Here is a 110,031-nt window from a genome sequence, read left to right as displayed (position 1 = left end):
CCTCAGACGGTTTCAGGAGGACCCGAGGCAAAATCCAGGAGAAGGGGTGATGCGCCGCTCGATGAAGGTACATGGCAGCGCGGGCTAAGCCCGCCGCGCAGGTGGCGGGATCGGACATATCGAGCCACCTGGATAGACATCCCCCTGCCTATCGGTGCCCGCCGCAGCCCGTTCGTCATATGTGTCTACTATTATGTGTCAGATGTGCGAACCACGCAGCCAGGTCGAAAGGCACAGTCCTTGCAGTCCAGCGGACCACGGACAGCGCAATATGCTGTCCCCTCAATATGCGCACGCCGCGCCCCCGGCAGGGGACGCGGCGCTTGGCCCAACGGAATTGGGAGCTCTTTCCAATTCGGGCGGGAGGCCTCTGCGAGGCGGCAGGCATAACCCGCCGACAGCATCCGCCGATTATTGCAGTTGAGCCCAGAACAGCTCGAGATGACGTGAAACGATTTCCTGAAAGCGGCCATCCGCCTTGAGCGCCTTCAGCCCCGCATTGATGCGGTACAGATGGGAGGTGCCACGCCAATGACGTTTCGAGATCACCACATGTAGCCCTTCTTCTGACAGTGGACGCTCCAGCGGGATCACCTGATCGCGCAGCCCTTCGGCAATCAGCGTATTGGCCCCGAGGAACAGGTTCAGCGAGACGGCATCCACCTCGCGCGCCATCAGTTTGCGGAAACAGGCACCAGGATCAGCCGCCTGCACAAGAGTGACCTGACCGCTGCTCAACCACTTGCGGTCGCTGCGTTCCAGATCATGAGTGTAGTAGCCTTCGGGGCGGCAGAGCCTCTTGCCAAGCATGTCGGCGTCGCTGTCGAAGGTAAAGGGTGCATCCGCCCGCACAAAGACCATGATCGGAATGGTCATCAGCGGTTCCGAAAAATGAAAGTTCACACACCGCTTGTCGTCAGGCGTCGCCGAACAATCCGGTTTCAGCCAGGGAAAACCCATGTCGAACTGCTTTTCATCCAGCATCGGGAACAGATGCTTTGACCAGTCCTGCTCCCAGGTGATGGAATAGGAGACCGGTGCCGGGGTCAACTCCAGCGCCGCGTTCACCAGTTCGGTGACCATGCCCTGTCCGGGCAGCGCCTGATCGGTGAAAGGCGCAAAACCGCCACCGGTCAGAAGCTTCATTTCGGCATCATCCTTACGCAGAGGTGTGGCATCGGGTTCTGAGGCCTGCTGCGCGCAAGGGATATGCAGGGTCTTGCCCGGGATGACGCTGGGCCCTGCGAGCACATGCTGGTTGCTGTAATAAATCAGCGTCCAGCGGCTGCGGTCATTATAGTGGGTTTCGGCAATCGAGAAGAGCGTATCGCCGGGCTGAACCCGGTAATCGACGTTGCAGATGGCATGGGCCGCGCCGGGCGCAAGCCCTGTGGCCATCACCAATGCGACCGCCAGTGTTGAAAGATGTCTCAGCATGGCGCCCTCCCTCAGAAGCCGGCCCAGATCCTGGCCATGTGGTCTTCGATGATGGCCTGATACTGACCATTGCCGCGAATATTGCGCAGGCCTGTGTTGATCATCGACAGCATATCGTCAGCTTGCGGGTGGGTTTTGTGAACCACCACATGGATCCCCAGCACGGACAGGGGCAGCGGCAGCACATCGAACTGGTCCAGCAGGTCATTTTCCTTCATCACGCTGCGCCCGGTGAATTCGTTGATCGCGACGGCGTCGGCCTCTCCCCGGGCGACCATCTCGAAGCAGTCGGCCACCTTATGCGGCTGCTTCAGAGTGATTTTCTTGTCTTCCATCCAGCGGCGACCATAGCCATCCAGATCGAAGGTCAGATAACCAGCCGGGCGGCACAGGGTCTTGCCCTCGATATCGGCGTCACTCTCAAAGGTGAAGGGGCGTGACTTATCCACGAACAGCAGCATCAGTGTTTCGAACATCGGGTCCGAGAACAGGAAGTTCACGCAGCGATAGCTCTCCGGCATGGTATCGCAATCCGGGCGGTACCAGGGAAAGCCGAGGTCCAGCAGCGCGTTCGACAGCAGTGGGTCGAAATGGGACGCCCAGTCATCCACCCAGTGGATCGCAAACCCCTGCGCAGGTGCCGCATCGGTCATCGCTGCATTCACCACCTCGGTGATCAACCCGCCGTTATGTGCCGTCTTGGAGGTAAAAGGCGCATAGTCGTCGCCGGTCAGCAGGTTGATCTTGCTGCGCACGGCGGCGGTACCGGGCTTCACCCTGACCGGCGCCGCGACAACGGGCTGTGCATCCGCCACCGCTTTGCCGCCGGGCAATCCGGTGGGCAGCCCGTTCAGGCAGGCCATGGTCAATTCCATCCCGACGCGGATCGCGTCTGGGCGCGGGCCGATGGCGTCGATATTGCGGCTATGGATTGCGCTCCACATGCCCACATCCTTGTAAAGCCGGTCGGCAATCAGCGACAGGCTATCGCCGGGGCGCACCTTATATGTGCCGCCGCAGGTTTCCGCCGCCACGGGTTTGGCCAGCAGGCCTGCGACGCAACACAGCGCCGCGATCAGGTGTTTTCTCATCTTGTCCCTCTTGGGTTTAGCTGGGCGTCCCGCGCCACTGATGGGCGCCGCCTCTTTGTCTCGTGATTTGTGGAAAGCAGGCATCTCTGCAAAGCATCCGTTGCGGCCAATGCAGAAAACCGGGAATCGCGGGCGCCTTGCGCCGGTATTACTGGCCGACGAACAGCGCCAGGATGGTTGCCGTGTCAACGCGCCCATCGGCCCCTATCAAAGCTGCGGGGACCGTGATCGACTGGCTGCGATAGGCATCATTCACCATCTGGTCGATATAGGCGGGCGATTGGCCCTGCCCAACGGCACGCAGTACCATACTATAAAGGGCCGTGTGCGCCTGTGATGCGGCGGGAGCCGGGGCCGCCGGCTGTGCGGCAGCGGCGGTCTGGCTGCCACGGCGCAGCGCCGCCAATGTCCCGGCAGTCATCTGCGCAACCAACGCATCCTCGGCGCTGAGGGGGGCCGCCGTTTCAACAGCTGCTGTCAGCAGCTCTTCGGCGGCGGCACGTTCGGCAGATGTCGCAGTGGGATCAAGCCCAGCCAATGCCTGCGGAGTCAGCAGCTGGGCGACACGCGGCTTGGCAGCCGCAGGCTCTGTCACGTCATCAGATCCGAACTGCAACACGGCGAGGCCAACGGCAAAAAGCGCCAGAACAGCCGCAGCGGCGCCAAGTTTCGCAATCGGGGACATCCCGGTGCCAAGCCCTCTTACCTTTGGCTTTGCCGCATGGCTTCCCTGCGTGCCCGGTTTGGCGGTCGAGCTGGCAGCACCGCCTGATCGGGCCTGACCCGTGGCGACCGAGGACACTGCGGCAATATTTGCCGTGTTGCGGGTTTTTCCCGTCTGGGGCGAGCGAAGCGCACTGTTGCTAGAGGTAATCACACCATCAATCCTGACCGTGCGGGCAGACCGATCACCGGCCTCTGCGGCCTCGGAACTTGTTACACTGTCTTTCTTTAAGCTCAACATCGGCTCAAACTACCCCCGGCTGCTCCGAAAATCGCGGTCCAGCCGCGATTTGTTAACCGATTCTTAACCTTCGAGCGATTCTGCGTCAACATTCTGCGATAGAATGGTAAACTTCCACAGAACTTGCGATGAACCCGCCCATATAGAGAGTAAAGCGCATCGCTTCCGCTACATGCTGCCCCGAGCGATAGGCAGACCTCTGACCGCAGGAAAGGCGTCGGCGCGGAGGTGTTGCGATGATCGCAGCCTCTCAGATATGCAATCATAAGATGAACGCCCCTGCGGCTTGCGCCTGTCGAAAGCAAACCTGAATGGCTAGGTGCGAACTGCCTGCACTCAATATCTGCAACAATGACTCCTCGGTCAGGGTGGACCTGAGGGCGCAAAGGGCACTCCTGTCAGCGTGAACCGCGCGGCCCGAGCATCCAGCCTGTCAACTGGAAGATGCCCCGCAGTGACCTGCGGGGCATCAAAGTCCGAAGAATGGATCGCGCGTCGAGGGTAAACCCGCCGCGCTATCGGATCTCTACATGCGATCAGAAATCCAGGTTTTCCACGCTGAGCGCGTTTTTCTGGATAAATTCGCGGCGAGGTTCCACGACGTCGCCCATCAGCTTGGTAAAGAGATCATCCGCTTCGACCATATCCTCAACCCGCACCTGCAACAGGGTGCGCGCGTCGGGGTCCAGCGTGGTTTCCCACAGCTGATCCGGGTTCATTTCTCCCAGGCCTTTGTAACGCTGTAGCGCCAGACCTTTTTCACCCTCATCGAGGATCGCCTTCAGCAGACCGAGCGGGCCGTGGATGGCCTGGCTGCGGTCACGCCGCACAAGCGTGGCAGTTGAGCCGTAGATCTCTTGCAGGCTGTTGGTAAAGCTCCCTGTTTTCCGTGCCTCACCAGAGCGCAGCATCGGACCGTCCAGTGTCCTGAGCTCTTCGACGCCGCGCAGGATACGCGACAAGCGAATACCGTTATCCTGAGTGATACGACCACGCCAGCCGCGTTCATATTCCAGCGCAATCAGGTCAAGACGCTGCGCAACCTTGTCGGCGACTCCCTGAAGATCAGCATCAACGGCGCCGGGTACAAAGGCACCGGCGACTGCCGCCTGCTCAAGGATATGGCGCGGATAATGCGTCGGGAAAGCATCCAGAACGCGCTTCAGCTGGCGCGCCTCATCAACCACACGGGCCAGATCCTGACCCACCAGCTCCTCGCCGCTGCCCAGTTTCAGAACCGCGCCGTCGACACCCTGATTGATCAGATATTCATCCAGCGCAGCCTGATCCTTGAGATAGACCTCGGATTTGCCGCGCGACACCTTATAGAGCGGCGGTTGGGCGATATAGAGATACCCGCCCTCGATCAACTCGGGCATCTGACGATAGAAGAAGGTGAGCAGCAGCGTGCGGATGTGGGCGCCGTCAACGTCAGCATCCGTCATGATGACGATCTTATGGTAACGCAGTTTCTCGATGTTGAATTCATCGCGCCCGATGCCGGTACCAAGCGCCATAACGAGGTTGCCGATTTCCTGACTGCCCAGCATCCGGTCAAACCGTGCGCGTTCGACGTTCAGAATCTTGCCGCGGAGGGGCAGAATGGCCTGTGTCATCCGGTCCCGGCCGGTCTGGGCGGAACCGCCGGCCGAGTCACCCTCGACCAGGAAGACTTCGCTTTTGGCAGGATCTTTCTCTGAGCAGTCCTTGAGCTTGCCTGCAAGATAATTGACATCCATCGCGGTCTTGCGGCGTGTCAGTTCACGGGCCTTTCGGGCAGCCTCCCGCGCGAGGGCGGCTTCGATGATCTTGCCGACGATCTGCTTGGCCTGATTTGGGTTTTCTTCGAACCATTCGGCAAGCTTCTCATTGACGAGGCTTTCAACCACGGGCCGCACTTCTGAGGAGACCAGCTTGTCCTTGGTCTGGCTGGAGAATTTCGGATCCGGCACCTTGACCGATAAGACGCAGGTCAGCCCTTCGCGGGCATCATCGCCGGTAAAGGAGACCTTTTCCTTCTTGGCGATGCCGGACGACTGCGCATAGTTGTTGATGGTCCGGGTCAAGGCGCCACGGAAACCCGCAACATGGGTCCCACCATCGCGCTGTGGAATGTTGTTGGTAAACGGCAGCACGGTTTCGTGGTAGCTGTCGTTCCACCACATGGCGACCTCGACCCCGATATCATCCCGGTCACCGGTGATATAGATCGGCGCCTCCATGACAGGGGATTTTGACCGATCGAGATATTTGACGAATTCCTTGACGCCCCCCTCATAGAACAGCTCCACTTCCAGCCGTTCGGCCGGACGCTCGTCAATCAGGACGATCCGCACACCAGAGTTCAAGAAGGCCAGTTCGCGCAGGCGCTTTTCCAGCGTTTCAAAGGAGTATTCCAGGTTGGAGAAGGTATCTGTCGAGGCCAGAAAACGGACCTCGGTCCCGGTCTGATCCCCGCAGTCGCCGACCACCTTAAGATGTTCCGCGGTATCGCCCCGCTCAAACCGGGCGACATGCTCCTTGCCGTTGCGCCAGATACGCAGCTCCAGCCAATCGGAGAGCGCATTCACCACAGACACGCCCACACCGTGCAAGCCGCCAGACACCTTGTAGGAGTTGCTGTCAAACTTACCACCGGCATGTAGCTGCGTCATGATGACTTCAGCGGCTGAGACGCCTTCCTCGGCATGAATATCGACCGGGATACCGCGCCCGTTGTCGTGCACCGAAACACTGGAATCGGCGTGAATTTTCACAACCACCCGGTCCGCGTGACCGGCCAGGGCTTCATCGATGCCGTTGTCGACGACCTCATACACCATATGGTGCAACCCAGAGCCATCATCGGTGTCCCCGATATACATGCCGGGACGTTTGCGAACCGCCTCCAACCCTTTGAGAACCTTGATGGAATCCGCGCCATATTCTGCGGGGGCCTGCTCGTTTCCGGACATTCACATCTTCCTGTCTTTGCTTCAGGATTTTATACGAAGTCTGGCCGGGAATGTCACGCGCAAGCCCCTTTTTTTCTTGGTTGAATCAAGCCGCTCTGGCGCCCAGGGACGCAACCTTGCGCAGCCAGGAATTTACGGTCCCTTCAGAGGCGTCCGTGGCCGGGGCAAAGGAAGAGAACCGGGTCGGCTTGATGCCCACAAACCCCAGGATCTGACTGCTGATAATCCGCTTGATGGCATTGCCGTAGATCAGCCTCAGCCATAGACCGGGCGTATCCGAAGTGAGCAGCACCCGCGCGGTTTTGCCGGTCAACATCGGAGCAGGTACGCCCATGAAGTTGACGTTTCGCGTGTCAAAGGCCCGCCCTGGCAATAGCGCCCGGTCAAAAACGCCCTTCAGCTTTGCCGGAACGGCCCCCCACCACATCGGGGTCGCCATCACAACGTGATCGGCCCATTCGAGATCGGTCAGAAATGCTGCCAGATCCGGCTCCAGAGGTTTCACATTCTGATACCCCGCCTGGCCATAGTCCATGTCGAAGCGCATCGCGGACAGATCGTGGTATCGGACCACGTGGCCCTCTCCCTCAGCTGCGGCCTGATAGGCCTGGCAGAGCGATTGCGACAGCGAGCTGGGCGCCGGGTGGCCATTGAGGATGATGATTTTTCGCGTGGACATGAGAACCTCTGAATCTTAAAACTGACTAAGGTCAATTTATTCAAAAACTGACCGTGGTCAATATACAAAATGACCACGGTCAAATTCTATGAAAGGTCGCCATGTCCCGCCCTCCGCAGCAACGTCGATTGGAAACCCGCGCCCGCCTGTTGGAGGTCGCCGACGCGCAGATCCTCACCGCTGGCTACAGCGGGCTGAGGGTCGAGGATGTCGTGGCTGAGGCCGGCGTTGCAAAGGGCACGCTGTTTTCGCATTTCGGCGACAAGAACGGTCTGCTCGCCGCATTGATCGGCCCGCGCATAATGGCCGTGCTCGACGAAACCGAAGCCCTCCCTACCCCCGACACTCTGGACGCGCTGATTGATCGTCTGTTGCCGGTGGTTCAGTTCGTGGCGCAGGATCGGGTGATTTTCGATCTGCTGCTGCGCTACTCAGGCACCACCGGCACCGAAACCGATGCGGTGATCACCCAGAGTTTCTTCCGCCAGATCTCTTTGTGGTCTGGATGGGTGGCAGAGCTGCAAGCCAGCGGCGCCCTGCGCCAGGATCAGCCCGCAAATGTCCTGGCCGAGGGGATGCAGGCGTTCCTCAACCATGTGCTCGCCCTGTCATTCTGTGCAGCGCATGATACGCCCAGCAGCTTCCGCGAGGATCTGCTGCTATATCTCACACCCTGGCTGGCCCCACAGCAGTGAGCAACGCAGGACGGAACTGATCAGACAAAGGGAATAAGACAGCCGACACCGATCAGCAGGCAGCCCGACACGATATTGATCCGGCGCAGCGTCGGCGGGGATGTGATGTGCCAGCGCACCCGGTGCACCAGAGCGGCCACACATAGATTCCCCACCAATGGCACCAGGAACGACAGCACCACAATGGCAAGGATATCGAGCCACGTCACAGCGCGCAGGTCAAAGAACCCCGGCAGGACACCCATGTAGAACAGGATCGCCTTTGGGTTGCCCAGAATGACGGCGATGCCGGCGATAAATCCAGCCCAGAGCCCCGGACGGGTCAGGGCGCTGTCGCTTTCGATTCGGGCATCTGCATGTCGCAACAACATACCCCCCATAACCAGAAACATCGCGCTTGCGACCCAGCGCAGCAGCTCCATCAGCCCGGCAATCTCAGACACAATCCACGACACGCCCGCCACCGCAACCAGCGGCCACAGAATATCGCCGCAGGCCACGCCCAGGGCCAGCGGCCAGACCGCCTGGAACCCGCCCGACATGGCTCGTGCAATCACTGCCAGCCAAACCGGACCCGGCGTCAGGAACAGAACGAATAGCCCACCCGCATAAAGCATCAAATCCCAGACAGAGATGCTCATCCCGCCACCACCTCGGAGCCCATGGCGCCCTCCTCTACGGTAAGCATCTGCGCCTTCCCCTCAAATTCTTCAAACAATTCAGGGCCGGTGCCAGTCATCCAGGCCTGCGCCCCGAGCAGGACAATTTCCTGATAGAGCGCCGCGCGGCGTCCCACATCCAGATGCGCCGAAACCTCATCCAGCAGCAGGATAGGAGGCGCGCCGCCTTCCGCAATGAGCGCGCGTGCGTTGGCGAGGATCAGCGATACCAGCAACGCCTTCTGCTCGCCCGTCGAACATTCGCGCGCGGGCAGCGCCTTCGCCTCATAGGTGCCCAGCAGATCGGTGCGATGAGGTCCGAGCAAGGTCCGCCCCGCTGCCAGATCACGGAACCGCCCTTCCTCAAACGCCTCGCGCAGATCCGACGCATTGTCCGGCAAACCGCCGTCGGACTGTATCAACTCCAGTTCCGCCGCAGGAAAAGCCGTCTCTGCAGCCTGTTGCGCCATACGTAGCCGATCGACCGCCGCGGTGCGCGCTGCATGTATGCGATGCCCGCTCTCAGCCATCTGTGTTTCCAGAACCCGGTACCAGGCGGGGTCGCGGATCTGTTCCTTCAGCAGGCGGTTGCGTTCACGCATCGCCTTTTCATAGAGCAGCGTCGCCTCGGCGTGGCCGGGATCAAAGCTGAGCACGATCCGGTCCAGAAACCGGCGGCGCCCTTCGGCGGCCTCGATCCACAACCGGTCCATCGCAGGAATCAGCCAGACCACCCGGCAGATCTGGCCGAGGTCAATCTGGCTGGCGGATTTGTTGTCGATCTTGACCTGTCGCGCCCTCCCACCCTCGGACCAGGTCTCGACCTCGTAGCTCCGGCGCGCAACGGTCAGCTGCCCTTTCAGCTTCCATCCCAGCTCCTCCGGCCGCCGCGCCATATCGGCGGCACTGGCCCGCCGCAGGCCCCGTCCCGGCGAAAACAGCGAGACAGCCTCAAGAATATTGGTCTTACCGGCACCATTGGCACCATGGATGGCAACCGGGCGCCCGTCCAAATGCAAATCCGCCCGCAGATGCGAGCGGAAGTGCGACAGTGTCAGCTCAGTCAGCGCCAGCATGGGGCGGGATCCGATGTCATCTTTCCAAAAATACTCAAATCGCCCGTTGCGGCGGGCGGCTCAGCCGCCAGGAGAGCAGGCCGTGCCATCGGCCACGTCAAACACGCATCGGCATCACGACATAAACGGCGCTTTCGTCGCTGCCCTCGCGCATCAGGGTCGGATCGCCGGAGGAGTTGAACATGAACACTGCATTTTCACGATCAACCTGATTGGCGATCTCCAGCAGGTATTTGGCGTTGAACCCGATTTCCAGCCGTTCATCGCGATAGGCCACGGCCAGTTCTTCCTCGGCAGCGCCGCTGTCCGGTGCATTGACGGACAGGATCAGCCGATCCTCATCCAGTTGCAGCTTCACCGCACGCGACCGCTCCGAGGAAACCGTAGCAACCCGGTCAACAGCGCGGGCAAACTCCGCCGCGTCCACTTCCAGACGGCGCGTATTGCCTGCCGGAATGACGCGTGTGTAATCGGGGAAGGTTCCGTCGATCACCTTTGATGTCAGGGTAATGCTGGGCGTGGCAAACCGGACCTTGGTCTCGGACACCGAAACCGCGATATCCATTTCGTCGTCATCCAGCAGCTTGCGCAGCTCGCCCACCGTCTTGCGCGGTACGATCACGCCGGGCATATCCTCTGCCCCCATCGGCAGATTGGCGTCGATACGCGCCAGGCGGTGGCCATCGGTAGCCACGCAGCGCAGCGCCTTGCCGCCTTCGACCCCATCCGCCACATGCATATAGACGCCGTTCAGATAATAGCGGGTTTCTTCGGTGGAGATGGCGAATTTCGACTTGTCGAACAGCCGACGCAACACTGCGGCGTTTGCCGTGAAATTGGAATGATACTCCGAAGAAGCCATGACCGGGAAATCTTCACGCGGCAGCGTCGCCAGCGAGAAATTTGATCGGCCTGCCTCAACCGTGAGACGGCCGCTTGCGGCATCGGCTGTGAGTGTGACCAGAGCGCCATCCGGCAGTTTGCGCACAATTTCATGCAGCGTGGTGGCGGCCACGGTGGTGGCGCCTGCCCGCTCGACCTGGGCCGGGGCCTTGTCGACCACCTCGATGTCCAGATCGGTGGCACGGAACTGAACGATGTCCCCTTCCGCTTCAATCAGCACATTTGCCAGGATCGGAATGGTATTGCGACGCTCAACCACAGACTGGGCCTGAGCCACAGCTTTCAACAGGGTGCCGCGTTCGATGCTGATCTTCATGTCCCTAAGTCCTCTAACGTCTGGCCGGGAGAAGCAACGTAACGCTTTACCCCTTCGGCACAAGGCTTTTTATGGATTTGTCCAAGGGATTGCCCGCAGCGTCAAGGGCGGATGACCCCGGGCTCGATTTATCCCCGATAAACGTGGCGCTCTGGCATGGTTTGCCGGTTTCACCCGCCGCCACGCGCGCCCAGCTGTCCTGACCCGGAGGGCAAAAGACCCCGGACGGGCCGGGGTCATTGCGGGACTATTGGGTTTACCGCCTAGGGCGATGATCAACGCGCGATCTGCCAGAACAACAGGAGTGTCTTACGCCTCCAGAGAGCGGCGCAGCATTTCGACATCTTCGGCGATCTGGCCGTCGATTGTCTTCAGCTCTTCGATGCGGCGCACACCGTGCATGACCGTGGTGTGATCGCGACCACCAAAGCGCCGACCGATTTCCGGCAGGCTGCGACTGGTCAGCTGCTTGCACAGATACATCGCTACCTGACGCGGGCGCGCATAGGAACGCAGACGCTTGGGGCCGATGATATCGGACATGCGGATGTTGTAATACTCGGAGACCTTGCGCTGAATCTCTTCGACCGTGATTTTGCGCTCGGAGGCGCGCAGAACATCGGCCAGACAATCCTGGGTGAGCTCCATGTCGATCTCGCGACCGACGAGGGAGGCAAAGGCGAAGAGACGTGTCAGCGCACCTTCGAGAACACGCACGTTGGTCGAGATACGATGCGCCAGGAACTCCAGCACGCCGTCGGCGATGCGCAGATCCGGATAGGTCTGCATCTGCTGCGCCACTTTTGACTGCAGAATGCCCAGACGCAGCTCGTAGTCGGTCGGATGCAGGTCAACGACCAGACCACATTGCAGACGCGACCGGACACGATCCTCAAGATCCTTGATCTCACCCGGGGCGCGGTCGGCGGAAATGATGATTTGCTTGTTCTGGTCAACCAGCGCGTTGAACGTGTGGAAGAATTCTTCCTGCGTGCTGTCCTTGCCGGCGATGAACTGGACGTCATCGACCATCAGCACGTCCACCGAGCGGAATAGATGTTTAAAGTCCATCATCTTGCGTTCGCGCAGGGCCTGCACGAAACGATACATGAACTGTTCTGCCGACAAATAGAGCACATTCAACTCTGGATTTCGCGCTGTCAGCTCCCATGCAATCGCGTGCATCAGGTGCGTCTTACCCAGACCAACGCCACCATAAAGCACCAGCGGGTTGAACGTAACAGGACCGCCATCGGCGACGCGGCGAGCGGCGGCATGGGCCAGCTCGTTCGGCTTGCCGACGACAAAGCTGTCGAAGGTAAAGCGCGGATCCAAAGGCGCAGCCTGCAGTGTGTCGCCCTGATCCTTGGCAGCGTAACCTGTGGCAGCACGGGCGCGCGGCAGTTCGGTCAGCGCCTCGTCATCCAGGTCCAGCGGCAGATCATCGGCAGCGCCCTTGGTCGCAGTGGCAGCCGGTCGCGCCGTCGTATTGGCGGCGACCTTGAAAGCCAGGCGCTGGACCGGTTCGCCCGACATGTTCAGCTCATGCAGAATCAGGTCAGCAAAGTTCTGGCTGACGTAGTTGCCCATGAAGTTCGTCGGCACGTTGAAGATGGCAACGCCATTATCAACACGGGTAAACTCCAGAGGTTCGATCCAAGTTGTAAAGTTGTTTTGCCCCACGGTTTTCAACAAACGCTGTCTCAACCGTCCCCAGTTATCTTCCGTCATTCTGCGCCTCACGCGTCCCAATAGCATCGGCCCTTATTTGGCCTCTTGTTTCATCCCCAGCCTGGCCCAATCCCAGACGACGTTCACGCACAACGGATGTGTGTACTGACCCATAGTTTGGGCAGCACTGCCTTGCAGAAGGCAAAGTTCAGGATCGCGTCTAAATCAACCGGCAAGTCGCTTTGCAGCGGTCGAATGGTCGAACCAAATACATACACAATTGGAACAGGCCCGCCGTCTGGATAGATCCAGAAACACAGCAGGAGCGTGGTGCACGGTGTATCAAAATACCTGTGTACCAGCACAATCAGCCTCCTTGAGTCCCATCAAGGATACCGCGAGCAGCCTGTCCCCCCAGCGAGTGAATCGCTGTAACAGTGGTAGCAATTCGGGAGGGGTGGCAGCAACGAAACTATGATGTTGACTCAGGGATTGGGGACAAAGAATCCCCTGCGCCCGCAACCACCGCACCAGCTGTGACCAAAATGCAAAAGGCGCCGCTGAACGCGACGCCTTTGTGTTTTTTCCGGCTTGTCGAGGGGCCGCTGAACGCGGGTGCGATGGAATCAGCAGGCGCCTACGAAAGACCCGATTAGCCCAGCGCTTTGACGCGCGCTGTCAGGCGGGAGATTTTCCGCGCTGCTGTGTTCTTGTGGTAGACGCCTTTGGTCACGCCACGCATCAGCTCGGGCTGAGCTGCGCGCACGGCTGCAGCGGCTGCCTCTTTGTCGCCGGATGCGATAGCTTCTTCAGCTTTGCGAAGGAAGGTACGGATGCGCGAACGACGGGCTTTGTTGACAGCAAAGCGTTTCTCGTTCTGACGGGCGCGCTTTTTTGCCTGAGGCGAATTTGCCATGATGTAGGACCTAACTTTGGTTTCGTGTTTTCAATAGGCGCAATGCCAGCCGAACCCGGATCCGATCCACCGGTGTGATTCTAGCCAAGCGGGCTGCACGCGCATGTATGGCGGCGGGTAGTAGCGTCAAAACCGACGGAATGCAAGCCACCTCGTCCGCGCTGGTGAGTGGCCGTCGGAATATCCGCATCTGCACGGACACGCGCAGTCATTCTGCATAAGGTTAAGCAAGAAAACGGCAGGCCCAGGGCCTGCCGTTTTCATTCATTCGATGCTGTCGGTCACTTGTCGCGGAACTGGGCTTCGCGTTTTTCAAGAAAGGCAGCCATGCCCTCTTTCTGATCTTCGGTGGCAAACATCGAGTGGAACACACGACGTTCGAACAGCAGGCCTTCGTTCAGCGGCAGCTCGTAGCTGCGGTTCACCGCTTCTTTCACGGCCATCGCCGTCAGCAGGGATTTCTCCGCAATCTTGTGGGCAGCGGCCGTCGCCTCATCCAGCAGTTTCTTGGCGGGCACCACGCGAGAGACAAGCCCGGCGCGCTCTGCCTCCTCGGCGGTCATGAAACGACCGGTCAGGTTCATATCCATGGATTTGGATTTGCCCACAAAACGAGTCAGGCGCTGGGTGCCACCAATGCCGGCGATCACGCCCAGATTGATCTCGGGCTGACCGAATTTGGCAGTATCTGCCGCAATGATGAAATCGCAGAGCATGGCCAGCTCACAGCCGCCGCCCAGTGCGTAGCCGGCCACAGCTGCGATGATCGGCTTGCGGATCGCGCTGATACGGTCGTTCACATCGGCAAACAGATTGTTCGAGAAAACCTCGGTAAAGCTCTGTTCCGACATCTCCTTGATATCGGCGCCGGCGGCAAAGGCCTTTTCCGACCCGGTCAGGATAATGCAGCGCACCTTGTCGCTGGCATCGGCCTCTTCCAGGGCGGTGCAAAGTTCACTCAAAAGCTCGGAGTTGAGCGCGTTCAACGCTTCGGGCCGGTTCAGTTTAATTTGGCAAACGTGGTCCTGCACTTCGACGTTGATCGTCTCATAGGCCATGGTATTCGCTTTCGATTGTTCCGTTCAGGGAAGAGTCATTATCACGCGACACCTCGCGATCAAGCTATCTTTGGCATTTGCCGCAGTAGAAGGATGATCGCCCGGACTGGACTAGCCGCGCAATGCTCCCGTCACATCCGGCGCGTCGGCAGGGCTCTCCCTCGCGGCCGTATACATCAAAGCTGTGCTGAAAATATCCAAGTTCTCCATCAGCTTGTCGGAAATCCTTGAGCGATGATCCGCCCGCTTTGATGGCGTCTGCCAGGACCTCCTTGATGATCGGGACCAGGGTGGCAACCCGCTGCGCGGCGATCTGCCCGGCCTTGCGCCGCGGTGATATTCCCGCGCGGAAAAGCGCCTCGCAGACATAGATATTGCCGAGACCCGCGATGATTCCCTGATCCAGCAGCGCCGATTTCACCGGCGTATTGCGCCCCCTGAAGGCAGAAATCAGATGATCCTCGTGAAAGGCATTGCCCAGCGGTTCCGGTCCCAGAACTGCCAGCAGCTTGTGCTCATCCGCCGTGGCCGTATCCAGCAGGTCCATGGCGCCAAACCGGCGCGGATCGTTAAAGGTGATGCGCGCCCCATTATCCATATCGAAGACCACATGATCATGTTTCTGCGCCTGCGGATGATCATGAACAAACTGTCCCAAGGGATCCCCAGATACCGTCATGCGGCCCGACATGCCCAGATGCACCAGCAATGTCTCGCCACTGTCGAGGTCGGCCAGGATGTATTTTGATCGCCGCCGAAGCGCATTGACGCGGCGGCCTGTCAGCCGTTCCGCCATACGCTCCGGGAAGGGCCAGCGCAGATCCGGGCGATTTACAGTGGCCTTTTCGATCACCGCGCCCTCCATCGCGGGGGACAATCCGCGGCGCACCGTCTCGACCTCGGGCAATTCTGGCATTACATCCCTCCTGACACATTGCACCAACATGGGGCCGAAGGGCCGCATTGTACCGCCCTTCCAGCGCCCTATAACTGGGGCGACACACAACAAACGGCAAGCCGCATGACTCAGAGATCTGAAGATACCACCCATTTCGGGTTCGAAACCGTGCCCGAGTCGGAGAAGGCAGGGCGCGTGCAGGGCGTGTTCAACTCGGTCGCCTCAAAATATGACGTTATGAACGATGTCATGAGCATGGGAATTCATCGTATCTGGAAAGATGCGATGATGGACTGGCTGTCGCCGCGCCCCGGCCAGCGACTGCTGGATGTTGCCGGCGGGACCGGTGACATTTCCTTCCGGTTTCTGAAGCGCGCAGGCTATGGCCACTCTACGGTGCTCGATCTGACAGCCCCGATGCTGGAAGAGGGACGCAAACGCGCTGAAGCCGCGCAGATGGCCGATAGCCTGGATTGGGTCACCGGCGATGCCATGGCGCTGCCGTTCAAGGACAATAGCTTTGATGTCTACACCATCTCCTTTGGCATTCGGAACGTCACCCGCCCTCAGGAAGCCCTGAATGAAGCCTACCGTGTCTTGAAGCCGGGAGGGCGCCTGATGGTGCTTGAGTTCAGCCAGCTGCCGAACCCGGCCATGCAAAAGGCCTATGACCTCTATTCCTTCAACGTGATTCCCCGCATGGGGCAGATGATCGCGAACGATTATGACAGCTACCAGTATCTGGTCGAATCGATCCGCAACTTCCCCGATCAGGAGACCTTTCTGTCGATGGTGCGCGCGGCTGGTTTTGCCAATGCCAAATACCGCAACCTGTCGTTGGGAATCGCTGCGCTGCACTCCGGCTGGAAGATCTGATCCATGCGTGGACCCCACAATATTATCCGCCTGATCCGCACAGGCGCCACTTTTGAGCGCACTGGCGCCATGAACGTGGTGCTTGATGCTTTCGAGGCGCCGAAACCGCTGCGTATTCTGGCCCGCACCCTTGGCTGGCCGTTCAAATGGCTCGGCTACAAGGGCGATCCCTCGATGCCGCCCGCCACCCGAGCGCTGACCGCGCTGGGGCCTGCCTACATTAAGTTCGGTCAGGTGCTATCGACCCGACCCGATGTGGTCGGTGACGATCTGGCGCTACAGCTGCGCGTTCTACAGGACAAGCTGCCGCCGTTTTCCCGCGCCGAAGCCATGGCACAGGTCGAACACGAGTTGGGCCAGCCGGTCGAGCATATCTATTCCGAATTCAGCGAACCGATTGCGGCTGCCTCCATCGCGCAGGTCCATCGCGCAAGGCTCGTCGAGAGCGGTCGCGAAGTGGCGGTGAAGGTTCTGCGCCCCGGCATCGAACGCGCCTTCCGCAAGGATGTGGACGCATTCTATTTTGCCGCACGGATCGCCGATTTGTTTGCGCCCGGCGCGCGGCGGCTCAAGCCGATGGATGTGATCAAGCATTTCGACGGCGTGGTGCAGGGTGAGCTGGACCTGCGACTGGAAAGCGCGGCAGCCTCGGAGTTTGCCGCCAATACCAAGGATGACGACGGATTTCAGCTGCCGGAAATCCTGTGGAATCACTCGGCCCGCCGCGTCATGACACTGGGCTGGGCCGATGGGCTCCCACTTGGCGACAATGCCGCGCTGGATGCCGCTGGCCACGATCGCCGGGTGTTGGCGGAGCGCGTGCTATCGCTGTTTCTGCGCCATGCGTTGCGCGACGGCTATTTCCATGCCGACATGCACCAGGGCAACCTGAAGGTCGCCGCCAATGGCGATATCATCGCCTATGATTTTGGCATCATGGGTCACATCGACGAATACACCCGCCGCGTCTACGCCGAGATCCTCTTTGGCTTCATCAAGCGTGATTACAAGCGGGTGGCCGAGGTGCATTTCGAGGCCGGTTATGTACCGGCCGACCGCGATGTCGATGAGTTTGCCCGTGCGTTGCGCGCCGTGGGCGAGCCGATTTTTGGCATGGATGCCACCCATATCTCAATGGGTCGCTTGCTCAACTACCTGTTTGAGGTGACCGAACGTTTTGGCATGGAGACCCGCACCGAGCTGATTCTGCTGCAACGCACCATGGTGGTGGTGGAAGGCGTGGCGCGGTCGCTGGATCCGCATATCAATATCTGGAATTCAGCGCGCCCCGTGGTTGAGGATTACATCAAAAAATCCATCGGCCCGCGCGCGGTGGTCGGCGATCTGATGAGCACCGCCAAGGTGATGGCGCGCTTCGGCCCCCGCCTGCCCGCGCTGGTCGAACAGGCGCTGATCGCGCAGACCCATGAAAACGACGACCGAAGCCGACGCCGCCAAGGGGCGTCCGGCTGGGTTGTGCCCGGTCTTTGCGGATTGGGGCTGGGACTGGCCATTGCCTTTGCTACGGCTGCGCTCGGCTAGGGCCGTCAGCGCAGCCGATTCAATACCGTGAGCGAGGGGTGACCATCGGGTGTCAGACCCATCGCCAGTTGATAGGCGCGCAGGGCGGCGCGGGTTTTTGGCCCGATCCGCCCGTCCGCGCCGCCGGTGCCATATCCCGCCCCTGTCAGCCGCTGCTGGAGTTCGCGCCGCTCCTTGTAGGTCAGGGGGCGGCTGTCCTGCGGCCAGCTGGCCAGAATCGGACCACCGCCCCGCAGCCGGTCGCTCAGATGACCCACGCCGATAACATAGGCATCGGCTGCATTGTAACGTTCGATGGCCGCGAAATTTCGATAGACCATGAAGGCTGCGCCCTGCGCGCCTGCGGGCAGCAGCAGCGCTCCCTCGCCATGGTCGGGCAAGGGGCTGCCATCTGCAAGGGTAACGCCCAGCCTGCGCCAGCTCTCTGCGGATTTGGCGATCTTCCGATCCGCCTGCGCATAGTCGAAACCGACTGGCAGTCGGACCTCCAGCCCCCATGGCTGACCTTTTACCCAGCCAAACCGCTTGAGATAGGCTGCGGTTGAGGCCAGCGCGTCTGTGGGATCATCCGACCAGATATCGCGTTTGCCATCCCCGGTGAAATCCACGGCATAGGCCAGATAAGATGTCGGCATGAACTGCGTATGCCCCATGGCCCCTGCCCAGCTGCCCGTCATGGCACGCGGGGAGACATCGCCAGCCTGAAGAATCTTCAAGGCGGCGATCAGCTGGCTCTCAAAGAAGGCCCCGCGCCGCCCGTCAAAAGCCAATGTGGCGAGCGAACGGATGATTTCACGCTCCCCACGAAACCGGCCATAGTTGCTTTCCATGCCCCAAACAGCCGTAACGACTTCCTTGTCGACGCCATAGCGGGCCTCGATTCGTGCCAGCGTCTGCGCATGGTCGCGCAGCGCCGCCTTGCCGTTGTCGATCCGCGCCTCGGAAACCGCGCGCTCAAGATAGGTCCAGATAGGAGTGACAAACTCTGACTGATTGCCATCCCGCTGCACAATATCCGGGTCAAAACTCACATCAGCAAACGCACGGTCCAAAGTGGCCTGTGACAGCCCCTCGGCCCGTGCCCGGGGATGAAAGGCCGTTATCCAGCCCTGAAAAGCGCGCTGCTTGGCGGCCGAAACGCTGGGCTGTTCCGCTGCCGTTGTCTGCTGTAGCGGGCGCGTCCGAGGTCGCAATCGCGGCTCCGTCACAGCCGAAACAGCCACCGGGCGGGCAATCGGTCGTAGGGAGACCTGCGGCGGCTGCGACGTCGCCCCCTCCACCACCTGTCGTCCGGTTGCAGCCGGCGGGCTGGATTGGGCGCCAACAGCGGTCATCATCAATGCCGCAACCATCGCCGTTTTCAGGAGTATCTGCCTTCGGGCGCCAAGATCGTATCGCATCTTACACCTCATTTTTTTCTGCTCGCTGCCAGTCTACCCGCATCGCAGGTTCCCACAAAGCGCCGCTGAAGGGATGTGCGGAGGTTTGCCGATCTGCCGGGATCAAGCCTCGGGCGGATCCGGGGCTGCGGTTTGGACTGGCCCGCAGGGGACACGATCGGCCCGCATCTGGGCCAGCGCATCCCGCAGCATCGGGACGCGTTGCGGGCGAAAGCTGATGTTTGTCGCCTCGAACCCGGCAATCCGATCCACCCGAAACACCCGCACATCATCGCGCAGCCCGCACCAGGCGATCAGCACCGTGGAGCGATCGAAATAGACCAGACCGAGCGGTTTCACCTGCCGCTTGGTGACCGCGCCTTTGGCATCGCAGTAGTCCAGCAGGACCTCGACCTCGTCCCATGTGGCACGGCGCAGATCCGCCAGCGCAATACCCGGCGGCTCCGGCCTCTGAAAGCGATAGGCTGACAGGACAGCATGGCGCAGCCTGTGGGCCTGCCGGTCCGGCAATCTGGCCTGCAACTTTCGCAAGGCCTCGGCGGCGGCATCCGCCAGTTCTGGATCGCCGATCTGCTGAACTTCGCGCAGTCCCAGAACCAGCGCTTCCAATTCAGTGTCGCGAAACCCCATGGGCGGCAATGCGTTGTCTTCGATCAGGGTGAAGCCATAGCCTGCCTCTCCGTCGATAATCGCCCCCATCTCGCGCAGGGTTGCGATGTCCCGGTGCACGCTGCGGGCCGAAATTCCCAGATCCTGCGCCAGTCCGGCGGCGGTATGAGGACCGGCACCCTGGCGCAGCAACTGCATAAGCTGAAAGAGACGATGAGATCGAGACATGTCTCATACTCTCTAACTCTAATGACGGTTTCTGTCATCACGCGCCGCTAAAACAGAGAGACCATTCATCAAGGAGCCAAACGGATATGATACGCCCCTTTGCCAGCGCCGAAGTCGCTGCCGTCTTTGATCAAGCCCCCCCGGACGCGCGCGAAGGCCTGTTGCGTCTGCGGGAGCTGATCTTTGAGGTTGCAGAGAATGCCCCGGAGGTCGGGGCGGTGGCCGAGACATTGAAATGGGGTCAACCGTCATATGCGGCGGCGCGCTCCGGGCTTGGAACACCGCTGCGGCTGGGACCATCGAAGCACGCGCGATTCGCCCTGCTGGTTCACTGCCAGAGCAGAGTGATCGACAATTTTGCCAGTCGCTATCCAGCCTGGGACAAATTCGACGGGACCCGCGGCGTATTGTTCGACCGGGTCGAAGATGTGGAGCCATTGCGCCACGGCTGGTTGATCCGTCACGCGCTGACCTATCATGCCTCCACGACCGTAGCCGGTGAGACCCGGGTTGACCCGGACCGTTTCAACTAGCGCCTAACAAGGGGCGCGCCGCTGTTAGCTGCGGCGCTTTCTCTCCACCTTGCGCTTGATCTTGCTGCGCTTGGCCTTTGCTTTGGCGGATTTGCGTTTCACCGAGCGCCCGGCCGGGCTGCGGCGTCCGCTGCCACCCCCCGCAGGCATCGGCTTGTCGTCGATAGACAGAAGTTCAAGCTCCAACCCACCGGTCACCGGGGTCGCCTGTGCCAATCGCACCTTCACCCGCTGGCCGATGGCGATGATCAACCCGGTATCGGAGCCCATCAAGGTTCCCGCCTCGGCATCAAAGTGAAAGAACTCCCGGCCGATGGACCGGACGGGCACCAGGCCATCAGCCCCGGTTTCGTCCAGTTTCACAAAAGCGCCAAAGCGCGCGATGCCGCTGATCCGGCCTTCGAATTCATTGCCGACCCGTTCGGCCAGATAGGCCGCCAGATAACGATCGGTGGTGTCCCGTTCCGCCATCATCGACCGCCGCTCAGTCTCGGAGATATGGGTGGCGATCTGCTCCAGCCGCTCAATTTCGGAGGTCGCCAAACCGTCGTCGCCCCAGCCATGGGCTGAAATCAGCGCCCGGTGCACGATAAGGTCGGCGTAGCGGCGGATCGGTGAGGTAAAATGCGCATAGTTGCGCAGGGCGAGACCGAAATGCCCAAAGTTCTCAGGCGCATAATAGGCCTGCTGCATGGAGCGAAGAGTCGAGATGTTGATCAACTCAGCGTCATCGGTGCCCGCAGCCCCATGCAGCAGTGCATTCAGATGACGGGTCTGCAACACCTGCCCTTTGGCCAGCGAAAGCCCGGCCGCGCGGGCGGTTTCGCGGAGCGCTTCCAGCTTCTCTGGTGCCGGTTCCTCATGCACGCGGAACAACAGCGGAGTACGCTTCTTGATCAGGGTCTCGGCGGCCGCCACATTGGCAAGCACCATGAACTCCTCAATCAGCTTGTGCGCATCCAGCCGGTCGCGGAAATTAACCGAGACGACCGTGCCCTTCTCGTCCAGAACAATCTTGCGTTCGGGTAGGTCGAGATCAAGCGGCTGACGGTCTGCGCGCGCTTTGACCAAGGCTGCGTAGGCAGCATAAAGCGGCTTGATAACAGGCTCTAAGAAGGGGCCCGTGCGATCATTCGGCGTCCCATCCATGGCCTCCTGCACTTCCCCGTAGTGCAGCGATGCCGCAGACCGCATCAACCCGCGCACAAAGCGATGGCCGATCTTGTTTCCATGCGCATCAATCTGCATCCGAACGGCGATACAGGCGCGCGGCACCCCTTCGTGGAGGCTGCAGAGATCGCCGGACAGACGGTCAGGCAACATCGGCACGACCCGATCCGGGAAATAGCTGGAATTGCCGCGTTTACGGGCCTCGCGATCCAGCATCGACTCGGGGCGCACATAGGCCGCGACATCGGCAATCGCGACCCAGATGACATGGCCACCGGGATTCTTCGGGTCGTCATCCGCATGGGCATAGCAGGCGTCGTCATGGTCCCGTGCATCCGCCGGGTCGATGGTGATCAACGGCAGATCGCGCAGATCTTCGCGCCCCTTCAGCCCCATGGGTTTGGCCGCATCGGCCTCCGTAATTACCTCATCGGGGAAATGGTCGGGGATGCCGTGCTGATGGATGGCGATCAACGAGACCGCCTTGGGCGCTGACGGATCACCAAGACGGTCGACAACGCGGGCCCGCGGCAGGCCAAGACGCGATTTCGGTCCGGCCTGCTCGGCTTCAACCAGTTCACCGTCGCGCGCACCATGGGTGGCGTTTTCCGCGACCGCCCATTCCGTCGATGCCGATTTGTCGATAGGCACGATACGACCGCCTTCATCACCCTTGCGGAAGATCCCGATGACCCGGCGCGGGTTCGTGCCAATACGGCGGATGAGCCGTGCCTCATAGTGATATTCGGCGTCCTGAACCAGGGTTAGACGTGCCAGGATCCGATCCCCCTCGCCCAGCGCAGGATCGGACGCACGCGGCATCACCAGCACGATGGGTTCTACGCCTTCGCCGTGCCATTCCAGCGGACGCGCAAAAAGATCGCCATCGCTGTCCGGAGCCTTAACCTGAAGGACACTGACCGGCGGCAGGCGCTCCGGGTCGCGGTAGGTTTTCTTGCGCTTCTCCAGATGGCCTTCTGCCTCGAGCTCCTTGAGGATCCTTTTCAGGTCGATCCTGTCGGAGCCTTTGATGCCGAAAGCCTTGGCGATGTCGCGTTTAGAGTTATGGGTCGGATGGGCTGAGATCCACTCGAGGATTTCTGCCTTGGAAGGAATACGGGTCATAGGTCTGAGCTACCACGCCCGCTCTCCAAGGTCATCGTGAAAAGCGCGCGCCGGATGTCATTGTCCGACGCGCGCGCTCTTCATGTGCCAGATCACCTGCCGGTCACTTCCCGGCGAAGTAATCCCGCAGGATACGGCCATAAATCGATTTCAACTGATGGATCTGGGCGATCTCCACACGTTCATCAACCTGGTGCATCGTCTTGCCAACCAGCCCGATCTCGACAACCGGGCAATGGTGTTTCACAAAACGTGCATCAGAGGTGCCGCCCGTCGTGGACAGCTCTGGTCTGCGCCCGGTCTCGGCCTCAACCGCTGTGCTCACCAGATCCGACAGCGAGCCGGGCGGAGTGATGAAGCTCTCGCCCGAAATCTTGATCTCCAAACCGATCTCAACACCGAACTCCTCCGCGATGCGATCCGCTTCTGCCCGCAGCCAGTCGCTGAGACCGGCACCGGAATGGGCGTCGTTGAACCGGATGTTCACCGTCGAACGGGCCGTTGCCGGAATCACATTGGTCGCAGGATTACCGGTATCGATCGTGACCACGGCGAGGGTGGAGGCGTCGAAATGTTCGGTTCCCTGATCCAGCTCATGACTGGCGAGACGATCCATAAGGCGCGCCATTGCACTCAACGGGTTTTTGGCACGATGCGGATAGGCCGAATGCCCCTGCACACCGGTCACCGTGAACCAAGCTGACAGCGAGCCGCGACGACCGATCTTGATCATTTCGCCCATTTCATTTGGGCAGGTCGGCTCCCCGACGAGGCAAACCGACATCTGCTCACCCGCCCGGTCCATGTAATCCAGCAACGCGGTGGTGCCATCGACTGCGTCACCCTCTTCATCGCCGGTGATGGTCAGGACAATCGCTCCCTCGGGTGGCGCGGTCTGAACCAGATCGACGGCAGCCGCTACAAATGCCGCCACACCAGACTTCATGTCGGTCGCCCCCCGCCCGTACATGAAACCATCTTTCTCCTCTGCGCCAAAGGGATCGACGGTCCAGGCGGCGGTATCGCCAACCGGCACCACATCGGTATGGCCGTTGAAGCCGATGGTGCGCGGGTGCCCCTTTTGACCCCAGCGGGCAAACAGATTGCTGACCTCGCCGCGATCAACCCGGCTGCAGGAAAACCCCGCTGCGGTCAGGATTTTCTCGAGCAGGACAAGCGCGCCGCCCTCCTCCGGTGTCACCGAGGCACAGCGGATCAGGTCAGCGGTGAGCTGTTGCGGGTCAAGCGGCGAATGCGCGGGCGGCTGCGTCATTTGGGTCCTCCGGTTCTCGGGCCGGACATGGCTGGCCCCCTTCCATGACCTCTGGCTACCTCGGTTCTGTCGGCGGTGCAAATCTCCTGCTGCCGGAGAGGGAGAAGACTGCGGATCCACGTCCCCTGCCACACAGCGGCTAAATCCAAACGCCGGTTTGTGGCGCAAATGCCGCGCAGATCAGCATTATTTCCAACGCCTGTCTGCGCCAACCGGACAAGCGGGAGGTGAGAGTGTTAATAAATCCTTAAAATACGACTCGAGGCAGAGCATCAATCGCCGTGGATCCACCGTAACAGCGGGGCCACAGAGCAGATCGGACATCGCGTCGCCCTAAGGCGGCGCAGGGGCACCCCTTGCGGAGGTGTCATGTTCCAGACCATGCGCTGCCTCATCGTGAAGAGGTGAGACAAGACAATGGTTGCAGCATCCGAGCTGACATATGACATAAACGCCACTGCGGTGCAGATGGCCGAGACCATCTTTGGCGATGGCGTGCAGGTGATCAGCGCAAGCTACACCGGTGACACCCGCGCGTCGGCTATCTATTCCAACGGTGATTCTATTGCGCCCGGTGCGACGCCGTCGGACACCGGCATCATCCTCTCCACCGGGCAGGCCAGCGCCTATACCAACTCAACCGGAGAGGCCAACCAGTCCACCAATCAGACCACCGCAAGCGACGGCCCCAACGGAGATCCCACGTTCAATGCCGCCGCTGGCACGCAGACCTTCGACGCCTCCTATCTGGATGTCACGTTTGTGCCCGATGGCTCGGTGATGACGATTCAATTTGTCTTCGCCTCAGAGGAATACCCGGAATACCAGGATTCTGTCTTTCAGGATTTTGTGGGCGTCTGGGTCAACGGCGAGATGGTCAACCTGGAGTTCGGTAACGGCGATACCGATCCCGGCAACGTGAACTCCAATACGAACTCCAATATCTATCTCGACAACGCCAACGACGACTACAACACCGAAATGGATGGTCTGACCGTCACGATGACGCTGACCATGCAGGTTGATCCGGGCGTGGAAAACACCATCCGGATCGGCATCGCCGATGTGTCGGATGGCAGCTACGACAGCAATCTTCTGATCGCTGCCGATTCGGCACAAACCGATGTGATCGCGCAGACCGATTTCGCCCGTGTTGATGCCAATGGATCCCGGGTGGTCAATGTGCTGGCCAATGACACCAACACCTCCACAAGCACGCTGACGATCACTCATATCAATGGGGTCGCGGTTGTCGCCGGGGACGTTGTTACCCTTGGCACCGGCCAGCAGGTTCAGCTGAATGCAAACGGCACGCTGACCCTGATCGGCGATGGTGACGTCGAGGACTTCGCCTTTACCTATACAGCCAGCAACGGCACCAACAGTGACGTTGGCTATGTCGAGGCCACCAGCATCCCCTGCTTTGTGACCGGCAGTCGCCTGCTGACCGACAAAGGGCTGCAACCTGTCGAGACCCTGCGGCCCGGCGATCTGGTCATGACGCGCGACAACGGCTTGCAGCCGCTACGTTGGATCGGCTCAAGGCAGGTTCAGGCCGAGGGGCGGTTTGCTCCGATCTGTATCAAGGCGGGTGCGCTTGGAGATCATGAAGAACTCTGGGTTTCGCCACAGCACCGCATCTTGCTCAGCGACGGGATGGCAGAGATGCTCTTTGGCGCCCATGAGGTACTGATCGCAGCAAAAGATCTGATCAACGATCAGTCGATTACCCGCCGCCCGGGAGGTCGGGTGACCTATGTGCATGTGATGTTCGATGAGCATCAGCTGGTTATCAGTGAAGGGCTGTTGACCGAGAGTTTCCTGCCGGGACCACAGACCAGCCGACATTTCGACGCTGACGTTCTGGCCGAGTTGCAAGCGCTGTTCCCGGAGCTGGATCCGCTCACCGGAAAAGGGTACGGCCCCGCGGCGCGTCCCAGCCTGCGCAGCTATGAAGCGCGGCTTCTGCGTGCCACGCTTGCAGCGCGCTGATCGGATGAGCTGGCTGGCAACCCGCAGCATCGAACGGGCGTCCATCGCGGTTGCGGTGACTGAACGCGAGACCTGCCTCAACGCTCCCGACGACATTTTGATGACACGGGGCAGCCTGTGTCTGGATCTGTCGCTGGACGAGGCCAGGCCGAGCGGCGACCTGCTGCTGCTGGACCGTTCGGTGGATGATTGCGAAGGTTGGCCGCTGCTGTTGCGGCTCAGACGCAACCTGGGCCGCGGCGTCACCCTGACGCTTAGCCAGCCCGGCTGCCATCTGGACCAACGCATCCTCGCCCCGAACCCTTCGGGCAGCGAAAGCAACGCGGCACGTCTGATCTATTCCTGGGATAGTCTGGCACGCTGGGGGCGACTTGCGCTGATGACCGCCTCGGGGGGCACTATCGCAACGGCCGACCTGCAGGCGCCGCCACCGCTGCGCATCGGCGATGCAAGAACGCTTCTCGCAGCGCTGCCCGCCTCAGCCGAGGCCTGCGGCCTGCTTTCCGTCTCTCTCAGCAGCGAAATCGTACAGATGGCACCACTGGGCGGGCTGGAGCCACACACCAAGGTTGCCACGCCGGACGGCAATATACCCTTGGGGCAGCTGCAACGCGGAGATCTGGTCCTGACACCCGAAGGAGAAGCTGTTCCGGTCCTGCATCGGCTAGATCGCCGCGTCCCCGCGATTGGCCATGATACGCCCCTGCGACTGCGCGCACCGTTCTTCGGGCTGACAGATGACCTGCTGCTGGCGCCGCAGCAGCCACTGGTGGTCTCGGGAACCGATGTCGACTACCTTTTTGGTCGTCCAGACGTCCGTCTGACTGCGGCGATGATGCTGGGGACCGCGCTGGTAACGCAAGCTGATACCGATCCTACCGATGACCCTCAGGCTCCCTTCCCGCTGGTCGATCTGGCGCAGCTCATCCTGCCACGCCATGAGCGTTTCATAGCAGCAGGCACCGCGGTCGAGAGCCTTTATCTGGGGCGTTTGCGCCGCAACCGCGCCGCCTATGACGCCAGCGCACTGACGCATCTGGATCGCAATACGATTCCCGAACATGCAGTGGACCCGGCCCCGTTGCTGCGCAGCTTTGATGCCGCAGTTCTGGCAGAACGACGCATCGCCTGACCACGACGCTTGCCTGAGCCTGTGGGACATTCTAAGGACAAAACGAATGATGTCTCATGGGGTTCTATCGTTCCGTTGCGCCGTTTTCTTGCTCCATTTGTCCTGATCTATCTGCTGTGGGGGCTGGCAGCGGCCGCCGAGACTCTGACTGTCAGCACGGTCACGCGCCCGCCGTTTTCGATGACAGAGGGTGATCGCGACACCGGGTTTTCCATTGATCTGGTGCGCAGCCTGAGCGACCGGCTGGGCTGGGATTATCAGCTGGTGCGGACAGATACATTCGGCGAAATGCTGGATCTGGTGCGCAGCGGCCAGGTGGATATGGCAGCGGCCAATATTTCGATCACCTCGGCACGCGAAACCGAAATGGACTTCAGCCACCCGATCTTCGAAAGCGGTCTGCGGATCATGGTAGCGGCCGCCGATGTCCGTGCGCCCTCATTGATCCGCGTGCTGTTTTCCGCCGACCTGATGCTTGCAATTGCAGTCGCTGTCGTCCTGCTGATGGGGGGCGGGATGCTGATGTGGGGCCTGGAGCGACGTGCCCAGCCCTATTTCGACCGCCCACTGAAAGAGGCCTGGTTCCCCTCCTTCTGGTGGGCGCTGAACCTCGTGGTCAACGGCGGCTTTGAGGAACGCGTCCCACGCACCCCGATTGGGCGCATATTTGGCGTTATCCTCGTCGTCTCATCCCTGTTCGTAGTGTCGCTTTTCGTGGCCAAGATCACAGCTGTCATGACGGTCGAGGCGATCAGCGGGTCGATCAATTCGGTGAATGACCTCTATGACAAGGACGTCGGCACACTCGACGGCTCTACGGCGGCGCGGTTTCTCGAACGCCGTGACATCAGCTATCGCGGATATTCGGATCTGGCGTCCTTGCTGAAGGATTTCGAAAGCGGCGAGACCAGGGTTGTCGTCTTCGACGCCCCGGTTCTGGACCACTACATGGAAGGCGAAGGTCGTCTGCATGGCCGCGCCGTCGGACAGGTATTCCTGCGCGAGGACTACGGCTTGCTGCTCCCCGATAGCTCCGAGCATCTGGAAGATATCAACCGGGCGCTGCTGGCCCTACGCGAAAACGGCGAATACGACGATATCTATCGAAAGTGGTTCGGCAAGGCGCCCTGACCTGACAGCCCGACACCCTGTCGCCGTTTAGGCGGCAGTCTGGTCGGCAGACGCGAGACCTGCGTGCTAGTGCAGGGTTGCAGGCCCGTCGTCAAAAAAGGGCGTCATCTGCGCAACGATCACCGAATTCTCATCCAGTGCACGCTGCATCAGCTCACGTTCCTCATCCGAGATGTCGTGATCCTCGGCCTCGCGATCGGCCAATGTGCCATAGCCGGTGACATCCAGCGGCGCGGTATCGGCCTGCTTCAGAATTGCAACGGTTTCACGCACGGCTTCAGCCTCATCCACGCCAGAGGCATAGATCATCAGGGCGGCACCAGTGGCCCCTTCGGGCAGACCATCACCTTCCTTGCGACCGATCTGAACCACAAGCGTGTAGACCTGCTGACGGGAGATTTTCTTTTTTTCCATGCGCTCGCCATATCCCTGCGGCATGGGTTTGGTCAATACGGATCGCCGCTTGGTCGGGCGATCTAATAGCGGCTGCGCATCTGGTAGCCGGGATGGAAACTCATCCGAACAAAGGTGACCGGCTGGGCCTGAAACCAGGTCGACCGCTCCATCTGGAACAGTGGCGCGCCAACCGGACAGGCAAGATACTCGGCCAATTCAGCATCCGCAGCAATGGCACCAAAGCTCAGCTCGGCGGTGGAAAACGGCACCTCGGCGAGCAGCCATTCATTTGGTCCGACCGCACTAAAATCGGCCTCTGTCACCTTTGGCACCGCGGCGATATTGATCCAGCGATCTTCATATTGGAACGGCTGGTTGTCGCCATAGTGCATGGCGCGCACGTGCAAAACGGGCGACGCTGGTGCCAGTTGCAATTGCGATGCCAGCCAGCCCGGCGCCGGACCCTCTCTCCGGTGGACCAATGCGTAACGGTAGGTGGCATTTCGGTCCTCGACCAGCTGCCGCGTCAGCGTGATCTCCAGCTTGGCTTGTTTCACGGGTAACATTGCCACCCGCGTTCCGCTTTTACGCTTGCGGTCGATGATACCTCGCTCCGCCAGCTCACGCAGCGCACGGTTCACAGTGGCGCGGGCACATCCGAACTCCTCAGCCAGTTCCTGCTCTGTCGGCAACAGGTCGCCCTGCGCCCAGACCCGGTCCTGAATGCGTTTCAGCACGTTGTCACGGACATCCTGAAAACCCATTTTTGTCCGTTCTACCATACCTGTCCCCCAGTCTGCTCGACCACTACTCCAGCAGCCAGCGCGCAGCAGTGTCTTCTGTTAAAGCGCGTCAAGGAGCGCAGCAACCGCTGAGGCATAAGCCGCGATGATCTGATCCCGCTTTGCATGGCGCCCGCCGCTGACGACATGACGCCCTGCAGACCAGACATCGCTGACCACGGAATCATCGGAAGCAAAGCAAAGACCATCAAGGAACTGGTCCGGGCGCAGCGCACATAGTGAGACATGCGTCGTATCAAAAGCCATCAGATCCGCCAGAGCACCGACTTCCAGACGACCGGCCTCGCGGCCAAGCGCCTGCGCACCACCCTCGGCCGCACCCAGATATAGGGTCGTTCCGACGGACCCCTCTTGCGGTACCATCACATTACGCGCCAGATCCCGCAGCCGCTGCGAATATTCAAGCATGCGCAGCTCTTCCGACAGGGAAATCCGCACGTTGGAATCTGATCCGACACCGAAATGCCCTCCGTGGCTCAGAAACGCCGCACCGTTGAAGGGACCGTCGCCCAGGTTGCCTTCGGTAATCGGGCAGAGGCCGGCCACGGCACCGCTCTGCGCCAGATCGCGGGTTTCCTGCGCTGTCATATGGGTCGCATGGATAAGGCACCAATCTGCGCCGACACCGCAATTCTCCAGCAACCACTCTACCGGTCTCGCTCCCAGCCAAGTGCTGATATCGGTCACTTCCTGCGGTTGCTCTGCAATATGTATATGCACCGGCGCGCCCGACCGCAGCGACAGGACCTCTTTCAGATCCTGTGGTGCGGTTGCTCGCAGCGAATGCGGCGCAATGCCGACACGCGCATCCGACGGCAGGCTCTTCGTCACCATCGAACGACAATCGGACAGAAGGTCCGCATAGCGCGCCACATCATTGCCAAACCGCTGCTGACCCCCGGAAAGAGGCACCTGCCCTGCCCCGCCATAGCTGTATAAAACCGGCAGATGGGTCAGTCCGATCCCGGTCAGGTCCGCCGCCGCAAAGACCCGATTGCTCAACTCGCCCAGCGCGGCATAGGGCCGTCCCCCGGGTTGGTGGTGCACATAGTGGAACTCCCCAACCGAGGCATAACCCGCCTCCAGCATTTCCATGAAGACCAGTCCAGCAATCGCCTCATAGTGTTCGGGTGTTAGGTGATCGACAAATTGATACATCAGCTTGCGCCATGACCAGAAACTCTCTTTCCCCGAGACGCGCGTTTCGGTCATGCCCGCCATGGCCCGCTGGAAACTGTGAGAATGCAGATTGGCGAGGGCCGGGACCAGCGCCATGACACAATGATCTTGAGGCTGTGCAAACGCGCCGGGTTCAAGCGTGACGATCCGGCCATCCGCAACCGTCAATCGCAGATCAATGACCCACCCCTGAGGCAGGCGCGCGTGGTGTGCAAATATTGACTGCATTTGCCCCTCTTATGTATAGACATAATAATGTTATATACATACATTCATATCATCAAGCTTTTTGCGAGGATGCCATGAACAGCCCCCGTTCCTATCTGATCTGCGACGCTACGCTAGCCACGATGGCCGATAGGGACGTCCCCTACGGTCTGATCAGAGACGGTATCGTCGCAGTGAAAGACGGCAGCATCCAGTGGGTCGGCCCAGAGGATCAGCTGCCTGAAGACTATGAAAACTGGGGTCGTGTCTCGATGGGTGGGCGCCTGATCACACCGGGTCTGGTCGACTGTCACACCCATATCGTCTTTGGCGGCAACCGGGCGCTGGAGTTCGAAATGCGCCTGAATGGGGCCTCTTATGAAGAGGTCGCACGCGCTGGGGGTGGCATCGTTTCGACCGTTTCAGCCACCCGCGAGGCGTCGCTGGAGCAGCTGGTACAGGGTGCGCTGCCGCGTCTGGATGCCCTGATCGCCGAAGGTGCCACGGTGGTGGAGGTGAAATCCGGCTACGGGCTGGGCCTGACCACGGAGCTGAACATGCTGCGCGCCGCCCGCCGTCTGGGCGAACTGCGCCCGGTGACGGTCAAGACCACCTTCCTTGGCGCCCATGCCACGCCGGGCGAGTACAAGGGCCGGGACGACGACTACATCGATCAGGTCTGCATCCCCGCCCTGCGCGCCGCTTTTGCGGAGGGGCTGGTGGATGCGGTCGACGGCTTCTGCGAAAACATCGCGTTTTCCCCCGCGCAGATCGAACGGGTGTTCAAGGCGGCGCAGGAGCTGGGCCTGCCGGTGAAACTGCACGCCGAACAGCTGAGCCACCAGGGCGGCACCGCGCTGGCCGCGCGCTATGGCGCGTTGTCAGTCGATCACGTGGAATACGCCAGTGAAGACGATGCCAGGGCGATGGCCGCCGCGGGCTCCGTCGCGGTGATCCTGCCCGGCGCCTTCTACACCATCCGCGAAACCCAGATGCCGCCGGTTGATCATTTCCGGACCCACGGCGTGCCGATGGCGCTGGCGACCGACTGCAACCCCGGCTCCTCGCCGCTGACCTCGCTCCTGCTGACGATGAACATGGGCTGCACCCTGTTCCGGATGACCCCGGAGGAGGCGCTGGCAGGCGTCACCCGCAACGCAGCCCGCGCGCTGGGGCTGGCGGACCGGGGACAGATCGCTGAGGGTATGCGCGCCGATCTGGCGGTCTGGGACGTGGAAACGCCCGGCGAGCTCGCCTACCGCATCGGCTTCAACCCGCTTTACACCCGTATCTATGAGGGCAAACAATGATCGAGATGATCCCCGGCACGGTGACGCTGTCCACGCTGGAAGATATCTACCGCAACCTGACCCCGGCCAGGCTGGATGCCTCGGCCCGTGCGCCGGTGGAGGCCGCAGCGCAGATGGTGGCCGATGCCGCTGCCGGAGAAGAGGCGGTCTATGGCATCAACACCGGCTTCGGCAAACTGGCCTCGACCAAGATCGCGCCGGAAGACACCGCCACCCTGCAGCGCAACCTGATCCTCAGCCATTGCTGCGGGGTAGGGGAGGCGCTGCCGGAGGACAAGACCCGGCTGATGATGACGCTGAAACTCCTGTCGATGGGCCGCGGCGCCTCCGGCGTGCGCTGGCTGGTGATCGAGCAGATCGAGCAGATGCTGGAACGCGGCGTGGTGCCGGTGATCCCGTCGCAGGGCTCGGTCGGCGCCTCTGGTGACCTGGCGCCGCTGGCGCATATGGCGGCGGCGATGATCGGGGCAGGGGAGGCCACGTTTGAGGGCACCCGCATGTCCAGCCTTGATGCCCTTAAAAAGGCCGGGTTAGAGCCTATTGTGCTGGGTCCCAAGGAAGGCCTGGGGCTGATCAACGGCACCCAGTTCTCCACCGCCTGCGCCTTGGCCGGTTTGTTTGACGCCTGGCGCATGGCGGAGGCCTCGATGGCGATTGCCTCGCTCACCACCGACGCTATCATGGGCTCCACCGCGCCGCTGGTGGCCGACATCCACTCCCTGCGCGGCCATGCCGGGCAGATCGACGTGGCCCGCGAAATGCGCGCGATCATGGATGGGTCCGAAATCCGCGAAAGCCACCGCGAGGATGACACCCGGGTGCAGGATCCTTACTGCATCCGCTGCCAGCCGCAGGTGGTGGGCGCGGCGCTGGACGTGCTGCGGATGGCTGCCCGGACGTTGGAGATCGAGGCCAACGCCGTAACCGATAATCCGCTGGTGCTGGTGAACGAAGGCCGGATCGTTTCGGGTGGCAACTTCCATGCGGAATACGTGGGCTTTGCCGCCGATCAGATCGCGCTGGCGGTGGCCGAAATCGGCGCTATTGCGCAGCGGCGGGTGGCCTTGATGGTGGACCCGACGCTGAGCCACGACCTGCCGCCGTTCCTGACGCCTGACCCGGGTCTCAACTCCGGCTTCATGATTGCCGAAGTGACCACCGCCGCGCTGATGAGCGAGAACAAGCACCTGGCCAACCCCTGCGTGACCGACTCGACGCCCACATCGGCCAACCAGGAGGACCACGTGTCGATGGCGGCCCATGGCGCGCTGCGTCTGGGACGGATGAACGCCAATCTGTCGGTGATCCTGGGCGTCGAAATGCTCTGTGCTGCGCAAGGGGTGGAGGCGCGTGCGCCGCTGCAGACCTCCGCGCGGCTGCAGGACGTGCTGGCAATGCTGCGGGCCGATATCCCCGCGCTGGCAGAGGACCGCTATCTGGCGCCGGATATTGAATCCGCCAGCGCCATGGTCCGCGCAGGCCGGGTTGCTGAGGCCGCTGGCGTGAAGGTGGCGGCATGATCGAAGTGACCCAAGGCAGCTCGCCGCTGGTACTAGGCTTGCCCCACACCGGCACCGATGTGCCAGCGGAAATCTGGGAGTGTCTGAACGAGACGGGCAAGGCGCTAGCGGATACAGACTGGCATATCCATGACCTCTATGCCGGGCTGGCAGAGGACATCACAACCGTCCGTACGCCAAGCCACCGCTATGTGATCGACGTGAACCGCGATCCGGGTGGTATCAGTCTCTATCCCGGGCAAAACACCACCACTCTGGTGCCGCTCACGGATTTTGACGGGCTGCCGATCTGGCAAGAGGGCAAGGAGCCGGGTGAGGCGGAAATCGCGCGCCGCCGCGACGCCTATCACGCGCCCTATCACGCGGCGCTGATGGCAGAGCTGGAGCGGGTAAAGGCGATCCACGGTTTTGCGATCCTTTATGACTGCCATTCGATCCGCGGCGATATTCCTTTCCTGTTCGAGGGCCGCCTGCCGGATTTCAACGTCGGCACCAACATGGGCGAAACCTGCGATCCGTCTATCGAAGCCCTCACCGTGGCCCGTTGCGAGGCGGCGGAGGGTTATACCTCCACTCTGAACGGGCGCTTCAAGGGCGGCTGGACCACCCGCCACTATGGCCGCCCCGCCGAAGGCCTGCACGCGATCCAGATGGAGCTGGCGCAGGCCACCTACTGCCAGGAAAGCCCGCCCTGGACCTACCTGCCGGAGCGCGCGGAACAGCTGCGCGCCCATCTCACCAAAATTCTCACCGATCTTCAGACCTGGAGGCCCGCATGAGCGATCCCCGCAAGAACACCCGCGACATCTTCCCGCCCACCGGCCCGGAAATCACCGCCAAGTCCTGGATGACTGAGGCGCCGATGCGGATGATGATGAACAACCTGCATCCAGACGTGGCCGAAAACCCGCATGAGCTGGTGGTCTACGGCGGCATCGGCCGCGCCGCGCGCACCTGGAAGGATTTCGACATGATCGTCGAGACCCTGAAGAACCTGGAGGAAGACCAGACCCTGATGGTGCAGTCCGGCAAGCCGGTGGGCGTGTTCCAGACCCACAAGGACGCGCCGCGGGTGCTGATCGCCAACTCCAACCTGGTGCCGCATTGGGCCAACTGGGACCATTTCAACGAGCTCGATAAGAAGGGTCTGATGATGTACGGCCAGATGACGGCCGGCTCCTGGATCTATATCGGCACGCAGGGCATCGTGCAGGGCACTTACGAGACCTTTGCCGAGGCCGGCCGCCAGCATTATGGCGGCGACCTCAAGGGCAAATGGATCCTGACCGGCGGCCTCGGCGGCATGGGCGGCGCCCAGCCGCTGGCCGCTGTCTTCGCCGGCGCCTGCTGCCTCGCGGTGGAGTGCAACCCGGACTCGATCGACTTCCGCCTGCGCACCAAATACCTGGACGAAAAGGCCGAAACCCTGGACGAGGCGCTGGAGATGATCGAGCGCTGGACCGCGGCGGGCGAAGCGAAATCCGTGGGCCTTCTGGGCAACGCGGCAGAGATCTTCCCGGAGCTGGTGGAGCGCGCCAAGGCAGGCGGCATCCGCCCCGATATCGTGACCGACCAGACCTCTGCCCATGACCCGGTCAACGGCTACCTGCCGCTGGGCTGGACCATGGGCGAGTGGAAGGAGCGCCGGGTATCGGAGCCGAAAGCGGTGGAAATGGCCGCCCGTGCCAGCATGCGCGTGCAGGTGAAGGCGATGTGCGATTTCCACGCGATGGGCGTGCCGACGGTGGATTACGGCAACAACATCCGCCAGATGGCGCTGGAGGAGGGGCTGGAAAACGCCTTTGACTTCCCCGGCTTCGTGCCCGCCTACATCCGCCCGCTGTTCTGCCGCGGCATCGGCCCGTTCCGCTGGGCCGCACTCTCGGGCGATCCGGAGGATATCCGCAAGACCGACGCCAAGATGAAGGAGCTGTTCCCGGAGAACGAGGGACTGCACCGCTGGCTGGACATGGCGCAGGAGCGCATCGCGTTCCAGGGCCTGCCCGCGCGGATCTGCTGGATCGGCCTCGGCGACCGCCACAAGGCGGGCCTTTCCTTCAACGAGATGGTCCGCAACGGCGAGCTGAAGGCGCCGGTGGTCATTGGCCGCGACCATCTGGATTCGGGTTCCGTGGCCTCCCCGAACCGCGAGACCGAGGCGATGATGGACGGCTCCGACGCGGTGTCCGACTGGCCGCTGCTGAACGCGCTGTTGAACACCGCCTCCGGTGCGACCTGGGTGTCGCTGCACCACGGCGGCGGCGTTGGCATGGGCTTCTCGCAGCATTCCGGCGTGGTCATCTGCTGCGACGGCACCGAGGACGCCGACCGCCGCATCGGCCGCGTGCTGTGGAACGACCCGGCCACCGGCGTCATGCGCCATGCGGATGCAGGCTATGACATTGCCAAGGACTGCGCGCGCGAACACGGGCTGAACCTGCCCGGTATCCTCTAACGCCAATGGGGCTCTGCCCCTCGGCCTAACGGCCTCACCCCGGAGTATTTCGAGAAAAGTGACAGCTCGGCCTACCTGTCATCTTTCCAAAAATACTCTGGGATCCGGGGCAAGGCCCCGGCGATTAGCACAAATAAAAACGCGCCCTGTGGGGCGCGTTCCATGAGCTCGAACTGCAGGGATGGGATCAGTCGCGCAGCAGCTCGTTGATCCCGGTCTTGGATCGGGTTCTTTCGTCTACCCGTTTCACGATCACCGCACAGTAGAGGTTGACGCCATTTTTTGAGGGCATGGAGCCGGCGACCACCACCGAATAAGGCGGCACTTCGCCATACATGACTTCACCGGTCTCGCGGTCCACGATCTTGGTAGATTGGCCGATGAACACACCCATTCCAAGGACAGATCCTTCACGCACGATGCAGCCTTCAACCACTTCGGAGCGCGCGCCAATAAAGCAATTGTCTTCAATGATGGTCGGGCCTGCCTGCATCGGCTCCAACACACCGCCAATACCGACACCACCGGAAAGATGCACATTCTTGCCGATCTGAGCGCAGGAGCCAACGGTTGCCCAGGTGTCGACCATCGTGCCTTCGTCGACATAGGCACCAAGGTTCACGAAGGATGGCATCAGGACCACGCCGGGGGCGATATAGGCCGATTTGCGAACAACGCAGTTGGGAACGGCCCGGAATCCCGCCTCTTTCCATTCGGATGCGCGCCACCCTTTGAACTTGCTATCGACCTTGTCCCACCACCCAGAACCCTGGGGGCCGCCGGATTGCTCTTCCATATCCTTGATGCGGAAGCCCAGAAGAACGGCTTTCTTGGCCCATTGATTGACATGCCAATCCCCGTTGTCCTGGCGCTCGGCCACGCGCAGTTTACCCGAATCCAGGGCGTTCAACGTGTCTTCGATAGCCTCGCGCTGCTCACCTGTGGTGGCGGATGTGATGGTGTCACGGGCCTCCCAAGCGGCCTCGATTGCGGTTTCCAGCTGGGCGTTGGACATCTGGGGTTTCTCCGGCGTGTGGTTGGTTTCGCCGCTACATAACCTCATTTTACTCCGGGGTCATGTGCGGATTGCGTCAATATCCCCACCCGCAGCGGCCAATCGTGGCGGCAGCGGCGTGGTTCTAGCGGACCCGCCGCAGATGGCGGCGTAGAATATCGCAGGCGGTGGTTACATCCCGACGTCGCATGGCCTGCACGATCAGCGCATGATCGGTGTCGACACGTTGGCTCCAGCGGTGTTTCCAATTGGCAAAAAGATGACGGGCCGAGGCAATATGCAGGTCGTCAATTGTCGCCAACAAACGCGGCATTGCACAGGGCGACAAGATGACCCGGTGAAAGGCGCGGTTCTTTTGCTCCCAATCGGCCATGTCTGTTGCGGCATCGCAGGCGAGTCTTGCGGTGTCTGCCGCTTCCAGCTCCGAGGGTCCCAGATGGGCAAAGGCGTTTTGCAAGGCCAACAGCTCCAGCGAGACGCGCATTTCGATGACTTCGCGTATTTCCGAAGGGTCCAATGCTGTCACCCGCATGCCACGCCGTGGAATCGACTGGGCAAGTCCGTGCGCCTCCAGTCGCAACAGGGCCTCGCGCACCGGAACGTGGCTGGCGTTGAACTCGCGTGCAATATGGTCCTGACGCAGCTTTTCGCCGGCAGGCAGAGCGCCGGTCACGATCCGTTCGCTCAGCGCGTGGTAAATTCGGTCGGAGATCGTAGCGCTCATGCAGCGTCGCTCCGACGTCGGGGCTCGATCACAGATCCCGGCCCAGCGCTATGCAGGATCATGAGGTGCCTCCAACTGGATCATTGGCGATATTGCCACCGCAGAGCAGCACCGCAACCCGCTCACCTGCTGCCGGCTGGTAGATGCCGCTGGTCAGAGCAGCCAATGCGGTTGCCCCTGCCGGCTCCACCAGCAGGCGGCGTTCCTGCCACAGCGCCGTCTGGGCCGCGGTGATTGCATCGTCGGGCACCGTCACCGAGGTCACCGCATGTGATTGAGCCTCAGCCAGCTCGTAGCAGATATTGCCGATCCGCCGCGCGCCGAGAGCATTTGCAGCCACGCCTGAAACCTCAACATCGACGGGCTTGCCGGCGGCAAGCGCGCTATTTAAGGCCGAACTGGTTTCCGGCTCAACCGCCACGATCTTCTTCGATCCGCCGTACCAGGCCATGGCGCCCGCTATCAGCCCGCCTCCGCCCACCGCAATCAATAGCGTGTCAGCCACGAGCCCCTGTGCGTCCCATTCCGCAAAGCAGGTGCCCTGCCCGATAACCGTTGCCGGTGCGTCATAGGCATGGACCTGCATTGCACCAGTCCGCTGCTCGTAGGCCTGCGCTTTCTCAAGGGCATTGGCATAGGCGCCCGGAACAACCTCGAGATCCGCGCCGCAGGCTCTGATCAATGCGATCTTTGCCGGGCCAGCCATTTCCGGAACATATACACGCGCGCGAAAGCCGAGCCTCTTGGCAGCGTAGGCGACCGCCGCGCCATGATTGCCGCCGGATGCAGCCACCAGCCCAGCCTCCGGCACCGATCCGCCCAAAAGCGTGTTGAAGGCACCACGCGCCTTGAAGCTGCCGGTGTGCTGCATATGCTCCAGCTTCATCATGATCGGATGGTCGAAGCCGAAGCCAACGGTTTCCAATATCGGTGTGCGTTGAATATAAGGGCGGATCCGCGTTTCAGCGGCGCCAATATCTTGTGTCCAATGCATGAGCAGTCCTCTTTTCCCGTCGGCGCGCTGACCGTAAGCCCTGTGCCAGCTTGTGCAAGCCCTCCTTGCATCTTCGATGGGCTTCACCCCGGATCACCTTCATATCAAGGCGATGGATCCGGGCTAGCGTCACGCCCGCCAAAGCGGTAGAAATAGAACTCCGTATTTTTTTGAAATAACATAGCAGGTTTGCAATGAATGACGATCGCCATAGCCGATTCCGGGATGCACATTCTGACAGGGATCGCGCCGAGCATATGCCATCGACACCGCAGACCGAATCTCCGGCATACCGGCTGGCCTTTGCAGATGAAGATTTTCTCTGTCGCGAGGAGCTGCGCCCGGTTCGGTTGCAGCTTGAGCTGCTGAAACCGCAGTTGATGCTGGATGAGCATGGTATCGAAAGCACCATCGTCATGTTTGGTGGTGCACGTATCCCGGCGCCAAAAGACAAGGCGCAAGCGCGCACGCAGACGCTTCGGGACCTGTCCCATTTCTATGATGAAGCCCGCAAGTTCGCCAAGCTCATGACCGAGAAATCAATGACCACAGGTGGCAGGAAAGATGTCATCGTGACCGGCGGCGGACCTGGGGTGATGGAAGCAGGCAATCGCGGCGCAGTTGACGCCGGCGGTGCCTCTGTCGGGCTGAATATCGTGCTGCCCCATGAGCAGGCACCAAATGAATTCGTCACGCCGGAACTCTGCTTTAACTTCCACTATTTTGCGATCCGGAAGATGCATTTCCTGATGCGCGCCCGGGCCATTACCGTGTTTCCCGGCGGCTTTGGCACGCTGGACGAGATGTTCGAAAGCCTGACGCTGATCCAGACCGGCCGTATGGAACGCGTACCGTTCCTGCTGTTTGGTCGTGAGTTCTGGGAAAAAATCATCAACTGGGACGCTCTGGCGGATGCCGGAACCATCTCGGAGGAAGATCTTGACCTGTTCCGGTTCGTGGAAACCGCCGAGGAGGCGATTCACATCATCGACAACTGGGAGCCGGCACCGCCCCGTGACAGCTTGCCCGGTCGTAACGGCTGATCACCCAGGAATCCCCGTCGCCCCGCCAAGCGCGCGTGGCGGGGCCTGCCGAAGGGAACCGTCCCTTGAAAGGGATGGCTCAGGCGAATTCAGGCGGCAGAACACCCAGAGGCTTGCCGTGGGGCAGACGTGTCAGAACTTGCGCGCCTTCTATATCCTTGATCGCATAACCATAGCCACGCAGGCGAAACTTCCATTCACGCGGGCTCAACGCCTTGCCACGTTCCTCGCGAACCAGATCCAATACGGTGGGCTCAATCGGCGCAGCGGCCGCTGTATGACTTGCCATGATCTCTTTCCCTTCCATCGACTGTCTACAATCTGGAAACTGTTCTGTTGGAATGGCGGAAATGTACCCGGATTGTGGAAATTTCTGGGCAGCACCGCTATTCTTGATGCGCGCAGCAGTAAATACGCGCCGACAACGCAAGATCAGACCAGCTGGCGACGATGCAATCGATGACCGCTCCTGTTCCCCGGTCGCGACAGTTCTCAATCATCAGAATCGGTCAAATTTAATGCTATTGTTCACAATGTGAGGCTTTGGCGCCGAAACGCCATTTTTCGCAGCCCCTAGGAGCGACATCCGAGAGGGAGCCAGGGCGATCAGGTTAAGCCTCTGAATAAACAGAAATATCAAGCGCATCACAGAACTGAAACTTGGGGTACCGACCGGCCCAGTTCGTTCCCTTTCTATCTGTAGCGGCGTCGAGCGCCCCAAAAATTCCCCAAGAATCGGCCCATCAGCGCCACATTCATTGACCAGATTGACGACAACCCAAGTGGAGTTGTCGCATGCCCCGAGTTTCGGATTATTCAGCCCTTCTATACTACCTCGACGGCGACCACTTCCGTTGGAATGCCCCGGCGGATCTGGGAACGCAGGCCATCATCACCTACAGCTTTACCGAAACAGGTAGCCTCGCGGATCCGGCTGAGAGCGACCCCTATGGCGCGACCGAATATTGGGCCTTTGATGACGATCAACGCGATCTGTTTCGCGAAAGCCTGTCTCAATACGAAGATATTTCGGGGGTGCGTTTCATCGAAGTCGAAGGCCGAGGCATGATCAATGCCTTTGGCTCAACCGGTAGCACGGCGGGCGGCTGGGCCAATATTGCGATGTCCGGGGATGGCTTCACCGGTCGCGGTGACCTGACCATCGACACAGCCATCATGACCAAGGGTACCTATGGTTATGTTACGCTTTTGCATGAGGTCGGCCATGCCCTTGGCCTGCAGCATTCGCATGATGGCGGGCTGACGCTGGACCACCACGCCGACACGCCTGAAAACACGGTAATGACATACAATCACAGCCCTACATATGTAACGGAGCTGGGTTCGTTCGACATTCAGGCGATGCAGCACGTTTATGGTAGCAGCGACAGCTTCGCAGGTTGGCAGATCCTCGGCGGTGGCAGTGATCCCATTATCATCCGAAGCACAAACGCGGCGGAAACGGTGATCGGCACCGACCAGAACACCACGATCAACGCCAGAGGTGGTAATGACCATGTTCAGGGGCGCGAGGCAGATGATACCCTGCGCGGTGCCGGTGGTAGCGATACTATAATCGGGGGCTTGGGCGAAGACCGGCTGTTCGGCGGCAGTGGTGCAGATCTCTTGATAGGCGGCACCACTGATGATGCCTATTCCGGCGGTAGCGATAGCGACATCCTCCACGGCAAGCGTGGGCACGACCTGCTCCATGGCGGATCCGGCGACGATCAACTGCTGGGCGGGGTCGGGCGTGACACGCTGGTCGGCGGCGATGGCAGCGATACGCTGACCGGCGGCTCCGGTGCGGATACTTTTGTCTTTGATCAGGCAGATGCCTATGACGTCAACCGGATCACCGACTTTGGCCGTGGCGCAGATGTGATTGACGTGTCTGGCCTCTGGATCGGCAGTCTCGACCAGCTCGACATCGTCGAAGATAACGGCAGCACCACCATCTCCTATTCCAATTGGTTCGAAGTGGAATTGACCAACTACACCGACACCCTCACGGGAGCGGATTTCATATTCAGTTGAGGCAGCCGGGGACCTGCCTGGAGGTCGAGGTCAGGGGTTTAGCCCCGCCTCGGCCTCAATCTGTTTACGGCTCTTGCGCGCACGCTCGGTAGCCGATTTCAACTGACCACAGGCCGCCAGAATGTCCTCACCCCGTGGTGTACGGATCGGAGAGGCATAGCCGGCCTGATAAATGATGTTGGCAAAGGCGTGAATCCGGTTGTTTGACGAACGCGTATAGGGCGAACCTGGCCATTCATTGAATGGGATCAGATTGACCTTCGCCGGGATCCCATCAATCAGCTCAACCAGACGATGGGCGTCTTCGTCGCTGTCATTCACGCCGTTCAACATCACATATTCAAAAGTGATCCGCTCCGAATTGGTCAGGCGCGGATAGGCGCGGAGCGCGTCCAGAAGTGTTTCGATATTCCAGCGTTTGTTGATCGGTACCAGTTTGTCGCGCACCTCATCGGTGGTCGCATGAAAGGACACAGCCAGCAGGCAGCCGATTTCCTCGGCCGTGCGCGCGATTTCCGGCACCACACCGGAAGTTGACAGGGTAATGCGACGCCGCGACAGGCTGATCCCCTCGGGGTCCATCGCGATCTTCATCGCGTCGCGCACGTTGTCAAAGTTGTAGAGCGGCTCTCCCATCCCCATCAGCACGATATTCGACAGCAAGCGCGTCTCATCCTTGGGCGCGCCGGGAACCGGCCATTCGTCCAGATCGTCACGCGCCATCATGATTTGGCCAACGATCTCGGCCGCCGTCAGGTTACGGACCAGTTTCTGCGTGCCGGTATGGCAGAACGAACAGGTCAGGGTGCAGCCCACCTGCGAGGAAATACACAGTGTACCGCGCCCTTCCTCAGGGATGTAGACCACCTCGACCTCATGGCCGCCAGCGATACGCACCAGATACTTGCGCGTGCCATCGGTAGAGACCTGTTTGCTCACCACCTCGGGAATCGCGATTTCAAAATGCTCGTCCAGCTGCGCGCGATAAGCCTTTGCGAGATTCGTCATCTCCGCAAAGTCGCGCTTGCCCCATTGATAGATCCACTGCCAGATCTGCCCGACCCGCATTTTGGCCTGCTTTTCCGGCGTACCATGTGCGATCAGTGTTTCCCGCAACTGGTCGCGGGTCAGACCTACTAGATTGATCTTGCCGCCCTCAGGCATCTTGCGAGGCAGGGTCAGGACGTCCTGGGTGATCGGCGCATTGGCGGTCATGGCAAAAAGACTCGGTCTGTTTGGGTGGATGCGGCTCTATATAGGATTCTTGCCAAAGATCAAAAGGAATCCTCCCGATTTTGCTTCGGCACTCTCTTACCGGGCGTAATCCATCAGCGCGTCGACCCGATCCCGTGTCAGGCCAATACGACAGGATAGAACCGCGATACCGGTTCCCGAACCGCCGGCAAAGGTCTCCCCGACAAACGCGCAATGATCGTCACGGAACGTCTCCCAGGATGCCTGCCCCGCCTCCAGTGCAGGGATTGCGGCAGGTCGTCCGGTGGTATCATCAAGTTCGGCCATCGTATTGCGGGCATAATCAAACGCCTGTGAAAGAGCCATATTGGCGCGGGTTTCATCCGCCTCAAGGCAGCTGCGCAGGTCAACCTGAGAAACAGCACCGCTGCATTCCATTGCAGGATCCGCCAGAACCGGCAACGGCAATGCCAAGGCGAGTGTGACGATGTGGCGCCGCATGATGTGGAACTCCTAGGGTGTCATGACAGATGTTATCGGGCCGGGCAAAACACCTCCGACCCGTTCGACAGCTCAAAACCCGGATGCAGGCCGGGTCTCCTCGCATGTGCGCGACGCTCTGGGGGCGACCGCCGAGCGCAATCAGTTACAGCGTTTTTCGGCGTCCTCGACCGCGGCGGTAAAGCCCAGGAGCGAGAACGTGTCCTTGGTCTGTGTCCCACGTGCGGACCGGGCTGTCAGAACAGCCTGCGCGCCACGTTTCATCGCGGTGATGATCTTGGCGTCATCCGCAGCCGTTGCAGGCCAGGCCCACTCACCCTCTGTGAACAGCTCAAATTCGGTATCGCCCACTGCGAGATTCACGGTTGAGCCCGGCGCAAAGGGATAGCCGCCGGTGAAAGTCACCTGCCCCTTGTCGCCGGTTTCTGGCCGATAGAAAACGAACAGTTGGATCTTGCCACGACGCACGGCTTTCACGCGGCCGTCACGGGTGTTTACGGTCTCTTTCGGAGCGGAGACACCCCAGCATTCCTTGGGACTTTCGCCTTGAAACACGCTCCAGTCGACATTGCTCGCGACGCGATTGTCAGATTCTGCCTGCTGTGCGGATGCGCTGGTGGCCATTGCGGCCAGACACAGGCCCGCGACGCAGCGGACGAGTTTTGATGCCATTTGTCCCAACTCCAAAGACTGTCGTTACCTCAAATAAGCCAGGGTACATGCGGCGTTACCTTCGCCGTCTGGTCCCGATCCCCTCGCTTGTGTACTCATACACACTATCGTAACTATCGCCACGTGTGAAAGCCCGTTTTGGCGGGAAATTGCCAACAGGAAAGGCGTTTTGTGATGACCAAACCCGTACCGATGACTGAAGTGTGGCGCGGTCCGCTCTTGGAAAGCCTGCATCTGGGCCATGCCGTTGTCTGTAACGCCAAGGAAGAGATCGTGCGCAGCTGGGGCGATCCCGACGCGATTATTTACCCGCGCAGTTCCGCCAAGATGATCCAGGCGCTGCCTCTGATCACATCGGGCGCAGCGGCAAAATACGGGCTGACCTCTGAGCAGCTCGCCCTCGCCTGTGCTTCGCACAATGGCGCCGAGATCCACACCAGCCGCGTCAACGCCTGGCTGGATCAGCTGTCGATGACCGATCATGATTTCCGCTGTGGCCCGCAGCTGCCAGACGATATTCCGGCGCGAAACGCGCTGATCAAAACCGATACAAGCCCGTGTCAGGTTCACAATAACTGCTCCGGCAAGCATGCAGGCTTTCTGACGCTGTCCCAGCACCTGGGGGCCGGACCCGAATATGTAGAGATTGACCATCCGGTACAGCAGGCCTGCCGCAGCGCCTTTGAGCAGGTGACCGACGAATCCAGCCCTGGCTATGGCATCGACGGGTGCTCAGCGCCGAATTTCGCAACCTCCGTGAAGGGTCTGGCACGGGCGATGGCCTGGTTTGCCTCCGCCTCTGACCGTTCGGACCGCGATGCCGATGCCGCGCAGCAGCTGGTGGCCGCGATGACAGCGCATCCCGAACTGGTCGCTGGCGAAACCCGCGCCTGCACCAACCTTATGCGTGCGATGGGCGGCAAGGTCGCGATCAAAACCGGCGCTGAAGCCGTCTTCATCGCCATCCTGCCCGAACAGAAACTGGGTGTGGCGCTGAAGATCACCGACGGTGCCACCCGCGCCAGCGAATGCGCAATTGCAAGCATTCTGGTGGGGCTCGGCGTTCTGGATGCCGACCATCCGGCAACACTGAAATATCGCAACGCCCCCCTGATCAATCGCCGAGGCATCGACTGTGGTTCGATCCGGCCCTCGGCTGAAATGCAGTTCTGACCAAAGATTGCCCCGGCACGCAGAACGCGGACCGGGGCAATCAAAGGCGTGTTCCAAGACAGCTATATGTGGTCACATTTCGATGATTTCGGCGACCTCAACAGAACCATCACCGCTGGTCACCATCGGGCAGCCATTGGCCATTTTACAGGCGGCATCTATGTCAACCGCTTCGACCACGGAATAGCCGGACAGCGGATTGGCACCACCGTTGTCCGCGACGCCCGACTTCTGAACCGTCTTTGACATGCCGACAGGATTCCCCGGCACGACAAGCGCGTCGCCCATCCCGCCCATCCAGGTTTTCCAGGCATCCATGACCTTGGCGCCCTCTTCCGGTGTCTCCGGTGTCTTGCCGCCGTGATATGCAAAAATGAACTGTGGCATTGGGTACTCCTCCCCTGTTTAGGTCTTCATTAAAACAGCTTCTCATTGTCGCAAGCCCGCAATCACGGGAGCTTGGACACCAGTTTTCGCAGAGACGATTCCCATCCGACCCGATGGTTTTCGGCCATCTCCGAGTTGTCCAGATCCCGATGATCAACAATCAGCCGAGTACCCGTCTCAATAGCTTCAACGGTGAGGGTGACATGGCTTTCGTGCCCGCGCGCGCCTGCTTCGTCGTGCCACGCCCAGGTAAATCCGATCGACTGCGGCGGACGCACATGGGTGACCACGCCTGAGACATGATAACGGTCTCCATCGGCATTCATCATGACCGTGAACCACGGCCCCTCCTGACGGAAATTCAGCGTATGCTCAGGCACGGTCAGCCCCTCTGGTCCCCACCATTGCAGGAGCTTCTCGGTATCGCTGATCCAGGCAAACAGCCGGTCCGGCGACACCTGGAATTCGCGTTCCAAGCGCAAATCCGTCATTCCATTTCCTCCCTTAGTGCTGCTTCCAGCCGATCGAGGCTGCTTTGCCAGAACGATTGCCGCGACAGGGTCCAGTCTGCGATCAGCTTCAGTCCCTCTGGCCGCGCTGAATACAATCGGCGTGTCCCATCGGCGCGCTGCGCCACCAATCCAGCCTCACGCAATACCTTGAGATGGCGCGAGATCGCCGGCGCAGTGATGCCCGATCCCCGCACCAGATCACCGGCTGGCAGCTCTCCGTGTTCCATCAGCTGTTCGATGATGGCCATACGCGTGCCGTCAGAGAGGGCGGAGAATGATTTGAGTAATGGAGTCATACCAAATATTAACACATGGGTTAATTAATGGATAGGTTAAATTTCATCGCAGCAGTGTCGTGATCCCGTCTTGCCGCGTTGACGCCGACGTTCAGAAGATCACAGCATGTCCCACAGCAGCCGCAGCGCCAGAACAACTGAGGTCAGAACCAGCAATAGCTTTATCATGCGAGCGCCCTGCTTCTGCGCCAACCCGGCACCGACCCGGGCACCGGCGATCTGCGCGATACCCATCGCCAATCCAACGCCCCACCATGGCGTCGCAACAAAAGCAAAGGCCAGCAGTGCTCCGGCATTGGACGCGAAATTCAGTAGTTTCGTATGTGCCGTCGCACGCAGGATGCCAAGCCCGGCCAGAGACACAAAACCAAGCATGTAGAAGCTGCCAGCACCCGGCCCCAGCAACCCGTCGTAGAAACCGCAGAGCGGCACGATGATGGCAGCAAATATCGCTGGCGACAGGCGCCGCGCCCGATCGCTGTCATCAAGCCCCTTCTTGGTGGCAAAGAACACGGCAATTCCGATCAGCAACAGCGGTAGGATCCACCGGATCCACGTCGTCGGCAGCACCGAAATCAACAGCGCGCCGCAGATTGACGCAATACCTGCAATCAGCGCAGATCCAGCCTGCCCGCGCAAATCGACGTGACCGCCGCGCGCATAGCTGAGGGCAGCGGTGGCCGCCCCGAACAATCCCTGAATCTTGTTGGTGGCAAGGGCGGTGATTGGGTTGGCCCCAGCCAAGAGCAAAACTGGCACCGTGATCAACCCGCCGCCACCGGCTATGGCATCAATGAACCCAGCCGCAAACCCTGCTGCCAGCAACAGCAGCAGGACTTCAAACCCAACCTCGAACATAATATCAGCCTTTGAAATCGCTCAGGGCATAGCCCTGAATATAAAGAAGCGCCGTCAGGTCACCGTGGTTGATACGAATGTCGCATTCTGCGGCAACCGATGGTTTGGCATGGAGTGCTACACCTGCACCGGCACGCCCCAACATGCCAAGATCATTCGCACCATCGCCAACCGCCATGACATCCGCCTCGGTCAATCCCAGACGCGCAGTGATCTGCTCTAGTGCGTCGACCTTGGCGGCCCGCCCTAGGATCGGCATACCGACCTCACCGCTGAGGACGCCATCCGCCACAAGCAGCGTGTTTGCCCGGTTCTCATCAAACCCCAACCGATCCGAAACGCATTCGGTAAAGGCGGTAAAACCACCAGACACCAGGGCGGCATAGGCTCCATCGGCTTTCATCGTTGCCAGCAGCGTGGGGCCGCCCGGCATCAGCGTGATACGGCGATCCAGAACCTGATCAATCACCGCGACGGGCAAACCTTTCAGCAGCGCGACACGCTCCCGCAGGGCACCGTCGAAATCCAGCTCACCGTTCATGGCCCGCGCCGTGATCTCCTTCACCTGCGCACCCACACCGGCCTCTTCGGCCAGTTCGTCAATGCACTCCTGCTGGATCATGGTGGAGTCCATATCCGCCAGCAGCATTTTCTTCCGGCGCCCCGCTGTCGGCTGGATCACCAGATCCACGCCGAGATCCTGCAGATCCGCCCAAACGTCCCAGTGATTATCCGGCCGCACCTGCAGAGAGAATTCAGCCGCAATATCCGGTGCCAGCCACTGCACATCACCTCCCCCCCAGGCATTGCGCAGCGATTCGGTTAGCGCGGGTGCAAGGCAGGGGGTTTGCGGATTGCAAAGCAGGGTGGCGACAAACATGGCAAGCTCCATCGGGCAAGGATGCGCCCGTCATACGCCCGCAAGCCATCCATCGCCAAGCCCCCGATTCCACCCTGCCCTCACAACTGTGCCGCAGGTGTCTCACATTGCCATCGCCCGCCGCCCAGCGTGCCATCTGTTTCCGAAAGGCGTCAGAATGCGTCGCTATTGATTCCGATATAGCCGCTATTTGTCATTTTCCCTGTTGCCCAGCCGGATTTCAGCCAGTAGCCCTATCAGCGGGACACCTCTCCCCAACGAGAGGCGCTTATCTGGAAGGATAGCATTATGGCTATTGAAGAACCGGCGTTGCACGCAACCGTGCACGAACCTACCGCGCGACCTGCCAATCCGCGTTTCTCCTCCGGCCCCTGTGCCAAACCCCCCGCATTTGATCTGACCAAGCTTGCTGGCGCTCCTCTGGGACGCAGCCACCGTGTCGCTGTCGGCAAGGACAAGCTGCTGGCCGCGATCGAAGGCACGCGCGAAATTCTCGGCGTACCAGCGGACTATAAGATCGGGATCGTTCCTGCTTCTGACACCGGTGCGGTCGAGATGGCAATGTGGAACCTGCTGGGCGCCCGCGGAACCGAAATGCTGGCCTGGGAGAGCTTTGGCGCAGGATGGGTGACCGATGTGGTGAAACAGCTGAAGCTGGACGCCACCGTCAAGACCGCTGACTATGGTGAGCTGGTTGATCTGGCCACAGTCGATTTCACCAAGGACGTCGTTTTCACCTGGAATGGCACCACCTCCGGTGTGCGCGTCCCAAACGGCGACTGGATCCCCGCTGATCGCGAGGGCCTCACAATCTGTGACGCCACCTCTGCCGCCTTCGCGCAGGATCTGCCTTGGGACAAACTGGATGTGACAACCTTCTCCTGGCAGAAGGTGCTGGGCGGCGAAGCGGCGCACGGCATGATCATCCTCAGCCCCCGCGCGGTTGAACGACTGGAAAGCTACACTCCCGCCTGGCCTCTGCCGAAGATTTTCCGCCTGACCAAGGGCGGCAAGCTGATTGACGGTATTTTCAAAGGCGCGACCATCAACACTCCCTCGATGCTCGCCGTTGAGGATTATCTTCTCGCGCTGGACTGGGCGCGGTCCGTCGGCGGCCTTGACGGGCTAAAGGCCCGCGCCAACGCCAATGCACAGGCAATCTTCAATTTCTGCGCCGCCAAGCCATGGCTTGCGAATCTGGCAGCCGACCCTGCCACCCGCTCCAATACATCGGTTTGCTTGAAGTTCACCGATGCGCGCATTGCAGATGGTGCTGCCTTCGCCAAGGCTGTTGCCAAACGTCTCGAAGCCGAAGATGTCGCCTTGGACATCGGCGCCTATCGGGATGCCCCTGCCGGTCTGCGCATCTGGTGCGGCGGCACCGTCGAAACCTCTGATATCGAGGCCATGCTGCCCTGGCTTGAATGGGCGTTTGAGGCTGAAATCGCGGCTCAATCCGCCGCAGCCTGACCCCCAAGCGCCTGCCCCGCACCAACTGGGCAGGCATCAGACGACTTGCCGCCGACACAGGCGTTTCACCCAGACATTCGGCCCGACCGGCCCCCGCATGAAGGACCCCACTCATGGCTCCCAAAGTTCTCATCTCCGACAAACTCTCTGAAGCTGCTGTTCAGATCTTTCGTGATCGCGGCATCGATGTTGATTTTCAGCCGGACCTTGGCAAAGACAAGGACAAGCTGGCCGCGATCATCGGCGATTACGACGGTCTCGCGATCCGCTCCGCGACGAAAGTCACCCAGAAAATCCTCGACAATGCCACCAATCTCAAGGTGATCGCACGCGCTGGCATCGGGACGGACAATATTGACAAGGATGCCGCCTCTCAGAAGGGCGTGATCGTGATGAACACGCCCTTTGGCAACATGATCACCACCGCGGAGCACGCCATCGCCATGATGTTCGCCGTCGCCCGACAGATCCCCGAGGCCTCGGCCTCCACCCATGCCGGCAAATGGGAAAAATCCAAATTCATGGGCGTTGAGCTGACCAACAAGACCCTCGGCGTGATCGGGGCCGGCAACATTGGCGGTATCGTCTGCGACCGCGCCCGCGGCCTGAAGATGAAAGTGGCCGCCTATGATCCGTTTCTCAGCCAAGAGAAAGCTGACAAGATGGGTGTTGAGAAGGTTGACCTGGACGAGCTGCTCGCCCGCGCCGATTTCATCACCCTGCACGTGCCGCTGACCGACCAGACCCGGAATATCCTGTCCAAGGAGAACCTGGCCAAAACCAAGAAAGGCGTGCGTATCATCAACTGCGCCCGTGGCGGTCTGGTGGATGAAGCGGCGCTGGCGGAGCTGCTGACCTCAGGCCATGTCGCCGGTGCTGCTTTTGATGTCTTCTCCGAAGAACCGGCCATGACCAACCCGTTGTTTGGCCTTCCAAATGTAGTCTGCACCCCCCATCTCGGTGCAGCCACCAGCGAAGCCCAGGAAAACGTTGCCCTTCAGGTTGCCGAGCAGATGTCGAATTACCTGCTCGACGGCGCGGTTGAGAACGCATTGAACATGCCTTCGATGACCGCCAAGGAGGCGCGCGTGATGGGCCCATGGGTCGCGCTTTCCGGGCATCTCGGTGGCTTCATCGGTCAGATGACGGATGAACCCATTCAGGCCATCAACATCCTCTATGATGGCGTGGCCGCCGAGATGAACCTTGCGGCACTGAACTGCTCGGTGGTCGCGGGCATCATGAAGAAGCTCAATCCCGATGTGAACATGGTCTCCGCGCCCGTGGTGGCCCGCGAACGTGGCATTCAGATTTCCACCACCAATCAGGACAAATCCGGCGCCTTCGACGGCTATATCAAGGTCACGGTTGTGACCAGCAAGCGTGAGCGTTCAGTGGCCGGGACGGTGTTCTCGGATGGCAAACCTCGTTTCATCCAGATCAAGGGCATCAATATCGACGCAGAGGTGGGCGCGCATATGCTCTATACCACCAACGAGGATGTGCCCGGGATCATCGGTACCCTCGGTCGCATTCTGGGCGATATGGGCGTGAATATCGCCAACTTCACGCTTGGCCGTTCGCAGGCCGGCGGTGAGGCGATCGCACTGCTCTACGTTGATGAACCGGTACCGGCTGCGGCTCGCGCGGCCTTGGCGGAAACCGAGTTTTTCAACCAGATCAAGCCGCTGCAGTTTGATGTCAGCTGATCCCTAGCCTATCAGAGATTTCAATGAATGCGCCGCCGAGCTATGAAGGCGGCGCATTTCTCGTTTGGCACCATGAATATCCCGCAGGAGAGTCCCATGACCGCCCCAATATATGCAATCGGCGATATCCACGGCCAGCTTGGGATGCTGGAAGAGGCTCTGGACCTGATCGAGGCAGATGGCGGGCGCGATGCGTCGGTGGTCTTCCTGGGCGACTTCATTGATCGCGGCCCCGACAGCCGGGGGGTGATCGATCACCTGATCACCGGGCAAAAGGACGGTCGCAACTGGATAACCCTATTGGGCAATCACGACCGCATGTTCGCCTGGTTCATGGAGGATACGCCGCGCCACGACCCGCATATGCTGGTGGGCTATCACTGGTTGCACGACCGTATCGGTGGTCTCGAAACGCTCGAAAGCTACGGAGTGACCTTCCCAGAGCGAACCCGTCTTGCCGACGTCCATGCCGAGGCGAGAGCCGCGGTCCCCGACAGCCATGTCGCCTTTCTGAAACGTTTGACAACCATGCATCAAACCAGCGATCTCGCTTTCGTCCACGCAGGAATCCGGCCTGGCGTTGCGCTGGAAAACCAGATCGAAAATGATTTGGTCTGGATACGCCAGTCCTTTCATCAGGAACGCGCCCCCCACCCCAAGCTTATCGTTCACGGTCACACTCCGGTGGAGCGCGCTACACATTATGGCAATCGCGTGAACCTCGACAGCGGCGCCGGTTTCGGCAATCCGCTCAGCACAGCCGTTTTCGAATCCGGCCTGGTCTGGTTGCTCACCAGCAAAGGCCGACAGGCCCTCACCCCATAAGCCCATCTTCTGGCTTCAAATATCCTGGGGGTGAGCGCCAGGGGCGCGAGGGGGCAAAGCCCCCTCTTCCCGACATCACGTCCAGTCCAGCACCACCTTGCCGCTGGAGCCGGATTTCATTGCCGCAAAGCCGTCGGCGAAATCATCGACGCCGAACCGGTGGGTGATGACCCGGCTCACATCCAGCCCGTTCTGTAGCATTGCGATCATCTTGTACCAGGTCTCGAACATCTCGCGCCCGTAGACGCCTTTGATGGTGATCGCCTTGAACACGATCCGTGACCAGTCGACCGGCGATTTGCCCGGCGGAATGCCCAAAAGGGCAATCTTGCCGCCCATTACCAGCGCCTCCACCATTTGGTCGAGTGCCGCCTGGCTGCCGGACATCTCCAGCCCAACGTCGAACCCCTGTTTCAGCCCCAGCTCCCGCACCACGTCCTGCAGGTCTTCCTGTGCCACGTTCACCGCGCGCACGGTCGGCACCACATGTTCAGCCAGCGCCAGCCGGTCCGGGTTGATATCGGTGATCACCACATGTCGCGCGCCGGCATGTTTCGCCACCGCCGCCGCCATGATGCCGATGGGGCCCGCGCCGGTGATCAGCACATCCTCACCCAGCAGGTCAAAGCTCAGCGCGGTATGCACCGCGTTGCCGAGCGGGTCGAGGATGGCGCCGATCTCATCCGGAATGTCATCTGGCAGCGGCACCACGTTGAATGCCGGCAGTTTCAGGTACTGCGCAAAGGCCCCCTGCTCGTTCACCCCGATGCCGCGGGTGCCCGGGTCCAGGTGGAACTTGCCGGCCCGGCTCTGGCGCGAATCCGTCTTGATCAGATGCCCCTCGCCGGAGCAGCGCTGCCCCACCGTCAGATCGGTGACATTGCGGCCGATCTCGACAATCTCGCCCGCGAACTCATGGCCGGTGATCATTGGCACCGGCACGGTGTGCGCGGCCCATTCGTCCCAGTTCCAAATGTGTATATCGGTGCCGCAGATACCGGTCTTCTTCACCTTGATCAGCACTTCGTCGGGGCCGATCTCCGGCACCGGCGCCTGCACCATCCACAGACCCTCCTGCGGATGGCTCTTTTCCAGCGCCTTCATCGTGTTCGGACGGCTCATGACAGGATCCCCAATTCCTTGCCCACCTTGCCAAAGGCGGCCAATGCACGGTCCAGCTCCTCCCGCGTCAGCGCCGCATTCATCTGGGTGCGGATCCGCGCCTGACCGCGCGGCACGACGGGGAAGAAGAAGCCGGAGACATAAACGCCCTCGTCAAACAGCCTTGCCGCCATATCCTGCGCCAGCTGCGCTTCGCCCAGCATCACCGGGATGATCGGATGCTCACCCGGCAGCAGGTCAAAGCCCAGTTTCTCCAGCCCCGCGCGCCAGTATTTCGCATTCTCGAACAGCTGCGCCCGCAGCCCGTCCCCTTCCTCCACCAGCCGGATCGCCTCCAGCCCGGCAGCAACAATTGATGGCGGCAGCGAATTGGAGAACAGATAGGGCCGCGCCCGCTGCCGCAGCAGGTCGATCACTGGCTGCGGCCCGGCGATGTAACCGCCGATGGCCCCCCCAAGTGCTTTGCCCAATGTCCCGGTGACGATATCCACGTCCACTCCGAAATGCTCCGGCGTACCGGCGCCTGTTGCGCCCATGAAGCCGGTCGCATGGCAGTCATCGACCATCACGATGGCATTGTATTTGTCCGCGAGCGCCCGGATCTCCGGTAGTTTGGCCAGATAACCGTCCATTGAGAACACGCCGTCGGTGGCGATCATGATATGCCGCGCGCCGTCCTCGCGAGCCTGTTTCAGCCAGGCCTCCAGATCGTTCATATCGCTGTTCAGGTAGCGGTAGCGCTTCGCCTTGCACAGCCGGATACCGTCGATGATCGAGGCATGGTTCAGGCTGTCGGAAATGATCGCATCCTCCGGCCCCAAGAGCGGCTCGAACAGCCCGCCATTGGCGTCGAAACAGGCAGCAAACAGGATTGCGTCATCTTTCCCGAGGAACTTCGCAAGCCGCTGCTCCAGCTCCCGGTGAATGTCCTGGGTGCCGCAGATGAAGCGGACAGAAGCCATGCCGAACCCTTTGTCATCCATTGCGCCGCGCGCAGCAGCGATGAGGTCGGGGTGATCTGCAAGGCCAAGATAATTGTTGGCACACAGGTTGATGACCGCCGCATCCCCAACCCTGATCTCGCCCCCCTGAGGGGAGGTGATCATTCGTTCCCGCTTGTAAAGACCATCAGCTTTGATCTCTTCCAGGGTCTTGGAGATGTCGGTCAGAAAATCAGTAGACATGCGGAAACTCCTTCTCGTTCGAGTCGGAGTTCTAGCATAGCGGAAAAATTTCCGGAATAGGGGATTTCAATATAGTGGACAAAAATCCGTCAAAATGGAAGGCCCGCCTATTCTTGCCAATCACGCATTCTTCACGATCAGGAACAGACGTGCCGGACCGTCCTGTGCAGCGATGGAATGCGTCACATCTGCAGCATAGCGGGCGGTATCCCCTGCGTGCAGCCGTTCGGTCGCACTGCCCGAACAGAGCGCAACAGTCCCGTCGAGAACCGTCAGGTGTTCGACCGTTCCGCGCCCATGAGGCTGGCTGTTCAATGCGCCCCCTTCTTTGAGCCGGATATCGTAGACCTCGTGGCCGCCGGCGTCTTCAGGTGGAGAAAGAATGCGGATCAGACAGCCCTCCCCCATGTTTTCAATGGAGGGGACATCGCCATCGCGCAGGACTTCGATCCGGTCCTGTGCCTCTTGACTGTCCAGCAGCCCCGCAAAATCCACCTGTAACGCACGCGTCAGGTTCCACAGGGTCGCAATCGTTGGTGAGCTCTCGCCGCGTTCAATCTGGCTCACCATGGAGCGGCTGACACCGGAGAGATTGGCCACAGCCTCCAGGCTGAGGCCCTGGGCGCGACGCGCCTCTTTCAGGCGGGCGGGCAGAAGCGTCAGGATATCGTCTACATTTTCCGTCATGGCGGAATCTCTGCGCCTTTGAAATCCATTTGTCAAACAGGAGCGGCATCATGGCTAAACTGTTATGACGGCACGTTTCGCAGGACAGGCCATGCTGCATCTGCATAATCAGCGCGAAACTCATGAGGAGAGAGACCATGACCGATATCGTGATCCTGGATGGCGCCCGTACCGCCATCGGCACCTTTGGTGGATCGCTGGCGGGCACCACCCCAATTGATCTGGCAACCGTCGCATCCAAAGCCGCTATGGAACGTTCCGGCGTTGAGCCGGGGCAGATCGGCAATGTGGTCTTTGGCCATGTGATCAATACCGAACCGCGCGACATGTACCTGAGCCGTGTCGCTGCGATGCAGGCCGGCATTCCGAACGGTACGCCTGCGATGAACGTGAACCGCCTCTGCGGCTCAGGTGCACAGGCGATTGTCTCCGGCATCCAGTCGCTGATGCTGGGCGACGCGGAATTTGCCCTCACCGGTGGCGCCGAAAACATGTCACGCAGCCCCTTCATCGTACCTAGCGCCCGCTGGGGGCAGAAAATGGGCGATGCCCGCGCGCTCGATATGATGCTGGGCGCCTTGAACTGCCCCTTTGGGACCGGTCACATGGGGGTGACCGCAGAAAACGTCGCGGATGAGCATGACATCACGCGCGCCCAGATGGATGAATTTGCGCTGACCAGCCAGACCCGCGCCGCTGCGGCAATCGAGGCCGGGCATTTTGCCAGCCAGATCACGCCGGTCGAGGTCAAGGTGAAGCGTGACATGGTGGCCTTTGAGGTGGATGAACACCCCAAGACCAGCACAATGGAAACACTTGGCGGCCTGAAACCGGTGTTCAAGAAGGACGGCCGTGTCACTGCTGGCAACGCAAGCGGCATCAACGATGGTGCCGCCGCAATCGTCATGGCCACAGCTGAGGCTGCCCAGAAAGCTGGCCTGAAGCCCAAGGCCCGTATTCTGGGCTACGCCCATGCAGGTGTCCGCCCTGAAGTGATGGGAATCGGTCCGGTGCCTGCTGTGCAGAACCTGCTGAAGAAAACCGGGCTCTCCGCCAGCGACTTTGACGTGATCGAATCGAACGAAGCCTTTGCCGCGCAGGCGCTGGCCGTGAACAAGGAATTGGGACTGGATCCGGCCAAGGTAAACCCGAATGGCGGCGCGATTGCGCTTGGCCATCCGGTGGGCGCAACTGGCGCGATCATCACGCTGAAGACACTTTACGAGCTGGAGCGGATCGGCGGCTCCAAGGGGCTCATCACCATGTGCATTGGTGGCGGCCAAGGTATCGCCCTCGCAATCGAACGCCTCTGATCCCCGCATCCGCTGAAAAGCAAAAGGCCCCGGTTCTCACCGGGGCCTTTTTGTTGGATGACGCGGATATCAGCTCGGGCTCATGCCGCGCAGACGCTCCGACCGGCGACGCAGCATCTCGACCACCGTCAGCAGGCAGATCGACACCACGACCAGAATGGTCGCAACCGCCAGAATGGTCGGCGAAATCTGTTCGCGCAGGCCGGTGAACATCTGCCAGGGCAGGGTTTTCTGCCCGGCAGACCCGACAAAGAGCACAACGACAACTTCATCAAAGGAGGTGATGAAGGCAAACAGACCACCAGAAATCACGCCGGGCAGGATCAGCGGCATCTGCACGCGGAAGAAGGTGGTGACCGGACCGGCCCCCATATTTGCAGCCGCACGCGTCAGAGACCGGTCGAAACCAACCAGAGTGGCGGTCACGGTAATGATCACAAACGGAATGCCAAGGGCTGCATGCGCCAGAACCACACCGAAGTATGTCCCCTGCAGACCAATCCGGCTGTAGAAGAAATACATCCCGGCAGCCGAGATGATCAGCGGCACGATCATCGGCGAAATCAGGATCGCCATAATGGCCCGACGGAAGGGCACATGCGGCTGGCTGAGGCCAATGGCGGCCAGCGTACCGAAACCCACCGACAGAATGGTCGCCATCGGTGCGATCTTGATGGAGTTCCACATCGCCTGCTGCCAGTCGGCATTGGTAAAGAAGTCACGATAGTGCTTCAGCGAATAGCCTTCGGGATCGAATTGTAGCATCTCCGGCGTGAAGGTGAAGAAATCCTGAGCGTTGAACGACAGTGGCATCACCACAAGGATCGGCGTGATCAGAAAAACGAAGACCGCCCCGCAGATCACCCGAAACGTATAGTGCCAAAGCACCTGGCCAGGTGTGAGATATGGCGCCAGATGCACACGGTAGCGTGACGTCGAGAGCCAGAAGATGAACCAGCCGACAAAGGCACCGAACAGTATACCGATGACGGCCGAGGGCAGCCCGCCCATCACAAAGCCTGCGATGGCAAAGGCTGCGATCAGGATCCATCGGATCAGCCGCTCCTGATCGCGAAGCCCCGCCAAGACAAAGCCCAGCCCGCCAACAAGAGCAGCGCCGATCAGTACCCCGAGAAGGCCAGAGCCCTGCGCAGTGCCGACAAACAGGCCGAAAAAGGCGCCGGCCGCCGCAGCGACCATCGCCACGAAACCAGGAGTTTGGTTTTCAACAGGTGTCAAAGCCATGTGTCTTATCCCAGTTTCACGTTGTCGATACCGACAATCTTGTCATAGGCCCAGTAGAGCGCGAGCACGACGACCAGCAGAATAGTGCCAAGCGCGGCCGCAAGGCCCCAGTTGAGCGACTGCGAGATGTGGAAGGCGATGCGGTTCGAGATGAAGACACCTTTGGTGCCGCCGACCAGCTCCGGCGTGATGTAGTAGCCAATCGCCAGAATGAAGACGAGGATCGAACCCGCACCGATACCTGGCACAGACTGCGGGAAGTAGACCCGCCAGAACGCCGTCCAGTTGGTGGCGCCAAGAGACTTGGCAGCGCGCAGATAGGACGGATTGATCGTCTGCATCACCGAATACATCGGCAGGATCATGAACGGCAGCAGAATGTGGGTCATCGCCACGATCGTACCGAACTGGTTATTGATCATCACAAGCCGCGCATCATCTGCGACCAGTCCCAGCCAGACCAGCGTGTCATTGATGACGCCCTGCTGCTGCAGCATGACCTTCCAGGCCGATGTTCGTACCAGAAGCGACGTCCAGAACGGCAGCAACACCAGGATCATCAGCAGGTTTGCGGATCTGGACGGCAAATTCGCCAGGATCCAGGCCACCGGATATCCAAGTATGATGCAGCTCACCGTAATCGCCAACGACATGATCAGTGTCCGCAGGAACAATGTTCCATAGATCCGCTCGTTCTCGGGTCGCAGCTCTGCCCCTTCTGCGCCTTTCTGGAAATCGGCCGCATTCAGAAAATAACCGTTGGTGTAGGCCCCAGAGTAGGTCTGGATAGTGCGCCAGACCTCCGGGTCGGTCCAGTCCTTGTCAATCTTGAAGAACTGCTCCTTGAACGGACCATCCTGAGCCAGATCCCAACGCTTGACCTTGCGCCCGGCCTTGCGGAACAGCGAGGAAATGCCGGGGTTTTCGTAGTTCAGGCGCGAGCCGACGCGCGTATGGGTCTTCTCCTCGGCGGCCACCTGAAGGTCGGCAGCCAATGCGGCAAACACGGCCTCATCCGGGGCCTGCCCGGAGTTTGCATCCCAATCCTGAAGCGCGACAACGGTCTTGGGCAGGGTGTCAGAGACGATCCTATTCTCAACCGAGCGGAACAGCATGTCGGCAATCGGGAGGATGAAGGTCAGAAGAACAAACAGCAGAAGCGGCGCGATCAGCATCAGGGCGCGAATTTTCTGCATCCGGAGAGCTCGGGCCAGGCTACGCTTCAGCGGCGTGCCATCGGCGGCCAAGACCGGTCCGGTGTGGGTGGTATCGCTCATGGGTAGGAGCCCCCGTCGGAATTTTTTGTTGGTGGAGAAGGGGCTGCGCGCCAGGCACACAGCCCCTTCCCGATAATGTCAGTATCTGTTCGCGGACAGATTACTTGGCGAGCCACGCCTGGAATTTAGCGTCCAGATCGTCGCGGTTGTCTGCCCACCATTCGTAGTCATAGACATGAACGTTGCCGGAGTTCGCCGGATCGGTCGGCATATGCGGTGCCATGTCGATACCCAGAATGGCGTGTTTGCCAACCAGCGGCGCAGAGGAGGCGCGCGCCGGACCGTAGGAGATGAACTTGGCCTGATCTGCCAGACGCTGGGTGTCGGTTGCGAACTTCAGGAAGTCCATCACGCGAGCCTTGCGGTCTTCGGGCAGGTCAGCCGGAACGATCCAGCCATCCAGGTCGAAAGATTGCATATCCCAGAGCATTTCGATCGGCTGGTTCTGCTCAGCAATTGCCGAGAACAGACGACCGTTAAAGGTCGAGCCCATCACCACTTCGCCATCTGCCAGCAGCTGCGGCGTTTCCGCACCAGCAGTCCACCAGACGACCTGATCCTTGATTGTGTCGAGCTTGGCCAGGGCACGCTCCACACCTTCGTCGGTGCTCAGCACGTCGTAGATCTCATCCTTGGCAACGCCGTCGCAGTAGAGGGCCCACTCGACGTTGTCGATCGGACGCTTCTGAAGGGCGCGCTTGCCCGGATATTTCGCAGTGTCGAAGACATCGCAGATGGAGCTCGGCGGCGTGTCACCAACCTTGTCCATGCGGTACCCGAAGGTGGTCGAATACACGATCTGCGGCACGAAGCAGTCGCTGACGATCAGATCGCCGAAGTCTTCGGTTGCGGGTGTGCCATCGGGCGCCGCAGCCAAATCTTCGTCGTGGTTCAGCTCGGCGGCGAGACCTTCGTCACACATACGCATCGCATCAGAAGCAACAACGTCGACCAGATCCCAGGTGACATTGCCCGCTTCGGTCATGGCGCGCATTTTTGCGGTCGCCTCGGCCGAGCTTTCATCCCAGATCACTTTCAGATCGGGGTGCATTTCCTGATAAGGAACCACATAGGCCTTCAGCTGGCTTTCCTGATAGGCGCCGCCCCAGGACACGATGGTCATCTCGTTGGCCATATCAGCAGCCATCGCCATCGGCGCACACAGTGCCGTGGTGGCTGCCAGGGCAGTCAGTTTGGTGAGTTTCATAGACACTCTACTCCTTGTTGAAATCGTTATTTATCTGGATTGTCCGCCGGTCGTTCGCTGCCGGAGGTTCGGGCGCGCGCGGACGTCAGGCGTCCAGCGCGCGGCAATCTTCAGGCAACCAGCCGATTTCGATCTGCTGGCCGGGCTTCAACCGTACCTGATCGGGTGCGTTGCGGGTCTTGATGATGAACTCATCATTTCCGGCGACGCGCAGACGGGTGCGGAAGATGTCGCCCATGTAGATAAACTCAAGCACTTCAGCCTTGAGCGTATGGGCGCCTTCCTGCATCCGGTCCTTGTTGTATTCAACACGTTCGGGCCGGATCGACACGCGGGTCCGCTCACCGGGTTTGGAAACGTTGATCGGCTTGCAGTCAATCAATTCGCCATCGTCCAGTTGTACCAGCGCGATGCCATTGTTGACCTCTTTGACCGTGCCTTCCAGCGTGTTGTTCTCACCAATGAACTGGGCAACGAAACTGTTGGACGGCTCTTCGTACAGCTCATCCGGCGGCGCCAGCTGCTGAATACGACCATCGTTGAACACTGCCACGCGATCCGACATGGTCAGCGCTTCGGTCTGGTCGTGGGTCACATAAACAGTGGTGATGCCCAGCTGATGTGCAAGATGGGTGATCTCGAACTGCATCTTCTCGCGCAGCTGCTTGTCCAGCGCGCCCAGAGGTTCGTCCATCAGCACCAGTTCGGGTTCAAACACCAGCGCACGCGCCAAGGCAACACGCTGCTGCTGACCACCGGACAACTGGGCCGGACGGCGACCGCCAAAGGCGCCCATCTCGACCATGTCAAGCGCGCGCTTCACCTTCTGCTCACGCTCGGACTTGCCCATGTTGCGGACTTCCAGCGGGAAGCTCAGATTTTCGGCAATGGTCATGTGAGGGAAAAGCGCGTAGTTCTGGAACACCATTCCGATGCCGCGTTTATGAGGCGGAATGTTGTTGATCGAGACGCCGCCAAGCCGAATATCACCATGGGTCGCTGTCTCAAAACCCGCCAACATCATCAGGCAAGTCGTTTTGCCCGAACCGGACGGGCCCAACATGGTCAGAAATTCGCCTTTCGGCATGGTGAGGTTCAGATCTTTGACAACGAGGTTCTCGCCGTCATAACTCTTCTGCACGCGTTCGAATTCAACGAACGCGCTCGTGTTTGACGCATCAGCCAAGTGAGGCTCCCTGGTTTGGTTCGGCAGATTAGCTCTGCACTTCTGTCGTGATGTAAGCACACACGAGTGTTGGTGTGCAACCGGATCGTCCGGATCATCTCTGTAGTTTACCTTAGGGCCGATAACGTCGACAACGGTACGTATTGCGACGAACAAGGATCGAAAAGCGACAGGATTTCGATTGCCAATCAGATAAAAACTCTATGTGTACACGCCTTGATTGATCGCAAACGTCCGTTACCGGAAACACTCAAATAACCGAATTTGACCGAGCAGCTTTGACCGAGCCACAAAGATTCGCGGAAATAGCAAAGGCGCCGGCTCCCGACCGGAACCGACGCCTTGGTCAAACAGCTTCAGCCCGCGTCACGCGCTGTGCAGCAAGTCTCGCTCTTTCAGCGCTGCATAACATTCATCGAGCGACTGGCGCGCCCGCGCGATGAGCGTATCAATCTCTTCGGGTGTGATGATCAGCGGCGGCGAGATGATCATCCGATCACCAACGTGGCGCATCACCAGATTATTGGCAAAGCACCGCTCCCGGCAGATGTAGCCGACAGTTCCGGTTTCAGCGGCAAAGGCCGCGCGCGTCGCCTTGTTCGGGGTCAGTGCAATCGATCCCATCATGCCGACAATCTTGGCTTCGCCCACCAGCGGATGATCGACGAGCGCCTCCCATTGCTCCTTGAGATAAGGCGCCACAACATCACGCACATTGTCGATGATGTTCTCCTCCTCGAGAATGCGCAGGTTCTCCAGGGCCACCGCGGCGGCAACCGGATGGCCCGAATAGGTGTAGCCGTGATTGAATTCACCGGATCCAATCACCGCTGCAATCTCGTCGCTGACAATAGATCCGCCAATCGGCGCATAGCCGGACGATAGCCCCTTGGCGATGGTCATGATATCGGGGCGAATGCCCATGGTCTGGCTTCCGAACCAATTGCCGGTACGCCCGAAGCCGCAGATCACCTCATCAGCGATCAGCAGGATTTCATATTTGTCGCAGATCCGCTGGATCTCGGGCCAGTAGGTTGCAGGCGGAACAATGACACCGCCGGCGCCCTGAACCGGTTCGGCAATAAAGGCCGCGACCCGGTCTTCGCCCAACTCAAGAATCGCCTGCTCCAGCTCCTGAGCGCGCGCGAGACCAAACTCCTCTACCGCCATATCGCCGCCTTCGGCCCACCAGTTGGGCTGATTGATATGATGGATATCCGGGATCGGCAGGCCGCCCTGTTCGTGCATCGCAGTCATACCGCCCAGGCTGCCGCTGCCAACGGACGAGCCATGATACCCGTTCTTGCGGCTGATGATCACCGATTTTGTCGGCTTGCCCTTCATCGCCCAATAATGGCGGACCATGCGAATATTGGTGTCATTGGCTTCTGAACCGGACCCGGCGAAGAACACATGGTTCAGCCCCTCGGGCGCCAGTTCGGCGATTTTCGCCGCCAGCGCGATCGCGGGCGTATGTGTGGTCTGAAAGAATGTGTTGTAGTACGGCAGCTCGCGCATCTGGCGGGCGGCGACATCTGCCAACTCGTCCCGCCCATAGCCAATGTTGACACACCACAGGCCGGCCATGGCATCCAGTATCTGGTTGCCCTCGCTGTCTGTCAGCGTGACGCCGGTGGCGCGCGTGATGATCCGCGCGCCTTTTTCCGCCAGCTCACCGTTTGCGGTGAAGGGGTGCATGTGATGGGCCGCATCCAGAGCCTGAAGCTCGGCCGTGGGCAGGTGATTTGTAATCGCAGTCATGGGGCAGACTCCTGAAGGAAGAGATTGCGCCCAGAATATGATCAAATTCTAGCGTGTCAATCGAATCAGCTCGACTGATTCAGCCCCTGACTTACCTGATCCATCCCCTGAGCGACGTCCCGCTCCATGGCCAGCGCCGCCAGATCTGCGTCCTTGCGATGCAGGGCCTCGAGGATGTCCTTGTGCCGGTCGGGAAAGCTCTGCGTACCAAGCCGTCCACAGACCACGCGCAAGGATGGACCGAAGCGCAGCCAAAGCCGATCCGCCAGATCTGTCAGGATAGGCGCATCGGCATACGCATAAAGCCGCGTGTGGAACCGGTAGTTCTGCACCAGATAGCCAGTGACGTCTCCTGCCGAAATAGCCTGATCCAGAGCTGTGTCGATGGCCTCCAGCGCGGTGATATCATCCGCAGATACACGCGTGGTTGCCAACCGAGCAAGTTGACACTCTATTGTTTTTCTTGCATAAATCAGCTCGTTCAGGTCACTTTCACGTAACATCGGCACAGACACACGGCGATTTCCCTGAAACACCAGCGCGCCATCAGAGATCAGTCGGCGGATGGCTTCGCGTACCGGGGTCATCCCGGCCCCCAACGACTCGACCAGACCCTGGATGGTGACCGCCTGCCCCGGCGCCAGATCGCCAAACAGAATTTGCCCGCGCAAGGTCTGGTAGACGGTTTCATGGGCGGGCAGTTTGGCAGTGGGCTGACTGCCGGATGATGCGGCTGGTTGGCTCAGGTTCACCTTCTGAATTCCTCCTAAATTTTGGGCAGCTTGCACCAAGTTTCCCCAAGTGAAAACATAAACAGTATTGCCGAATGAGGCAAAACTTGATCAAATCCTTATCAGCCGGGCACGGAAACCGGCACGCACAGGGAGATACTCATGACACTCAAGACGATGACATTGACAGCCATCGTGGCGCTGAGCAGTGCGGCCGCCGTCGCCGAAGAAGTTCGCGTTTACAACTGGTCCGACTATATTGACGAAGCCTTGCTGGAGAAATTCGAAGCCGAGACCGGCATCGAACTGATCTACGACGTCTTCGACAGCAACGAGTTGCTGGAAACCAAGATGCTGGCCGGCGGCTCCGGTTACGATGTAGTCGTTCCGACCGGCTCGTTCTTGGCGCGTCAGATTCAGGCTGGCGCGTTCCAGAAACTGGATACCGACAAGCTGTCGAACGCAGGCAACATGTGGGACGTGATCAAGGAGCGTACAGCACGCTATGATCCGGACAACCTCTATTCCATCAACTACATGTGGGGCACGACTGGGATCGGTGCAAACACCGCAAAGGTCGAAGAGGCTCTGGGCGCGGATGCACCGATCGACTCGCTCGATCTGGTGTTCAACCCTGCCAACATGGAAAAGCTGGCCGAATGTGGCGTGTACATTCTGGATGCCCCGGACGAGATGATCCCGGCCGCCCTGCAATATATCGGTGAAGATCCCAATAGCATGGACCCCGATGTGGTTGCCAAGGCCGAACCCGTGCTGATGGCGATCCGCCCCTATGTGAAGAAATTCCACAGCTCAGAGTACATCAACGCACTGGCAAATGGTGACATCTGCGTGGCCTTTGGCTGGTCCGGCGATATCCTGCAGGCGCGCGATCGTGCCGACGAGGCCGAAAACGGTGTCGAAATCGTCTTCAACGCGCCCAAGGAAGGCGCACTGATGTGGTTCGACCAGATGGCGATCCCGGTGGACGCCCCTAACCCCGACGGGGCTCACAAGTTCCTGAACTTCATTATGGAAGCCGAGAACATGGCTGCGGCATCCAACTACGTCTATTATGCCAATGGCAACAAGGCGAGCCAGGAGTTCCTCGAAGAGGATGTGATCAACGACCCCGCGATCTATCCGAACGATGACACCCTGAAAAACCTCTACATCAAAGAAGCCTATCCGCCCAAATTGCAGCGTACGGCGACGCGTATGTGGACCAAGATCAAATCTGGGACCTGACCCGAGATTGATTGACGCGCGGGGCATCGGATATGCCCCGCGCTTTTTCCTGCGGGAACGTCGGCAGCTGTTCCATGCCCGTTCCGCCACTTGCGTCATACATTGGGGGCCAGCGTGACTATTCCTGTTTTTGAACCCTGGAACGATCCAGAGGCTAAGCCCCTGATCCAATTCCAGAATGTTACCAAGCGCTTTGGTGAGTTCACCGCGATCGACGATCTGACGCTTGGGATCTACGAGAAAGAGTTCTTTGCCTTGCTTGGCCCCTCGGGCTGCGGCAAGACCACGATGATGCGGATGCTGGCAGGGTTTGAAACGCCAACTGAAGGCAAAATTTTCCTGTCGGGTCAGGATATTGCACCGGTCCCGCCGAACAAGCGTCTGGTCAACATGATGTTCCAGTCCTATGCGCTATTCCCACATCTGAGCGTCTGGGACAATATCGCCTTTGGACTGAAGCGCGAGAACAAGCCCAAACATGATATCGCCGAGCGGGTACAGGAAATGCTGCGCCTGACCCGGCTTGAGAAATTCGCGCGCCGTAAGCCGCACCAGATCTCCGGCGGTCAACGGCAGCGGGTGGCCTTGGCAAGATCGCTGGCCAAAGCACCCAAACTTCTCTTGCTGGATGAACCTCTCGGCGCGCTCGACAAGAAGCTGCGCCAGGACACCCAGTTCGAACTGATGGACATTCAGGAAAAGACTGGCACCACCTTTGTTATTGTCACCCACGATCAGGAAGAGGCGATGACGGTCGCCTCCCGCGTGGCGGTGATGGACAATGGCCAGATCGTCCAGGTTGCCACTCCTGATCGTATCTACGAAACGCCAAATTCGCTTTACGTGGCTGATTTCATTGGCGATGTGAACATCATCGACGGCACCGCTTCGCCCACGGGCCCCGATGAATATGCGGTCAGCTGGAAAGATGGCGCCGCCCCGCTGACGGTGAAAAGCCAGGCGACATTCTCTGATGGCCAAGCCTGCCATCTGGCGATCCGCCCGGAGAAGGTCACGATCAGTGCGGATCGTCCCGCCGAGGCCGACAATAGCGTGCAGGGCCGTATTCTCGATATAGCATATCTCGGCAATATCTCGACCTACCATGTCGAACTGCCATCTGGTGCGGTGATCAAAGCTCAGACCGCAAATACCCGCCGTATCGCCCGGCGCGCCTTTACCTGGGAAGACCCGGTCTGGCTGTCCTGGACAGCCACTGCCGGTGTCCTACTGGCAAACTGATGCGCCGCTTTTTCCTGATTGCCATCCCATACGCCTGGCTTCTAGCGCTGTTCCTTGTGCCCTTTGCCATCGTGTTCAAGATCGCCCTGTCGGACGCCGCCGTGGCGCGCCCGCCTTATATGCCGCAGTTCGACTGGGTCACTGGTATCGGCGCCTTTATTGCGGATCTGGATTTTGAGAATTTCGTCTGGCTGACAGAGGACGACCTCTATTGGAAAGCCTATCTCAGCTCGCTTCGGATCGCTGTGATCTCAACTCTGCTGACCCTGCTGGTCGGCTACCCCATGGCCTATGGCATGGCCCGCGCCCCGTCTGAATGGCGTCCGACGCTGATGATGTTGGTGATCCTGCCCTTCTGGACCAGCTTCCTGATCCGCGTTTATGCATGGATGGGCATCCTGTCGAATGAGGGGCTGTTGAACCAGTTTCTGATCTGGCTTGGGATCATCGACACGCCGCTCACCATTTTGAACACCAATACCGCGGTCTATATCGGCATCGTCTACACCTACCTGCCGTTCATGATTTTGCCGATATACTCGGCACTGGAGCGGCTGGACGGATCGCTCATCGAGGCTGCCGAGGATCTGGGCTGCTCACGTACGCAGGCCTTCTGGTTGGTCACCATCCCGCTGTCGCGCGCCGGCATCATTGCGGGCTGCTTCCTCGTCTTTATTCCGACGCTAGGCGAATTCGTGATCCCGTCACTGCTGGGGGGGTCGGACACGCTGATGATCGGCAAGGTTCTGTGGGAAGAGTTCTTCTCCAACCGTGACTGGCCAGTGGCCTCTGCGGTGGCAGTTGTGCTGCTATTGATCCTGATCGTGCCGATCGTGCTGTTCCAGCGCAACCAGCAGAAACAACAGGAGGCGGAACAATGACCCGAATGAGCTGGTTCAACACCGTTTCGCTGACGCTGGGATTTGCGTTTCTGTATATCCCGATGGTCATCCTGATCGCCTACAGCTTCAACGAAAGCAAGCTGGTTACCGTCTGGGCCGGGTTCTCTGTCAAATGGTATGGTGAACTGCTGCACAACGAGGCATTCCTCAGTGCGGCATTGGTCACGCTGAAGGTAGCCGTTATCTCCTCCAGCATCGCGACGGTCCTTGGCACCATGGCCGCCTACGTGCTGGTGCGCGGCGGGCGGTTCCTGGGGCGTACGCTGTTTTCCGGCATGATCTACGCGCCATTGGTGATGCCAGAGGTAATCACAGGCCTTTCGCTGCTGCTCCTGTTCATCGGGATCGGGCTGGATCGCGGGATTATGACCATCGTGCTCGCGCATACGACCTTTGCCATGTGCTATGTCTCGGTCGTGGTCTCTTCGCGGTTGGTAACCTTTGATCGATCGCTGGAGGAAGCCGCGCTGGATCTGGGCTGTTCGCAGGCAGAGGCGTTCCGCCTAGTGACGTTACCGATCATCGCGCCCGCAGTGATTTCAGGCTGGCTTCTGGCCTTTACCCTGTCGCTGGACGACCTGGTGATTGCCTCCTTCACCGCAGGCCCTGCGGCAACAACCCTGCCCATCAAGATCTTCTCTGCGGTGCGGCTCGGTGTCAGCCCGGAGATCAACGCGCTCTCGACGATCATGATCGGCATTGTCACCGTCGGCGTTGTCACAGCCTCGCTGGTCACCAAACATCAGTTGGTACGCCAGCGTCGTGACGAGCAGAACGCCGAACGCAGCTAAGCCGCGGCTCAGTCCGCGTCCCAATCAGGGGCGCGGGCCAGCCCCAATGCCTCCAACTGATCCGGTCCCTGATATCGGATCGCGTCGCTGTGCCAGAGATCCGGTGCCGCAGCCAATTGGTTGTAATAGCCGTCGAACAATTCCGGCGCGCTGAAATGCTGGCCACGCCGCTTTTCGATCTCTGCCTTCTTGGTGATTTCGGGCAAGAATTTGCTGTGCAGCAGAACCCCGGACGGACCTGCCCCACCTGGCCCATCGTATAGTGCATTCAACCGCCTGGGCAGCATTGCATGGGTAGAATTCGTATAGGCGAAGCTGCGGTGCCATTTGACCAGCGGCACCTTGTTCAGCGTAGGTCCCCGCTGCGGCTCATCAGGAAAAAACACCCGCTCCCTGAGGCCGCCCTGTACCCACAGGTTGCCGCGCGGCGCCTGTCGAACCCGGCGATATGGCCCGGTATCAAACCACGGCAATACTCGGCGGGGATCATCACCTGGGACGTAACTCACCTCTCCCACTGACCCCTTCGGAAAAAGATCCAGCATCAAGGCACCGAAGCCAGCCCTGCCATGACGGTCCAGCCAATCTGTCAATCCGCGCAGACCGTGCCGGGCATCACCGCCAAACACCAGCAATTCATCTGCATCAACACTAAGACACCAGCGCCGGTGACCATAACGGATCTGAAGCCATGTCGCCCAGTCGAGACCAAACCGAGCATCGCGATAGCTGGCGCCTGTATGCCAGAGCGAGACATCAGGCTGACCGGCAAGATAGGCGGCGCTGCCATCATCGCTGCCATTGTCGACGATCAGAAAATGGTCGACACCCAGATCGCGATAAAAGGCCAGGAAAAACGGAAGCCGGGTCGCTTCATTGCGCAGCACTGTGATGGCAAGAATTGCATCCCGTTGCAAAATGCGAGTGCGGTCCGTCAGCGTCGTCAGCTGATGCCGGGACCGGAAAGAGCGCCAAAGCAGCCGACGTCGCTGCCACCTCAGCCGATAGGCCGCCGCCAGGGAGATTTCCGGCAGCGGTACAGTACCTGGAGCCCGCTCTGGCCCCGTCACCCTAGCGCTCGTAAGCGCCGGCTTTGTGCCAGCCCCAGGCATCCGCGATCATAGTTTCAAGATCCGATCGCTTCGGTTCCCACCCAAGCAGGGTAGCCGCCCGCACCGAACCCGACACCAGCTTGGTGCAATCGCCGGCACGACGAGGACCAATTGAGTGAGGCACCGATTGACCGGTTGTCGCCTCCGCCTTGTCCATGACTTCCCGTACGGAGAAACCGGTGCCGGTCCCCAGGTTGAAGACCTGGCTCCCTTTGCCGTCTTTCAGCCATTTCAGGCCCAGCACATGGGCGTCGACCAGATCGCAGACGTGAACATAGTCACGCACGCAGGTGCCATCCGGGGTGTCATAGTCGGTTCCAAAAATGGTCAGCGCGTCACGTTTGCCCTCAATCGCATCCAGCACCAGCGGCACCAGATGAGTCTCGGGGCGGTGGAACTCGCCCACCTCGGCCTCGGGGTCGGCACCCGCCACGTTGAAGTAACGGAAGATCACCGACCGCAGCCCATGCGAGGCGCCAAAATCGCGCAGGATGTCTTCTACCGCCCGTTTGGACGCGCCATAGGCATTAAGGGGAAGCTGCGGCGTGCTTTCGTCCAGCACCACATTGTCATGCTCCCCATAGGTGGCGCAGGTTGATGAGAAAACGAAATCGAGGCAGCCGGCTGCCACCGCGGCTTCAATCAGCGTGAGAGACCCGCCGACATTGTTGGCCCAGTAGCGCCCGGGTTCGCTCATGGCTTCACCAACCTGGCTCAACGCGGCGAAGTGCATCACGGCGGCCGGTTGATATTTGGCAAAAACCTCGTCCAGTCGCAGACGATCAGCCAGATCCCCCTTTTCAAAGGGTCCGAACTTCACGGCGTCCTGCCAGCCAGTCACCAGATTATCGTAGGTTACGGGGGTAAAACCGGCAGCCTTTAGTGCCTTGCAGGCATGAGAGCCAATATAACCCGCTCCACCAGTCACCAGAATATATGTCAAAGCAGCGTCTTCCTGATCAAAAGGCCGGACAGTGCTGTCCGGCCACCCAATTTCCAGATGTTCACAATCTCCGCCACTCTCGGCGAAGTGATCGGCTTACTGCGCCGCCTTGTCGACCTGCGCAATCTCATTGATGTAGCACATCAGATCATCGCGCAGCTCTTCACGTGCCAGCGCAAAGGCGACGGTTGCCTGCAGGAAACCAGCCTTGGATCCGCAATCAAAGCGCTGACCACGGAAACGATAGCCGTAGACCGGTACATCGTCGGCGATATCTTCGGCAATGGCATCGGTCAGCTGGATCTCACCACCGGCGCCCTGTTTCTTCTTATTGAGATTGCGCAAGACCGATGGCGCCAGGATATAGCGACCAATAACCGCCAGATTAGACGGGGCATCTTCGGCTTTGGGCTTTTCAACCATGCCATTTACCGACACCACCGAGCCCATGTCGTCGCGCACATCCAGCACACCGTAGGACGATGTCTGTTCTGGCGGAACCTCCATGGCCGCGACCATATTGCCGCCGGTTTCCTCGTAGGCTTCCACCATCTGCTTCAGGCAGGGGGTTTCCGCCGCGATGACATCATCAGGCAGGATCACCGCGAAGGGTTCATTGGCGATCAGGCGACGCGCGCACCAGACCGCGTGACCAAGGCCCAGCGCCTGATGCTGGCGAATATAGGCAATCGCGCCCGATTCCATATTGGTCGCTTTCAGGATTTCCAGCAGATCATCCTTACCCTTCTTACGCAGCTCCTGCTCAAGCATGGGTGAATGGTCGAAATAATCCTCTAGCGCTCCTTTGCCGCGCGAGGTGACAAAGATGAACTCCTTGATGCCGGCCTCTCGGGCCTCATCAATGGCATATTGGACCAGCGGGCGGTCAACCAGCGTCATGATTTCTTTGGGAACCGATTTGGTTGCCGGCAGGAATCTGGTTCCAAGCCCGGCCACCGGAAAAATTGCCTTCGTTACTTTTCTACGCATCTCGCACTCTCGTTTCTATTTCTCAAACCGTTCTGATGCGGTTCGTCAGTGGGGCCGTTTAGGTGGCAAAACCTGCCTCGAAAGGCCGGTCAGAGTATTCCGTAGGCAATTCAGAAAATATACCCCCAGTCACATTTCGCTCACGGCATCCCGTATCATGTTTCATATTATCGACAATTCAGGCCTATTTGTGACCCATTTTTTTCATCATCGCCTCAATCCGGGGAACATCCTCGGGATTGTTCAGCTCCCAGAACTCGCGTCCACGTGCTTCAACCTCCACGCAGAGAATCTTGCGCCCGTTCTCAAGAAAGCGCAGCTGCTCCAGCCCTTCGAGGGTTTCCAATGGCCCGACAGGCCAGCCAGGATAGGCGCTCAGCGCATCCGGGCGATAGGCATAGACACCGACGTGGTGAAACACCGGCGTCTCCTGATCTGAACCATAGGTTTCGGACGTAAAGGGCACCACCTCCTTGGAGAAGTAGAGCGCATTATGGTCGCTACCGAACACCGCCGTGGTGCCGCCAACACGACCGGCCTTACGGTCTGCCAGCAGACTGTTCAGCGTCGCGCCGTCGCAGCGCAGCACCGGCGTTGCCAACCCTTTGTCAGGCGCGCCGCGCAGGCCGACAATCAGATCCTCGATAAACCAATGCGGCGTCAGCGGCGCGTCCCCTTGCAGGTTCACCACGATATCATAATCGCCGCCAAGTTTATCCAGCGCTTCGGCGCAACGCTCCGTCCCGTTGGCGCAGCTTTCGGAGGTCATAACAACCTCGGCACCAAACCCGGTGGCAGCATCGCGAATTCGGTCGTCGTCGGTTGCGACAACCACACGATCTACGCCATTGACGGCCATGGCCGCACGCCAGGAGCGTTCGATCAGCGTTTGGCTCTCGCCGCTGGCCCCGGTCAAAGCAACAAGCGGCTTACCTGGATAGCGGGTCGAAGCATAGCGGGCGGGAATGACGATAAGGACGGACATCAGGCTTTCTTAAGCTCCACACCCGGCGCATAGGCTATAAAGAAAGGATTCGCATAGCCTTCCTTGCCGTAGGTCAGTGGCGAATGATCATCAAAACGTACCACTTGACCACCGGCACCGCAGAGGACCGCATGACCAGCGGCGGTATCCCATTCCATGGTCCGCCCCACCCGCGGGTAGAGGTCGGCTTCGCCTGTTGCGACCAGACAGAACTTCAGCGAAGACCCCGCGCTCTTGCTGTCCTTCACGGCGTATTTGTTGATGTAATCATCGGTGGCCTGATCACGGTGCGATTTCGACGCAACCACCATCAGCGCATCATTATCACTGTCTGCAACACGAATGGGTTTGATCTCTCCCATGGCTGAGGGATCAAAAGCGCCGGTTTCCTCAACCGCTGATCCGTCCGCCAAGGTGAAGAACATCCGAGACCGCGCCGGCGCATAGACAACGCCGCGCGTCGGCACACCGTTTTCGACCAATGCGATATTGACGGTAAAATCACCGCGGCGGTGGATGAACTCCTTGGTTCCGTCCAGCGGATCCACAATCAGAAAGGTGTGCCCGCTCTTGCTGTGCGATTCCGCCTGTTCCTCGGTCACCAGCATCACGTCGGGAAAGGCTGCGCGCAACCCGGCAGAAATCAACGCATCGGCGGCCTCGTCAGCGGCGGTTACCGGGCTTTCATCCGATTTCACCTTCACCTCGAATTCATCCGAATTATAGATCTCCATGATCTTCTCTCCGGCTTCGATCGCCAATCGGCGGATTACCGGAATAAGCTCATCATATGTCACAAACACTCTCCCTGACCGGGTTTGGTTGATTACAGCAGTTGTCCCCCTTATGGTCGGGGTGAAACGGAACAGCAAGATTTCCGTGGTAACGATAAGCAGAGTTTCACCTAAAGCAGGTCCGGCTAAGCGACATCATGTTCGAGCAACGCCACAAACGGTCACGTCTCAGCAGCCTCATCGCCATGGGTGAGGTTGTCTTTCATTCCGTGGCCCGCAGCGTTCGCTCCAAACATAATAATGCTTTCATGGCTCTGGCGACCAATCTCACGCAGGCGGTGATGTTTGTCATCGTGTTCTACGTGATGTTTTCCCTGCTCGGCCTGCGCGGTTCGGCCATTCGCGGCGATTTCCTGCTCTATGTGATGTCGGGTGTGTTTTTGTTCCTGACCCACACCAAGGCCGTTTCCGCTGTCGCCGGAGCAGAGGGGCCAAGCAGCCCGATGATGCAGCACGCCCCGATGAACACGATCGTCGCCATTCTGTCGGCGGCACTGGGATCACTGTATATTCAGGTGCTGTCGATGCTGATCATCCTGTTCGTCTATCACGTGGCGTTCACCCCGATTGAAATAGAGGAACCGATTGCGGCCTTTGGCATGGTGCTGCTCTCCTGGATAACCGGTGCTGCGGTAGGTTTGATCCTGCTGGTCATGAAACCTTGGTCGCCGGGGACTGTTGGCATCATCTCCACGATCTACCAAAGGGCCAATATGATCGCCTCGGGCAAGATGTTTCTGGCGAACACTCTGCCCAGCTTCATGCTGTCGATGTTCGACTGGAACCCGCTGTTTCATTGCATCGATCAGGCGCGTGGGTTTGTGTTCATCAACTACAACCCCCATTTCAGCAACTGGCAATACGCGGGTTGGGTGGCGCTCGTCCTGATCATGATCGGACTAATGGGGGAGTTTTACACCCGTCGCCGTGCCTCGATCAGTTGGGGTGCCAAACGCTGATCGACGGATTGACGCAATGGCTCAGGTCACCACGCGAAGTGTCAGGTTTATGCGACCACCCTTTGGCAGCAAACGCGAGGATTTGAAGCGGATGCGGTCAACCCCATGATAGGTCAGCCGCGCCTCGCCCCCCATCACGACGACATCGCCTGAGTTCAGCCAGACGGTCTCCGTCTTACCGCCACGGAATTGATTGCCGATCCGCAGAAGGCCGTCATCGCCCAGAGAGACGGACACCACCGGGTAGGAGAAATCCGCCTCATCCTTGTCCTGATGCAGACCCATGCGGGCGCCCTCGCCATAGTAGTTGATCAAACAACAGTCCGGTTGTCGCTCCAGCCCTGTGCTGGCCCGCCAGATATCCAGGATTTCTGCCGGGATTTTCGGCCAGCCCTGGCCGGAGGGATGCCGATCCTGATAACGATACCCGTCCCTGTCACTCACCCAGCCGCATACCCCGGCCGAGGTCATTCGCACCGACATCTTGCCGCCACCGGGCACCTCGGGCGAGAACAGAGGAGCGGCGCGCAGAACGGGACGCAGACAGTCAATCAGCTGTCGCTGCCGTACCGTATCCAACAGGGGTTTTGTCAGCTCAAATCCCCGCAACCGCAACTTCATCATCACCGTTAGCCTGTTCTTAACCGCTCCCCTGTCAAAAACCGCAGTAATTCGCGAAACAGGACACGATCTGGCGGTTGCAGGGGGCATTTGCGCTCCCTATATACGCCGGGAAGCGGGGAGGTGCAGACCAAACCGCAACTGAATCGGGGCCGGAATGCCAAAATGGGTTCAGACCTCGGGTAATCGCCTTAGAAAGTGAAAAGGGATCGAAAATGAGCAAAGTTATCGGAATCGACCTCGGGACCACCAACTCCTGTGTGGCCATCATGGACGGATCGCAGCCTCGCGTTATCGAAAACGCTGAGGGCGCCCGTACCACGCCGTCGATCGTAGCCTTCACCGACGATGAGCGTCTGGTAGGCCAGCCTGCCAAACGTCAGGCCGTCACCAACCCGGACAACACCGTATTCGGCGTAAAGCGCCTGATTGGTCGCCGGTTCGATGACAGCGATCTGGCCAAAGACAAGAAAAACCTGCCTTTCGCCGTAATCAACGGCGGCAATGGTGACGCATGGGTCGAAGCCAAGGGTGAGAAATACTCCCCGTCGCAGATCTCTGCTTTCATCCTGGGCAAGATGAAAGAAACCGCCGAGTCCTACCTCGGTGAAGAAGTGACCCAGGCCGTCATCACCGTGCCTGCGTATTTCAACGACGCCCAGCGTCAGGCCACCAAAGACGCCGGCAAGATTGCCGGTCTCGAAGTGCTGCGCATCATCAACGAACCGACAGCAGCGGCCCTGGCCTATGGTCTGGACAAGGAAGAAACCCAAACCATCGCGGTCTATGACCTTGGTGGCGGTACCTTCGACGTGACCATTCTTGAAATCGACGACGGCCTGTTTGAGGTGAAATCCACCAATGGCGACACGTTCCTTGGTGGTGAAGACTTTGACATGCGCATCGTCAACTACCTGGCAGACCAATTCAAGAAAGAGCACGGCGTCGACCTGACCAAGGACAAAATGGCTCTGCAGCGTCTGAAAGAAGCCGCTGAAAAAGCCAAGATTGAGCTGTCCTCCTCCAGCCAGACCGAAATCAACCAGCCGTTCATCTCGATGGATCCGTCCTCGGGCCAGCCGCTGCACCTGGTCATGAAACTGACCCGTGCCAAGCTGGAGAGCCTGGTTGGCGATCTGATCAAGGCGTCGATGAAGCCCTGCGCCGCTGCGCTGAAAGATGCCGGTCTCTCGGCATCTGACGTCGACGAAGTTGTTCTGGTCGGCGGTATGACCCGCATGCCCAAGGTGATCGAGGAAGTCAGCAAATTCTTCGGCAAAGACCCCCACAAGGGTGTGAACCCGGATGAGGTTGTTGCGATGGGCGCCGCCATTCAGGCCGGTGTTCTGCAAGGCGACGTGAAAGACGTCGTTCTGCTCGACGTGACACCGCTGTCCCTGGGTATCGAAACCCTCGGTGGCGTCTTCACCCGACTGATCGACCGCAACACCACCATCCCGACCAAGAAGAGCCAGGTGTTCTCTACCGCCGAAGACAACCAGAACGCCGTGACCATTCGTGTGTTCCAGGGTGAGCGCGAGATGGCGGCCGACAACAAGATGCTCGGCCAGTTCAACCTTGAGGACATCCCGCCCGCACCGCGCGGCATGCCGCAGATCGAAGTGACCTTCGACATCGACGCAAACGGCATCGTGTCCGTTGGCGCCAAGGATAAGGCGACTGGTAAAGAGCAGAATATCACCATCCAGGCCTCCGGTGGTCTGTCCGATGAGGATATCGAAAAAATGGTCAAGGATGCCGAGGACAATGCCGAGGCAGACAAGGAACGTCGCGAGCTGATCGAAGCGAAGAACCAGGCCGAAAGCCTGATTCACTCCACCGAGAAATCGATGGAAGAGCATGCGGACAAGGTGGACCCGACCACCATCGAAGCAATCGAACTGGCCATTGCCGCGCTGAAGGATGACCTCGAAAACGAGAAATCCACCGCCGACAAGATCAAGTCTGGCGTTCAGAACGTCACCGAAGCCGCCATGAAGCTAGGCGAAGCGATCTACAAGTCGAGCCAGGAAGAGGCCGCGGATGAACCCGCCGCCGCGGATGAGGCTTCAGGCCCCGGTGATGATGACATTGTCGATGCCGAATTCGAAGATCTGGACGACAACAAGCGTTAAGGTCTGATTTTGGCCAAAGCGGGCCGGTCCGAACCCCGGGCCGGCCCGCTTTCGTTGCGGCAAGAAGGGTATTCCGATGTCCAAACGAGATTACTATGACGTTCTCGGGGTGTCCAAAGGGGCCACCGCCGATGAAATCAAGAAAGGCTTTCGCAAGAAGGCCAAAGAGCTGCACCCCGACCGGAACAAGGACAATCCCGAAGCCGAGGGGAAGTTCAAGGAGGCCAATGAGGCCTACGATGTCCTGAAGGACCCTGAGAAGAAGGCCGCTTATGATCGTTACGGTCACGCCGCCTTTGAAAACGGCATGGGCGGCGGCCAACGCGGCGGTCAAGGCGGCCAGGGCTTTGGCGGCGGCGACTTTTCGTCTGCCTTCTCAGATGTCTTCGACGATCTGTTCGGCGACTTCATGGGTGGACGCGGCGGCCAGGGTGGCGGACGGCAACGAGCCGCGCGCGGCTCGGATCTGCGCTACAACCTGCGCATCTCGCTTGAGGATGCTTTTGCGGGGATGCACAAAACGATCAACGTACCGACCGCTGTCGCCTGTGGATCCTGCGAAGGCACTGGCGCTGAGGGCGGAGTGGAACCAACGACATGCCCGACCTGTTCCGGCATGGGCAAGGTTCGCGCGCAGCAGGGTTTCTTCACGGTGGAGCGCACCTGCCCCACCTGCTCCGGCCTTGGCCAGATCATCAAGAACCCCTGCAAATCCTGCCAGGGCCATGGTCGTGTAGAGAAAGATCGCTCCCTGTCGGTGAACATCCCGGCAGGCGTGGAAACCGGCACCCGCATTCGCCTTGCCGGCGAGGGTGAGGCCGGTATGCGCGGTGGTCCTCCCGGTGATCTCTATATTTTTGTTGAAGTCTCCGCACATGACCTGTTTGAGCGGGATGGAAACAACCTATACTGCCGGGTACCGGTATCCATGGCAAAGGCCGCATTGGGCGGCGCCATAGAAGTCCCCACCATTGATGGTGGCCGTGGCCGTGTGCAGATCCCGGAAGGCAGCCAGTCCGGCCGCCAGATGCGCCTACGTGGCAAGGGCATGCCTGCCCTGCGCGGCGGTGCAACCGGTGACATGTTCATAGAACTGGCGGTGGAAACCCCGGTGAACCTCACCGCCCGGCAGAAGGAACTGCTGCGTGAATTCGAGGATCTCTCCGAGGACAACACCAACCCGGAAAGCCGGAGTTTCTTCTCCTCCGTGAAAAGCTTCTGGGACGGGATGAAGGGCTGATCCCCTCCCCATTCTAAACCAATATTAAGCGCTCCAATGGGGCGCTTTTTTCGTTGGTTTTGCGGCTGGCCGCATGGTGATCCATTTGCATTAACCCTTCCTCAACCACGATGGCCACAGCATAGCCTATGGCCAAGGATCCCGCGTTTCAGGATGTCTCTCTCCCGCTGTTCCCCAACAGCGCAGAGATGGGGCCTGCCTCCCCGCCAGAGCGGCGCCTGCCCTCCTATATCAGGGATCACCGCGCGCGGTTGCGCGAGCGTTTTATGGACGGGGGGGCAGCCGCGATGCCGGACTATGAGTTGCTGGAACTTCTGCTCTTTCGATCCATTCCGCGCCGCGATGTCAAACCTCTGGCCCGGCTCCTGCTTGAGACCTTCGGAGATTTCAACCGGGTTATCACCGCGCCCCCTGAACGTCTCTCGAAGGTGAATGGCATCGGCGAGGCTGTCGTCGCGGATCTTAAGATCCTGGAGGCTGCCGCCCATCGAATGGCCCGCGCCAGAATCATGCAGCGACCGGTCTTGTCCTCTTGGGACGCGCTTCTGGACTATTGCCATACCGTCATGGCCCATCGTGAGACCGAACAGTTCCGTGTCCTCTACCTGGATCGCAAGAACACCCTGGTCGCGGATGAAGAGCAGGCCAGGGGCACCGTCGATCATGTGCCGGTCTACCCGCGAGAGATCGCCAAGCGGGCCCTTGAAATAAGCGCCAGCGCCCTGATCCTGGTACATAATCACCCGTCGGGCGACCCGACCCCATCGCAGAGCGACATCGAGATGACCGACCGGGTTGCGCGGGCACTCGCCACTCTGGATATCGTTCTGCATGATCATCTGATCATCGGAAAATCTCGCGAACTGAGCTTTCGCTCCGAAGGATATCTCTAGCGGTCTGAAGCTCTTTTATCGAACCCAGACTTCGACCCGTCGATTGACCTGTCGGCCCCATCGCTGGTCTTCACAGGCCATCGGCAGCGCCTCACCAAAGGCCTCCACCGCTATTTCGGTCCGCTCGAGATTCGCGGTTTCAGCTGCCGCGATGACCGCATCTCGCACCGCCTCCGATCGTTTCAACGCAATGGATTTATTACCGCTCGCCGGGCCATCGCCATCTGAGAAGCCGACAAAAACCAGCTCCCGCGCATCGTAGGCCCCAGCCTCCAGGGACCGGGCGAGCTGATTGATATTGCTTCGCGATTGCGCATCGGGGCGGGTCGATCCCGGTTCAAAGCGAAACGACGTGGTCAACCGCTGCAGACCGTCCAGGCGACTGACCAATCTCTGCAACTCCGCAAGGGAGACCTCCGGCCCGGCTGCGCTGATGGCATTGGCCAGACGGTCGCCCTGAACATTCATCGAAATTCTCTCTGGTGCCTGATCAACGAACCCGGCTCTGCGGATCACAATCTGCGCCGCGGGGCCGCGAACATAACTCAGAAAATCCCGCGCAAGCTTGGGCAACCGTCGTGACGGGAGATATAGAAACATCGGCGCAGTCAGCGGATAGTCTTCTGTCTTGATTGACCGGCGATTGGCCCGCAGCGAGAAGCCACACGCGCCGCGCAGGGTCAGGACGCGTGCGGTCGATGTTTCGGCAAAGCTCGCCAGCCCAAGGGCAAAGGGATCTGTCGCAACGACTCGCACCAAGGTGCTGCCACGGTCGTGGCGCCGCAGACGACTGCCGAGCGCCGCAATATTTGGCGGCTCAAGCCGGTCAGAAATCGCCTGAGCCAAGCCAGAGCCCGCGACGGGCAAATGAAGAGAGATCGGCGCGTCAGCCCCACCCAGCTCAGACCAGTTTTTCAGATCCCCGGATAGAACGCGCGCGAGATTCGACACCGAAATCGAGCGCACAGGGTTCCCCGGTGCCACCACCGGCACCATGGCATCCAGCGCCAGAACGCGACTGCGTTGTGACCCTGTCATATCCCCCATTCCGGCCTCACGCGCGCGCTCACGCTCCGCGCTGCGGATTTCGCGCAGGGCCATCACGATATCGGCTTCATTGGCCAGAAGATCGGCAAACCCTTCGTCGGTATTGCTGACAAAAAAGCTGAACCTGGCGGCGACTCGACCTGTGTCCCGCAGTAACACATAGTCAAAATTATTGTCGGGCATCGGATCTCGCCGGGTCTGGAAACCGTTTCTGAGTGCGAACCCTTCGATCAGCGCCGGTAACAGAACCTCTGCCATGGTGGAAGAACCCGACAGGGTAATCTCCGCAACATAATCAGACAGGCTCGGGCAACCGGGCCCCTCACAGCTGACGCCGGACCCATCAACCGTCAGCTCACCGAACTTCGTATCAACGCGATAGAATTCACCATCAAAACCCAGAATATTCCCGGTGATCTCAACGGCGCCGTCAGGTGAGGAAAGGGTCACATCCTGCGCATTGAGCGGCAGGATTCCAGCGACAAGAAAGAGTGCGGCGCCTACCGCCGCACGAAGCAAAGCCATGAGAAATCCTGAATAAACCGCTAGTTAATTTGCGGCGATTTTCAGTGTTTCTAGCAAATTATTCAACACAAGAAAATCACCCGTAGCGGCACAATCAGGCATCGCCAGTGTCAGATCACGGGTGCGCAGCTTTCCATCGCGCAGTTCAAGCGTCTGCGCCGAAACGTCACGACCGCAATTGATCGCGGTCACCTCGGCCTCGACGGTCAGGTCGATCACACCACTACGGTCGCCGCCAAGCCGTGGAACGCTGTAGATCTCTGCCAAACGCGGCGCCAGCTGCGAGGCATCGCCAAGCTGCACGACCGACCCCCGGCCAGCTGTAAGATCAGCACCGCGCCAGACATGACCAGCGCTGCCATACCCCGCGCCAAACTCGCGCGCGTGCAGTTCAAAGCCGCTATTGCCAGCCCATTGCAGGACCACCCGGCTGACCAGATTTAGATCAGGCACCGAAGTTGTCGCCACTGCACCACGGCCTGTTTTCGGCTCGACGATAAAAACTGCGGTAGAAGAAAGTGCCGGCACCTGAACGGTCAGCGCGCCGGTATCGTCCAGGCGGCTGGAGAACATCATTCCATTGTGATGAATGGTCAACCGCTCTCCGGGACGGCAAAGGGACAAGATCGTCAAACGCACCTCTGCCATCGGGCTGGCGACGGCTTCTGCTGTCATATCGCAGGTGGTCTCTGGGTCATGACGCCCGGCCTGACGGGCTTCGCCCTCGCCGCCGGAAGCAGGTGTGGCCGCAGTGAGGCTGATCGCCTCAATCTGAAGGGCACCACCGGTCGAGAGGTCTGGCAGGTTGTCTACGGCCGCAACCGCAAGCCCCTTCGCAGGAACCGCGGCTTCTGCAGTCGCCTGCGGACCGCCATCGGCATGTTGCATAACAAGACCGATCGCGAGTGCGCTACAGAGGGTGGCCGCGCTCATCAAGGCTGTACGTTTGCTGATCATTACCGACTCCTTACCCAAAAAGGTTAAGGAACCGTGACGCAGAAAGGCGACCAATTGATGGCCGCCCCTTGCTGAGAATCTGGCGAAAGCATGCAATTTTCACTGTTTTCGCCAGACTATCTCACCTCTCCGGTGCCTCAGCTGAGGCTGCCATGGCAGTGTTTGAACTTCTTGCCAGACCCACAAGGGCATTTGTCATTGCGAGATGGATTGCCCCATGTCGATGGATCGTCTTCAACAAACCCATCGGCTGGTGCCTCCGGCAACGCAGCGCCAGCAGCGGCCCTTTGCAGTTCCGCCTGCTGGGCGGCCAGCTGCATCATCATCTGGCGCTGCTCTTCTTCGCTGATGGGGCGCACATGTGCGAGCTGCTGAGTGACGGTTTCACGCAGCGTATCGAGCATCGTTTCAAACAGCTGGAAACTCTCATTCTTATATTCATTGAGCGGATCACGCTGCGCGTAGCCACGGAAGCCCACCACAGAACGCAGATGTTCCAGCGTCAGAAGATGTTCGCGCCATTTCGCGTCGATGGTCTGAAGCAGAACCTGCTTTTCGATATTGCGCATGGTTTCAGCACCAAACGCTTCGGTCTTTTCTGCCATCTTGGCATCGCTGGCGGCGACCAGACGTTCGCGGATCTGCTCGTCATCGACGCCTTCTTCGGCAGCCCAGTCGACCACGGGGACATCAAGCCCGAGTTTCTCGCGGACCTGCGCCTGCAGGCCCTCGCTGTCCCATTGGTCGGCATAGGTCTTGGCCGGCATATGCACATCGAGAAGATCGTCGATCACCTCATGACGCATATCACCGACGATTTCGGACAGATCTTCAGCAGCCATGATTTCGCGACGCTGGTTAAAGATCACCTTGCGCTGATCATTCATCACGTCGTCGAATTTCAGAACGTTCTTACGCATGTCAAAGTTGCGGCCTTCGACCTTTGCCTGGGCGCGTTCCAGCGACTTGTTCACCCAAGGGTGAATGATCGCCTCGCCCTCTTTCATGCCAAGGGTCGACAACAGCTTGTCCAGTCGCTCTGACCCGAAGATGCGCATCAGATCATCTTCAAGGCTGAGGTAGAACACGGTGCGACCCGGATCGCCCTGGCGACCGGAGCGACCGCGCAGCTGGTTGTCGATCCGGCGGCTCTCGTGGCGTTCGGAAGCCATCACGAACAGGCCACCTGCGTCCAGAACACTCTGCTTTTCCGCGGCATGTTTGGCCTCTTCCTCGGTGCGCAGGGCAACCGGGTCGGCATCGGGCTGGGCGTCCAGCGCATCCAGCACCTTCAGCTCCACATTACCGCCCAACTGAATGTCGGTCCCGCGGCCGGCCATGTTGGTAGCGATGGTCACAGCGCCCAGACGACCGGCCTCCGCCACAATCTTGGCTTCCTGTTCGTGGTGACGGGCGTTCAGCACGTTGTGCTTGATGCCCTCTTTCTCCAGCATCTGGCTGAGCAGCTCGGATTTTTCGATCGAGGTCGTGCCCAAAAGAACAGGCTGGCCCTTTTCATGGGCCTTCTTGGTCTCTTCAATCATCGCACGGTATTTCTCGACAGCCGTGCGGTAGACCTGATCGTCCTCATCCTTACGAGCGATTGGTCGGTTGGTTGGAACCTCGACCACACCCAGACCGTAGATCTCGGCAAATTCCTCGGCCTCGGTCATCGCTGTGCCGGTCATCCCGGACAGCTTGCTGTAGAGGCGGAAGTAGTTCTGAAAGGTCACGGAGGCCAGCGTTGTGTTCTCGGGCTGAATCTTAACCTCTTCCTTGGCTTCGATGGCCTGATGCAGACCCTCGGAAAGGCGGCGACCGGCCATCATCCGACCGGTGAATTCATCGATCAGCACCACCTCGCCATCGCGCACGATGTAGTCCTTGTCGCGCTGGAACAGCTTATGCGCCCGCAGCGCCTGGTTGACGTGATGTACTACCGTAGTGCTCTCAGGATCATACAGTGACGCTCCCTCTTCCAGCAGGCCATGGGCGATCAACTGCTGCTCGAGGTATTCGTTGCCATCCTCGGTGAAGGTCACGCCGCGGGTTTTTTCGTCCAACTCATAGTGATCATCACTCAGGAGCGGGATCATCTTGTCGATGGTCGAGTAGAGTTCCGAGCGATCTTCCGCCGGACCTGAGATGATCAGCGGCGTACGCGCCTCGTCGATCAGGATCGAGTCGACCTCATCCACAATCGCGAAATTATGGTGTTTCTGGAAAACCTGATCGAGGCTTGGCTTCATGTTGTCGCGCAGGTAGTCAAAGCCCAGCTCGTTGTTGGTCGCATAAGTGACATCGCTCTGATAGGCAGCCATCTTCTCCGCATCAGGCTGGCCGGACCAGATCACGCCGGTGGTCATGCCGAGTTGCGCAAAGACCTTGCCCATCCACTCGCTGTCGCGCTTGGCGAGGTATTCGTTCACCGTCACCACATGCACGCCCTTGCCGGTCAGCGCATTGAGATAGGCCGGGAAGGTCGCAACGAGGGTTTTACCCTCACCGGTCTTCATCTCGGAAATATTGCCCTGGTGCAGAAAGATGCCACCCATGAGCTGCGTATCAAAGGCCCGCAGCCCCAGCGCACGCCGCGCCGCCTCGCGTACGTTGGCAAAAGCCTCGGGCAGAAGGTCATCCAGGCTCTCTCCGTCACCGGCGCGCTTGCGCAGCTCGGCGGTTTTGTCCTGCAACTCCTGATCGCTGAGTTTCTCGAACTCGGGCTCCAGCGCGTTGATCTTGGCAATCAGCGGCCGTGTCGCCTTGATTTTGCGGTCATTCGGCGTGCCGAAAACCTTTTTGGCGAGTGTTCCGATACCCAGCATGTGTTCTCCAACCGTCCTGTCATTGGCCCCTGGCGTTGGCAGGCTTGCCCGCCCCGCTTGCAACTCATAAACAATGATGGAACAGCGGTCCTGTCAAAGGCCTCATGGCGATGTAAGGTCCCGCAAATACGGTGTCAACGCTACGCCCAGCCGTGGCCAGAGAATAGGAAGAATTCAATGCGCAAAGGTCTCACTTATTTGTCTGGGCTGGCCCTGACGACCGCCTTGACACTGCCCATACCCGCTGTGGCCGAACCACATGCCAATACAGTGGTTGCAAAGGTGAATGGCGAAGAGATCACGATTGGTCACATGATCATCGCCCGCGCGACGCTGCCGCAGCAGTATCAGCAGCTGCCGGATGATGTTCTCTATGACGCAATTCTGGACCAGCTGATTCAGCAAACCAGCCTGAAACAGGAACTGAATGGCGAGGTTCCGAAATACGTCGAACTCTCCCTCGAGAATGAAGCCCGTTCGCTGCTGGCCGCTGATGTCATCGAAAAGGTGATGGAGGGTGCCGCCTCCGAACAGGACCTTCGCGCCGCCTACGACGAGAAATACACCGACGGAACCGGCGGTGATGAATTCAACGCCTCGCATATTCTGGTCGAGACCAAGGAGGATGCAGCCGAAATTCGCGCCGAGCTGGAGGCTGGTGCTGATTTTGCCACTCTAGCGCGCGAACGGTCGACCGGTCCCTCCGGCCCGAACGGTGGGGAGCTCGGCTGGTTTGGCAAGGGGCGCATGGTCCCGGAATTTGAAGAAGCCGTCCTCGCGATGCGTACCGGTGACGTCTCCGAACCGGTTCAAACCCAGTTCGGCTGGCATGTGATCAAGCTCAACGAACGGCGCACCTCTGCTGCGCCTACCTTTGACGAGGTCCGCGAAGAGCTTGCAGCGCAGATGCGCCAGGACGCGGTAGAAGAGCGCGTACTCTCCCTGACCACCTCGGCAACGATTGAACGCCCTGAGATCGAAGATCTAGACCCCGCAATCCTGAAAAACCTTGACCTGGTTAGGAACTGAAAATGGCACTGCCCCGCTCTCCGCTTGCACCAGACCATTTCCCCGAGCTGCCGGAAATCACCGGTGTTAGATTCGCATCGGTAGCCGCCGGCGTGAGATACAAGGATCGTACGGACGTTATGCTCGCGGTGATGGCACCCGGAACGGCCGTCGCCGGCGTCTTTACCCGCTCCGCGACCCGCTCCGCCCCCGTTCTGGACTGTCAGGCAAAACTCGCTTCGGCAGAAAACGACACCGCGCACGGCGCGGCGATCCTCGTGAACTCCGGCAATTCTAACGCCTTTACCGGGCACTATGGTCAAACCTCGGTTGCCGAGATCACCCGCAGTGTAGCAGAATGCACGGGAGTTCCGGCCGCACGGGTGTTCACCGCATCAACCGGAGTCATCGGCGAACCACTACCGCACGACCGCATCGTCGCCCAGATCGCGGCGCTGAACGATGGGTTGGACGCCACCGCCATCGAAGCTGCTGCCGGCGCGATCATGACAACGGACACCTTTGTCAAAGGGGCCAGCGCGAAAATCGAGATCGACGGCAAAACAGTCTCTATCGCGGGGATTGCCAAGGGGTCGGGTATGATCGCCCCCGACATGGCGACCATGCTTGTCTATATCTTCACAGATGCGAAGATGCTGCAGACGGCGTTGCAGGAGCTTCTGTCGCAAACCTGTGACCGGACCTTCAACTGCATCACCGTGGACAGCGATACATCGACCTCGGACAGTCTGATGCTCTGTGCCACTGGCGCCTCCGGCGTTGATGTAACCGGACATGCTGAATTCGCCGAGGCGCTGGAAGCAGTCATGCTGGACCTGTCGCATCAAGTGGTGCGCGATGGTGAGGGCGCGACCAAATTCGTCGAGATCCAGGTGACCGGCGCGATGAATGACCACGACGCCAAGGTTCATGGCCTGTCGATTGCCAATTCGCCGCTGGTCAAAACGGCCATTGCCGGGGAGGATCCGAACTGGGGCCGCGTCGTGATGGCAATCGGCAAATCCGGGGCAGCCGCCGATCGGGACAAGCTGTCCATCTCCTTTGGCGATGTACTGGTCGCCGAAAAAGGCTGGGTGTCGCCAAACTATCGCGAAGCAGCCGGCGCCGCCGAAATGAAGAAGTCGGAGATCGTCATCAAGGTTGATCTGGGATTGGCAGAGGGGCAGAGCACTGTTTGGACCTGTGACCTTACGCACCAATATATCACCATCAACGCGGACTACCGGTCATGAAGACCGTACTGGTATCTGCGGTTGCGCTGATTGATATCGAGGGGCGCGTGCTGCTTGCTCAGCGCCCCGAGGGCAAGTCGATGGCCGGTCTGTGGGAATTTCCCGGCGGCAAGGTCGAGCCCGGTGAAACGCCCGAGGCGGCGCTGATCCGCGAACTGGAAGAGGAGCTCGGCATCAACACCTGGGCGTCCTGTCTGGCACCGCTGACCTTTGCAAGCCACAGCTATGAAGATTTTCACCTGCTGATGCCGCTATTTGCCTGTCGTAAATGGGAGGGTATCCCGCAGGCGAAAGAAGGGCAGACACTGAAATGGGTCCGCGCGCAGAACCTGCGTGATTACCCCATGCCGGCGGCCGATGTGCCGCTGATCCCGATCCTGCGGGACTGGCTCTAGTTCCGGTCTGCCCGGTTTCCCGCACAGAACGGCTTAGCCGCCGCCGCGTCCTGCGGCGGTATCCTTCACGTGCATCAATCAATCATTAACTTTTTTCGTTAACCCTGAGAGCCAACAGGCAGCGTAATGTCGGTATTTCTGACGGCAAGAGGCGGTAGCGATCATGATCAGAACGATTAAGCAGGGTGCATTTATCTTCATCCAAGGCACATTCGTGCGCAGCTTGCCCGATGGCAAGATTTCGGTGCGCGTCGGTAGCAAAACCTACGAAGGTGAACCGGTCGGCCGCGCCGCCTGATCCCCCACACTCTCCTTAGCAGACTGGTTTCTCCTCCCTGAACCAGTCACGAAAAAACCCCGACCTGGTTTGGCCGGGGTTTTTTTATTCATGCTATGATCGTGGATCAGTCGAGTGTGCGGGTCACTTCTTCACGTTCGAAGATCTCGATCACATCACCCTTGCGGACATCATCGTAATTCTCAAACGCCATGCCGCATTCCTGACCGGACTGAACCTCTGCCACTTCATCCTTGAAGCGTTTGAGAGTTTTCAGCGTACCTTCGTGGATCACAACGTTGTCACGCAGCAGGCGGACGCCAGCGGAGCGGCGTGCCACACCTTCGGTCACGAGACAGCCCGCAACCTTGCCAACGTTGGATACCTTGAAGACATCCTTGATCTCTGCATAGCCGATGAAGTTCTCGCGGATCTCAGCTGACAGCAGGCCGGACGCCGCCGCCTTCACATCGTCGACGAGGTCATAGATGACCGAGTAGTAGCGGATCTCGACGCCCTTCTGGTTGGCCGAGTTCCGTGCCGATGTGTTGGCACGCACGTTGAAGCCCATGACAGGAGCACCAGAGGCCTCTGCCAGACCGATATCGCTCTCGGTGATGGCGCCAACGCCGGAGTGCAGCACGCGAACACGCACTTCGTCATTGCCGATCTTCTCCATCGCCTGAACGATGGCTTCGGCAGAGCCTTGCACGTCAGCTTTAACCAGGATCGGCAGCTCGGAGACATTTTCGTCCTCCTTGGCCTTCTGCATCAGCTGTTCCAGCGTGGTCGCGGCACCGGCCGCTGCGCGCTTGTCCTTGGCGGCCTGGGCGCGGTACTCGGCGATCTCGCGGGCCTGCGCTTCGGTTTCGGTGACGTTCAGAACGTCGCCTGCTTCGGGTGTACCATTGAGACCCAGCACTTCGACCGGAACCGAGGGGCCAGCTTCCTGAACCCGCTCACCCTTGTCATTGATCAGCGCACGGACCTTACCGTACTGCTCACCGACAACAAAGATATCACCCTGACGCAGGGTGCCATTCTGAACCAGCACCGTGGCCACAGGTCCGCGACCCACGTCCAGCTGTGCCTCGATCACGGCACCTTGAGCTGCGCGATCCGGATTGGCCTTCAGTTCGAGGATTTCCGCCTGCAGCGCAATGGCTTCCAGCAGCTCGTCCAGACCCTGACCAGTTACGGCAGAGACTTCCACATCCTGTACTTCACCAGACATCGCTTCCACGACAACTTCATGCTGCAGCAGATCGGTGCGGACTTTCATCGGGTCTGCGGCCGGCTTGTCGATCTTGTTGATCGCCACGATCATGGGAACACCCGCCGCCTTGGCGTGGTTGATTGCTTCGACGGTCTGCGGCATCACAGCGTCATCTGCAGCCACAACAAGGACCACGATATCCGTGACCTGCGCACCGCGCGAACGCATAGAGGTAAAGGCCGCGTGGCCAGGCGTGTCGAGGAAGCTCAACACAGCCCCGCCTTCGGTTTTCACCTGATAGGCACCGATGTGCTGGGTAATGCCACCTGCCTCGCCTGCAACAACCCGCGCGTCGCGGATCGCATCCAGCAGAGACGTCTTACCGTGGTCAACGTGACCCATGATGGTGATCACAGGAGGACGCGGCTGAAGGTCATCTTCCTTGTCCTCGACCTCTTTGATGACGTCTTCAACATCCGAATCAGAAACACGCACCACGTTGTGGCCGAACTCTTCGATGATCAGCTCGGCGGTATCCGCGTCGATGGTCTGGTTCTGCGTGACCATCATGCCCATGTTCATCAGCGATTTGACAACCTCGCCGACGCGCTCGGCCATCCGGTTTGCCAGCTCGGAGACGACAATCGCCTCGGGCAGCTGGACGTCACGAATAACCTTTTCACGCTCGACCGAGCCCATGGCCTTCTGGCGTGCTCGCTCTTGCTTACGCTTCATCGACGCCATGGAGCGCTGACGACCACCTTCACCACCGGTCGCCTGACCAAGTGTCAGCTTACCGGAGCGACGGCCACCGCCTTCGTTGCGACCTTTGGCATTGCGGTTCTGCCGGTCATCACGTTCGCGATCCCCCTTACGAGGCTGCGAAGACGGGCCCGGCTCGGGACGGGCCGCAGCCGGTTCCGACTTTTTCTTTTCGGCATCAGTAGCCGCCCGCTGCGCAGCAGCCTCAGCTTCGACACGCTTGCGCTCTTCTTCTTCGGCCTTCTGGCGGGCACGCTCTTCAGCTTCGCGCTGTTCACGTTCCTTGGCTTCCTGTTCAGCCCGGCGGCGCTCACGCTCTTCGGCACGGGCCTTTTCCTCGGCTTCGCGCTGCTGCGCTTCTTCTACTTCGCGGGCCTTGGCGGCCTGCAACGCCTTCAGGCGGCGCGCCATCTCTGCATCGCTGATGCCAGCCGGACGCCGCGATGCGTCACCGGACGGCGTCGCACCTGAGCCCCCCTTGGCCGCGGTCGGCTTGGGGACCACAACGCGTTTGCGCTTGGTTTCCACCACGACATTCTTGGTCCGACCGTGGCTGAAGCTCTGTTTCACATTCCCGGGCCGGGACCCACCACGAAGACCCAACGTCTTTTTGCCGTCACTATCGCTCATAAAGCTCTTTATCCTTCCGTGCGGCCCTTGCCGCCCACCGTTTCGCGCAAACCTTGTAGTCGTTGCGCTTCCTCTACAACACGTTTGCCGAGTCCACCAGAGGCCAGCGCCGCATGTATCACAGTTTGGCGCCCAAAGGCCATGCCCAGCTCATCCGCAGTGAGGCATCCGATGAATTTCCCACGGTGCGGCGTGCTCAATTTTGATTTGCCCCGTCCTGATCCATCCGAAGCCTGGATCAATACGCGGGCGTGTTCCTTGGCCAGCCAGTCTTTGACCTTCTCATAGCCAGAGACCGCATCACCCGACTTGCGCGCCAGGCTGATCAGCTCGATCAGGCGCCGCAGCACCTGACCTTTGATTTCATCCACCAGCCCGTCAGGCACCGTCACCGGCGCCTTGAAACCGCGGGCAAAGAGTTTCTTCTTTACCGCAGTTTGGAGCGCTGCCTCGGTCGAGGTCACATAGACCCCGCGCCCCGGCAGCTTTCCCATCACATCAGGAACAACCTGACCTTCGGGGCCAACAACAAAGCGGATCAGCCCTTCTTTGGGCTGGATCTCGCCTGTTGCCAGACATTTTCGCTCCGGTCCGTCGGACCGGTCTTTGTCACTGCCACCGCGTGTCATTGCTATCCTCGCTGCGAGGCCTGAGTTCAGGCCTCGCCCTCTTCTGCTTCGCCGTCTTCGATGTCGGCATCGTCTTCAGCATCCGCTTCCAGTTCGGTGGGATCCACCCAACCCAGCAGAACGCGGGCGGTCATGACAAGAGTCTGAGCATCTTCCAGCGACACATCAAATGGTTCCAGAATGCCGTCATCCTTGACGCGCTCACCCTTGTTGGTGGTCCAACCGCCGGCCAGCTCCCAGTCAGCGCAGGTAGCAAAATCTTCAAGCGTCTTGATGCCATCCTTGGCCAGTGCCTCAATCATTTGGGGCGTCAGACCATCAAAGTCAATCAGGCTGTCCTCGGCACCCAATGCGCGGGCTGCATCAATCGCCGCTTTCGCCTGCGCTTCCAGGTAGTCAGCCGCACGCGCCTGAAGCTCCTGAGCGGTGCCCTCGTCGACACCGTCAATAACCAGCAGCTCATCCAGCTCGACATAGGCAACTTCTTCGAGGTTGGTAAAGCCTTCGGAGACCAGCAGCTGGGCAAAGAATTCGTCCAGATCCAGGGTTTCCATGAACAGCTTGGTACGCGCCTCGAATTCCTTCTGGCGGCGGGCCGATTCCTCTTCCTCGGTCATGATGTCGATATCAAGCGCGGTCAGCTGCGATGCCAGACGCACGTTCTGACCACGACGGCCGATTGCCAGCGACAGCTGCTCTTCGGGGACCACGACCTCGATCTTGCCCGCTTCTTCGTCCAGAACAACCTTGGACACTTCCGCAGGCTGCAGCGCGTTCACAAGGAAGGTCGGCTGATCTTCGTTCCACGGGATGATGTCGATCTTTTCACCCTGCAGTTCGTTGACCACGGCCTGAACGCGCGAACCGCGCATACCGACACAGGCGCCAACCGGATCGATGGAGCCATCATAGCTGATCACAGCAATCTTTGCGCGCGAACCCGGATCACGGGCAACCGCCTTGATCTCAATGACGCCATCATAGATTTCAGGCACTTCCATCTTGAACAGCTCAGCCATGAACTCCGGCGCGGTCCGCGACAGGAAGATTTGAGGGCCACGCGGCTCGCGGCGCACATCCTTGATATAGCAGCGAATCCGGTCATTCGGGCGGTAACTCTCGCGGCCGATTTTCTCGTTCCGGCGCAGGATCGCCTCACCCGCACCCACGTCAACGATGACGTTGCCGTATTCTTCACGTTTGACCAGGCCGTTGATGATGGTGCCGGCACGATCCTTGAACTCTTCGTACTGACGATCACGCTCAGCTTCGCGCACCTTCTGCAGGATCACCTGCTTGGCGGACTGGGCAGCGATCCGGCCCATCTCGACAGGAGGCACTTCCTCGACGAAGACATCGCCAACCGAAGGATCGGCCATATACTGCTTGGCCTGCTCAACAGTCATTTCCGCCTGGTAGTTTTCCAGCGCGTCATCTTCGACCACGGTCCGCACGCGGGTAAAGGTCGCACGGCCAGTCTTGCGGTCAATGGACACACGAATATCCATCTCGCTGCCGTAGCGGCTCTTGGCGGCCCGCGCCAGGCTCTCTTCCATCGCATCGACAACCAAACCGGGGTCGATCATCTTTTCGCGCGCCACGGCTTCTGCGGTCTGCAGAAGCTCCAACTGGTTTGCTGATGTGATAGCCATTACTTTTTCTCCTCTTCGGACCCATCGGCCTCGATTTCGTCGAATGCGTCTTCGTTCAGGGTGCCGGCAGCCTTGCGCTGACGCAGCATTTCTTTGATCAGATCATCGGTAAGAACCAGTTTGGCATCGCTCAGCCAGTCGAATTTCAAGCCGATGGTAACAGTCTCGCCATGTTCTTCGATATTGATCAGAACCTCGTCATCCTCAACACCGGCCAGCTCGCCCTTGAAACGGCGGCGGCCGTCGATCAGCTCGCTGGTCTCGATCTTGGCCTCATAGCCCTCGAACATATCGAAGTCTTTGAGACGGGTCAGCGGCCGGTCGATACCGGGGCTGGAGACTTCAAGCGCGTAGCTGTCAAGGATCGGATCCTCCACGTCCAGCGTCGCACTGACCGCGTTGGAGATCTCAGCGCAGCCATCCACCTCGATGCCGCCTTCAGGCTTGTCGGCCATGATCTGCAGGGTGGTCGTCTTGCCAGACATCAGCCGAATACGCACCAGCTCAAAACCGAGATCTTCAATCACCGGGGTGATGATCTCGGCAAGCCGACGGTCGATGGCTGCCTTGGCTATCAGGTCATTGGTCATACGAATTCCAGATCTGTGATTCGGGCACAAAAAAACGGGCGCGCGGCCCGTTGAACTTTCCGGTGGAGCTGAGGGTCAAACCCGACGCGCCGCTGTTACGAAAGGCATATACGCCGGATCAGGCCAAACTGCAAGAGGCAGTTCCCCTGACCCATGTTCTGTGCGGACCCAGGCTTGCAAATCTTCCAGATCAGAGGCGCCACCAGCGTTCCGCAATACGACCATCGTCCAAAGCCGACCGAGTGCCTATCGTCCGAGGCATACCAACATCCCGCCGGGCTGCCAGCGCCATGTCATCAACGGATGGATGGTAGTGAAAACTGCCGCGCGAGATGAGACCTTCGGGTGCTGGCAGGGCGGCGACATCGACATATCCATCCCGCAGCGCCTCAGCCCGCACGGTGGCATCGGGAATCACGATCAACTCAACCGTATCGACCCAACCGGCCTGACCGGATTTGTAGTGCCCCCGCACCCGCGCCGCGCGGAAGTCGCGCCCAGAGCGCGCGCGCTCCACCCTGTAGCACCCGGTCCCGTTTGCCGCTGAGAGGTCGCCTGAGGTTTCCCCGCCGGCGGCAATCGCAAACCGGCCATCGGCCAATAAATAAGGGAGATGCGGATTGGACGCGCCCAGCACAATCTGGATGCTACCGGGCGAGAGTATGTCGATTTGAGCAGCGCCATCGCCGATATCGCTGCCCAGCAGGCTCGCCGCCACATCCGCCGCCCGCACCGGTGTTCCATCGTGAAACGTCACATCTGCCCGAATATCGAACTGCCAGACCCGCGCATCGGGGCTGCTGCTCCAGCGACTGGCCAGCTCAGGCCGCAAGGAGCCGTCAGGGCCAATTTCCATCAAGGTGTCAAACACGGCCCCACGAGCGACCTGATCCATCAGCCCACCGTCTCGCGGTACCGCGAGACGAAGGATCCCGCCCTGCCGCGGCGTATCAGCCAGCGCGGCCCCGGTTGCAGCCAGCAGGGCAGCCGCGGCGCCAGATGTGAACAGCGCACGCCTGTCGATCCGTGTCATGGCTCCTGCTCCTCTGCAATCTGGTCCATTGCGCGCACCAGCTCGGCGCTGATTCCCGGTTCGGACAGAGCATGGCCCGCATTGCGCACCATCTTCAACTCGGCATTTGGCCACAGCTCTTTCAATCGCCAGGCGGAGGTCGGCGGACAAATCATATCATACCGCCCCTGCACGATGATGCCGGGAATATGCGATATGCGCCCCATATTGGCAAAGATCTGACCATCGTAGTCGAGAAACCCGCCATTGATGAAATAGTGATTCTCCAGTCGTGCAAAGGCGCGCGCGTAGTCGCCCGGGCTTTCGCCCGATGTGCCGTTGGAATGGATCGAGGCCAACGCGTTCTCCCATGCCGACCAAGCCCGGCCGAACAGGATCTCCTCAGCCATATCGCCGGAAAACAGCCGTCTGTTATAGGCGGCGATCAGATCGCCCCGCTCACCATCGGGGATCATCGAGACAAAACGCGACCAGGTCTCCGGCCAGAAACGGCCAGCACCACCACCGTAGAACCAGTCCAGCTCTGACTTGGTCATCAGGAAGACGCCGCGCAGGATCAGATGGCGCACCCGCTCGGGATGGGTCTGGGCATAGATCAGCGACAAAGTTGCCCCCCAGCTCCCGCCGAACACCATCCACCGCGACAGCCCCAGAAGTCGGCGGATGATTTCCATATCCGCGACCAGGTGCCAGGTTGTATTGTCAGCGCAAGAGGCATGCGGCCGTGACCGTCCGCAACCGCGCTGATCGAATAACACAATCCGGTAGTGGTCAGGGTCGAAATACCGCCGCATGGCCGGGCTGCTCCCGCCACCCGGGCCTCCGTGACAGACCACCACAGGGATACCGTCCGGATTACCGCTCTGCTCCATATAGATATGGTGGCCCTGCCCCACATCGACCATCCGCTGATCAAAGGGTTCAATGGGCGGGTACAAATACTGCACTGCGCGCTTTTGATACGGGTATTTGTCCATTACTGACCTAACTTAGTCCTGAATGATAAAAGAACACACGGAGACAGGAATGCAAGCGCCTCAATCCACGGTAGACCCGTCCGAGATCGCAAAATTTGAGGCCATGGCCGCCGAATGGTGGGATCCCACTGGAAAATTCAAACCATTGCACATGCTGAACCCCTGTCGGCTGGACTACATCACCAGGCAAATTGCTGGTGAATTTGATCGCAACCTATCCGATCAGGCGCCCTTTTCCGGACTGCGCATTCTGGACATCGGCTGCGGTGGCGGGCTTCTCAGCGAACCAATAGCCCGTCTGGGTGCCGATGTCGTCGGCGCCGACGCCGCAGCGGGCAATATTCCAGTCGCTCAGGTTCACGCCCAGCAATCCGGTCTGGACATCGACTATCGCCACACCACAGCCGAGGCGCTGGCAGAGGCGGGCGAGCAGTTCGACGTGGTTCTCAACATGGAGGTGGTCGAACATGTTGCCGATCCGCTCAGCTATCTAACTGCCACGCAGCAGCTGCTCAGGCCCGGTGGTCTGCAAATCTGTTCAACCATCAACCGCAATCCCAAAAGCTACGCGATGGCCATTTTAGGCGCCGAGGTTGTCATGCGATGGCTGCCGCGCGGGACACATGAATGGTCGAAGTTCATTACACCAGACGAGCTGTTCGAGCTGCTCTCAAAGGCGGGGCTGACGCCTGTCGATCGGAAGGGTTTTGTGTTCAATCCGATCTTCTGGAGCTGGTCGCTCTCGGACCGTGATTTGAGCGTAAATTACGTGACAGCCAGCACAAAGTCTCGCTAAGCGCGGAGGCAAAAGCCCTGTCCCTATACTTTAGGATAGGCAATCATCCTTCTGCGTCGTTGGGCCGCTACCTTCTACGTGGTAGACCATGGATAGGGTCAGATGTTCCTGACCTGTCACCGAGTGAATGCACAGAGGCCCTTGTTCCGGGCCGCCCTGTCGTTAAGCCTACCACTCACGGACCAGCCTGACGGGGGGCACCAAGGACGTCTGTTCGCAGACGTCCTTTTCCGTTTTACAGGATTGGGGCCCTGCGCCCGTAGTCGCCAATCAGTCGCGACTTCCCAGCTTAATGCGGAACTCTCGCAGGATCGGCAGCGCGGATTTGACCCGGTCACCTCCCAGTTCCTCAACCACTTCGCGGATCATCGGAACAATGCTGGCCAATGCGGCGTCGCGCGCCTGTCGTCCCGCCGGGCTGATCGCGACCATTTTGCGTCGCGCATCATCCCAGTCTGGGCGGATATGAACGTAGCCCGCCGCTTCCAGCTTGCTCAATGTATTGGTCATCGCCCCACGGGTCACGTGAAACGCCTTGGCCAGCTGAGCGGGCGACCGCTCAACTCCGGTACGTGCGAGATGGTTCAATACCGAGAAATGCGACAGTTCCATTCCCTTAGGCAGCACTTGTCCCAGCCGGGTCCGCGCCAGCTGATCTGCCATCAGAATTTCGCTGAACAGCGAAACCGCAAGGGAATTGGTATCGTCCATCAGGGGCCGTCGAATTCTCGGTCATGAAACAGGGAAGGAACCTGTCGACGCGCTTGTGCCACTTTTTCAAGGTCAAGATCAATGTAGGTGATCCCTGGCTCAACGCCGCCATCGGCCAGAATTTCCCCCCAGGGTGACACCACCAGAGAATGGCCATAGGTGCGTCGCGACTTTCCCTTGGTTGCCGGATGGGTGCCAGTCTGAGCAGCCGCCAGCACATAGCAGCCCGTCTCGATTGCACGCGCCTGAAGCAATGCGTGCCAATGGGCCGAACCGGTAACAGGCGAAAAGGCAGCTGGCGCCAGCAGCACCTGAGCCCCTGCTTTGGCCAGACGCCGATGCAGATAGGGGAAGCGTACGTCGTAACAGATGGTCATTCCCAGGGCTGCAAATGGAGTCTGTGCAACCACAGCCTGACGGCCCGGGCGGTATCCATCCGACTCGCGGTAAGTTTCTTCAGGCGTGACATCCACATCGAACATGTGGATCTTGTCATAGCGCGCAACGATCTCACCGGCTGGATCGATCAGAAACTGGCGATTGGCAAACCGTCCATCGGAATCCGTCGTCTTCAACGCGAGGGATCCGAGAGACAGCCAGAGACCACGCTCCTCGGCAGTTCTGCGCAGGGCCGCCAACGTCGGATCATCCGCTTCATGATGGAGGACCGACGTCTGGTGGCTGCGACTTCCAGAAAGGCAGTTTGTCACTTCTGGTGTCAGTACAAAACCGGCGCCAGCGGCAGCGGCCTCGGCAATCATCTCCTGCACCATCACCAGATTCTCAGCTGGCTGGTCGCTTGACGTCATTTGAAGCAAGGCCGCACGCATCTGTCATATCCTCCGATGGCCACCGATCTTAATCACCGCGCCTCAGGTTGCCAGCAGCGGATCCAGCTTGCCGGACCGATCCAGTGCATAAAGATCATCGCATCCACCGACATGGGTCTCGCCGACAAAAATCTGCGGAACGGTACGCCCACCATTGGCACGCTCGATCATTTCGGCCTTGCGATCAGGATTAGCCAAGACGTCGATTTCGTCGAAGCTTACGCCTTTCTGGGTCAGCAGGCGTTTTGCGGCGTGGCAAAACCCGCAGAGCGGGGAAGTGTAGATTTCGACCGGTTTCATTCGGGTCTCCGTTTGAAAATATTCAGTGGCTTGGCCCTGAACTTGGGCAGTCCATGATAGAATTGCCAGCCCCAGCGCGTTCAGATCACGACTGCGTGACCCTTGCAAGCACGGCGATACGGACCGCGCTTGCGCCTGCATCAAGGCAAGCCTCGCTACAGGCCGCAAGCGTGGCACCACTGGTCATCACATCATCGACCAGCAGGACGATACGCCCGTCAATCTGTGCGGCATGTTTCGGATGCGCCGAAATCGACCGCGCCAACGTTGCGTAGCGCTCGCAGCGGCCCTGCCCTTCAAGCGAAGGTGTACGGCAAACGCGCCGCAACAGGTCCGGGCAGTAGTCCAAGCCAGCGTCTCGGGACATTTGTCGGGCCAGCAGATCAGATTGATTATAGCGGCGGCGCAGAAACCGCGACCAGTGTAGCGGCACTGGCGCCACCAAGGGATCATCCACAAGCAAACTGGCAGCCGCCCGCCCCAACCAGCGCCCTGCAGGCCGGGCGATTTCAGTTCGATCCCCGTGTTTCAGGGCCAGTACCAGCCGCCGGGCCGTGCCCTCATAGGTCAGCGCGGCGCGTCCTTCCTGCCAAGGCCGTGGGTGATCCATACACTCATCACATTCGAGGCGAAACCCATCCTCCTCCCCGATCAAAGGGACTCCACATCCATGGCAACAAGTTCCATGTATGAACGGTGTCTCGCGCCAGCAGGGGCCACAAAGTCCGAAATCGCTGTCGACCCACTCACCGCAGGCCAGACAGCGTGGCGGGTAGATCAGCGAAACAGCCGTTTGTATCCGCGCCTTCAACATCCTAAATAGCCCTCATGACCAAAGCCACGACGCCCCGCCCGCAGCTCTTTGACCGCAGCGCACTCGCCGCCCATCGCAGCCGCCTGACCCCAGAAGCCCTGTTCCTGCACGATATCGCACGCGATGAGATTGAGGATCGGCTCTCCATGGTTAACAGGAGCTTTACGCGCCCAGCGCTGGTGGCGCCTTTTGCGCAAGGCTGGGACAGTTGTCTGCCCGATGCCAAACATGTCGCGGATGACGAAACATTGGATCTGGCGGTTGGTGCCCATGATCTTGTGGTCCATGCCATGTCACTGCACTGGGCCAATGATCCGGTCGGACAATTGATCCAATGTCACCGGGCCCTGACCGAAGACGGCTTGCTGCTGGTCGTGATGCTGGGCGGCCAGACCCTGCATGAATTGCGCAGCGCCCTGGCCACCGCCGAAACCCGCCTTTCCGGCGGGCTGTCGCCCCGCGTGGCCCCGATGGGCGAAGTGCGCGATCTGGGTGCGCTGTTGCAACGGGCCGGATTTGCGCTTCCGGTGGCGGATGTTGTGCCGCTGACCGCAAAGTACCGCGACCTGTGGCACCTGATGCACGAACTGCGCGGCATGGGCGAAACCAATGCCATGACACAGAGGCAAAAGACCGCAACCACGCGCAAATTGTTCGCTGACACTGCGGATATCTACCGGTCCACCTACGCAACGGAGGACGGTCTTTTGCCTGCAACCTTTGAACTGATTTGCCTGACCGGCTGGTCCCCGTCCGACACCCAGCAAAAACCGCTGCGCCCCGGATCGGCAAAGGCGCGACTGGCGGATGCGCTGAAGGTGCCGGAAACACCGCTGCCAAAGTAGACAGAACCAGCCATAGGTCTATCCTATGGCTCTGGTGGAATGATCCAATTGGTCATTTCCGCCGTATCTTCATATAGCTAGGGCGGACCAACGATCCGCTGACCGTTTACCGCACAGGACCCTGATAGATGCTGGACGCCACTGCCCCCGCCACCTGCCCCGCTCATGCGCCGGCAGACCACCCCAAGATCGCCCCGGCGAAGGTCGGCGTACTGTTGGCCAATCTGGGCACCCCCGATGACTATAGCTACTGGCCGATGCGCCGGTATCTGAGCGAGTTTCTCTCGGACAAGCGTGTGATCGACTATCCTGCCTGGAAATGGCAGCCGCTGTTGCAACTGATCATTTTGGCCAAACGGCCGTTTTCCTCGGGAGCGGCGTATAAGTCCATCTGGAACCATGACAAGGGCGAAAGCCCCCTGATGACCATCACCAAGGAGCAGACCGCCGCGATGTCGGAAGCGCTGCAGGAGCGGTATGGCAAAGAGGTCATGGTGGATTTCTGTATGCGCTACGGCAATCCCTCAACCAAATCCAAAGTGCGGGCAATGGTTGAGGCCGGCTGTCAGAAAATCCTCTTCGTCCCGCTTTATCCGCAATATGCCGGGGCCACCTCGGCCACCGCCAACGACCAATTTTTCCGCGCCCTGATGGAAGAAACCTGGCAGCCCGCCGCACGCACCGTCGCACCCTATTTTGACGATCCGGCATATATCGACGCCCTTGCGCGTTCGGTGGAGAAAGCTTATGCCACCGCCGAGAAAAAACCCGAAATTCTGGTTGTATCCTATCACGGGATGCCCAAGCGCTATCTGATGCAGGGCGATCCCTACCATTGTCAGTGCCAGAAAACGACGCGCCTCCTGAAAGAACGTCTGGGGTGGACCGATACCGAAATCACCACCACGTTTCAGTCGGTGTTTGGCCCCGAAGAATGGCTGAAGCCCTATACCGTGGATCACGTCGCCACCCTCGCCAAAGAAGGCAAGAAAAACATCGCGGTGATCGCCCCAGCCTTCTCGGCGGACTGCATTGAGACGCTTGAGGAAATCAACGAGGAAATTCGCGAAAGCTTTGAGCACGCGGGCGGAGAGGAATTTCTCTATATCCCTTGCCTGAACGATGACGCCGAGCACATTGACGCGCTGTCCGGCGTTATCCAACGCAATCTGAAAGGGTGGCTGGACTAATCGCCACTCCCCGGTCCAAATAGCCAAAACGCCCCGACCAACGGGGCTGAGGATATTTGAACAGGGACCTCTCATGACCGCATTGAACCTGGCCGAATTGCATTGGGCCGATGCCCTGAATAATCACTGGGGCATCACCGCTGACCTGTCACGGTTGGACGGGGAATATGACCTGAACTTTCGTGCAATCGCCGAGGATGGGCAGGGCTATATTTTAAAGGTCATGCGCCCCGGTTGCGCCCCTGATCTCGTCGAGATGCAAATCGCTGCGCTGGCGCATCTCCATCAAACTGACCCGGATCTGCCATGCCCACGCGCCGTGGCGGCCGCCGATGGTGCGCTCTGCCTCGATCTTGCAGACGAAACCGGGGTTGAGCGCCTGGTCTGGCTGCAAACTCAGCTGCCGGGCCGCTGCTATGCCAAAAGCACGCCGAAATCATCCGTTCTCATCAGGGAAATCGGTGCCGCGCTTGGAAGCATCACCCGCGCGCTCAAAACCTTTGACCATCCCGCGCTGCTACGCAATTTCAAATGGGATCTGATGTCTGCCGACTGGGTGGCAAGCGATCTCGACTGCATCGCAGACAGCAAACGCCGTAGCCTGATTGCTGCGATCTGCGCCGATTTCATAGAGCTGAAGCCGGTGCTTGGCTCCCTGCCGAAACAGGCGATTCATAATGACGCCAATGACTACAACATTCTCGTTACTGGCACGCTATGCCAACCACGCCATGTCGGCGGTCTGATCGACCTTGGCGACATGTGTGCTACGCCGCGAATCTGTGATCTGGCCATTGCAGCTGCGTATATCGTGCTGGATAATCCCCGACCGCAGGCTGCCCTGTCCGCGCTGATAGAAGGCTACCACGCCGTCAATCCGTTGACCGAGACCGAACTAGATCTTCTCTGGCCTCTGCTGCGGATGCGTCTGGCCGTCAGCGTCGTCAATTCCACACTGGTGGCCAAAGACAATCCCGATGACCCCTATGTGACCATATCGCAGGGTCCTGCATGGCGTTTTCTGGAGCAACCAAGTGAGCATCCGGCCCTGATTTCGTCCCGGCTGAGAGCGACCTGCGGCCTTTCGGTGGTCGATGGTGCCGACCGGGTAATTGCCTATCTAGAGAAATATTCCGGTGAGTTCGCTCCGCTGATGGGACGCGATTTGACGGGTCTGCCGATGGGGTCTCTCTCGGTCGAGACATCGACCTGGCCGCAGAACCCTTTTGATATGCCGCTGGCCGAGGCTGCCGAAGTCGGGCGAGAGTTTTCCGGCGAAAACGGTGCCGACTGGTGGCTTGGATATTACAACGAACCACGGCTGATCTATACTGCCCCAGCCTTCCGCAAAGGCGCGTATAAAGCCAGCGACCGGCGTACCGTCCATCTCGCAGTGGATGTTTTTGCCCCGGCCGGTCAGACGCTCTACGCCCCCCTGGAGGGTGAGGTCGTGGCGGTGGAAAACCGCGATGCTCATCTGGACTACGGCGGTGTTGTCATCCTGAAACACCATACCGACACCGGAGAAGAATTTTATACGCTCTACGGTCATCTTGACCCTGACTGCTGTACTCAGCTTTCGGTTGGCGACCGGGTCGCCAAGGGCGCGCCGTTCTGCCAGCTCGGAGATGCAACTGAAAACGGCGGCTGGGCTCCACATGTGCATTTCCAACTGGCGCTATCGACCAAGGGAATTGAGGCAGACTGGCCCGGAGTGGCGGATCCTGACGACCTCTTGCTGTGGAACGCACTTTGCCCAAACCCTGCACCGTTACTGAACCTGCCTGCGGAGAAAACCGGATATGAACCGACTGACAAGCGCCGGGTTCTGGCGGATCGAAAGGCACATTTCGGCAGCAATCTCAGCCTGACCTACAGCGATCCGGTCATGCTGCTGCGTGGGTGGAAACATCATCTGTTTGACGAAATGGGCCGCCCCTATCTCGATGCCTATAACAACGTGCCGCATGTAGGCCACGCGCATCCCCGCGTTCAGGCGGTTGCTGCCGATCAGTTGAAACGCATGAACTCCAACACCCGGTATCTGCACCCGGCACAAACCGCCTTTGCGGAAAAGGTGCTGTCAAAGATGCCCGACCATCTGGAGGTCTGCTTCTTCGTCAATTCCGGCACCGAAGCGAATGAGCTGGCCCTGCGCCTCGCACGGGCGCACACAGGTGCCAAGGGGATGGTAACGCCCAATCATGGCTATCACGGCAACACCACTGGCGTGATTGACGTTTCCGCCTATAAGTTCAATGCAAAGGGTGGCGTGGGCCCGTCTGACTGGGTGCAGTTGATCGAAGTTGCCGATGACTATCGCGGATCTTACCGGCGCGATGATGCAGACCGCGCGCAGAAATACGCGGACCTAGTGGATCCGGCCATCGAAAAACTGCGTGCAAGCGGTCATGGGGTGGCCGGCTTCATTGCCGAGACCTTCCCTTCTGTCGGCGGTCAGATCATTCCGCCAAAGGGCTATCTGCCCGCCGTCTATGACAAGATCCGCGCCGCAGGTGGTATCTGTATCGCCGATGAGGTTCAAACCGGTCTAGGACGCCTTGGTGACTACTACTTTGGCTTTGAACACCAAGAGGCCAGCCCCGATATCGTGGTACTCGGTAAACCAATCGGCAACGGCCACCCCCTGGGTGTGCTGGTAACAACCCGCGCCATCGCGGACAGCTTTGCACAGGGGCCTGAGTTCTTCTCGACCTTTGGCGGTTCCACCCTGTCGTGCCGCATCGGTACCGAAGTGCTGAATATCGTCGATGAGGAAGGGTTACAGGAGAATGCGCGGGTGCGCGGGGCCGAACTGATCGAAGGCCTGCGCGAACTGCAATCCCGTTATCAGTCGATCGGGGATGTGCGCGGCATGGGATTATTTATCGGTGTCGAACTGATCCGCAACGACGGATCAGAGGCCACTGATATCTGCACCTATGTGAAGAACCGCATGCGCGATCATCGCATCCTGATCGGTAGCGAAGGGCCAAAGGACAACATTCTGAAAATTCGCCCCCCGCTGACGATTGATGCAGAGGGAATCGAGATGATTCTCGCATCGATGAACAGCATTCTGTCCGAAGTTCACGACGGTTGAGCCACCCTGAACCAAAATTGCATTCCCCGGCCCATGTCAGGTCGGGAGACATGAAAAAAGGCGGTGGAAAATCCACCGCCTTTCTTACCGTTCTGAGACAAGCAATTAGTTGCTTGCAACAGCTGCGCCAACCAGAACCAGCAGCAGCAGCGGCAGAAGGATGCCGCTGGAGGAGCTTTCGGTCTGCTCAACAATAACCGGCGCCTCAACAATCGGCTCAGCCAGGTTGCCCGCGGAAGCGGTCGAAGCAGCAGCAGTCAGAGCAGCAGCGATAACGAGTTTTTTCATGTTAACCTCCAAAAATATGCGCAGTTCAGTCCACCCGAACCACGCGCCCAAGACTTACCTCGTAATATTTTTCTAATCAGCAAAATCGCGACATTGCAATTGCTTGTTGCATGATTCGGCCTCTGGAATGGGCCGATGTCGTCAAATTAGCAACACTTGAGTGCCCACTTTCGTGAGCGCAAACAGCTGCGAAATATGCTCGTTATAAAGGCCGATACAGCCGTTTGAAGACCTGCGCCCGATCTTGCGCGTGTCATGCGTGCCGTGGATTCGGTAATACTTCCAGCTGAGATACAAAGCATGGGTTCCAAGCGGATTGTCCGGCCCCGGCGGGATATAGGCAGGCCACTCAGGATTGCGCTTGCGCATGTTCGGAGTCGGCGCCCAGCCAGGCCCATCGACCTTGCGGATAATCTGGGTCCGGCCGCGGCGCGTCAGATCATCAGAGAGCGGCACGGACGAGGGATATAGCTTGTAGGTGCTCTGGTCTTCCGACCAGAAATGCAGGGCGCGGCTGTCGATATCCACCAGCACGGCTCCGTTGCGCAGATTGTCGAAATAGGGCCGCCAGTCCTTGGACCGGAACGCCGAGATGTTACGCTGAACCGGCGCCTCCGGCTCCGGCGGCGGGCGCAGCGGGTCAAAACCCTCAGCGGTCGTGTCCGTGGCATCCTGTGCCCAGACGTCGCTGGCAAGACCGCCGCCAACCAGCGATGCGCCGACAGAAACGGAACCGGCGAGAAATTGCCGTCTAGAGAAGGATTCGAAGGGGCTGCGGGTCATGACTTTTCCAAACTGCGGAGATATGCATTCGTTATGCCGTATCTTATGGCGCGAATGCCTCAGTCGCAAATCAAACAATCCCGCGACGGTCAATTCACCGCTGACATGTTTGCGCCTATGTCACAGCCGGGCTATTGCAGCCCCAGTCAACGAAGCAAGGTGTAGTATGACACGTGTATTTCTGATCCTTATCGCCGGGCTGATGACCCTTGTCGCAGCCTGTGCCCCTGCACCTGATGGCAGCACAGGCGGCAGCGTGTACCGGATCCGTAACGCCGACAAAGTACAGCTGCGGATGCTCGACTCGGTCAACGCCCTTCGCGAAGCGGCAGGCAAGCCGATTGTCCAGCTGAACCCCCAGCTGACCGCTGCGGCCGCAACCCATTCGCGCGACATGTCGGTCCAGAACCGTCCGTGGCATTTTGGCTCCGACGGCTCTTCCCCGCTCGACCGCGTTGCCCGCACTGGTTTCACCGGCACAATGATCGGCGAGACGATTTCGGAAACATATGAGACCGAGTTGCAGACGCTTACAGCCTGGATGGAACAACCGGCCACCCGTTCGGTCATCATGGACGCCAAAGCGCGCACCATGGGCTTCTCCTGGTTCCAGGAATCCAATGGCAAGATCTGGTGGACCCTGGTCATGGGTAGCTAAGCGCGCCGATCCAATCTTTACCTGAACGAAGAAGGCCCGATCGCTGCATGGTAATCGGGCCTTTTCTATCACGAGACGATCAGCGCTGGCACGGTTACAGTGCAGACGATCAGGGACGCAGGGTAATCAACGTACCGTCGCGCACCATCGCATAGATCTCTTCGATCTCATCGTTGCTGACCGCAATGCAGCCCGCAGTCCAGTCATCCACCCGCGCAGCGCGCTTGCGTTCCTTGGGGTTGTTTGGCTCACCGTGAATGAAAATCTCGCCACCCGGTTTCTTGCCCATCGCGGCCGCCTTTGCCCGGTCCTGTGCGTTGGGGTAAGAGATCCCGATGGAGAGGTGATAACGACTGTTGGGATTGCGCCGGTCGATCAGATAGGTGCCTTCGGGAGTTTTGCCATCGCCCTCGATCTGCTTGTGGCCCTGCGGTGCGAAACCCAGCTCCATTTCATATTCGCGCAGAATATCCTCATTGTGCAGAAGATAGACCTTGCGGGCGCCTTTATTGACAACAACCGAGGTTACCTCGGGGCCATTATAACTGCGGAATTTGCTAGGGCCGGAGCTACAGCCCGCCAGCCCAAGGGTCGCCGCGGCGCCCAATCCGAATGTACGTCTATCCATTATTCTAGGTCTCTGCCTGATTTGCCTCATTTTCCAACTACTATCTTCGGTGGAAAATTCAAAATCACTTCTTCTCGTGCGGCGGTTGCAGCGTCGCGATTTGCTGCTCGATTGCCTCCAGCCGAGCCAGAACCAGATCCCGATAAGCGTCCGTGCGTTCGCCCTCTTCCTCGTGATGGGCATCCTGCATCGAATTCACGATCAGGCCGACCAAGAGGTTCACAACCGCAAAGGTGGTGACCATGATAAACGGCACAAAGAACGCCCAGGCATAGGGATAGATTTCCATGACAGGGCGTACGATGCCCATGGACCAGCTTTCCAAAGTCATGATCTGGAACAGGGAATATGCGCTCAGCGCGAGATTACCGAACCATTCCGGGAAACTGTCCGCGAAGAGTTTCGTCGCGATGACGGAGCCGATGTAGAAGATGATAGCCATCAGCAGGAAGACTGAGCCCATGCCCGGTAGCGCAGTAATGAAACCCTCAACCACCCGGCGCAGCCGCGGCGCAACGGAGATGACGCGCAACACCCGCAATATGCGCAGCGCCCGCAGGACGGACATCCCCTGCGCCCCAGGAAGAAAGGCGATGCTGACGATCACAAAGTCAAAGATGTTCCAGCCGCGCAGGAAAAACCGCAGCCGCTGTACCCAGAGTTTTGCCAGCAGTTCAACGACAAAAATCCCCAGGCACAGCTGATCGACAAACAGAACGATCGTCCCGAACCGGGACATGATCGTATCAGATGTCTCCATTCCCAGCGTCACGGCATTGATCAGAATCACCACAGTGATGAAGTTGCCAAAACGATCACTGGCGATAAGATCGCCAAGCCGCTGGTTCAGGGTTTGTTTTGCACTGATGCTCACCGGTTCTACCCCACGTAGGAAAAGCTGGCCGCGAGTTCCGTATGCGAGGACCAGCGGAATTGATCGACCACCTGTACCCAATCCAGCCGATAGCCGCCATCGGTCAAAATCTTCGCATCACGGGCAAAGGTGACTGGATTGCAGGAAACATAGGCAACCCGTTTCGTACGTGCTGCAACCAGCTGAGTGGCCTGGGCCTCAGCACCAGCGCGCGGCGGGTCAATCACTGCGGCGTCAAACTCCGTTCCAAACGGATTCAGATCCTCCGGCAGCAACGGGTTGCGAAACAGATCGCGGGTCTCGGTGGTGACTTTCTTCAAGCCTTTGGCCTGCCGCCAACCGGCATCCAATGCGCGCAACATGGCGCTTTCACCCTCGACAGCGTGGACCTCAGCGTTTTTCGCCAGTGGCAGCGAAAAAGTCCCGCAGCCGGCAAATAGGTCGACGAGACGTTTTGCCCCCGCGACAACCTCCTCGACCGCTGCGAGCAGGGCCGCCTCGCCATCACGGGTAGCCTGTAGAAAGGCACCTGGCGGCGGGCAGACATGTGCCGGACCAAAGGGTTGAGTTGGCGGCTGTTCCATACCGATCAGCTCATCCTCCCAGGTCAACCTTGCAATACGATGCGCGTCGACCACCTGCGCCAACGCGATCCGAAGCGCGCCATCCAGCGGCTTGCCGTTGGTCACCAGTACATCAACGCCAACCTCCGAGAGGGTCACCGTCACCGCAAGCGGTGCCTTGCGGCTGGCGCCAGCCATGGCCAGTGCCTCTGCCATCGGCACGGCAGCCAGAAGCTGTGGTGCCAGCAACTGGCAATCGGGTATCTCTGTAATTACCCCGGACGCGCGGCCATGGAATCCAGCCATCGCCCCCTTCTTGGTTCGGCGCACTGACAGCGTGGCGCGACGGCGCGATCGTGGCGGTGAGGTGTGGATCGGGCGAAACGCCGTCTCAATCCCCTGGGCAGCCAGCGCATTGCGCACAATATCGACCTTCCAGCGCGCGACAAAATCATCTGTCGCATGTTGCAGCTGACAGCCACCACAGGATTTATAATGCCGACAAGGCGCCTGGACGCGTGCCTCTGACGGGTTCTCGATGCGGATATCCGTGAGCTGGTGCCCGTCGCGAATACCGCTGACGGTCTCTCCCGGCAGGGTGCGCGGCGCAAAAAGCGGGCCCTCGGCGACTCCGTCCCCCTGATGGCCAAGACGAATGATTGTGGCTGTGGTTCTAGCTGCATGTGTCATGGGCGCTGCATACCCTGCGACTGGCCCGCGCAAAAGAAAAATGCGCAGTCTCCGTGTGAACGACCTTTGTGCGGGCGCTCAGTACTTCCTATTCCGCCGCATCCCACGATCGTCGAGTGATCGGATCGACCTCATCATCATCGCCTTCGGTCCGAATGAAGCCGCCGGATTGCCGCGACCAGAACTTCGCGTAAAGACGGCCTTGCTTCAGCAGTGCATCATGGGTGCCCACCTCCGCAATCCGACCTTGATCCATTACGATGATCCGATCCATTTCACTCAGCGTCGACAGGCGGTGTGCGATGGCCAGAACCGTTTTGCCCTGCATGACCCGCTCCAGCGCCGACTGAATCGCCGCCTCCACCTCGGAGTCGAGCGCCGAGGTCGCCTCATCCAGAACCAGAATGGGTGCATCCTTCAGGATGGCTCGGGCCAGCGCGATCCGCTGACGCTGGCCGCCCGACAGTTTCACACCCCGTTCGCCGAGATGGGCATCATAGCCGCTGCGGCCCTGTGCATCCTCCAGGTCAAGAATGAATTCATGAGCCTCCGCCTTTTTTGCGGCGGCAATAAGCTCCAGTTCGCTGGCGTCCGGCCGACCGTAAAGGATATTGTTGCGCGCCGAACGATTGAACATTGCGGTTTCCTGCGTGACCATGCCGATCTGGCTGCGCAGCGAGTTCTGCGTCACCTCTGAAACGTCTGTCCCATCGATCAGGATCTGGCCGTTTTCCCCGTCGTAGAGCCGCAACAGAAGCGACACGAGCGTGGATTTCCCCGCGCCGGAAGCCCCGACAATCCCCAGTTTTTCACCCGGTTCAATTGTCAGGGAAACATCCTGAATACCGCCGACATCGCGCCCATAGGCAAAGCCGACATTTCGGAATTCAATGCGTCCACCTTTGGTCCGCAGCGTCTTGGCGGTGTCTTGATCCTCAACCCGGTCAGGACGCGTTAGCGTCTTCATGCCGTTTTCGATTTCGCCAATGTTGGAGTAGATCGCCATCAGCGTAAAGCTGACCCAGCCCGTCATCTGCGCGATCCTCACCGACACCGCGCCCGCCGCAACGATATCACCTTCGGTCGCCATCCCGTCCCGCCACAACACAAGCGTAGCACCAATCAGCAGGACAGGCAGCACTCCTGCCAGAGTCATCAGACAGAACCGGAAGGTCGCCGACAGATAGCCGAAATGAAGCGCCTTGTTACGGAAATCGGCCATCGAATCCTGTGCCGTCCGTTCTTCAAAATCGGCATGGGCGAACAGCTTCACCGTCTTGATGTTGGTGATCGTATCGACCACCTGCCCGGTAACCATAGCCCGCGCGCCAGCCCGCGCCGCAGACCGCTTTCTGATGCGCGGCAGAAACCAACGGATTGTGGCAAAATACCCGACCAGCCAAACCACGAACAATCCAGTGATCCGCCAGTCAATCGCCCCTAGCAATGCAAGCGCGCCAAGCAGTGATGCCAGCGCGAAGGCGACGACATTGATCACCTCAACCGCGACCGACGTCACCGCATTGGCAGTCTGCATCTGCTTCTGTGCGATGCGACCTGCAAAATCATCATCGAAGAAACGCACCGATTGCCCCATTGTCCAACGATTGAGACGGGACAGCACCAGCGGATTGACGTTCGGCTGCACAATAATTGCGTTGGACGCCGCAGAGAGGCCAAAAAGGATCGGCCGCAACAACAGGAAGAAACCCAACGCACCGGCAAGTATCACCAGATTACCTGCCGAGAAGAACCGGTCCGGCCCGCTGGCTATCGCCGTATCTATCACCAGACCCAGAATATAAGCCGTGACCGCCTCCATTCCCCCGGCGAGCGCCGAAAAGACCGCAGCCACCGTGAGCATTGGCCAGGCGCCGGACAGACACCATCCCAAAAAGCGCCCCAACTGATCTGGTGGGGCGCCGTCGGCCGGTTGAAATGCGTCGATCAGATTGCCCAGTTTCATTCTGCTGCCTCAATGTTCAGGAAGCCGCCGGATTGCCGCGCCCAGAACTGGGCATATAGGCCCTCTGACCGCAAAAGCACGTCATGGGTGCCCTCCTCGACAATACGACCGTCATCCAGAACCAGAATACGGTCCATCTGGGCGATGGTGGACAGACGGT

General features: G+C 59.7%; 101 protein-coding genes (1 of these 101 only partly in view). 35 read left to right on the top strand and 66 right to left on the bottom strand.

All coding sequences use genetic code 11. From position 1 onward, the window contains the following. Window positions 1-411 precede the first annotated feature (411 nt). The 5 genes from WLQ66_RS15580 to WLQ66_RS15560 all read right to left on the bottom strand — a co-directional run bounded on the left by WLQ66_RS15580 (window position 412) and on the right by WLQ66_RS15560 (window position 7,125). Window positions 412-1,437, bottom strand: a complete 1,026-nt coding sequence (locus tag WLQ66_RS15580; protein WP_340547242.1) for a transporter substrate-binding domain-containing protein — start codon at window positions 1,435-1,437, stop codon at window positions 412-414. Window positions 1,438-1,448: 11 nt separating this feature from the next. After that, window positions 1,449-2,528 carry a transporter substrate-binding domain-containing protein gene (locus WLQ66_RS15575; protein WP_340547241.1) on the bottom strand — a complete coding sequence of 360 codons (1,080 nt, stop codon included), beginning with the start codon at window positions 2,526-2,528 and terminating at the stop codon, window positions 1,449-1,451. A gap of 148 nt (window positions 2,529-2,676) precedes the next feature. Further along, window positions 2,677-3,405: a hypothetical protein gene (locus tag WLQ66_RS15570; protein ID WP_340547240.1), complete on the bottom strand. Its 729-nt coding sequence runs from the start codon at window positions 3,403-3,405 to the stop codon at window positions 2,677-2,679. Window positions 3,406-4,028: 623 nt separating this feature from the next. Then, the gene (gyrB, locus tag WLQ66_RS15565) at window positions 4,029-6,446 is read right to left on the bottom strand and encodes a DNA topoisomerase (ATP-hydrolyzing) subunit B (protein ID WP_340547239.1); all 2,418 of its coding nucleotides are present in this window, start codon (window positions 6,444-6,446) and stop codon (window positions 4,029-4,031) included. 85 nt (window positions 6,447-6,531) lie between these two features. Further along, window positions 6,532-7,125 (bottom strand): NAD(P)H-dependent oxidoreductase, encoded by a 594-nt coding sequence (locus WLQ66_RS15560; RefSeq protein ID WP_340547238.1) that lies wholly within the window; start codon window positions 7,123-7,125, stop codon window positions 6,532-6,534. Window positions 7,126-7,226: 101 nt separating this feature from the next. Between WLQ66_RS15560 and WLQ66_RS15555 the strand changes: the two genes are divergently transcribed. After that, on the top strand, window positions 7,227-7,820 hold the full coding sequence (locus tag WLQ66_RS15555) for a TetR/AcrR family transcriptional regulator (RefSeq protein ID WP_340547237.1): 594 nt from the start codon (window positions 7,227-7,229) through the stop codon (window positions 7,818-7,820). Window positions 7,821-7,840: 20 nt separating this feature from the next. On the opposite strand, the gene WLQ66_RS15550 is transcribed toward WLQ66_RS15555, so the two are convergent. The 7 genes from WLQ66_RS15550 to mutM form a co-directional block, all read right to left on the bottom strand. After that, window positions 7,841-8,461, bottom strand: a complete 621-nt coding sequence (locus WLQ66_RS15550; RefSeq protein ID WP_340547236.1) for a LysE family translocator — start codon at window positions 8,459-8,461, stop codon at window positions 7,841-7,843. Continuing rightward, window positions 8,458-9,555: a DNA replication/repair protein RecF gene (gene recF, locus WLQ66_RS15545; RefSeq protein WP_340547235.1), complete on the bottom strand. Its 1,098-nt coding sequence runs from the start codon at window positions 9,553-9,555 to the stop codon at window positions 8,458-8,460. The genes WLQ66_RS15550 and recF overlap by 4 nt, the downstream gene beginning before the upstream one ends. 97 nt (window positions 9,556-9,652) lie before the next feature. After that, window positions 9,653-10,774, bottom strand: a complete 1,122-nt coding sequence (dnaN, locus tag WLQ66_RS15540) for a DNA polymerase III subunit beta (protein ID WP_340547234.1) — start codon at window positions 10,772-10,774, stop codon at window positions 9,653-9,655. Window positions 10,775-11,083: 309 nt separating this feature from the next. Beyond that, window positions 11,084-12,505, bottom strand: a complete 1,422-nt coding sequence (gene dnaA / locus WLQ66_RS15535; protein ID WP_340547233.1) for a chromosomal replication initiator protein DnaA — start codon at window positions 12,503-12,505, stop codon at window positions 11,084-11,086. Between the two features lie 592 nt (window positions 12,506-13,097). Beyond that, window positions 13,098-13,361, bottom strand: a complete 264-nt coding sequence (gene rpsT, locus WLQ66_RS15530) for a 30S ribosomal protein S20 (RefSeq protein WP_340547232.1) — start codon at window positions 13,359-13,361, stop codon at window positions 13,098-13,100. Window positions 13,362-13,642: 281 nt separating this feature from the next. Continuing rightward, window positions 13,643-14,419 carry an acryloyl-CoA hydratase gene (gene acuK / locus WLQ66_RS15525; RefSeq protein WP_340547231.1) on the bottom strand — a complete coding sequence of 259 codons (777 nt, stop codon included), beginning with the start codon at window positions 14,417-14,419 and terminating at the stop codon, window positions 13,643-13,645. 64 nt (window positions 14,420-14,483) lie between these two features. Beyond that, complete coding sequence (mutM, locus tag WLQ66_RS15520; protein WP_340547230.1) at window positions 14,484-15,335, bottom strand: bifunctional DNA-formamidopyrimidine glycosylase/DNA-(apurinic or apyrimidinic site) lyase; 852 nt, start codon at window positions 15,333-15,335, stop codon at window positions 14,484-14,486. 105 nt (window positions 15,336-15,440) lie between these two features. Between mutM and ubiE the strand changes: the two genes are divergently transcribed. Together ubiE and ubiB are read left to right on the top strand one after the other, a co-directional pair. Beyond that, entirely contained in the window at window positions 15,441-16,193 is a 753-nt protein-coding gene (ubiE, locus tag WLQ66_RS15515; RefSeq protein ID WP_340547229.1) for a bifunctional demethylmenaquinone methyltransferase/2-methoxy-6-polyprenyl-1,4-benzoquinol methylase UbiE, read from the top strand. A gap of 3 nt (window positions 16,194-16,196) precedes the next feature. Then, entirely contained in the window at window positions 16,197-17,735 is a 1,539-nt protein-coding gene (gene ubiB, locus WLQ66_RS15510; RefSeq protein WP_340547228.1) for a 2-polyprenylphenol 6-hydroxylase, read from the top strand. Between the two features lie 5 nt (window positions 17,736-17,740). On the opposite strand, the gene WLQ66_RS15505 is transcribed toward ubiB, so the two are convergent. Both WLQ66_RS15505 and WLQ66_RS15500 read right to left on the bottom strand, forming a co-directional pair. Next, on the bottom strand, window positions 17,741-19,135 hold the full coding sequence (locus WLQ66_RS15505; RefSeq protein WP_340547227.1) for a lytic murein transglycosylase: 1,395 nt from the start codon (window positions 19,133-19,135) through the stop codon (window positions 17,741-17,743). Window positions 19,136-19,237: 102 nt separating this feature from the next. Then, window positions 19,238-19,972: a helix-turn-helix transcriptional regulator gene (locus WLQ66_RS15500; RefSeq protein WP_340547226.1), complete on the bottom strand. Its 735-nt coding sequence runs from the start codon at window positions 19,970-19,972 to the stop codon at window positions 19,238-19,240. 86 nt (window positions 19,973-20,058) lie between these two features. Here WLQ66_RS15500 and WLQ66_RS15495 point away from each other — a divergent pair, with 86 nt between their 5' ends. Continuing rightward, window positions 20,059-20,505, top strand: coding sequence for a DUF1801 domain-containing protein (locus WLQ66_RS15495; protein ID WP_340547225.1), 447 nt, complete (start codon window positions 20,059-20,061; stop codon window positions 20,503-20,505). A 24-nt stretch (window positions 20,506-20,529) separates the two neighbouring features. On the opposite strand, the gene rnr is transcribed toward WLQ66_RS15495, so the two are convergent. Both rnr and dapE read right to left on the bottom strand, forming a co-directional pair. Further along, complete coding sequence (rnr, locus tag WLQ66_RS15490) at window positions 20,530-22,800, bottom strand: ribonuclease R (RefSeq protein ID WP_340547224.1); 2,271 nt, start codon at window positions 22,798-22,800, stop codon at window positions 20,530-20,532. Between the two features lie 103 nt (window positions 22,801-22,903). Next, a complete protein-coding gene (gene dapE / locus WLQ66_RS15485; RefSeq protein WP_340547223.1) occupies window positions 22,904-24,073 on the bottom strand; it encodes a succinyl-diaminopimelate desuccinylase in 1,170 nt (389 codons plus the stop codon). A 417-nt stretch (window positions 24,074-24,490) separates the two neighbouring features. Here dapE and WLQ66_RS15480 point away from each other — a divergent pair, with 417 nt between their 5' ends. From WLQ66_RS15480 to WLQ66_RS15470, 3 genes are all read left to right on the top strand, one after another. Beyond that, on the top strand, window positions 24,491-26,065 hold the full coding sequence (locus WLQ66_RS15480) for a Hint domain-containing protein (protein WP_340547222.1): 1,575 nt from the start codon (window positions 24,491-24,493) through the stop codon (window positions 26,063-26,065). Between the two features lie 4 nt (window positions 26,066-26,069). Continuing rightward, window positions 26,070-27,197, top strand: a complete 1,128-nt coding sequence (locus WLQ66_RS15475; RefSeq protein WP_340547221.1) for a Hint domain-containing protein — start codon at window positions 26,070-26,072, stop codon at window positions 27,195-27,197. A gap of 75 nt (window positions 27,198-27,272) precedes the next feature. Further along, window positions 27,273-28,328, top strand: a complete 1,056-nt coding sequence (locus WLQ66_RS15470) for a transporter substrate-binding domain-containing protein (RefSeq protein ID WP_340547220.1) — start codon at window positions 27,273-27,275, stop codon at window positions 28,326-28,328. A 66-nt stretch (window positions 28,329-28,394) separates the two neighbouring features. Here the strand turns inward: WLQ66_RS15470 and WLQ66_RS15465 are convergent, their stop codons facing one another. From WLQ66_RS15465 to WLQ66_RS15455, 3 genes are all read right to left on the bottom strand, one after another. Beyond that, window positions 28,395-28,742 (bottom strand): DUF8846 family protein, encoded by a 348-nt coding sequence (locus WLQ66_RS15465; RefSeq protein ID WP_340547219.1) that lies wholly within the window; start codon window positions 28,740-28,742, stop codon window positions 28,395-28,397. A 62-nt stretch (window positions 28,743-28,804) separates the two neighbouring features. Beyond that, window positions 28,805-29,506, bottom strand: coding sequence for a histidine utilization transcriptional repressor HutC (hutC, locus tag WLQ66_RS15460; protein WP_340547218.1), 702 nt, complete (start codon window positions 29,504-29,506; stop codon window positions 28,805-28,807). Window positions 29,507-29,566: 60 nt separating this feature from the next. Then, window positions 29,567-30,934, bottom strand: a complete 1,368-nt coding sequence (locus tag WLQ66_RS15455) for a formimidoylglutamate deiminase (protein ID WP_340547217.1) — start codon at window positions 30,932-30,934, stop codon at window positions 29,567-29,569. A gap of 74 nt (window positions 30,935-31,008) precedes the next feature. Here WLQ66_RS15455 and hutI point away from each other — a divergent pair, with 74 nt between their 5' ends. Genes hutI through hutU form a run of 4 tightly spaced genes read left to right on the top strand, consistent with a single transcriptional unit; the run spans window position 31,009 to window position 36,198 of the window. Then, window positions 31,009-32,223 (top strand): imidazolonepropionase, encoded by a 1,215-nt coding sequence (gene hutI / locus WLQ66_RS15450; RefSeq protein ID WP_340547216.1) that lies wholly within the window; start codon window positions 31,009-31,011, stop codon window positions 32,221-32,223. Then, window positions 32,220-33,743 (top strand): histidine ammonia-lyase, encoded by a 1,524-nt coding sequence (hutH, locus tag WLQ66_RS15445; RefSeq protein WP_340547215.1) that lies wholly within the window; start codon window positions 32,220-32,222, stop codon window positions 33,741-33,743. The genes hutI and hutH overlap by 4 nt, the downstream gene beginning before the upstream one ends. After that, entirely contained in the window at window positions 33,740-34,522 is a 783-nt protein-coding gene (gene hutG / locus WLQ66_RS15440; RefSeq protein WP_340547214.1) for an N-formylglutamate deformylase, read from the top strand. Before hutH ends, hutG begins: the two co-directional genes overlap by 4 nt. Further along, window positions 34,519-36,198 (top strand): urocanate hydratase, encoded by a 1,680-nt coding sequence (gene hutU / locus WLQ66_RS15435; RefSeq protein ID WP_340547213.1) that lies wholly within the window; start codon window positions 34,519-34,521, stop codon window positions 36,196-36,198. The genes hutG and hutU overlap by 4 nt, the downstream gene beginning before the upstream one ends. A 187-nt stretch (window positions 36,199-36,385) precedes the next feature. Here hutU and dapD read toward each other — a convergent pair whose 3' ends face one another. The 3 genes from dapD to WLQ66_RS15420 form a co-directional block, all read right to left on the bottom strand. After that, a complete protein-coding gene (gene dapD / locus WLQ66_RS15430; RefSeq protein WP_340547212.1) occupies window positions 36,386-37,213 on the bottom strand; it encodes a 2,3,4,5-tetrahydropyridine-2,6-dicarboxylate N-succinyltransferase in 828 nt (275 codons plus the stop codon). A 124-nt stretch (window positions 37,214-37,337) separates the two neighbouring features. After that, entirely contained in the window at window positions 37,338-37,937 is a 600-nt protein-coding gene (locus WLQ66_RS15425) for a GntR family transcriptional regulator (protein ID WP_340547211.1), read from the bottom strand. Between the two features lie 58 nt (window positions 37,938-37,995). After that, the gene (locus WLQ66_RS15420; protein ID WP_340547210.1) at window positions 37,996-38,931 is read right to left on the bottom strand and encodes a threonine/serine dehydratase; all 936 of its coding nucleotides are present in this window, start codon (window positions 38,929-38,931) and stop codon (window positions 37,996-37,998) included. 194 nt (window positions 38,932-39,125) lie between these two features. Here WLQ66_RS15420 and WLQ66_RS15415 point away from each other — a divergent pair, with 194 nt between their 5' ends. Beyond that, entirely contained in the window at window positions 39,126-39,974 is an 849-nt protein-coding gene (locus tag WLQ66_RS15415; RefSeq protein WP_340547209.1) for an LOG family protein, read from the top strand. 79 nt (window positions 39,975-40,053) lie between these two features. On the opposite strand, the gene WLQ66_RS15410 is transcribed toward WLQ66_RS15415, so the two are convergent. Further along, entirely contained in the window at window positions 40,054-40,263 is a 210-nt protein-coding gene (locus WLQ66_RS15410) for a hypothetical protein (protein ID WP_340547208.1), read from the bottom strand. A 506-nt stretch (window positions 40,264-40,769) separates the two neighbouring features. Between WLQ66_RS15410 and WLQ66_RS15405 the strand changes: the two genes are divergently transcribed. Beyond that, window positions 40,770-42,011: a metallopeptidase gene (locus WLQ66_RS15405; RefSeq protein WP_340547207.1), complete on the top strand. Its 1,242-nt coding sequence runs from the start codon at window positions 40,770-40,772 to the stop codon at window positions 42,009-42,011. 30 nt (window positions 42,012-42,041) lie between these two features. Here the strand turns inward: WLQ66_RS15405 and rlmN are convergent, their stop codons facing one another. The 3 genes from rlmN to WLQ66_RS15390 form a co-directional block, all read right to left on the bottom strand. Further along, window positions 42,042-43,226, bottom strand: coding sequence for a dual-specificity RNA methyltransferase RlmN (gene rlmN, locus WLQ66_RS15400; protein WP_340547206.1), 1,185 nt, complete (start codon window positions 43,224-43,226; stop codon window positions 42,042-42,044). A 96-nt stretch (window positions 43,227-43,322) separates the two neighbouring features. Next, entirely contained in the window at window positions 43,323-43,706 is a 384-nt protein-coding gene (locus WLQ66_RS15395; protein WP_340547205.1) for a lysozyme inhibitor LprI family protein, read from the bottom strand. Window positions 43,707-43,847: 141 nt separating this feature from the next. Next, the gene (locus tag WLQ66_RS15390; protein WP_340547204.1) at window positions 43,848-44,378 is read right to left on the bottom strand and encodes an invasion associated locus B family protein; all 531 of its coding nucleotides are present in this window, start codon (window positions 44,376-44,378) and stop codon (window positions 43,848-43,850) included. 174 nt (window positions 44,379-44,552) lie between these two features. Here WLQ66_RS15390 and WLQ66_RS15385 point away from each other — a divergent pair, with 174 nt between their 5' ends. After that, entirely contained in the window at window positions 44,553-45,551 is a 999-nt protein-coding gene (locus WLQ66_RS15385) for an asparaginase (protein ID WP_340547203.1), read from the top strand. Between the two features lie 72 nt (window positions 45,552-45,623). On the opposite strand, the gene WLQ66_RS15380 is transcribed toward WLQ66_RS15385, so the two are convergent. From WLQ66_RS15380 to serB, 5 genes are all read right to left on the bottom strand, one after another. Beyond that, window positions 45,624-45,938, bottom strand: coding sequence for a YciI family protein (locus WLQ66_RS15380; RefSeq protein WP_340547202.1), 315 nt, complete (start codon window positions 45,936-45,938; stop codon window positions 45,624-45,626). 62 nt (window positions 45,939-46,000) lie between these two features. Next, on the bottom strand, window positions 46,001-46,429 hold the full coding sequence (locus WLQ66_RS15375) for an SRPBCC family protein (RefSeq protein WP_340547201.1): 429 nt from the start codon (window positions 46,427-46,429) through the stop codon (window positions 46,001-46,003). After that, complete coding sequence (locus WLQ66_RS15370) at window positions 46,426-46,746, bottom strand: ArsR/SmtB family transcription factor (RefSeq protein WP_340547200.1); 321 nt, start codon at window positions 46,744-46,746, stop codon at window positions 46,426-46,428. Before WLQ66_RS15370 ends, WLQ66_RS15375 begins: the two co-directional genes overlap by 4 nt. Before the next feature lie 99 nt (window positions 46,747-46,845). Further along, the gene (locus WLQ66_RS15365) at window positions 46,846-47,604 is read right to left on the bottom strand and encodes a TSUP family transporter (protein WP_340547199.1); all 759 of its coding nucleotides are present in this window, start codon (window positions 47,602-47,604) and stop codon (window positions 46,846-46,848) included. A 4-nt stretch (window positions 47,605-47,608) separates the two neighbouring features. Continuing rightward, the gene (gene serB, locus WLQ66_RS15360) at window positions 47,609-48,484 is read right to left on the bottom strand and encodes a phosphoserine phosphatase SerB (protein ID WP_340547198.1); all 876 of its coding nucleotides are present in this window, start codon (window positions 48,482-48,484) and stop codon (window positions 47,609-47,611) included. A gap of 288 nt (window positions 48,485-48,772) precedes the next feature. On the opposite strand from serB, the gene WLQ66_RS15355 reads away from it, so the two are divergent. From WLQ66_RS15355 to WLQ66_RS15345, 3 genes are all read left to right on the top strand, one after another. Beyond that, on the top strand, window positions 48,773-49,954 hold the full coding sequence (locus WLQ66_RS15355; RefSeq protein ID WP_340547197.1) for a phosphoserine transaminase: 1,182 nt from the start codon (window positions 48,773-48,775) through the stop codon (window positions 49,952-49,954). Between the two features lie 113 nt (window positions 49,955-50,067). Beyond that, on the top strand, window positions 50,068-51,663 hold the full coding sequence (gene serA, locus WLQ66_RS15350; RefSeq protein WP_340547196.1) for a phosphoglycerate dehydrogenase: 1,596 nt from the start codon (window positions 50,068-50,070) through the stop codon (window positions 51,661-51,663). A 96-nt stretch (window positions 51,664-51,759) separates the two neighbouring features. Continuing rightward, entirely contained in the window at window positions 51,760-52,488 is a 729-nt protein-coding gene (locus WLQ66_RS15345) for a metallophosphoesterase family protein (RefSeq protein WP_340547195.1), read from the top strand. Between the two features lie 75 nt (window positions 52,489-52,563). On the opposite strand, the gene tdh is transcribed toward WLQ66_RS15345, so the two are convergent. The 3 genes from tdh to WLQ66_RS15330 form a co-directional block, all read right to left on the bottom strand. Then, window positions 52,564-53,592: an L-threonine 3-dehydrogenase gene (gene tdh, locus WLQ66_RS15340; protein ID WP_340547257.1), complete on the bottom strand. Its 1,029-nt coding sequence runs from the start codon at window positions 53,590-53,592 to the stop codon at window positions 52,564-52,566. 14 nt (window positions 53,593-53,606) lie between these two features. Beyond that, the gene (locus WLQ66_RS15335; protein WP_340547194.1) at window positions 53,607-54,794 is read right to left on the bottom strand and encodes a glycine C-acetyltransferase; all 1,188 of its coding nucleotides are present in this window, start codon (window positions 54,792-54,794) and stop codon (window positions 53,607-53,609) included. A 120-nt stretch (window positions 54,795-54,914) separates the two neighbouring features. Then, entirely contained in the window at window positions 54,915-55,481 is a 567-nt protein-coding gene (locus tag WLQ66_RS15330; RefSeq protein ID WP_340547193.1) for a helix-turn-helix domain-containing protein, read from the bottom strand. Window positions 55,482-55,618: 137 nt separating this feature from the next. On the opposite strand from WLQ66_RS15330, the gene WLQ66_RS15325 reads away from it, so the two are divergent. Next, a complete protein-coding gene (locus WLQ66_RS15325) occupies window positions 55,619-56,794 on the top strand; it encodes an acetyl-CoA C-acyltransferase family protein (protein WP_340547192.1) in 1,176 nt (391 codons plus the stop codon). Window positions 56,795-56,863: 69 nt separating this feature from the next. Here WLQ66_RS15325 and WLQ66_RS15320 read toward each other — a convergent pair whose 3' ends face one another. The 6 genes from WLQ66_RS15320 to WLQ66_RS15295 form a co-directional block, all read right to left on the bottom strand. Further along, window positions 56,864-58,039 carry an ABC transporter permease gene (locus tag WLQ66_RS15320; RefSeq protein WP_340547191.1) on the bottom strand — a complete coding sequence of 392 codons (1,176 nt, stop codon included), beginning with the start codon at window positions 58,037-58,039 and terminating at the stop codon, window positions 56,864-56,866. A 5-nt stretch (window positions 58,040-58,044) separates the two neighbouring features. Then, window positions 58,045-59,316, bottom strand: a complete 1,272-nt coding sequence (locus WLQ66_RS15315) for an ABC transporter permease (RefSeq protein WP_340547190.1) — start codon at window positions 59,314-59,316, stop codon at window positions 58,045-58,047. 100 nt (window positions 59,317-59,416) lie between these two features. Further along, on the bottom strand, window positions 59,417-60,523 hold the full coding sequence (locus WLQ66_RS15310; protein ID WP_340547189.1) for an extracellular solute-binding protein: 1,107 nt from the start codon (window positions 60,521-60,523) through the stop codon (window positions 59,417-59,419). 85 nt (window positions 60,524-60,608) lie between these two features. Beyond that, window positions 60,609-61,709, bottom strand: a complete 1,101-nt coding sequence (locus WLQ66_RS15305) for an ABC transporter ATP-binding protein (protein ID WP_340547188.1) — start codon at window positions 61,707-61,709, stop codon at window positions 60,609-60,611. Between the two features lie 366 nt (window positions 61,710-62,075). Beyond that, window positions 62,076-63,470, bottom strand: a complete 1,395-nt coding sequence (locus tag WLQ66_RS15300; RefSeq protein ID WP_340547187.1) for an aspartate aminotransferase family protein — start codon at window positions 63,468-63,470, stop codon at window positions 62,076-62,078. Window positions 63,471-63,535: 65 nt separating this feature from the next. Beyond that, window positions 63,536-64,222 (bottom strand): GntR family transcriptional regulator, encoded by a 687-nt coding sequence (locus WLQ66_RS15295; protein WP_340547186.1) that lies wholly within the window; start codon window positions 64,220-64,222, stop codon window positions 63,536-63,538. Between the two features lie 141 nt (window positions 64,223-64,363). On the opposite strand from WLQ66_RS15295, the gene WLQ66_RS15290 reads away from it, so the two are divergent. From WLQ66_RS15290 to WLQ66_RS15275, 4 genes are all read left to right on the top strand, one after another. Then, window positions 64,364-65,449 carry a polyamine ABC transporter substrate-binding protein gene (locus tag WLQ66_RS15290; RefSeq protein ID WP_340547185.1) on the top strand — a complete coding sequence of 362 codons (1,086 nt, stop codon included), beginning with the start codon at window positions 64,364-64,366 and terminating at the stop codon, window positions 65,447-65,449. Window positions 65,450-65,563: 114 nt separating this feature from the next. Continuing rightward, window positions 65,564-66,691: an ABC transporter ATP-binding protein gene (locus tag WLQ66_RS15285; protein ID WP_340547184.1), complete on the top strand. Its 1,128-nt coding sequence runs from the start codon at window positions 65,564-65,566 to the stop codon at window positions 66,689-66,691. Beyond that, the gene (locus WLQ66_RS15280; protein WP_340547183.1) at window positions 66,691-67,572 is read left to right on the top strand and encodes an ABC transporter permease subunit; all 882 of its coding nucleotides are present in this window, start codon (window positions 66,691-66,693) and stop codon (window positions 67,570-67,572) included. The genes WLQ66_RS15285 and WLQ66_RS15280 overlap by 1 nt, the downstream gene beginning before the upstream one ends. Then, on the top strand, window positions 67,569-68,384 hold the full coding sequence (locus tag WLQ66_RS15275) for an ABC transporter permease (RefSeq protein ID WP_340547182.1): 816 nt from the start codon (window positions 67,569-67,571) through the stop codon (window positions 68,382-68,384). The genes WLQ66_RS15280 and WLQ66_RS15275 overlap by 4 nt, the downstream gene beginning before the upstream one ends. A gap of 8 nt (window positions 68,385-68,392) precedes the next feature. On the opposite strand, the gene WLQ66_RS15270 is transcribed toward WLQ66_RS15275, so the two are convergent. The 5 genes from WLQ66_RS15270 to cysQ all read right to left on the bottom strand — a co-directional run bounded on the left by WLQ66_RS15270 (window position 68,393) and on the right by cysQ (window position 73,211). Then, window positions 68,393-69,454 carry a glycosyltransferase family 2 protein gene (locus WLQ66_RS15270; RefSeq protein ID WP_340547181.1) on the bottom strand — a complete coding sequence of 354 codons (1,062 nt, stop codon included), beginning with the start codon at window positions 69,452-69,454 and terminating at the stop codon, window positions 68,393-68,395. 1 nt (window position 69,455) lies between these two features. Next, window positions 69,456-70,439: a UDP-glucose 4-epimerase GalE gene (gene galE / locus WLQ66_RS15265; RefSeq protein ID WP_340547180.1), complete on the bottom strand. Its 984-nt coding sequence runs from the start codon at window positions 70,437-70,439 to the stop codon at window positions 69,456-69,458. 96 nt (window positions 70,440-70,535) lie between these two features. Then, window positions 70,536-71,429, bottom strand: coding sequence for a UTP--glucose-1-phosphate uridylyltransferase GalU (gene galU, locus WLQ66_RS15260; RefSeq protein WP_340547179.1), 894 nt, complete (start codon window positions 71,427-71,429; stop codon window positions 70,536-70,538). A 184-nt stretch (window positions 71,430-71,613) separates the two neighbouring features. Then, on the bottom strand, window positions 71,614-72,414 hold the full coding sequence (locus tag WLQ66_RS15255) for a 3-deoxy-manno-octulosonate cytidylyltransferase (RefSeq protein WP_340547178.1): 801 nt from the start codon (window positions 72,412-72,414) through the stop codon (window positions 71,614-71,616). Further along, the gene (gene cysQ, locus WLQ66_RS15250) at window positions 72,414-73,211 is read right to left on the bottom strand and encodes a 3'(2'),5'-bisphosphate nucleotidase CysQ (protein ID WP_340547177.1); all 798 of its coding nucleotides are present in this window, start codon (window positions 73,209-73,211) and stop codon (window positions 72,414-72,416) included. The genes WLQ66_RS15255 and cysQ overlap by 1 nt, the downstream gene beginning before the upstream one ends. Before the next feature lie 134 nt (window positions 73,212-73,345). On the opposite strand from cysQ, the gene WLQ66_RS15245 reads away from it, so the two are divergent. After that, window positions 73,346-74,167 (top strand): ABC transporter permease, encoded by an 822-nt coding sequence (locus WLQ66_RS15245; RefSeq protein ID WP_340547176.1) that lies wholly within the window; start codon window positions 73,346-73,348, stop codon window positions 74,165-74,167. A gap of 21 nt (window positions 74,168-74,188) precedes the next feature. Here WLQ66_RS15245 and WLQ66_RS15240 read toward each other — a convergent pair whose 3' ends face one another. Then, window positions 74,189-74,791, bottom strand: a complete 603-nt coding sequence (locus tag WLQ66_RS15240; RefSeq protein WP_340547175.1) for an alpha-ketoglutarate-dependent dioxygenase AlkB family protein — start codon at window positions 74,789-74,791, stop codon at window positions 74,189-74,191. Window positions 74,792-75,003: 212 nt separating this feature from the next. Here WLQ66_RS15240 and dnaK point away from each other — a divergent pair, with 212 nt between their 5' ends. The 3 genes from dnaK to radC all read left to right on the top strand — a co-directional run bounded on the left by dnaK (window position 75,004) and on the right by radC (window position 79,056). After that, window positions 75,004-76,923, top strand: a complete 1,920-nt coding sequence (gene dnaK / locus WLQ66_RS15235; RefSeq protein WP_340547174.1) for a molecular chaperone DnaK — start codon at window positions 75,004-75,006, stop codon at window positions 76,921-76,923. 76 nt (window positions 76,924-76,999) lie between these two features. Continuing rightward, window positions 77,000-78,163 (top strand): molecular chaperone DnaJ, encoded by a 1,164-nt coding sequence (gene dnaJ / locus WLQ66_RS15230; RefSeq protein WP_340547173.1) that lies wholly within the window; start codon window positions 77,000-77,002, stop codon window positions 78,161-78,163. Window positions 78,164-78,291: 128 nt separating this feature from the next. Then, window positions 78,292-79,056, top strand: a complete 765-nt coding sequence (gene radC, locus WLQ66_RS15225; protein WP_340547172.1) for a RadC family protein — start codon at window positions 78,292-78,294, stop codon at window positions 79,054-79,056. Between the two features lie 15 nt (window positions 79,057-79,071). Here radC and WLQ66_RS15220 read toward each other — a convergent pair whose 3' ends face one another. The 3 genes from WLQ66_RS15220 to secA form a co-directional block, all read right to left on the bottom strand. Continuing rightward, window positions 79,072-80,628, bottom strand: coding sequence for a substrate-binding domain-containing protein (locus WLQ66_RS15220; RefSeq protein WP_340547171.1), 1,557 nt, complete (start codon window positions 80,626-80,628; stop codon window positions 79,072-79,074). A gap of 24 nt (window positions 80,629-80,652) precedes the next feature. Continuing rightward, the gene (locus WLQ66_RS15215) at window positions 80,653-81,585 is read right to left on the bottom strand and encodes a hypothetical protein (protein WP_340547170.1); all 933 of its coding nucleotides are present in this window, start codon (window positions 81,583-81,585) and stop codon (window positions 80,653-80,655) included. Window positions 81,586-81,722: 137 nt separating this feature from the next. After that, a complete protein-coding gene (secA, locus tag WLQ66_RS15210) occupies window positions 81,723-84,410 on the bottom strand; it encodes a preprotein translocase subunit SecA (protein ID WP_340547169.1) in 2,688 nt (895 codons plus the stop codon). Window positions 84,411-84,587: 177 nt separating this feature from the next. On the opposite strand from secA, the gene WLQ66_RS15205 reads away from it, so the two are divergent. From WLQ66_RS15205 to WLQ66_RS15190, 4 genes are all read left to right on the top strand, one after another. Beyond that, entirely contained in the window at window positions 84,588-85,439 is an 852-nt protein-coding gene (locus tag WLQ66_RS15205) for a peptidylprolyl isomerase (protein WP_340547168.1), read from the top strand. Window positions 85,440-85,441: 2 nt separating this feature from the next. Beyond that, on the top strand, window positions 85,442-86,671 hold the full coding sequence (argJ, locus tag WLQ66_RS15200) for a bifunctional glutamate N-acetyltransferase/amino-acid acetyltransferase ArgJ (protein ID WP_340547167.1): 1,230 nt from the start codon (window positions 85,442-85,444) through the stop codon (window positions 86,669-86,671). After that, complete coding sequence (gene mutT / locus WLQ66_RS15195; protein WP_340547166.1) at window positions 86,668-87,066, top strand: 8-oxo-dGTP diphosphatase MutT; 399 nt, start codon at window positions 86,668-86,670, stop codon at window positions 87,064-87,066. The genes argJ and mutT overlap by 4 nt, the downstream gene beginning before the upstream one ends. Window positions 87,067-87,229: 163 nt before the next feature. Next, window positions 87,230-87,364: a hypothetical protein gene (locus WLQ66_RS15190; RefSeq protein ID WP_340547165.1), complete on the top strand. Its 135-nt coding sequence runs from the start codon at window positions 87,230-87,232 to the stop codon at window positions 87,362-87,364. Between the two features lie 106 nt (window positions 87,365-87,470). Here WLQ66_RS15190 and infB read toward each other — a convergent pair whose 3' ends face one another. From infB to pip, 6 genes are all read right to left on the bottom strand, one after another. Beyond that, on the bottom strand, window positions 87,471-89,951 hold the full coding sequence (gene infB / locus WLQ66_RS15185; RefSeq protein ID WP_340547164.1) for a translation initiation factor IF-2: 2,481 nt from the start codon (window positions 89,949-89,951) through the stop codon (window positions 87,471-87,473). Window positions 89,952-89,959: 8 nt separating this feature from the next. Continuing rightward, entirely contained in the window at window positions 89,960-90,580 is a 621-nt protein-coding gene (locus tag WLQ66_RS15180; protein ID WP_340547163.1) for an RNA-binding protein, read from the bottom strand. Between the two features lie 26 nt (window positions 90,581-90,606). Next, a complete protein-coding gene (gene nusA / locus WLQ66_RS15175) occupies window positions 90,607-92,232 on the bottom strand; it encodes a transcription termination factor NusA (protein ID WP_340547162.1) in 1,626 nt (541 codons plus the stop codon). Beyond that, on the bottom strand, window positions 92,232-92,822 hold the full coding sequence (gene rimP, locus WLQ66_RS15170) for a ribosome maturation factor RimP (RefSeq protein WP_340547161.1): 591 nt from the start codon (window positions 92,820-92,822) through the stop codon (window positions 92,232-92,234). The genes nusA and rimP overlap by 1 nt, the downstream gene beginning before the upstream one ends. Before the next feature lie 190 nt (window positions 92,823-93,012). After that, entirely contained in the window at window positions 93,013-93,855 is an 843-nt protein-coding gene (locus WLQ66_RS15165) for an ABC transporter substrate-binding protein (protein ID WP_340547160.1), read from the bottom strand. Further along, window positions 93,852-94,832 (bottom strand): prolyl aminopeptidase, encoded by a 981-nt coding sequence (gene pip / locus WLQ66_RS15160; protein WP_340547159.1) that lies wholly within the window; start codon window positions 94,830-94,832, stop codon window positions 93,852-93,854. Before pip ends, WLQ66_RS15165 begins: the two co-directional genes overlap by 4 nt. A gap of 49 nt (window positions 94,833-94,881) precedes the next feature. Between pip and ubiG the strand changes: the two genes are divergently transcribed. Beyond that, complete coding sequence (gene ubiG, locus WLQ66_RS15155) at window positions 94,882-95,628, top strand: bifunctional 2-polyprenyl-6-hydroxyphenol methylase/3-demethylubiquinol 3-O-methyltransferase UbiG (protein ID WP_340547158.1); 747 nt, start codon at window positions 94,882-94,884, stop codon at window positions 95,626-95,628. 270 nt (window positions 95,629-95,898) lie between these two features. Here ubiG and WLQ66_RS15150 read toward each other — a convergent pair whose 3' ends face one another. From WLQ66_RS15150 to WLQ66_RS15135, 4 genes are all read right to left on the bottom strand, one after another. Then, the gene (locus tag WLQ66_RS15150) at window positions 95,899-96,339 is read right to left on the bottom strand and encodes a MarR family winged helix-turn-helix transcriptional regulator (RefSeq protein ID WP_340547157.1); all 441 of its coding nucleotides are present in this window, start codon (window positions 96,337-96,339) and stop codon (window positions 95,899-95,901) included. Beyond that, window positions 96,339-97,169 carry a carbon-nitrogen hydrolase family protein gene (locus tag WLQ66_RS15145; protein WP_340547156.1) on the bottom strand — a complete coding sequence of 277 codons (831 nt, stop codon included), beginning with the start codon at window positions 97,167-97,169 and terminating at the stop codon, window positions 96,339-96,341. The genes WLQ66_RS15150 and WLQ66_RS15145 overlap by 1 nt, the downstream gene beginning before the upstream one ends. A 42-nt stretch (window positions 97,170-97,211) precedes the next feature. After that, window positions 97,212-97,469, bottom strand: coding sequence for a glutaredoxin 3 (grxC, locus tag WLQ66_RS15140; protein ID WP_340547155.1), 258 nt, complete (start codon window positions 97,467-97,469; stop codon window positions 97,212-97,214). 85 nt (window positions 97,470-97,554) lie between these two features. Next, window positions 97,555-98,283: a double zinc ribbon domain-containing protein gene (locus WLQ66_RS15135; protein WP_340547154.1), complete on the bottom strand. Its 729-nt coding sequence runs from the start codon at window positions 98,281-98,283 to the stop codon at window positions 97,555-97,557. Window positions 98,284-98,297: 14 nt separating this feature from the next. Here WLQ66_RS15135 and WLQ66_RS15130 point away from each other — a divergent pair, with 14 nt between their 5' ends. From WLQ66_RS15130 to WLQ66_RS15120, 3 genes are all read left to right on the top strand, one after another. After that, the gene (locus tag WLQ66_RS15130; RefSeq protein WP_340547153.1) at window positions 98,298-99,128 is read left to right on the top strand and encodes a methyltransferase domain-containing protein; all 831 of its coding nucleotides are present in this window, start codon (window positions 98,298-98,300) and stop codon (window positions 99,126-99,128) included. 128 nt (window positions 99,129-99,256) lie between these two features. Further along, on the top strand, window positions 99,257-100,318 hold the full coding sequence (gene hemH, locus WLQ66_RS15125; RefSeq protein WP_340547152.1) for a ferrochelatase: 1,062 nt from the start codon (window positions 99,257-99,259) through the stop codon (window positions 100,316-100,318). Between the two features lie 73 nt (window positions 100,319-100,391). Next, window positions 100,392-103,421, top strand: a complete 3,030-nt coding sequence (locus WLQ66_RS15120) for an aminotransferase class III-fold pyridoxal phosphate-dependent enzyme (protein WP_340547151.1) — start codon at window positions 100,392-100,394, stop codon at window positions 103,419-103,421. A gap of 105 nt (window positions 103,422-103,526) precedes the next feature. Here the strand turns inward: WLQ66_RS15120 and WLQ66_RS15115 are convergent, their stop codons facing one another. Together WLQ66_RS15115 and WLQ66_RS15110 are read right to left on the bottom strand one after the other, a co-directional pair. Beyond that, window positions 103,527-103,709, bottom strand: coding sequence for a hypothetical protein (locus WLQ66_RS15115; RefSeq protein ID WP_340547150.1), 183 nt, complete (start codon window positions 103,707-103,709; stop codon window positions 103,527-103,529). A gap of 141 nt (window positions 103,710-103,850) precedes the next feature. Next, a complete protein-coding gene (locus tag WLQ66_RS15110) occupies window positions 103,851-104,492 on the bottom strand; it encodes a L,D-transpeptidase (protein WP_340547149.1) in 642 nt (213 codons plus the stop codon). Window positions 104,493-104,658: 166 nt separating this feature from the next. On the opposite strand from WLQ66_RS15110, the gene dalA reads away from it, so the two are divergent. After that, window positions 104,659-105,150 (top strand): divisome-associated lipoprotein DalA, encoded by a 492-nt coding sequence (gene dalA, locus WLQ66_RS15105; protein WP_340547148.1) that lies wholly within the window; start codon window positions 104,659-104,661, stop codon window positions 105,148-105,150. Window positions 105,151-105,259: 109 nt separating this feature from the next. Here the strand turns inward: dalA and WLQ66_RS15100 are convergent, their stop codons facing one another. The 5 genes from WLQ66_RS15100 to WLQ66_RS15080 all read right to left on the bottom strand — a co-directional run. Further along, on the bottom strand, window positions 105,260-105,778 hold the full coding sequence (locus WLQ66_RS15100) for a L,D-transpeptidase family protein (RefSeq protein WP_340547147.1): 519 nt from the start codon (window positions 105,776-105,778) through the stop codon (window positions 105,260-105,262). Window positions 105,779-105,842: 64 nt separating this feature from the next. Continuing rightward, complete coding sequence (locus WLQ66_RS15095) at window positions 105,843-106,652, bottom strand: ion transporter (protein ID WP_340547146.1); 810 nt, start codon at window positions 106,650-106,652, stop codon at window positions 105,843-105,845. Window positions 106,653-106,657: 5 nt separating this feature from the next. Continuing rightward, window positions 106,658-107,905: a class I SAM-dependent RNA methyltransferase gene (locus WLQ66_RS15090; protein ID WP_340547145.1), complete on the bottom strand. Its 1,248-nt coding sequence runs from the start codon at window positions 107,903-107,905 to the stop codon at window positions 106,658-106,660. A gap of 88 nt (window positions 107,906-107,993) precedes the next feature. Next, window positions 107,994-109,871, bottom strand: coding sequence for an ABC transporter ATP-binding protein (locus WLQ66_RS15085; RefSeq protein ID WP_340547144.1), 1,878 nt, complete (start codon window positions 109,869-109,871; stop codon window positions 107,994-107,996). Continuing rightward, on the bottom strand, window positions 109,868-110,031 hold the final stretch of the coding sequence (locus WLQ66_RS15080) for an ABC transporter ATP-binding protein (RefSeq protein WP_340547143.1). The gene runs 1,675 nt beyond the window's last position; 164 of the gene's 1,839 nt are visible here — the last part of the coding sequence; the start codon falls outside the window, past its right edge; its stop codon occupies window positions 109,868-109,870. The genes WLQ66_RS15085 and WLQ66_RS15080 overlap by 4 nt, the downstream gene beginning before the upstream one ends.

Source organism: Phaeobacter sp. A36a-5a, assembly GCF_037911135.1.
GTDB classification, from domain to species: domain Bacteria; phylum Pseudomonadota; class Alphaproteobacteria; order Rhodobacterales; family Rhodobacteraceae; genus Phaeobacter; species Phaeobacter bryozoorum.
The sequence above is the reverse complement of the archived record's forward strand: the minus strand, read 5'-3'. Positions and strand labels throughout refer to the sequence as shown.

Coding starts and splice junctions, on each gene's coding strand:
- recF (WP_340547235.1), bottom strand. CDS start 9,555: ATGCTGGCGCTGACTGAGCTGACACTGTCGCACTTCCGCTCGCATCTG.
- WLQ66_RS15370 (WP_340547200.1), bottom strand. CDS start 46,746: ATGACTCCATTACTCAAATCATTCTCCGCCCTCTCTGACGGCACGCGT.
- dapD (WP_340547212.1), bottom strand. CDS start 37,213: ATGTCCAACGCCCAGCTGGAAACCGCAATCGAGGCCGCTTGGGAGGCC.
- ubiB (WP_340547228.1), top strand. CDS start 16,197: ATGCGTGGACCCCACAATATTATCCGCCTGATCCGCACAGGCGCCACT.
- dnaK (WP_340547174.1), top strand. CDS start 75,004: ATGAGCAAAGTTATCGGAATCGACCTCGGGACCACCAACTCCTGTGTG.
- WLQ66_RS15150 (WP_340547157.1), bottom strand. CDS start 96,339: ATGGACGATACCAATTCCCTTGCGGTTTCGCTGTTCAGCGAAATTCTG.
- ubiG (WP_340547158.1), top strand. CDS start 94,882: ATGCAAGCGCCTCAATCCACGGTAGACCCGTCCGAGATCGCAAAATTT.
- WLQ66_RS15575 (WP_340547241.1), bottom strand. CDS start 2,528: ATGAGAAAACACCTGATCGCGGCGCTGTGTTGCGTCGCAGGCCTGCTG.
- rlmN (WP_340547206.1), bottom strand. CDS start 43,226: ATGACCGCCAATGCGCCGATCACCCAGGACGTCCTGACCCTGCCTCGC.
- WLQ66_RS15085 (WP_340547144.1), bottom strand. CDS start 109,871: ATGAAACTGGGCAATCTGATCGACGCATTTCAACCGGCCGACGGCGCC.
- rpsT (WP_340547232.1), bottom strand. CDS start 13,361: ATGGCAAATTCGCCTCAGGCAAAAAAGCGCGCCCGTCAGAACGAGAAA.
- WLQ66_RS15100 (WP_340547147.1), bottom strand. CDS start 105,778: ATGGATAGACGTACATTCGGATTGGGCGCCGCGGCGACCCTTGGGCTG.
- WLQ66_RS15580 (WP_340547242.1), bottom strand. CDS start 1,437: ATGCTGAGACATCTTTCAACACTGGCGGTCGCATTGGTGATGGCCACA.
- ubiE (WP_340547229.1), top strand. CDS start 15,441: ATGACTCAGAGATCTGAAGATACCACCCATTTCGGGTTCGAAACCGTG.
- WLQ66_RS15425 (WP_340547211.1), bottom strand. CDS start 37,937: ATGAGCGCTACGATCTCCGACCGAATTTACCACGCGCTGAGCGAACGG.
- WLQ66_RS15355 (WP_340547197.1), top strand. CDS start 48,773: ATGGCTATTGAAGAACCGGCGTTGCACGCAACCGTGCACGAACCTACC.
- WLQ66_RS15335 (WP_340547194.1), bottom strand. CDS start 54,794: ATGTCTACTGATTTTCTGACCGACATCTCCAAGACCCTGGAAGAGATC.
- WLQ66_RS15215 (WP_340547170.1), bottom strand. CDS start 81,585: ATGATCAGCAAACGTACAGCCTTGATGAGCGCGGCCACCCTCTGTAGC.
- dapE (WP_340547223.1), bottom strand. CDS start 24,073: ATGACGCAGCCGCCCGCGCATTCGCCGCTTGACCCGCAACAGCTCACC.
- WLQ66_RS15115 (WP_340547150.1), bottom strand. CDS start 103,709: ATGAAAAAACTCGTTATCGCTGCTGCTCTGACTGCTGCTGCTTCGACC.
- WLQ66_RS15410 (WP_340547208.1), bottom strand. CDS start 40,263: ATGGCAAGTCATACAGCGGCCGCTGCGCCGATTGAGCCCACCGTATTG.
- WLQ66_RS15555 (WP_340547237.1), top strand. CDS start 7,227: ATGTCCCGCCCTCCGCAGCAACGTCGATTGGAAACCCGCGCCCGCCTG.
- WLQ66_RS15310 (WP_340547189.1), bottom strand. CDS start 60,523: ATGAAACTCACCAAACTGACTGCCCTGGCAGCCACCACGGCACTGTGT.
- WLQ66_RS15500 (WP_340547226.1), bottom strand. CDS start 19,972: ATGTCTCGATCTCATCGTCTCTTTCAGCTTATGCAGTTGCTGCGCCAG.
- rimP (WP_340547161.1), bottom strand. CDS start 92,822: ATGACCAATGACCTGATAGCCAAGGCAGCCATCGACCGTCGGCTTGCC.
- WLQ66_RS15465 (WP_340547219.1), bottom strand. CDS start 28,742: ATGGAAAAAAAGAAAATCTCCCGTCAGCAGGTCTACACGCTTGTGGTT.
- WLQ66_RS15180 (WP_340547163.1), bottom strand. CDS start 90,580: ATGACACGCGGTGGCAGTGACAAAGACCGGTCCGACGGACCGGAGCGA.
- WLQ66_RS15090 (WP_340547145.1), bottom strand. CDS start 107,905: ATGACACATGCAGCTAGAACCACAGCCACAATCATTCGTCTTGGCCAT.
- WLQ66_RS15280 (WP_340547183.1), top strand. CDS start 66,691: ATGCGCCGCTTTTTCCTGATTGCCATCCCATACGCCTGGCTTCTAGCG.
- WLQ66_RS15550 (WP_340547236.1), bottom strand. CDS start 8,461: ATGAGCATCTCTGTCTGGGATTTGATGCTTTATGCGGGTGGGCTATTC.
- WLQ66_RS15455 (WP_340547217.1), bottom strand. CDS start 30,934: ATGCAGTCAATATTTGCACACCACGCGCGCCTGCCTCAGGGGTGGGTC.
- mutM (WP_340547230.1), bottom strand. CDS start 15,335: ATGCCAGAATTGCCCGAGGTCGAGACGGTGCGCCGCGGATTGTCCCCC.
- serA (WP_340547196.1), top strand. CDS start 50,068: ATGGCTCCCAAAGTTCTCATCTCCGACAAACTCTCTGAAGCTGCTGTT.
- dnaA (WP_340547233.1), bottom strand. CDS start 12,505: ATGACGGAAGATAACTGGGGACGGTTGAGACAGCGTTTGTTGAAAACC.
- grxC (WP_340547155.1), bottom strand. CDS start 97,469: ATGAAACCGGTCGAAATCTACACTTCCCCGCTCTGCGGGTTTTGCCAC.
- WLQ66_RS15220 (WP_340547171.1), bottom strand. CDS start 80,628: ATGGCTTTGCTTCGTGCGGCGGTAGGCGCCGCACTCTTTCTTGTCGCT.
- WLQ66_RS15315 (WP_340547190.1), bottom strand. CDS start 59,316: ATGAGCGATACCACCCACACCGGACCGGTCTTGGCCGCCGATGGCACG.
- mutT (WP_340547166.1), top strand. CDS start 86,668: ATGAAGACCGTACTGGTATCTGCGGTTGCGCTGATTGATATCGAGGGG.
- WLQ66_RS15135 (WP_340547154.1), bottom strand. CDS start 98,283: ATGTTGAAGGCGCGGATACAAACGGCTGTTTCGCTGATCTACCCGCCA.
- nusA (WP_340547162.1), bottom strand. CDS start 92,232: ATGGCTATCACATCAGCAAACCAGTTGGAGCTTCTGCAGACCGCAGAA.
- WLQ66_RS15390 (WP_340547204.1), bottom strand. CDS start 44,378: ATGGCATCAAAACTCGTCCGCTGCGTCGCGGGCCTGTGTCTGGCCGCA.
- WLQ66_RS15345 (WP_340547195.1), top strand. CDS start 51,760: ATGACCGCCCCAATATATGCAATCGGCGATATCCACGGCCAGCTTGGG.
- WLQ66_RS15330 (WP_340547193.1), bottom strand. CDS start 55,481: ATGACGGAAAATGTAGACGATATCCTGACGCTTCTGCCCGCCCGCCTG.
- WLQ66_RS15365 (WP_340547199.1), bottom strand. CDS start 47,604: ATGTTCGAGGTTGGGTTTGAAGTCCTGCTGCTGTTGCTGGCAGCAGGG.
- WLQ66_RS15375 (WP_340547201.1), bottom strand. CDS start 46,429: ATGACGGATTTGCGCTTGGAACGCGAATTCCAGGTGTCGCCGGACCGG.
- pip (WP_340547159.1), bottom strand. CDS start 94,832: ATGGACAAATACCCGTATCAAAAGCGCGCAGTGCAGTATTTGTACCCG.
- rnr (WP_340547224.1), bottom strand. CDS start 22,800: ATGACCCGTATTCCTTCCAAGGCAGAAATCCTCGAGTGGATCTCAGCC.
- WLQ66_RS15290 (WP_340547185.1), top strand. CDS start 64,364: ATGACACTCAAGACGATGACATTGACAGCCATCGTGGCGCTGAGCAGT.
- WLQ66_RS15240 (WP_340547175.1), bottom strand. CDS start 74,791: ATGATGAAGTTGCGGTTGCGGGGATTTGAGCTGACAAAACCCCTGTTG.
- WLQ66_RS15560 (WP_340547238.1), bottom strand. CDS start 7,125: ATGTCCACGCGAAAAATCATCATCCTCAATGGCCACCCGGCGCCCAGC.
- infB (WP_340547164.1), bottom strand. CDS start 89,951: ATGAGCGATAGTGACGGCAAAAAGACGTTGGGTCTTCGTGGTGGGTCC.
- dnaJ (WP_340547173.1), top strand. CDS start 77,000: ATGTCCAAACGAGATTACTATGACGTTCTCGGGGTGTCCAAAGGGGCC.
- dnaN (WP_340547234.1), bottom strand. CDS start 10,774: ATGAAGATCAGCATCGAACGCGGCACCCTGTTGAAAGCTGTGGCTCAG.
- WLQ66_RS15395 (WP_340547205.1), bottom strand. CDS start 43,706: ATGCGGCGCCACATCGTCACACTCGCCTTGGCATTGCCGTTGCCGGTT.
- hutC (WP_340547218.1), bottom strand. CDS start 29,506: ATGGTAGAACGGACAAAAATGGGTTTTCAGGATGTCCGTGACAACGTG.
- WLQ66_RS15505 (WP_340547227.1), bottom strand. CDS start 19,135: ATGCGATACGATCTTGGCGCCCGAAGGCAGATACTCCTGAAAACGGCG.
- hutG (WP_340547214.1), top strand. CDS start 33,740: ATGATCGAAGTGACCCAAGGCAGCTCGCCGCTGGTACTAGGCTTGCCC.
- acuK (WP_340547231.1), bottom strand. CDS start 14,419: ATGGCCTATGAGACGATCAACGTCGAAGTGCAGGACCACGTTTGCCAA.
- WLQ66_RS15320 (WP_340547191.1), bottom strand. CDS start 58,039: ATGGCTTTGACACCTGTTGAAAACCAAACTCCTGGTTTCGTGGCGATG.
- secA (WP_340547169.1), bottom strand. CDS start 84,410: ATGCTGGGTATCGGAACACTCGCCAAAAAGGTTTTCGGCACGCCGAAT.
- WLQ66_RS15205 (WP_340547168.1), top strand. CDS start 84,588: ATGCGCAAAGGTCTCACTTATTTGTCTGGGCTGGCCCTGACGACCGCC.
- hemH (WP_340547152.1), top strand. CDS start 99,257: ATGCTGGACGCCACTGCCCCCGCCACCTGCCCCGCTCATGCGCCGGCA.
- WLQ66_RS15275 (WP_340547182.1), top strand. CDS start 67,569: ATGACCCGAATGAGCTGGTTCAACACCGTTTCGCTGACGCTGGGATTT.
- WLQ66_RS15300 (WP_340547187.1), bottom strand. CDS start 63,470: ATGACTGCGATTACAAATCACCTGCCCACGGCCGAGCTTCAGGCTCTG.
- galU (WP_340547179.1), bottom strand. CDS start 71,429: ATGCGTAGAAAAGTAACGAAGGCAATTTTTCCGGTGGCCGGGCTTGGA.
- serB (WP_340547198.1), bottom strand. CDS start 48,484: ATGTTTGTCGCCACCCTGCTTTGCAATCCGCAAACCCCCTGCCTTGCA.
- WLQ66_RS15325 (WP_340547192.1), top strand. CDS start 55,619: ATGACCGATATCGTGATCCTGGATGGCGCCCGTACCGCCATCGGCACC.
- WLQ66_RS15245 (WP_340547176.1), top strand. CDS start 73,346: ATGTTCGAGCAACGCCACAAACGGTCACGTCTCAGCAGCCTCATCGCC.
- tdh (WP_340547257.1), bottom strand. CDS start 53,592: ATGAAGGCGCTGGAAAAGAGCCATCCGCAGGAGGGTCTGTGGATGGTG.
- WLQ66_RS15255 (WP_340547178.1), bottom strand. CDS start 72,414: ATGTCCGTCCTTATCGTCATTCCCGCCCGCTATGCTTCGACCCGCTAT.
- radC (WP_340547172.1), top strand. CDS start 78,292: ATGGCCAAGGATCCCGCGTTTCAGGATGTCTCTCTCCCGCTGTTCCCC.
- WLQ66_RS15480 (WP_340547222.1), top strand. CDS start 24,491: ATGGTTGCAGCATCCGAGCTGACATATGACATAAACGCCACTGCGGTG.
- WLQ66_RS15165 (WP_340547160.1), bottom strand. CDS start 93,855: ATGACACGGATCGACAGGCGTGCGCTGTTCACATCTGGCGCCGCGGCT.
- argJ (WP_340547167.1), top strand. CDS start 85,442: ATGGCACTGCCCCGCTCTCCGCTTGCACCAGACCATTTCCCCGAGCTG.
- hutI (WP_340547216.1), top strand. CDS start 31,009: ATGAACAGCCCCCGTTCCTATCTGATCTGCGACGCTACGCTAGCCACG.
- WLQ66_RS15495 (WP_340547225.1), top strand. CDS start 20,059: ATGATACGCCCCTTTGCCAGCGCCGAAGTCGCTGCCGTCTTTGATCAA.
- WLQ66_RS15385 (WP_340547203.1), top strand. CDS start 44,553: ATGACCAAACCCGTACCGATGACTGAAGTGTGGCGCGGTCCGCTCTTG.
- WLQ66_RS15420 (WP_340547210.1), bottom strand. CDS start 38,931: ATGCATTGGACACAAGATATTGGCGCCGCTGAAACGCGGATCCGCCCT.
- WLQ66_RS15405 (WP_340547207.1), top strand. CDS start 40,770: ATGCCCCGAGTTTCGGATTATTCAGCCCTTCTATACTACCTCGACGGC.
- dalA (WP_340547148.1), top strand. CDS start 104,659: ATGACACGTGTATTTCTGATCCTTATCGCCGGGCTGATGACCCTTGTC.
- gyrB (WP_340547239.1), bottom strand. CDS start 6,446: ATGTCCGGAAACGAGCAGGCCCCCGCAGAATATGGCGCGGATTCCATC.
- WLQ66_RS15120 (WP_340547151.1), top strand. CDS start 100,392: ATGACCGCATTGAACCTGGCCGAATTGCATTGGGCCGATGCCCTGAAT.
- WLQ66_RS15415 (WP_340547209.1), top strand. CDS start 39,126: ATGAATGACGATCGCCATAGCCGATTCCGGGATGCACATTCTGACAGG.
- hutU (WP_340547213.1), top strand. CDS start 34,519: ATGAGCGATCCCCGCAAGAACACCCGCGACATCTTCCCGCCCACCGGC.
- WLQ66_RS15380 (WP_340547202.1), bottom strand. CDS start 45,938: ATGCCACAGTTCATTTTTGCATATCACGGCGGCAAGACACCGGAGACA.
- WLQ66_RS15475 (WP_340547221.1), top strand. CDS start 26,070: ATGAGCTGGCTGGCAACCCGCAGCATCGAACGGGCGTCCATCGCGGTT.
- WLQ66_RS15110 (WP_340547149.1), bottom strand. CDS start 104,492: ATGACCCGCAGCCCCTTCGAATCCTTCTCTAGACGGCAATTTCTCGCC.
- hutH (WP_340547215.1), top strand. CDS start 32,220: ATGATCGAGATGATCCCCGGCACGGTGACGCTGTCCACGCTGGAAGAT.
- WLQ66_RS15145 (WP_340547156.1), bottom strand. CDS start 97,169: ATGCGTGCGGCCTTGCTTCAAATGACGTCAAGCGACCAGCCAGCTGAG.
- WLQ66_RS15190 (WP_340547165.1), top strand. CDS start 87,230: ATGATCAGAACGATTAAGCAGGGTGCATTTATCTTCATCCAAGGCACA.
- WLQ66_RS15130 (WP_340547153.1), top strand. CDS start 98,298: ATGACCAAAGCCACGACGCCCCGCCCGCAGCTCTTTGACCGCAGCGCA.